We start from the raw sequence: 112,791 nt of genomic DNA, 5'->3' as shown, positions 1-112,791 counted from the left end.
CCGAGCGTCTTGTCGAAGCTCTCATAGCCGTACGCAATGTTCTCCGCCGCGCGACCGGCGTTGGACGGCGCCACGCGGCGCGTGAACGGCCCGAGCACCTCGTGGCTCAGATCGTCCTTCGCAGCCATCGCCCGCGCCTGCTCGGCAGCGATCCGGTCGAGCGTTGCATCTCTGCTGACACGGACCTCACCATGCTTGAGGCGGAACTCGGAGATCTGCTCGGCCGGTGAACCCTCGGCCGCAATCGCGGTGTGGACCGAGACGGCCAGGACCAGCCCGGCCACCATCGCGCGCCATGATCGGAACATCATCGATTGAATGCCCCATTTGGACGATAAAGCACGGCCGTATCGATATCGGCCCGCGCTTCTCTCAAGTAGGGCTATCGCTATAAAGAGCTTTTCGACGATCGGAAAGTCCGAGCCTGACCGCCGTCTCAGCGTCCGCCGGCGGCACGCAGGCCCCAGATCACGCTCAGCACCGCCGGAATGGACAACACCGCCCACGATATGGCGTCCCAGACGCCGTCACCGAACAATGCGAAGGTCAGGCCGGCAGCGGCGGCAAGGCCGACGGCGAGCGGTGCCCGGAACACCTGCCAGGTGCTGCGGGGCCTGAAGTGCGGCGAGGCCGTTCGGCCGGGTGCGATCCGCATCATGACGTTACGGCCTCGCGCGCGGCAACTGCAGCCGCGAGCGACGGATTTCGCCGCGCGACGCGCTTGCGGGCCGCCCATAGATAGACCCCGCTGCCGAGCACGATGATCGTAATCAGGTCGAACAGTGCCCAGATGATCTTCAGCGGCCAACCGCCATAGTCGCCGAAATGCAGCGGACGCGACACCTGCAGGCCCTGCAAATACCACGGCACCTCGGGCGAGACGATGCGCTCGGCATTTTCCGCCTCGACCAGCACCGGCCGGAACATCCGGGCCGAGAACGGCGTCCGGCCCTTGGTCCAGACGATCAGATGCTGCGGGCTGCCAAACCGCGCGGCGGTCGGCAGGGTCACCGAACTGATCAGCCGGTCCGGAAACCGGGTGCGCACTGCGGCCACCGCGGCTTCGACCGAAGCCGCCTTCGCAACCGGCCTGCCCTGATAAGGGGCGAGCAGGCTCGGAAGCAACTGCGCGCGCCAGAGATCGAACAGCGGCGTGGCCAGCGTGTTGATGGTACCGGTCAGCCCGACCGCCAGCATCCAGGTGACGGTGAGGATGCCGAGCAGATTGTGGGTGTCGAGCCATCTCAGCCGCGGCGAGGCGTGGCCGCGAACGGTGCCGAAGGCGAGCTTGCGCATGAACGGACCATACAGCACGACACCGGAGATCAGCGACAGCACGAAGACGAGCCCCATCACGCCCAGGAACAGCTCGCCGGGAAGCCCTGCGAACATCTCCTTGTGGATACGCAGCACCACGTCCATCAGGTCCGGATGCAGCGCCACCTCACCGAGCACCGCAGCGGTGCGCGCGTCGAGGGTGACGCGATGAAACGCGCCCGGCGCCGGGACCGGCGTCGGCGATAGCGCAACCGTCACCAGTGGCTCGCTCTGCTGCAGATTTGCAAACAGCACGTGTTGTCCGGGAAAGCGCGCCTGCGCGGCTGCAATCACCCGGTCGAGCGAGACGCGCGGCGTATCGGCCGGCATGTCCGGCGCAGCGATCTGCGGCTCGAGCCAATCGTCGATCTCGTCATGGAAGATCAGCGGCAGTCCGCTGATGCACAGCATCAGCAGGAACAGCATGCTTGCCAGCGACGTCCAGGTATGGACCGACGACCACAGCCGGATGGTGCGCGCGCGTGCCATGCTCTGTCCGACCTCCCCTACCAGCGATAGCTGATCGTGCCGGTAATGGTGCGCGGGCTGGTGTATTGGCAGCCGCCACTGGTCGTGCAGGCCGTGGTCACGCGGTCGGCGATGTTCTTCACGTTCAGCGCCAGATTGATGCCTTTGGGCTGGCGATAATGGATCCCGGCGTCGAACACGACATAGCCGTCGTTGACGATGGTGTTGATGTTGTTGGCAAAGGTCTCGCCCGTGTAGCGGATGCCTCCGCCCAATCCCCAATTGGCGAGGATGCCGGTCTGGAGCGTGTAGTCCAGATAGGCGGACGCCATGTTGGCCGGCACCAGTGTCGGCACCTTGCCGATCTCGGCCGCGGTGGAGCTCTGCGTTACCTTGACGTCCTGGCTGGTGAAGGTCGCGACCGCGTTGAGGCCGGGCACCAACTCGGCGAGCGCCTCGAACTCGAAGCCGCGCGAATTGACCTCGCCGAGCTGCACCGAAAAGGCGATATGGTTGGGATCCGTGGTCAGGGAATTCTGCCGGGTCAGGTCAAAGGCGGCCGCCGTGACCAGGAGCCTGCGCGAGGGCTGGAATTTGACGCCGACCTCGTGCTGCTGCGCGGTCGTGGGCTTGAACGGCGAGCCGCTGAAATCCGTGCCGGGCGTCGGCAGGAACGATTCCGAATAGCTGTAATAGGGCACGAGCCCGCCGTCGAACTCGTAGGCGATGGCGCCGCGCTTGGTGAAGGCGGTGTTCTCCGTCTTTGTCCGCGTCGCTGTCGCCACGCCGTTGGTCACCAGGCTGAGCGTGTCCTGCTCCGCGACATCGAAGCGACCGCCTAGCGTCAGGATCCAGTTCTGGACCTTGATCTGGTCCTGCAGATAGACGCCGACCTGGTCGATCTTCTGGTCCGCCGATCCGGTGTAGAGCGTGGTCGGAAACGGAATGGCCTGACCGTAGACCGGATTGAGGCTGTTGAGCGCCGGCACGCCGGCGGTCGCCGTAGTGGTCCGATCCTGCAGGTTCAGCATCTGGTAATCGACCCCGGACACGACCGTGTGCTGGAATGGCCCGGTGCCGAGCTTGGCAACGACATGGTTGTCGGTCGCAAAGGAATCGCTGGTCACGTCGACGCGATTGGCCCGCCGCGTGAACGACGTCAGCGTATCGAGCGGATTGGCCAGATAGGTCAGATAGCGGTAGTCGAGCTCGGAGTGCCCATAACGTGATTTCGATTCGAAGATCAGATTGTTGCTGAATCTGTGCTCGAACTGATAGCCGACCCGCGCCTGCTCCTGTTCGAATGTGTTGTAGCTGGGATCGCCGAGAAAGATCGGCAGCGCCTTCACGCCGGTGATCCCGGCCGAGGTGACATGCAGCACCGACAGCGGAAAGGCGTTGCCGGTGACATCCTTGGTGTAGTCGGCGAGGATCGTCAGCGTGGTGTCATTGGTCGGCTTCCAGGTCACCGCCGGCGCGATATAGGTCCGGTTGTCCTTCACGTCATTGGAGAAATGCGCGATCGGGGCGTCGGCGTCCCGGAACACGCCGGTGACGCGATAGAGCAGCGCGCCATCCTTGGTAACGGGGCCGCCGACGTCGAAGGCGCCCTGGTAGCGGTTGTAGTTGCCGAACAGGCCGACCACCTCGCCGAAGGCCTTGTCGGGCGGACGCTTGCTGATGCTGTCGACGAGCCCGCCCGGCGCGCCCTGCCCGTACATGACCGAGCTCGGACCCTTGATCACGTCGATCCGTTCCAGGCCATACGGCTCGGTGCGAAACAGCGAGAAATAATTGGGATCGCCGACCTCGCGCAGGCCGTCGCGATAGTTGCCGTAGCCGTTGATGTCGAAGCCGCGGATCTGGACGTTCTCGAAGCGCGGATCGGTGCCACCGGTCTGCACGGCCAGCCCGGCGACATATTGCAGGCCTTCCACCAGGGTCGTGGCCCCGCTAGCATCGAGCTGGTCACGGCTGACGACGGACACCGACTGCGGCGTCTCCAGGATCGGCGTGTCGGATTTCATCGCCGCTGAGCTCACATTGGGCACAAAGCCGCGGACCGGATCAGTGCCGCGTTCGAATGCGGCTGACGACGGCGACCGGGCGCCCTGCGTCGCGGCCTGCGCGGATCCTCGCCCGCGCTCGCGCGCCGCACTGGCCGCCGGACCTGCCCTGCGCTGGGGGCGCGCCTGACGCGGACGAGCCGTCGGCTGCTCGACCGTCACCGGCGGAAGAGTGCGCGCCTCACCCGCCGCCTGCGCATGAGCGGCGCGGGACTCGAGCATGAAGAGTGGAAGAAAACAGACACTCGCAAGCAAACAACCATACGCTCGCGCACTGCTGCACGCGGGCGCGTTGACAACAACGCCTGACATGACGTCCCCCGAAATTTCTTAGGAGTACGTTGCCGCTGCGTTGACGACGCATCAACGGATTTTCGGAACCCGCGCGCTGGAATTGATACAGAATAGAACGGTTAAAAATCGCCAGCTCATTGCTGCCGCCGCACATCGACAACCTCTACACCAGGAGACGATTATTAGTTCTGCTGCGATCGAATCGCTTGGCGCGCGATCAGCGGAGCCGCCTCCCCGCGCGAGGACGGTGCGCACGCGGGCTTACCGTATCTGCTCTGCCACATCCGATCCGGGATGCCGACCTGGTCGTTGTGGCAACACGATAATCAATACCACCATGGCGACGAGGATCACAGCCGAGGCCAATGGTCGGCTTAGAGCAAGGCCACCATGGTTCATCGGCTTGTCCAGGAAATCTCCGACCGTCGCTCCCAGCGGCCGCGTGAGAATGAAGGCAGCCCAAAACAGGAAGACGCGCGAGATTTCGGTCCAGTAATAGAGGGCTGCCAGCACCGCGAGGCCCAGGCAAAAGACGAGCGCGCCGCCCTGATATCCCAAGCCGGTATCGTCCGCCGTCCAATCGCCGAGTGCCGTGCCCAGGGTTTGCGAAAAGGTGATCGTCACCCAGTAGAAGATCTCCACCTTTGGTGTCGTTACCGTTTGCACGGCGATCGAGCCGAGACTGAAATACCAGATGGCGAGCGAGCCGATCACGCATCCCAACAAGATGGATGAGCCGCCCGCGTATCCGATGCCCAATGAGCGATCGAACAGATCAGCCATCGCGGTACCGACTGTCGTCGAGGCCACGATCGCCAACCAATAGACCCAGGCATTGAACCGCGGGACCGAGATTTGTGCGATGACGGCTGCGACGAACACGGCAAGAAAGATGCCGGTGCCGATCAAGTAGCCTCCACCTTGAGGGTTCGTGTCGGCGTGCAACCAGCTCATCGTCACCGCGTCGCCGCCGGTTTCACCAAGCGTGGTCGCCAGAATCTTAATGATCCAGAATCCTAGCGTGACGGCAGGGACTTTACTGACGCCATTTTCTAAAGTGCTACTCAACGGCTTCAACATTTGCTCTTTCCGTGGACGTGAGCGGCCAGCATTTTTTTGTGGATGAAGGGCATCAGCCCTTCATCTGATCTATGACCGACAACAGATCGGCGAGGGCCTTCATTTGTCGGCGTCTGGCGGGCCTTCGCGCACGGCGTCGAGTGCACGGTCGATGGCCTTGTCGACCTTGTGCCAATCGGAAGCCGCTCGCGGCTTCAAGCCTGGTTCCGCCTCATCCCATTTGGTCTCGAGATCCTTGATGCGCGTCTTGGCGCCTGGAAAGTCGCCCTTATCGACGAGAGCTGCGACATCGGCGGCAATGCTGCGGAATGGCGTCAGATCGCCGAGCTTCGACTGGGCAGCCTCGGCGCGAGATACGAGTGAAGCGCCTCGCTGAGCATAAGGCACAACTTGGGTGATGGTCACAGCAGCGACCGCCACCAGGAATTTGGTGAATCTCATGTTGCACTCCTTTGGTGATGATTTCGCGGGGATCGAGGATCAAGGCAGGCGGGGCGCACCTTCAGTCGCTCGTAAGGGCTTCAGCTTTGCGGCTCCGGTCCCCCTCGAAAGTCAGCCAGGCGACCAGCGCGACAATGACGGTGAGAAAGGCGAGGCTGGTGTAGATCGTTCCAAGGCCAAGCCCGCCATAGTCACGCGCCTGAGACAGCAGATCGCCCAGCGAAGCGCCGAGCGGGCGCGTCAGGATGTAGGCCAGCCAGAAAGTCAGCACGGCGTTGCCGTTGAGCGCATAGGCGGCTCCGATCACTGCGATCAGCGAACCAAAGGCAATGACGCCGACATCAAAGCCGAGACCAAGGGCTTCCGTGGCAAGGTCGCCGGCGGCTGTGCCGAGTGCGAAGGTGAAGAGGATCGCCGCCCAGTAGAACAGCTCACGCCGCTTCGTGATGATCGTATGGATCGAGAGGGTCCGCTCCGCCGCGTACCAGGCGACGAAAATGGCGGCCAGCACGACCGCGAATGCCGACGTGCTGACGTAAAGACTGATTTCCAACTTATCGGTCAGGAAGTCCGTGATCTCTGTACCAACGATGCTGACCAGCACCACCGTGACCCAATAGATCCAGGGCATGTAGCGCCGCGCCCTCAATTGCAAGCTCAGCGCCAGAAAGAACAGCGTGGCCATCACGAGATGGGTTGCCGCGACGCCCAGCCCCACATGAACAGCGAGATAGTCCGCGCCCGTTTCGCCGACCGTCGTCGACATGATTTTGATCACCCAGAAGATGAAAGTTACTTCCGGGACCTTGTTCAGCATCTCATACGTGAGGCGCAGCTGCTGTGGCACGTCGCGAAACTCCTTTTCGGGGCGGATCGAGGAACCCGCCGAAATCCGGAGTCAACCTGCGCGCATGGACTTAGCCCCGGCTTAGCGGCCGGTTCTGGCGACGTCAGGCATCCTAATTCGTTCCTAAGTTGGATCAGTCATACTGCCCTTGGCCTCCCTCTCGGACTTGGCTTCGGACTTGGCTTCGGACTTGGCTCTTGGCTGACGATGCCGTACGAGGTCGGGTGGTATCATCGCCGTGTGGATTTCGAAAATCGCCGCCATGCGAGTTCTGTTAGCCGAAGACGATAAGATGATTGGCGCCGCCGTGGTCGAGGCGCTCAAGGATGCTGCCTATGCGGTCGATTGGGTCCGCGACGGCGGCCTTGCCATCGAGGCGACCCGCAGTGAAAGCTATCACCTCGTACTGCTCGATCTTGGCCTGCCGGCTGTCGACGGCCTCGATGTGCTCAAGACTATTCGCGTCGCCAACATCAAGCTACCCGTCATCATCCTGACGGCGCGTGACGCGCTTGATGATCGCGTCCGTGGTCTCGATCTTGGCGCCGATGACTACCTGATCAAGCCGTTCGAAATCCAAGAGCTGCTCGCCCGCATGCGGGCGGTCATCCGCCGGGAAGGAAGCGGCGCGTCGCCAATCCTGGGCAATGGAAGGCTTCAGCTCGATCCCGCCACCCGTGAAGCCAGCTTTGTCGGCGAGAGAGCCATTCTCAGCGCGCGAGAATTTGCCCTACTTCAGGCCCTGCTGCTGCGGCCTGGCGCCATCCTCTCGCGCGCCGATCTTGAAGGGCACATCTATGGTTGGAACGAGGAGGTCGAGAGCAATGCCGTAGAGTTTCTGATCCACACCATTCGCAAAAAACTCGGTGCGCTTGCGATCAGGAATGTCCGTGGCGTCGGCTGGATGGTGGACCGCGCATGACCCGGTCGCTGCGCGCCCACCTTTTTATCGGATTGACGTCGATCGTCATTTTGACGGGCGCTATCGGTGCGACCTTCGCTTATCTGTGGGCCTACGACGAGGCTATCGAGATCCAGGACTCCGTCCTGATCCAGGTCGGTGCATTTGCGCTCGGTGCTCCTTTCAAGGAAAATCAGGCCGTCAACGGCGTCGACGTCGATTCAGAAATTGCGGTCGTCGAGCTCGGCAACGTGCCGCGCGGTCCCTCGGACATGCGCCGGCTTTGGGCTTTGCAAGATGGGTTGCACAACGATCGCTATCAGGGCCAGGCGGTCCGCGTTCTGCTGCGTACCCGGCCGGACGGAAGCCGCCTCGCAGTCACTCAGAGCGGCGAAATCCGTACCGAGCTCGCGGGCAATATGGCGCTCCGCACCTTGTTGCCGATTGCAGCGCTCGTGCCATGTCTGATGCTGGTGATAGCGATTGTGATTGCACGCTCGCTCGGTCCTATGGTGCGCCTGGCCGACGAGCTTGATGGGCGCAGAGCCGACGATATGAGGCTGCTCGCGACCGAGGGCGCGCCGAGCGAGCTACAACCGTTTCTGGCCTCGATCAACGGATTGCTGGCGAGGGTCTACGCGATGGTGGATCAACAACGGCACTTCATCGCCGATGCCGCTCATGAGTTGCGGACCCCAATTACAGCGTTGAGCCTGCAAGCCGAAAATCTCGATTCCGTCGACATGTCTGCCGCCGCGCGCGAACGAGTCAATGCTTTGAAACGCGGTATGCGGCGGACCAGGCAGCTGCTTGAGCAACTCCTCGTACTTGCACGTCAGCAGTCAGGCCTGTCTGACAAGACTGAACGCGTGTTTCTTGACAGAGTTGCGAAAGGCGTCGTCGCCGATCTGTGGGAAGATGCTGCCGCCAAGGATGTCGAGCTTGGTTTCGCGGTCGCTGACGAAGTCGAGGTAGACGGCAACAGTTTTGCTCTGACCTCGGCGATCCGGAACGTTGTTGAAAATGCGATCAAGTTTTCGCCCGATGGTGGCACGGTTGATCTTGGCGTCACCCGAGAGGGTGCCATGGCGGTCGTACAGATTGAGGACAGCGGGCCTGGCATCCCGCCGGCCGACATCGACCGCATATTTGAGCCCTTCTTCCGCGGCAGCCAGCCGAGCGGCGAGGGCTCCGGGCTCGGTCTTTCGATCGCCAGGCGCGCCATTGATCAGGCAGGAGGTGTGATCGAAATCGAGAATATCGTCGGCCGGGATCGGTCGGGGCTGAGGGTCACGATCAAATTGCAAGCGGCACGGGTCGAGGCCTCTCAAGCAAGAGCAGCCTGCAACGAAAGCCTGCCGTGATGATGCGCGCCTGAGCATCTCGAGAGTCCAGGTTCGGCCCTGACGGGCTGCCCCGGAATGACGGTGGCCATGACGCAGTCAAACTAATCGATCACTTCGATCGGGTAGACGTCGATCGCAGGCTCCTCGTAAGGATGCGCGGCCCGGATCGCCTGCAAGGCATCGCGCAGGCGATCCTCGGCGCAGACGGTCTCGATGCGCTCTTCCTCGACCGCTTCCAGGCGTCCCACAGCTCCGATCGTCGGGTTGGCTCCGGCAAGCGGCCGGAACCGGCCGGTGCCCTTCACGGTAAACGAACAGTAATCGTAATTGCCGATCCGCCCCGCCCCGGCCGCGCCCATCGCCGCGCGGACCGCGTCGCCTTGCGCCTCCGGGACATAGACGACAATCTTGTAAATCTTCATCCCTGCAACCCGAGCCTCGATCACGCGGGCGGTATCACCGCGGCTGCGGGAACGCAATTTGCTTGCGCAACCCGTCCTGCTCACAATGGCGCCAATGGGTTGATGCCGTTGGGCTGCCATTCCGAAACGTGGGTTGTGCACCGCAACAAAGCCAATCAGAATCGTTCGCATCCTAAGCATCGAATATGGAAGGCTCTCGACTTGGCTGACACCAATGCCGACACCATCGCAATCGTCCGCCACCGGCCGATGGGGTTCGCCGAATTCGTCATCGTGATCGCGACCATCATGTCGCTGAACCCGCTGGCCATGGACATGATGCTGCCGGCGCTGCCGAATATCGGCTCGGCCTTCCATATCGATGTCGCCAACCGGCTGCAGCTGGTGCTCTCGGCCTTCATGATCGGGTTCGGCATCGGTCAGTTCGCCATCGGTCCCTTGTCCGACAGTTTCGGCCGCCGCCCGGTGTTGCTCGGCGGCATGGTGCTGTATTCCTGCGCCAGTGTGCTCGCCATCGCCGCCCCCTCGTTCGAGACGCTGCTGCTCGCGCGCGTCCTGGAGGGTCTCGGCACCGCGGCCACGCGCGTGATCGCGACCTCGATCGTGCGCGACTGCTACGCCGGGCGCCGGATGGCCAGCGTCGTCTCGCTGGCGATGATGGTGTTCATCGCAGTCCCCGTGGTGGCGCCGTCGTTCGGCCAGGCAGTCCTGGTGTTCGCGCAATGGCGCGGCATCTTCGTGGTGCTGACCGTGTACGGCCTGGTGGCGCTGGTCTGGACCATGACGCGGCTGCCGGAAACCCTTCCCGCTTCCGAGCGCAAGCCGTTCGCCGTCGGCGAAATTCTGGACGCCTTCCGCAAGACCCTGACCAACAGGCAGACGCTCGGCTATGCGCTCGCCGCCAGCGGCACCTTCGGCGCGCTGCTCGGCTATGTGTTCTCATCGCAGCAGCTGTTCACCGGCGTCTATCACCTCGGCCGCTATTTTCCGCTCGCCTTCGCCGCCATCGCGGGGTCGATCGCCGTCTCCGCCTTTCTCAATGCCCGGCTGGTCGGTCGGCTCGGCATGCGCATGATCTCGCACAGCGCGCTCATCGGCAGCGTCGGAACCGCCATCGTCACCTTTGCGGCGGCCCGCCTGGACATGCTGCCGCTGTGGCTGTTCATCCTCCTGTCCGCCGGGATGATGTTCGCGTCCGGCCTGATGTTCGCGAACTTCACGGCGCTGGCAATGGAGCCGCAACGGTCCAACGCGGGCACCGCCTCCTCGCTCTACGGCTCGATCACCACCCTGCTCGGCATGGGCGCCGGCGCCGTGGTCGGCCAGGCCTTCGATGGCACGCCGATTCCGTTCGCGACCGGCTTCCTGGTCTGCAGCTCCGCGGCGCTCGCGATCGTGCTGGTCACGGAAAAGGGCCGGCTGTTCCACTCGCACCAGCCGGGCACGGTCTAGCGTCAGCTTAGAGACACGGCCCCTGGCCGCGCTGCGGGCAGAGCTTCACCGCGCTGGAGAGTGACAGCAGGAAGCGGGCGTTGCGGGTGTCGTTGTCGGGGGCGCGATAGGACAGCGGGAAGGCGACGCCGAGATCGGCGCGCCATTCGTTCGGGAACGTGAAGCGGATGCCGGCGCCGACCGAGGTCAGTGCGACGCCATCGGACGGGCGGAAGCCGTCATTCCAGACCAGGCCGGCATCAGCGAAACTGTAGAGCTGATAGCCGAGGAGATAGGCCCAGTTCAGCTTCTGGTCGAAGCGCAGCTCGAAGGTGCCGGCGAGGCCATTGTCGCCGCTGATCTCCGCGCTGCGATAGCCGCGGCCGAAGGCGAAGCCGCCGAGATAGAACTGCTGGGAATTGTAGAGCGGCCCCGAGGCGACCTGTCCGGCGCCGGCGATCTTGATCGACCAGGCCTCCGACAAGGTCTGGTAGCGCGTGAACCAGGCATTGACGATCGAGAAGCTCGGCGAGGCGCCCGCGCGCGACGCCAGCGGATCGTTGAAGGGCGTGGCGTTGAGAATGTCGAGGCCCTGACGGTAGGATACGGTCAGATAGCTGTCGCCGCCGAACCGATCACCCCAGCGATAGTCCGAGGTCAGCGTGAGAAAGCGGATATGATCCTGATAGATCTTCCCGAACACGTCGCGCTCGGACACCTCGCTGAAGGCCATCGCCGCGGTCAGCACCAGCGATGATTGCTGCGACTGGATCGGCGCGACGCTGCCGTGCAGCTCGTAGGTCTCGGTTACGGTATTGTCGTTGAAGAGCCGGCGGATGTCGCCAGGCCGCACTTCGCTGTAGAGCGCGGCGGCGCCGATCCGCGCGCCGTCGGTGCCGACCGGCGCGTCATACGACAGCCGTCCGAAACTGAGCTGGCGCGGATCGCCCGGCGTGGTCGACAGGTTCACGGCCAGCGTATCGCCCGGCAGCAGATAGGAGTTGAACGCGGCCGTCGCATAGCTCTGCCAGGGGCCGACCGTCGACGAGCCGAGATTGTCCAGGCCTGTAAAGCCGTAGACGTGCCAGGTGGTCAGCTCGAGCACCAGGCGAAAGTGCCCGGTGGCGCCGCCGATCTCCTCCAGCGAGGAGTCAGCGATGCGTACGCCGCCGCGGCTGTTGATCAGCAGCAGCTGGCGTTCAAGCGTCGCAAGACGTGACGGCTGCTCGGCCAGCACCGCATCGAGCATCGGCCGCACACCGAACTCCTCGGCGCCCGGACCTTTCAGTGTCACTTCGGTGATGCTGCCTTCGATCACCTGCAGCCGGACCCGGCCGTCGCTGATATCCTGCGGCGGCACGATGGCGCGGCTGAGATGGAAGCCGGCCGCGCGGTACTGCTCGGTGATCCCGGCCGCAATCGCTGCCAGATCGTCCTGCGACACCGGCTTGCCGAGGTAGGGCTGATAGGCCGTCGCCAGTTGGTCCCGTGCAAGCGTGCTCGCGCCGCTCAGAGCAACGCCACGCAGTACGAACAGCGGCCTGCCGTGGCCGCGCAGCTCCGGCTGGGGTGCCTGCGACAGACGAGGTCGAACCGGGGCGGGAGCCGGTCGCGACTGCAGATCGTCGAAGAACTTCTCGGTCTGCCGCGGATCGAACGCCGGCGGGCTGGCCGGGTCTGCCTGCGCAGGCACGGCACTTGCGGCCGCCAGAAGCGCTGCCACGACGGGCGCTGCCACGACGATTGCGCGCGTGCGGTTCCGGCCAAGCCCGATGGTCAGCCAAGCGCCTGCATCGCTTGAGACAGCAAATCTCGTTAATGCCGGGACGCATGAGGACCGCATGATTTTTATTAATTTTTTATGGTCAACGAAGGGTTAAGCCGTCAGGGAAAGATTAGGCTTTGTCCTAAGGGTCTCTTGAAACATTTCCGCTAGTTTGCAGCCTCGGCAACTATCGCGAGAGGCCACCATGCTGGGCACTGGCAGTCTGAAACGAGTCCTGACCGCCGCATTCATTGTCGCCGCGGCTCAAGCCGCCTGCGCGGCTGATGGCGAGCCCTGGTCGGTGAGCAAATTCTCTGGTGAGGTGTGGGTCATCACGCCAGGCGCGGCCCAGGTCTCGCTCGGCAGCGACAACGTGCTGAACCCCGGCGACACCATTCGCACCGGCAGCAGCGGCCGCGCCCTGCTGACGCGCGGCGCCGAAACCATCCTGATCGCGCCGAACTCGGTCGTTGGCCTACCCACCGAAGCCAAGGACGGCATGGCGACGACCATCCTGCAGCGCGCCGGCTCGATCCTGCTCGATGTCGAGAAGCGCAATGTCCAACATTTCGAGGTCGAGACGCCCTATCTCGCTGCGGTCGTGAAGGGCACCCAGTTCAGCGTCACCATCGAGGCTAGCAGCACCAAGGTCGAGGTCAGCCGCGGCCAGGTCGAAGTCGCAGATTTCAAGTCGGGCCAGATCGCGCAAGTGATGGCCGGCCAGGCTGCAACCGCGTTCGCCCATGGCAAGGCAGGACTGAGTCTCAGCGGCTCCGGAAGCTTCAGCCCGATCGAGCAGGGCCGCCCACGCGCCTCCTCTATCGATCGCGTTCCGGTCCCCAAGGGAGGCCTGCAGGCGCCGCGCGGCACCAACAGCAGCGTGATCCACGCGCTCCAGTCGGTCGGCGGGTCGATGAAATCCGCCGCGGTGTCCTCGGGCACCCAGCCCGGCACCGCCGCCAACCTTGCCAGGCCGAATGTGGTGCGGATCTCGGCGCCACTCGGCGAAGTGAAGCTCAATGTGCATCAGGCGACCCATGGGCTTGCACATGGCGGAGCCACGCCGGGCATCCGCAGCGGATCGCACAGTCATACGGTCTGGAGCGATACCAACGCAGGCGTAAGCAGCGCGAACAACAGCAGCAGCACCAACGCCAGCAGCAACACCAGCAATGCGACCGGAGACGCTTCGGTTGCGGCAGCCGTGACGGCGGCAGTCGGCTCGTCCAGCGGATCGGCCGGCAGCAACGGCAACAGCTCGAACGGCAATGCGCTCGCCAACAACGGCAACGGCAACGGCAACGGCAATTCCGGCGGCAATGGCAATAACGGAAACGGCAATGCCGGCGGCAACGGCAATAGCGAAAACAGCAATGCCGGTGGCAACGGCAACGGCCATGCGTATGGGCACACCAAGAACTAGCTGAGGCCGGCGAGAGGCTGAGACACGGTGCGCGCGCAAGGTGCACGCACGAATGGGGACTTAAGGGGGATGCTGAAGCATTTGCGGCCGCACGTTCTGGTGCTGATTGCGCTTCTGACAGTCGGCGTCTCCGGCTGGCATGAGGTGCTGCGCAATGGGCTCAGCGACCTCAGGCTCACATGGGACAAGCGGCAGGCCAGCGGCGAAATCGCCATCGTTGCCATCGACGCGCACTCGATCGAGCAGATCGGCGTCTGGCCGTGGCCGCGGGGCCTGCATGCCGAATTGCTGCAGCAACTGACGCGCGCGGGCGCCGAGCAGGTCGCGTTCGATGTCGATTTCAGCGCGCCGTCCGACCCGCCGTCCGACCAGGCTTTCGGCGAAGCACTGCAGCAGGCCGGCGGATCGGTGCTGTTGCCGGCGTTCAGGCAACCGGCCGCGGCCGGCGCCCCAGGTGCCGTCCATGTCAACCGCCCCTTGCCGCAATTCGAAGCCAATGCCTGGCCGGTGCTGGTCAACGTCACCGTCTGTCCCGACGGCAGGGTCAGGCAGTATGCGTTCGGCGAACAGCTTGCGGGCGGCCTGGTGCCGTCGATGGCCGCGGCCCTGACCGGTCGAAGCTTCGCCAGCGACGCGTCGTTCCTGATTGATTTCGGCATCGATCCCGCATCGGTGCCGACGATCTCCTATGTCGATGTCATGAACGGCGACCCGGCAAAGCTGGCGCAGCTCAAGGGCAAGAAGGTGATCGTCGGCGGCACCGCGCTGGAGCTCGGCGACCGCTTCAGCGTGCCGAACGGAAAGATCGTCTCCGGACCTTTACTACAGGCGCTCGCCGCGGAATCGATGCTGCAGGGACGCACCCTGCAGATGACCTCGAACGCCGTGACGCTCGCGGGCGTCGTCATCATCCTCATGATGATGATCATGTCCTGGCGCCGGCTCGGCGCCTTCTGGCGCGTGCTGTTGCTGGTGGCGACGAGTGCCCTGGTCGAGGCTGCGGCGCTATGGCTGCATGCACGCTATGCCGTGGTCCTCGACAGCTCGCTGCTGCAGCTCGCCATCCTTGCCTATCTGGCAACGATCGCGCTCGACGAAATCGATTTCCGTGGCCTGCTCCGCCGCGTCGCTGAGAACCGTTTCCAGCGCATCGCGATGTCGCTCAGCGACGGGCTGGTCTGCACCGATGCAAACGGACTGATCACGTTGTGGAATCCGGGTGCCGCGGCGATCTTCGGCTACCAGGCGGACCAGATCATCGGCCAACCGTTCCGGACGCTCTGCGTCGACCCTGATGATGCTGAGGCGCTGTTCGCGATTCGAGACGCCGCATGGGTGGCGAAGCTCGCGCCAGGCGGATCGGTGATCGAATTCGATGGTCGCCGCAACGACGGCGAGGTGTTTCGGGTCGAAGCGAGCGTCTCTGCCTGGCAGGGCGCCGACGGATTGCAATATGGCGCGATCCTACGCGACGTTTCGCTCCGCAATCGGGAGGCCGAGCGCATCCGCTATCTCGCCGAGCACGACGCGCTCACCGGGCTGTTCAACCGCAACACGCTTCAGGCGCGGCTCACCGCGCTGCTGAGCGCCGAGGACGCGCTGTCTCGCGACATGGCGCTGCTGGTGATCGGCCTCGACGGCTTCCAGCAGATCAACGACATGCTCGGACAGAGCTATGGCGACCTCGTGCTCAAGGCGGTGGCCGATCGGCTGACCGCGGAGTTCGGCTGCCAGGGATTGGTCGCTCGCTTGAGCGGCGATGAGTTCGCCGTCGCGGTGCCCTACGTTGCCGTCGGAGACACCGTCACGGAGCTCGCCGAGCACGTCGCTCGGCTGTTCGACGTTCCCCTGCAGGCGGGCCCGCGCCAGCATCATGTCAAAGTGAGCATCGGCGTCGCGGTCCACCCGGAGGGCGGACGGACCGCAGACGAGCTCCTGAGCAACGGTCATCTGGCGTTCTGCCGGGCCAAGGCGATCCGCCGCGGCCGCCATGTGATCTTCGAGGAGACAATCCGCAGCGAGCTCGAGGCGCGCCTGACCCTGGAGGCGGAGCTTGCACTTGCGATCGAACGCAACGAGTTCGAGCTGTTCTATCAGCCGCAGGTCAACCTGCTCGACGGCCGCGCGATCGGCGCGGAAGCATTGATCCGCTGGCGCCATCCGGTGCGTGGCCTGGTTCCGCCCGCCGCCTTCATTCCCGTGGTCAACACATCGGCCCTGTCCGAGACCGTCGCAAGCTGGGTGCTGCAGTCGGCCTGCCGCCAGGCCCGAACATGGGAGCTCGCCGGCACTCCGGTCCGAATCGGCGTCAACCTGTCGCCATCGCAATTGCATTCCGGCGATCTTGCCGCCCAGGTCGGCAGCCTGCTCCAGGACACCGGACTCTCGCCGGCGCTGCTCGAACTCGAGGTGACGGAGGACATCCTGCTGCACGACGAGGCCCGGGCGCTCGACATTTTCAAGCGCATCGAGGCGCTCGGCGTCAGCATCGTGTTCGACGATTTCGGCACCGGCTACGCCAGCCTCAGCTATTTGAAGAAGTTCCGCCTCGACGGTCTGAAGATCGATCGCTCCTTCGTGTTCGATCTCCTGACCGATGCCGACGATGCGGCGATCGTCGGCTCGACCGTGAGCCTCAGCCGTCAATTGGGGCTCATGGTGATCGCCGAAGGCATCGAGAACCAGGCAACCGCCGACCTGCTGCTGCGGCTTGGCTGCGAGCACGGACAGGGCTACTTCTTCGGCAAACCGATGCCGGCCGCCGATTTCGAGCGCCAGTTCCTGATGGCGAAAGTTGCTGGCGGCGAGGAGCAGCGCGGCGCCGCGTAAGCTTGCGATGTCGTAGCCTTCCTTTAGAAGTCTTGCCGCGGCGCTTGAATATCGGAAGATGAGGCGCGGCGCACATGAATGCGCCCTCTCCCTTTGTGGGAGAGGGCATATAGGAAATCGCGGCAAGCTCGGTGGGGTGAGGGGTATACCTCAAGGAGCGTAGTTCGCGGAGAGAAACCCCTCACCCGATCGAGTGCGTGGATGGTCCGGAGATGCCCTCTCCCGCAAGGGGAGAGGGCGCTGTATCGGACGGCGCAGCGCTGACCGACCTCACTCAGTCAATGGTGGGCAAACGCGGCGTAGCCACCGATTCACGGTCAGAGGTCCGGTGGGCACGGCGCCAACGCCTTTTGCCCATCCTACGCTCCTCTCGCAATAACGAACCCAAAGATCGGATTATCGCTACTTCTTCCGCCCCTTGCCCTCGGCTTCCAGCGCCTTGCGCACCGCCTTGAATTCCTTGAGCGAGGCCGGATCGGTGCGCGGAAAATGCAGATCGAGGCTCTCCAGCGTCGCCACGATGGCCGAGCCGATGACGACGCGCGCAAACCATTTGTGGTCCGCCGGGACCACATACCAGGGCGCAAAGGGCGTCGACGTGTGCCGCAATATTTCCTGGTAGACGGCCTGGTAGCGTTGCCAGCGCGCCCGCTCGGTGACGTCGTTCATCGAGAACTTCCAGTTCTTCGCCGGCTCCTCCAGCCGGTCGAGGAAACGCTGGCGCTGTTCCTCCTTCGAAATATTCAGGAAGAATTTGAGAATGATCGTGCCGTTGCGGGTCAGGTAGCGCTCGAAGGCGGAAATGTCCTCGAAACGCTCACGCCAGATGTTCTTGGTGATCAGCTTCGGCGGCAGCTTCTCCGCCTTGAGCAATTCGGGATGCACCCGCGTCACCAGGCACTCCTCGTAATAGGAGCGGTTGAAGATGCCGATGCGACCGCGCTCGGGCAGCGCGAGGAAGCTGCGCCACATGAAGTCGTGATCCAGCTCCTTGGACGTCGGCTGCTTGAACGACGTCACCTCGCAGCCCTGCGGGTTGACGCCTTCGAAGATGCTCTTGATCGCGCTGTCCTTGCCGGAGGCATCCATGCCCTGAAAGATCACCAGCAGCGACCAGCGGTCCTGTGCGTAGAGCTTCTCCTGGAAATCGGCGAGCCGCTTGCGGTTTTGCTCGATGATCGCCTCGCCTTGCTCCTTGTCGAGGCCGCCCTTGGCCTTGGTCTTGTGCGACTTCAGGTGAAACCGCTCGGCGCCGTCGACACGGAACGGCGAAACGAACGGGTCGAGCTCAGCGGCCAGCAAGCGCGGCTTGTTCATGGGGATAAGGCTTCGCTGTCTTCGAATTGCGCTTCGAGAAAGGCGGTGACGAAGCGCGGCATCGTCGCCGTCAGATCGTCCCTCGAGCGAACCAGCAGGATCGCGGAAAGTTCCGGCTCGACCTGCGTGGCGAGATTGGCCTCGATGCGGCGTTGCAGCGCCTCCCCCTCGCTTCCGACGTCGAGCAGGCGCATCATCGCGATCGAGGCGCCGGTGACCACACAATCCCAATGCGCGCCGGCCTGGTAGTCCGACGGCGACAGCCCCGTCTCCTCTTCGACCTCGCGCGCAACATTCGCTGCGATGTCGAGGCTGCCGTCGTTGACATCCTCCGGATCGGGCGTGCCGGCCGGGAAATAGATCCTGCCGGCATTGGCGGTCTGCCCGCCCATCACGCCGAGCACGAAGGCGCCGTCGGCCGTGCGCAGCGCACCCATGCCGAAGCCGTTGAAGACGGAGCGATCCGGAAAACCCCAATCGCGCCAGGCGAGCAGATTGGCGAAGTCGGTTTCGAAATAGCTCGCGCGCAACTGCCCGGCGGCGAACACGGGATCACGTCCGAGCAGCACGCGACCATTGAATAGCGCCGGTATCGCGCGCTGCCTTTCCTTGAAATGCGCCGCGATGTCGGCATGCCGTTCACGTGCAAACGGCCAGTCCCAGGGCTCGACCTTGAAGTCGAGCCCGGTCACGCGATGAATGACGACATCGGTCATGCACACCCATGCTTTCTATTTGGAGCTTGCGCCCGTGGTGCCCTTCGCCCTGTCGACGAATGTGTTGGTGTAGGTCTTGCTAACATCGACATTGGCCTTGGCGACATCAGGCGAGCCCGTGCTGAACACGGCGAGCACGGCCTCGGCCCCCTTCGGGTCCATCTTGCCGGTCTCCGAATACATCGGAATCGTATTCTTCAGCGCGGCAAGATAGAGCGCCTTGTCCTTACCGACCATCTCGTCGGGCATCTTCGCCATGATCTCTTCCGGCGTGTGCGCATGAATCCAGACGAGCGTGGAGAGGATTGCATTGGTCAGCGCCTGGGTCTCGCTCGGATGCCCGGCGACCCAGGCTGCGGTCGAATACAGCGCGCCACCCGGATACTCACCGCCGAACACCTCCAGCGTATCATGCTGGGTGCGGGTGTCGCTCAGGATCTTCAGGTCCGGATGGCTGCCCTGCAGCACCGTGACCGAGGGATCGAGCATCACGGCGGCATCGATCTGACCCTGCTCCATCGCCGCCACTGCAGTCGCGCCGAGACCAACGCCGATCACCGCGGTGCCGGAGGGATCGAGTCCGTTCTTCTTCAACAAATATTTCAGGAAGAAATCGGTCGAGGAGCCCGGCGCGCTGACGCCGACCTTCTTGCCGGCGAGATCCTTGATCGAGCTGATCTCCTTGTTATGTGACGGCGCGACCACCAGCACCAGGCCGGGATAGCGGTCATAGACCACGAAGGATTGCAGCTCCTGCTTCTTGGCGGCGAGATTGACGCAATGATCGAAATAGCCGGAGACGACGTCGGCGCTGCCGCCGAGCACCGCTTTGAGCGCATCCGAGCCGCCCTTGAGATCGACGAGATCGACGTCGAGCCCCGCTTTCTCATATTCGCCGAGCTGCTTGGCCAGCACGGTCGGCAGATAGCACAGGCAGGCCCCGCCGCCGACCGCGACCGTCACCTTGCTCGCGGCCGACGCGAGGCTTGTGGTCAGGGTCAGAGCGAGCAGCGTTCCCGCGAGCTTAGCGAAAATCGTTTTCATTGTTTCCTCCGTTCAGATTGTCTTTAGCCTAAAGCGGCGAGCCTGGATTGAGAAGACCGCCACGACAAACACAGCTGTCGTCCCCGCGAACGCGGGGACCCATAACCACCGGCCAGCGTGGCTCGCACGTGATCGTCGACCAGCATCGTCCCACGATAGGTTCCGCGGTATGGGTCCCGGCGTGCGCCGGGACGACACCGGTTCTTGTCGCTCACATCTCACGTCGATCATCGTGCATCCACGGCATCCGGCCGCCACACCAGAAGCCGCCGCTCGACCAGCGTGACGCCGATATCGATCAGCACCACGAAGATCGACAGCACGAACATGCCGGCGAACACGCCGGCGACGTCGAACACGCCTTCGGCCTGCTGGATCAGATAACCCAGGCCCGCGGCTGAACCGAGATATTCGCCGACCACCGCCCCGACCACGGCAAACCCCACGGACGTATGCAGCGAGGAGAACATCCAGGACAGCGCCGAAGGCCAGTAGACGTGGCGCATCAACTGCCGCTCGCCCATGCCAAGCATGCGGGCGTTGTCGCGCACCACGATCGAGACTTCCTTGACGCCCTGATAGACGTTAAAGAACACGATGAAGAAGACGAGCGTGACGCCGAGCGCGACCTTGGACCAGATGCCGAGCCCCAGCCACAGCGTGAAGATCGGCGCCAGCACCACGCGCGGCAGTGCATTGGCCATCTTCACGTAGGGGTCGAACACGGCCGCGACCAGCGGTTTGCGCGCGAACCAGAAACCGACCAGCACGCCGCCGAGCGAGCCGATCACGAAGGCCAGGATCGACTCCCACAGCGTGATCGCAAGATGCTTCCAGATCACGCCGGTCGCAAACCAGTTGATGACCTGGGAGAACACATCCACCGGATTGGAGAAGAAGAACGGCGGCAGCAGAATGCGGCCGAACACCGGCACCGTGGCGAACACCTGCCACAGCGCGATGATGGCGACGGCGACCAGCATTTGCAGCGCGAACAGTCCGACGCGGGACATCAACGAACTCCGCGTTGGGTGCTGAGCGCGGCGCTGCCACCGCTCGGGCGCTGCACTTCCCCTCCCCCTTGCGGGGGCGAGACGAGCAAAGCTCGTTCTGAGGGGTTGGGGGTGGGGGTAGCACAGCCAACAGTCCTTGCGTGGTACCCCCCTCCCCGACCCTCCCCCGCAAGGGGTGAGGGAGCAGACCGCACTTGTGGTGAGAGTTTGCGCAAAGGCAATAAGGCTCTCGTTGGCATGAGTCCGATCATCGTCATGCTGCCCCCGCCTGCGCGTAGCCCTTAGCCACCTCGGCCTTCAGCATGTGCCAGATCTCACGATGCAGCTCGTGGAACTCGTGACGCAGCCGGACCTCGAAAATATCGCGCGGCCGCGGCAATTCGACCCGCCAATCGCCGATGATGCGCGCGGCCGGTCCAGCCGACATGATGACGACACGGTCGGCGAGCGCGATCGCCTCCTCGAGATCATGGGTAACGAACAGCACGGCCTTGCGATCGTCGCTCCAGAGATCGAGCAGCAGATTGCCCATGATCTGCCGGGTCTGCGCATCGAGCGGGCCGAACGGTTCGTCCATCAGGATGATCTTGGGATTGCGGATCAGGACCTGGGCAAGGCCGACGCGCTTGCGCTGGCCGCCGGAGAGCATATGCGGATAGCGGTTGCCGAAGCTGGCGAGGCCGACCGAGGCCAGCCAGGCTTGCGCGCGCTCACGCGCCTCGGATCGCGGCGTGCCCGCAATGTCGAGCCCGATCGCGACGTTCTCCAGTGCCGTCTTCCAGGGAAACAGCGCGTCGGCCTGGAACAGATAGCCGGCCTCGCGATTGAGGCCGGCGAGCGGCCGGTCGAAGATCCGCACCGTACCACCCGCGGGTTTCAACAGCCCGGCAGCGAGGTTGAGCAGCGTGGATTTGCCGCAGCCGGTGGGCCCGACGATGGCCACGAACTCGCCATCTGCCACGCTGAGCCGGGCCTTCTCCACCGCGGTATAGACCCGTCCGCCGGCGAGACGGAACGCCACGGTCGCCTCCTCCAGCGCGACGGCCGCGGACCTTGCCTGCGTCACTTCATGGTCCTCCAATTGCGGACGATGGCTTAGCGTCTTGAGCGGCGAAGTTCAACGCGGCCCCGCGACGTGCTACGTGAGAGGGAGCGGCGACGTCTTACCCTCCCCTGGAGGGGGAGGATCGGCTCACATTGAGCGAAGCGAAATGTGAGACGGGGTGGGGTGATCTATCGAAAGGAGCCCCTACCCCGACGCTCATTCCATTCGCGTCACAACCTTCCCCTCCAGGGGAGGGTGGGAAAACCAGTCGAACCGTCGATGCCAGGCACGCCGCTGATCACCTACGCTCATGTCTGCAAGAGCTTCGCCAACAACGGCGCGCGCGTACGCGCGGTCGACGACGTGTCGCTTGCGGTTGCGGAGGGCGAATTTCTTGCCATCGTCGGCACCTCCGGCTCCGGCAAGACCACCCTGCTCCGGCTGACGAACCGGCTGACCGAGGCCGACTCCGGCGCGATCACGATCGCAGGCGAGGATGTGAGCAAAGTTGATCCGGTGACCCTGCGCCGCCGCATCGGCATCGTGTTCCAGAGCGGCGGCCTGTTTCCACATCTGAGCGTGGCCGCCAATATCGGCATCACGCCCGCTTTGCTCGGCACGCCGGCCGATGAGATCACAACCCGTGTCGATGAGCTGCTCGACCTGGTTCGCCTGGATCGTTCCGCCTATCGCGACCGTCTGCCGCATGAGCTCTCCGGCGGTCAGCGCCAGCGCGTCAGTGTTGCGCGCGCCCTCGCCGCGAGCCCGCGCATGGTCCTGATGGACGAGCCGTTCGGCGCGCTCGATCCGCTGACGCGCGATGCGCTCGGCGATGATTTCCGCGCCCTGCACGACCGGCTCAAGCTGACAACGATCATGATCACCCATGACATGACGGAAGCCATTCTCCTGGCCGACCGCATCGCGGTGATGCGCGCCGGCCGGCTGCTCGCGACCGGCACACCGGCCGAACTCGCGGCCAGCCAGGAGCCCTACGTGACCGAGCTGCTGCAGACGCCGCGGCGACAGGCCGAGCGGCTGAGGGCGCAGCTTGCGGAGCGCGGCACCGCATGAGCCTGCTTTCCGATCCGCGCTTCATCGAGGCGTCGTCGCATCTTGCCGATTATCTCGGCAGCCATTTGCGGGTCAGCATCGCGGCGCTGGCACTGGGGCTCGTCGTCAGCTTTCCGCTGGCGCTGATCGCGCGCAACCGGCCGGTGCTGCGCGGCGTCCTGCTCGGCGCGGCCAGCATCGTGCAGACCGTGCCGGGGCTGGCGCTGCTCGCGCTGTTCTACCCGCTGCTGCTTGCGCTCGGCGCGCTGGCGATGCGCTGGCTCGGCGTCGGCTTCTCGGCCTTCGGCTTCCTGCCGGCGGTGCTGGCGCTTGCGCTGTATTCGATGCTGCCGGTGCTGCGCAACACCATCACCGGCCTCAACGGCATCGAGCCGGAGCTGATCGAAGCGGCGAAAGGCGTCGGCATGACCGCGCGGCAGTCGCTCACGACGGTCGAGCTGCCGCTGGCGCTGCCGGTGATCATGGCTGGAATCCGCACCGCCGCCGTCTGGGTGATCGGGACGGCGACGCTGTCGACGCCGATCGGGCAGACGAGTCTCGGCAACTACATCTTCGCCGGGCTGCAGACGCAGAACTGGGTGCTGGTCGTGTTCGGCTGTGTCGCAGCCGCCGTGCTGGCGCTCGCGGTCGACCAGCTGCTGGCGTTGATCGAGACCGGCCTGCGGAATGGCCATCGCCTCCGCGCCGGTCTCGGCGCGGCCGGCATTGCGGCGATGGTTGCCGCCAGCCTCGTGCCGGCGCTCGCCGGATCGGGCGCGCGCTACGTCGTCGGCGCCAAGACCTTCACGGAGCAATATGTGCTGGCGGCGCTGCTCAGCGAGCGCCTGCAGGCAGCCGGGCTGCCGGCGACGACGCGCGCCGGGCTCGGCTCCAGCGTGATCTATCAAGCCTTGCGAAATGGCGATGTCGATGTCTATGTCGATTATTCCGGCACGCTGTGGGCCAATCAGTTTCATCGCAGCGAACAGCTGCCACGCGACGCACTGCTGGATGCGTTGAAGACGCAGCTTGCGCAGGAGCACGTCACCCTGCTCGGCGAGCTCGGCTTCGAGAATGCCTATGCGCTGGTGATGCCGCGGACCCGCGCCGAGGCGCTTCATATCCACACGATCGCCGATCTCGCCAGCCATGCCGGCGCCATGACCATCGCCGGCGACTATGAGTTCTTCTCGCGGCCGGAATGGGCGGCGTTGCGCGAGGCCTATGGCCTGTCGTTTCGGGCGCAGCGCCAGATGCAGCCGGACTTCATGTATGCGGCGGTCGCCTCCGGCGAGGTCGACGTGATCGCGGGCTACACCAGCGACGGGCTGATCAAGAAATACGATCTCATCGTGCTCGACGACACCAAGCACGCGATCCCGCCCTATGACGCGATCCTGCTGCTGTCGCCCAAGCGCGCGGGCGATCAGGCGCTGCAGAAGGCGCTGACACCCCTGCTCGGCAAGATCGATATCACAGCGATGCGCGAAGCTAACCTGCGTGCCTCCGGCAGCGATGCGGATGCGTCGCCGGAAGCCGTGGCGCGCTGGCTGTGGGAGACGGTGACCGCGAAGAAATAGCGCGCAGTCATCTTGTCTCGTCACCACCGAGCAGCCGCTCACTCACCAGACGTGCCGCACCGCGCCCCCAGGAGTAGTTGGCGCCCATGCGAAGCCCGCTGTCGCCGGCGGCAATGACGGCCCCACTTCTGGTATCGCGGAGCTGGAATCTGATCGTGTATTCCGTGCGGCTGACCCGCCCAACCACGCCGGTCAGCGCCTGATCCGCGCCAAACTCGCGGGCGAGCCGCAGGTCGCAATCATCACAGCCGGTCTGCGGCTTTGCCGCTGCCGCCGCATCCACCTCGACGAGACGATAACGGCCGGACTGATCGAGGAGCTGACGCACCGCTTCGGTCGCATCAGCCAGTCCCTTGATATCGGTCTCCGTCGCGCCGACCGCCCCGGCTCCGGCGCTGCTGTCGTCCAGCGTGAACGGGAGCAGCGCAATCCGGACCGGCGCCGACGGAGCCGCCATGGCATCGCGAATCTGGCGCGATATGAAGATCTCGGCCCGCTGCCAGGCCTCGTCATCATCACCGCGGAACGTGAACAGCTTCTCGGATATCACGCGGTTGGATGCGACTTCGACGACGTCGGTCCGCGCCCACTGCACCAGCGTGCTCATCTTCTGAACTGCACCGACCACGAGAAACCGCGCCCCGGCCTCGGTTGCGATATGGCGGAGTCCATCCATGGCTGTCGCATCTGCGAGACAGGACGGCGCACAGGAGGGATCGACCAGGCGGAGACGCTGGTCTGTCGCCAGCTCGCGACGGAGCGCGGCCATGAAGGCCTGGAGCCGCCGCTGATGAGCGGCGCTCTGGTCGGCCGGCTCGCCGGAGGTATCGACATAGCTGAAATCCGCGACCACCACGGCCGGGGCCGGGCCGGACGGCTGGGCCGGCCACGCGCGGCCGAAACCCACGGCAAACATCAGGCTCGCAATCGCGAAACGGCCAAGCAAACGTGAGCTGCGGGTCATGAGAGCTCCTTTTCAGAAAAGGTTGGACCCGAACGCTAGGATCGCGGTTTGCTGGCCGAAACGGCTGATATCCCGGCCGGCTACGGGAAAATTTCACGACGTCACCTCTCGTCCGGTGGCCATCCTTTTCGCCGCGCCGGTTCTGCCGTTAAATGCGCGGGCTGCTTTAACCTGATCCCACGCGTGAGGCCGAGACGATGTGGACCCTCGCCAACAGCGATCTCAAATACCGCCTGACCTTGCGGATATCGGCGGTCTCGGCGATCTGCTTTGCCGCGATTTCCGCGGTTGTCCTGTGGGACATCGACCGGGCGACGCGCGTCGAGCTGAACGACATCGCCGACATTACCGCCAGGACGCTGCAGCTGCAGCTCAACAAGACGCGCTGGGTGAACAATCCGGGGGCGACCTTCCCCGACCTCGACAGCATTGCCTCGCTGGTGATGCGGCCGGGCCTGTGCATCGCCTACCGCGCCGGCAGCGGACAAATGGTGCAACAGTTCTGTGGCGGAGCACAGACGCAAAACGAGCCGCCAACCGCCTTTGCCGTCGTCCATCGCGCCATGTTCGATCACGGGCGCGAGGCGGCGCGGCCGGTGCTGTTTGGCGACAGACCACTGGGCGAAGCCGTGGCCTGGATCGATCCAGCCGTTCTGAGCGCCGATGCATGGCGCGAGCTGAGCCGCCTGCTGCCGGTGCTGGCGGGCGCGCTCGGGCTGCTCTGCGTGCTGAGCTACGCGGCGCTGGCGCGGGCGCTGCGGCCGACGCAACTGATCCGCGCAGGGCTGGAGCGGATCGCCGCCAACGACCTCGCCGCGCGGCTGCCGCCGTTCGATCTCGCCGAGCTGTCGGCAATCCGCGATGCCTTCAACCAATTGGCCGAAAACCTCGCGACCTCCATCGCCGAGCGCAACGAGCTGACGCGGCGGCTGATCGCGCTGCAGGACGATGAGCGTCGCCATCTCGCCCGCGAGCTTCATGACGAGTTCGGCCAGTCGCTTGCCGCCATTCGCGCGCTGGCGTCCGCGGCCGGCCAGAGCGCGGCCCAGACCTCTCCGGAGCTATTGTCCGAATGCGACAGCATCGCGCGCACCGCGAGCGACATGATGAGCACGCTGCGCGGCGCGCTGTTCAGGCTGCGTCCGCCCGACATCGACGAGCTTGGCCTGGGCGCAAGCCTCGAAGGCCTGGTCACGGGATGGAGCAGGCGCCAGTCCGGGCGGACGAGGTTTGAGATCAGGCTTGCAGGCGCTGTCGACAGCCTGCCGGAGACGATCGGCCTGAACCTGTATCGCATTGCGCAGGAGGCGTTGACCAATGCAGCACGGCACGCGGACGCCACGCAGGTGCTGCTTCAGTTGACGGTGCATGACGGAAGGAACGCGCCCGCTGCGATCGAGCTCACCGTCGAGGATGACGGCCGCGCCGGCGATCAGGCGGTGAGGCCGGGAATGGGGCTGCTCGGCATGCGCGAACGCGTGGCCGGGCTGGGCGGACAATTGAACTTCGAGTCGAGACAGGACGGCGGCTCGCGCCTGCATGTCGGCATCCCCTTCGCTACGAGCAGCAACCCGCCACTCTCCGACCAGCGCGTGCTTGAGGAATGCGCGGCGTGACCAGCCCCGGCGGAGCCATCATGCTGGTCGACGATCATGCCGTGGTGCGCGAAGGCTACCGGTCGGTGCTGCAGAAGCAGCCGGGCTTTCGGGTGGTCGCTGAAGCCGCCGATGGCGCCGAAGCCTATCGGCTGTTCAAGGAGGTGAGGCCTGATCTCGTCATCATGGATGTGACCATGCCCGGGGTCGGCGGCATCGAAGCGATCCGCCGCATCCGGCAATGGGATCGCGAGGCCAGGATCCTGGTGTTCACCATGCATGAGAATGCCGGCTTTGCCGTGCAGGCGATCCGTGCCGGCGCCAAGGGCTATGTGACCAAGAGCAGCCCGCCGGAAGCGCTGGTGCAGGCGGCGCGGGACGTTCTCGCCGGACGCATGGCAGTCAGCCCGGACATCGCCCAGGAACTCGCGCTCGGCCGGCTCGCCGGTGAAACCGCGGCCGCCGACGTGCTGACGGCGCGCGAATTCGAGGTGCTGCAGATGCTGCTCGCGGAGCGAACCACCGACGAGATCGCAGACGCGCTCCATCTCAGTCCGAAGACGGTCGCCAACGTCCATTCGATCATCAAGGACAAGCTCGGCGTCGGCTCGGATATCGAGCTCGTCAGGCTCGCGCTGCGGCAGGGCCTGCTGTCGCAGCCCATGCCGCCGGCGTGAGGACAAGCCGCAACCGGCTCACATGCCCGGCTCGATCGGCTTCTCGACCGCGCCGCCGCTCTCGGCCCAATCCTTGAACGCGCCGACATTGTAGACCTTGTCGTAGCCGAGATCCTTCAGCGTCTTGCCCGAGAGCGCCGAGCGGCCGCCGGACGCGCAATACAGGATCACCGTCTTGTCCTTGGCAAAGTTCTTGTCGTGGTAGGGCGAGCCCGGATCGGCGCGGAATTCCAGCATGCCGCGCGACACATGCACCGCGCCGGCGATCTTGCCACTCTTCTCGACCTCCGGCGCATCACGCACGTCCACGATGAGCGTGTTGCCCTTGGCGATCATCGCCTTGGCTTCGCCCGGCGTGATCTTTGGCACTGCGGCGTTCGCCGCTTCCAGCATCTGCTTGACCGTTGTTGACATCTCGGACCTCCGGCAATGGCCGGCATTATGCCTGCGATCGGCGCCATGCGCCCTCACAAACAGCTGACGTCCACATAATGGACTAACTATCGATTTTTGATCAGATATGTAGACAGAAGGGTCGGAATGTCCCATTCATATGGACATGAGCATTCTGAATGATCCACAGCCGGCCGCCATCCGCCCCCTGCCCGTCGAAATCATGCTCGCCGACAGCGCCGGCGACGCTGCCTTCGCCACCACGCTCGCCAAGGGCCTGATGGTGCTCGAGGCGTTCAAGGCGGGATCGCCCGTGCTCGGCAACATGGAGATCGCCGCGCGCACCGGCATTCCGCGCCCCACGGTGGCGCGGCTGACCCACACGCTCGCCGAGCTCGGCTATCTCGACTACGACGCGGAGCGCGCCAGATATCGCGTCGGCATCCGCGCGCTGCGCATCGCCCACCCCCTGCTTGCCGACATGCCCTTCCGGCAAACCGCGCGCCCCCTGATGCAGGAGGTGGCGCAAAGCGTGCGCGGCACGGTGTCGATCGGCCTGCTCGACGGCACCTCCATGATCTATGTCGAGACGGCGCGCTCAGGCGATGTCGGACCGCATGTCCCCGACATCGGCATGCCGATCCCGGTCGTCAGCACCGCGATGGGCCGCGCCGCCGCGTCCTTGCTGCCGACACACGATGCCCTCTCGCTCGAACAGCGGCTGGAAGCATCAGACACGGAGCAATGGTCGGCCTATCGCGAGGCCTATCGCTCCGGCCTCGCGCAATGCGCCGAGCGCGGCTTCTGCACCTGCTTCGGCGAGTACATGGCCGCGATCCATGCGGTGGCCGTGCCGCTGTTTCACAGCGCAACGCGCGCCTTTTCAATCAATTGCGGCATTCCCGCCTTCCGTCTGCAGCCCGGCCAGCTCGAGGCCGAGATCGGTCCGCGCATCCGTGCGCTTGCTGCCAGCATTCGCGCGCTGATCGGCGCAGCCGAGCCGGTGGTCGGCGCGCCCGACACAAGAAACAGAAAATGAGCTGCAGAACATGCGCAGGAGCGAGAGTTGAGCGGGCCGCTTGAAGGATTGAAGGTTCTGGATATCGCGACCATCATCGCCGCACCGCTGGCCGCAACCCTGCTCGCCGACTATGGCGCCGAGGTGCTCAAGATCGAGATGCCGGGCCATGGCGATGGCGTCAGGTCGTTTCCGCCGTTCAAGGACGGCAAGCCGCTGTGGTGGAAGACGGCCAACCGCAACAAGCAATTCGCGACGCTCGATCTGCGCACGCCCGAAGGGCTTGCGCTGTTCAAGCGGCTCTTGCCGCGCTTCGACGTGCTGATCGAGAATTTCCGCCCCGGCACGCTCGATCGCTGGGGCCTGTCGAAAGAGGTGCTGTGGTCGATCCAGCCGCGCCTGGTCATTCTGCGCGCCACCGCCTTCGGCCAGGACGGCCCGTATCGTGGCCGGCCCGGCTTTGCGCGGATCTTCGAGGCGATGGGCGGACTGACCTACATCACCGGCGAGACCGCCGGCGAGCCCACTCATCCCGGCTATCCGATGGGCGACGCCATCGGCGGCCTGTTCGGCGCGCTCGGCGTGCTGGCCGCGCTGTGGAAACGGGCCAAGGACAAGGATGCGCCGGGTGAGGAGATCGATCTCGCGCTAACCGAAGCGGTCTTCCGGCTGCTCGATGTGCTGCCAGTCGAGTTCGACCAGCTCGGCTTCGTCCGCGGCCGCATCGGCAATGCCAACGGCTATTCGGCGCCGGCCGCGGTCTATCGCACCCGAGACGATCATTGGGTGACGCTCGCGGGCTCGACCAACGCGCTCTACGCCGCCAATTGCCGTGCGATCGGCCGGCCCGATCTGATCGAGGACCCGCGCTTTGCCAACAACGCTGAGCGCGTGAAGCACGCCAGCGAGCTCAACGACATCTTCCAGGCCTGGTGCGCGACACACACGCTCGATGAAATCCTTGCGGCCTTCAACGCCGCGCAGGGGACGCTGGCGCCGATCTACGCGATCGACCAGATCGCCGCCGATCCACAGGCGCAGGCGCGCGAGATGATCACGCGCGTGGCCGATCGCGATTTCGGCTCGGTCGCGATGTCCAACGTGGTGCCGCGTTTCATGGTCGATCCGGCGCGGCTGCGCCACGCCGCCGGCGATGTCGGACAGGACAATCGGATGGTCTATCAGGACTGGCTTGGCCTCTCCGAGGCGGAGATCGACGCGCTGAGGCGAAGGGATGTGATCTGACGGCCAGACGCAGCGTCCCGACTGAAAACCAACAATCAGAAAAAAGGGGAGGATGACAATGACAGTGACGAGCGGCCATGCCGCGCCTCAATCCAGGCGGGCCTGGATCATCGTCGGCATGATGGTCCTGTTCATGCTGATCAACTTCGCCGACAAATCCGTCATCGGCCTCGCGGCAGGTCCGATCATCAAGGACCTCCATCTCACCAACGAGCAGTTCGGCCAGATCGGCAGCGCCTTCTTCCTGTTGTTCTCGATCTCGGCGGCCTCGGTCGGCTTTTTGGTCAATCGCGTCTCGACCAGGTCGGTGCTTGCCGGCATGGCTCTTATCTGGGCGATCAGCCAGCTGCCGATCCTGGCTTTCCCATCACTGGCCGTCCTGCTCGGCAGCCGCATTGCGCTCGGCGCCGGCGAAGGCCCAGCCTTTCCGGTCGCGCTTCACGCGATCTACAAATGGTTTCCGGACGACCGGCGCGCCTTCCCGACCAGCTTCGTCTCGATCGGGGGCCCGCTCGGCATTGGCCTCGCCGCGCCGCTGCTGACCTGGATCATCCTCACCTATAGCTGGCACGCCGCATTCGGCTTTCTCGGCGCGATCGGCTTCGTCTGGGTGGCGCTGTGGCTCATGATCGGGAAGGAAGGTCCGCTCGATGCGCGTCATGTCGAAGCCGGCGGCGCCGGCCTCGAACACGTCCCTTATTCGATGCTGCTGACCTCGCGCACCTTCATCGGCGTGACGCTTGCCGGCTTCGCGGCCTATTGGGCGGTGACGCTGGCCGTGGTCTGGCTGCCGTCGTTCCTGGTCAAGGCCGGCGGCTATTCACCGATCGCGACCGGGTGGATCGTCATGCTGCCGCCGATGCTGCAGGCCTGTCTGTCGCCGACCCTCGGCTATCTGTCGCAGCGGCTGCTCGCCCGCGGCGTGTCGAGCCGCATCTCGCGTGGCGTGCTCACCTGCTGCTGCGTGATGCTCGCGGGTGTCGCGATGATGCTGCTGTCGAAATCGACCGGTGAGCTCGTGCAGATTCCGCTGGTCATGGTGGCTTTCGCGGTCGGCAGCGTCACCTATGCGCTCGGACCGCCATTGATCGGCGAGATCAGCCCGGTGCACCAGCGCGGCGCCATGCTCGGCATCTGCAACGGCACGTTCACGCTGGCCGGCCTGATCGCGCCCTGGCTGATGGGTCACATCGTCGATGTCGGCGTCAATCCGGCGCAGGGCTTTCGCGACGGCTTCATGTTCGCAGGGCTCCTGATCGTGGCTGGCGGCGCGCTGGCGATGCTCATCATCAACCCGAAGGACGACCTCAGGCGCTTCGCGCGGCGCGAGGCGGTGGCAGCCGCGGAGGGTGTGCCGGCCGTGCAGACATAGCAGCGACGAGCTGTTTCGCATCATCTCACGCGCGAACGTATCGCCGGCGGCGGCGGCAACTTGACGCACAATGAACAACAAGGGTGAGGAAAGACGGTCATGAGTATCAGCCTCGGAAACATGGTCACGGCGAGCGCGCTTGCATGGGCCATCTTCTGTTCGTCCGCCGCAGCCGAGAAGAAATACGACCCCGGAGCCAGCGACACCGAGATCAAGGTCGGCCAGACTATCCCGGCGAGCGGCCCGGCTTCCGCCTATGCCACCATCGCCAAGGCGCAGGCCGCCTATATGAAGATGATCAACGACCAGGGCGGCGTGAACGGCCGCAAGGTCAATTTGATCCAATATGACGATGCCTACTCGCCGCCGAAGACGGTCGAGCAGGTGCGCAGGCTGGTCGAGAGCGACGAGGTGCTGCTCACATTCCAGATCATCGGCACCGCGCCGAACGTCGCCGTGCAGAAATATCTCAACAGCAAGAAAGTGCCGCAGCTGTTCGCTGCGACCGGCGCCGCCCGCTTCACCGATCCCAAACACTTCCCGTGGACGATGGGCTTCAATCCCTCCTATCTGGTCGAAGGCCGCATCTACGGCCAGTACATTCTGAAGACCTATCCCAATGCCAAGATCGGCGTGCTCTATCAGAACGACGATCTCGGCAAGGACTATCTCGCCGGGCTGAAGGCCGGGCTCGGCGACAAGGCCGCCAAGATGATCGTGGCCGAGAGCTCCTATGAGATCACCGAGCCGACGATCGACTCGCAGATCCTCAAGCTGAAGGACGCCGGGGCGGACCTGTTGTTCAGCGCCTCCACCCCGAAGCAGGCGGCGCAGGCGATCAGGAAGGTCGCCGAGCTCGGCTGGCATCCGGTGCACATCGTCGACATCAACGCCAACTCCTTGACCGCCACGCTGAAGCCGGCGGGTCCGGAGAATGCCAAGGGCCTGATCAGCGTCAACTACGTCAAGGATCCGCTGGAAGAGGCCTATAAGAACGATCCCGGGGTGCAGCGCTATCTCGACTTCATGGCAAAGTATTATCCCGATGGCGACAAGGGTTCGAACTTCAACGTCTATGGCTACATCACCGCGGAGCTTCTGGTTCATGTGCTTAGGCAGTGCGGCGACGATCTCACCCGCGAGAACGTCCTGAAGCAGGCCACGAATCTGAATCACGTCGAGCTCGGCCTGCTGCTGCCGGGCATCACCATCTCGACCTCGCCCACCGACTACCGCGTCAACAAGCAGCTGCAGATGATCCAGTTCGACGGCGAGCGCTGGCAGAATATGGGCGGCATCATCACCGCCGAGGGGACGGAGTAGCCCTGCTTGACTCGCGATATCGGCAGGTGGCTCCTCCGGCGCCACCGCCCGCGCGGGCATCGCCAGGGGCATGATGGCGCGGCGTGGCGGCCCGCTCCGCCAGCCCCGGTATTCGCGCTATGGATGCGGAGCGCATCAAATACACCGCAAGCTACAATTGCCGAATCGAAGTTAATCGGCGTTTAGCAATTTGCTCCCTAGCCTTTTCTTTTATCCTCATTGTCGGGCCCCGTAGCCCACAAGGCGGGGCCCCCGCATTGCCGGAAAGGGTCCACTGATGAATCAGGCGGAAACCAAGTCTCGCATGCAATTTGAGTCAGCGGTCGATCACCCGCCCATCAAGCCGGTGCGGTCCATCGATACCGGCACGGCCAGCCGCGCCGCCATCCAGACCTGGACCGGCAAGGCGATCGCCGAGCAGATTCACGGCAAGCCGTTGGGAGAGGCCTATCGGCACTGGCTCTATCACCGCGCCACCCGCCAGCCGTGTCTGCGCGACATGTACTCGAAATCGTTTTCCGCTTATGGCGACACGCTGCTCAATCTCAAGCTCGGCGACGAGCACGTGGTCATATCCCAGAGCGACAGCTACATCCGGGATGTCGGCCAGGACCTGCGCGGCACCCGGCTGCGAGAGCTGAAATTCGCCACCGCCAACAGCCTGCGCGAGATCTACGATCAGTCCCTTGCGACCCGGCAGCCGATCTATGCCCGCTACATCTCATCGCTCTCCGACCAGAATGTCTATTGGGAGACCGTGGTGCTGCCGCTGGCGATCGACGAGCGCAGCGCACCGATATTCACCTTGAGCTTCGTGGCCATGCTGAGCGAGAAGATCGACGTGCTGCAGATCCTCTACGACCGCTCGCCGATCGGCATCGTGGCTGCCGTTCCGGTCATGAACGGACAGCACGGGCAGCACAAGATCGAGGATGCGCGCATCCTGACCCTGAACACCAAGGCGCGGGGTCTCCTGCGGCTGGAGCCGTCGCGCTTCCAGATCCACACCGTCGGCGAGCTGATCCGGTATCTGGGCGAGCCCTTGGGCTGGACCGCGACCAAGACCTTGCGGGAGGGCCACGCCACACGGATCGACTATCACGATCCGGACGGCAACCTGTTCGCGGTGACAATCGAGCTCGTCAACCAGATCGTCTTGATTTCGCTGGCCGAGCAGAGCCGGTTGGATGAGGAGGCTGAGCAGCCACCCGAGGTCAACATCGCCGGCCGCTTCGCGCGAATGATCGGCCTGCACTGAAGGCACTGCGCCGGTCTCGAAGCTCGCCTCTATCGCGGCCGTCTCGTCGCGACCTTCGGACATTATGATCCGGGTGCGGCCCGAGTTTGAAGCCGATGCCGGACGCGGCATGGCATTCAGACTCGTCGTTTCGGCGCGCGCGCCGCTCTTTCGTACCCCCAGTCGTTGCCGGGTCTCATGAGCGATCGCGGCTCACGTTTATGTTAAGTTAAACTTATAAGTTTATCTTTACAGCTAGACTGAAATCTCATATTCGTCCCGCATGAGCCCTTCCCCCGGCAATCCCGCGCCTGGCCCGCGCGCCTCGGCGCTTGCAGCGGAGCTGCGCGGCTTGATCGGCAAGCTGAAGCGACGGCTGCGCGAGCAGGCCAATGTCGGAGATCTGACGGTCTCGCAGATCGCCGTGCTGTTGCGGCTCGAAAAGGACGGCCCGGCGACAGCGTCGCAGCTGGCGCGCGCGGAGGGCATGCGCGCCCAGTCGATGGGTCCGATCGTCGCCTCGCTCGAGGCCGCGGGCCTGATCAAGGGCGCGCCGGACCCGAACGACGGACGGCAGACGATCATCGCGCTGACGGAGCAGTGCCTGGACTGGATCAGAGAGGGCCGCGCCGCACGACAGGACTGGCTGTCGCGCACGATCGAACAACGTCTGGCCGCCCACGAGCAGGAGCAACTGGCCGCGGCCGTCCTGCTGCTGAAGCGGCTGATCGACTGACAACGCGTGCACGCAGGGCGTATTTATCGAGGAGAGATGATGGCGCTGACGATGCTCGATCCCAATACCGCTCTCATCATCGTCGATCTGCAGAAGGGCCTGCTCGGATATCCGTTCATGCATCCGATCAATGAGGTCGTGGCGCAGGCCTGTGCGCTCGCCGAGGCGTTTCGGGCGCGCGCACTCCCGGTCGTGCTGGTCAATGTCGCCGGAACCGCACCGGGCCGCACCGAGCAGCCGCCCCGCATCGGCGCCGTTCCGGACGGATGGACCGAGCTCCTGCCGGAACTGAACCGCCACGCGGACGATATCGTCGTGACCAAGCGCACATGGGGCGCGTTCGCGAGCACCGATCTCGAGCGCCAGCTGAAGGCACGGAATGTCACGCAGGTCGTCGTGGCCGGCGTCGCCACCGGCACCGGTGTCGAGTCGACTGCGCGGCAAGCCTATGAGCAGGGCTTCAATGTCACGCTCGCGCTCGACGCCATGACCGACGCCCGTCCCGAGGCGCACGAATACAGCACGACGCGGATCTTTCCGCGGCTGGGCCAGACCGGAACGACCCGGGACATCATCGAACTCTTGAATGCGAGGACCGCCTGAGATGACCTTGCCGCATCTTGTCTCCTATTTCATCGGCGGTGCCTTTCTCACCAATGCCATGCCGCATTTCGTCAGGGGCGTGACGGGCCTACCGTTCCAGACCCCCTTCGCGTCGCCGCCGGGCCGGGGCCTCTCCACCTCGACCCTGAACGTGCTGTGGGGTTTTCTCAATCTCATCGTCTTCTATCTGCTGGTCTGCCAAGTCGGCGATTTCGGACTGCGCGATGCAGCCGACGTGGCTGCGCTCGGCCTCGGCATGCTGGCGATGGGCCTGTTCGCAGCCAGGCACTTCGGTCCGCTGCATGGCGGCGACCTGCGGGCGCCACAATGAGACGCGCGGCGACGGAGATGTTCCGTTCGCTGCGCAGCCGCAATTATCGCGTCTGGGCCGCCGGCGCTTTGGTCTCGAATGTCGGGACCTGGATGCAGCGGACGGCCCAGAGCTGGCTGGTGCTGATCCAGCTCACCGACCGCAACGCATCGGCGGTCGGCATCGTGATGGCGCTGCAGTTCGGACCGCAGCTTCTGCTGCTGCCGTGGACGGGCTATGCGGCCGACCACTTCAACCAGCGCAGGCTTCTCGTGGCCACGCAAGCCAGCATGGGCGCATTGGCGCTTGCGCTGGGACTGCTCACCGTCAGCGGCGCGGTCCAGCTGTGGCATGTCTACGGCTTCGCCTTCCTGTTCGGCTGCGCGGCCGCGTTCGATGCGCCGGTGCGCCAGACCTTCGTAGGCGAGCTGGTCGGCGATGCCGACCTGCCGAATGCGGTGGCGCTCAACTCGACGTCGTTCAATGCCGCCCGCATGATCGGGCCTGCGATCGCGGGCGTCGTCATTGCGGGCGCCGGTACCGGCTGGGCCTTCCTGATCAACGGTGCCTCCTTCGTCGCCGTGCTGGCCTCACTGTCCCTGCTGCGCAGCTCCGAGCTGCGCGGCCATGCGCGGGCGCCTCGCGACCAGGGCAGCCTCGGGAGCAGGCTGACCGGCGGCCTGCGCTACGTGTGGTCGCGCGCCGACCTCAAGGCCATCCTGATCATGCTGTTCCTGATCGGCACCTTCGGCCTGAACTTCCAGATCTTCATCTCGACCATGGCGACCCGGGTGTTCCATGCCGACGCCCGCGGCTACGGCCTGCTGTCGTCGGTGATGGCGGTCGGCACCGTCGCGGGAGCGCTGCTCGGCGCTGCGCGGGCGCGGCCGAATTTCGCCGCGCTGCTGGTCGGCGCCTTGCTGTTCGGGCTGGGCTGCAGCTTCGCCGCGCTCGCGCCGACCTACTGGATGTTCGCTGCCGCCCTGGTGCTGATCGGCCTGGCCGCGCTGACGGTCACCAACACCACCAACAGCCTGATGCAGCTGTCGACCGAGCCCGCGATGCGCGGACGGGTGATGGCGCTGCGCGTTGGTGTCGCCCTCGGCGGCACCCCGATCGGTGCGCCGATCGTCGGCTGGGTCGCAGACCAGTTCGGCCCGCGCTGGGCGCTCGGGGTCGGCGCCGCCTCCGGCTTCGCCGCCGCAGCCGTCGCGATCCATGCCATGCTACGACATGACCACCGGCAAGCCCGGGACCAGCTGCCCGTTACGCGCTAAAGCGCGATGAGATTGGGACGAATCGTCATCGCGCTTTAGGTTATTGTTTGAGCATGATCTCCGCGCAAACGCGTCCGCGTTTGTCGCGAGGAAAACCGCTTCGCACTTTTCCGGATCATGCTCTAAGGACGGCACCGAGCTTTGCGGGAGGCGCAAATCTGGTTGCCTGCCGGGCCGACCGGCTACGTAGCGATGCCCATCGCTCGGCGCGCGGCTATTTGGCGATTCCGCTGATGAAAACATCCAAGGCCTGCTCGGCGATGCGCTCGACCTGCTCCGGTTGAACACCCCAGCGCGGGAAGTGGCGGTCGATGTTCATCCGCGCCAGGCCGTAGACCAGCGCCCGGCCCGCGATCTGGGTGGCCTTGAGATCGACAGATCGAAGCTGCCCGCTTGCCGCCGCTTGCGCCAATAGCTGTTCGCTCAACGCGATCGCGTCGGCATTGTCGCGCGACACCGCGACGGCGGCGTCGTGATCGAACCACCGGCCGGTGGAGATGATCTCGAAATGCGCGGGGTTGCGCATCGCCCAGCGCAGATAGGCCATGCCCAGCAGCTTGAGCTGCCGAAGCGGCCCCTCGGCTGCCGTGCCGGCAAGCGCGGCATCGATCTCTGCACGAAAACGCTGCTGTGCCTCTTCGGCGACCGCCGTCATCAAGGCCTCGCGGCTATCGAAATGCCGGAACGGCGCGCCCGGCGAGACGCCGGCCCGGCGTGCCGCCTCGCGCACACTCACTGCAGACGGGCCGCCCTCCGCGGCGAGCGCGAGGGCGGCATCGATCAGCGCGCGCCGGAGATCGCCATGATGGTAGGGAATGACCGCAGCGCGGCTGCGTTTTTTCACGGATTTGGCCATGGCTGTCGGTCTAGCATCACCCGATCGTGAATGTAAGCATCGATTACATGATTGATCCCGACACCCATCCAAATGTAATCGATGCTTACATTTGGATGGAGACATGCATGTCCCGATCTCGACAAGACAGGTTCGAAGACTGGTTCGAAGGCAACCGGCTGCTCGCCCTTCTCACCTTGATGCTGATCGCGCTCAGCCTCTGGCTCGCCTCCATGAGAGGCTTCGAGGCCGAGGGTGTGCGGATCGTGATCCGCTTCACTGCCAAGACATCGCTGGCGCTGTTCTGCCTCGCCTTCTCAGCCGGCGCACTGGCACGCCTGTGGCCGAACGGCTGGACCGGCTGGTTGTTGCGCAACCGCCGCCAGCTCGGATTGACCTTCGCGGCTTCGCACGCAATCCATGCGCTCGCCATCCTCATCTTTGCGCGGATCGACCCGGCGGGCTTTGCCGCCGCAACAAGCCCTGCCTCGTTCATCTTTGGCAGCATCGGCTACGCCGCGATCATCGCGATGACGGCCACGTCGTTCGACCGCACCGCCGCAGCACTTGGCCCTCGCAACTGGCGACGGCTGCATCTGTTCTGTGGCTATTACCTGCTGCTGCAGTTCATGGTCTCGTTTGGCAAGCGCGTGCCTGCCATGCCGCTCTACGCCCTGTTCCTCATCCCTCCGCTCGCCGTGCTGATCGTCCGTCTGGTCGCGCGAGCGTCCGCACGCCGCCCACATCGTGCGACGACAGTGACGACAGCCAATGAGGCAGGGACCTAGGCGGATCCGCCGGTCGGCTCGGATTGGTCCGCGATCAGGTGAAATTCGCGGCCCAACCTGCGTTGCACGCTCATCACCGCGCGGTCGACATCGCTGATCAGGCTGTCGCCGAGCACGACCTCCGGGATCTGCCAATTGCGCCCTTCGCGCACGTGCGGCAACGGCGTCACCGCAAGAACCTGCACCGTTTCGCAGCCCGGTTCGCTCCGGATCGCGTCCTCCACGAGACGGGTCAGCTCGGCCTGCGTCTTGCCGATCGGCGCCATCAGCAGCCGGCTCCAGGACTGAGATGCAGGCGAATACCGCAGATCGTCAGCGGTCTAGGCCGGCCAGCGATGATCGTCGAGGGCATGAGGATCTTTCTGCGAAGCGCCGGCTGCGAGACCAACGCGCCTCGTCGCGAAGCGGCAGCAGAGCCAGTCCCAAGAATTTGCATTAAAGCACAATTCTTCGGAGGCTTTCATCCGAAGTGAGCGGGGCTTCGATCAAGGAAGAGGATGAAGAAACCCGGCTTCGTCCCTGATCTGACAAGCGCTTTGCGCTTGGAGGTTGCTATCGAGCAAGCCGCACGAAGAACGCTGATCAATCCTCAGTTCTTCGCCGTCGCGGCTGTCGGCACGTGTCTCACAACCAAACTCTTCAGTTGCTGACAAACTGTCCGAAGCGCTGCATCCGAAATCACCAGACGAGGCTAGCGCGCCGAGCTTAATTTTTCCTCTCTTTTTTCCGGGTTTCTACGGAGCCGCGATCTAACGCGTTGTTATCTGGATCGCGCAAGACTCCTGCCGCAAGCGATACGGCCATCGCAGCCAGACCGCGGCTCGGACAACGGACATCCAGGCGACCATCATCGTGCAGCAGCCAGAACAGCTCATGCTCTCGGAGCATTCGATCATTGCCGAGCTCGAAACCGCGGTGCGCAGCGGCTCCTCGGAAAAGCGCGTCAACACGCTGCGCCAGGTCACCACGCTGTTCCTGCATGACGGCGAACGCCTGAGCGAGGAGCAGATACAGGTATTCGACAACGTGCTGTGCATGCTGGTCTCGCGGGTGGAGGCGCGAGCGCGTGCGGAACTGTCCAAATGCCTGGCGCTGATCGATTACGCGCCGATCGACGTCATTCAGCGGCTTGCCCGCGACGACGAAATCGCGGTCGCCGAAAGCGTGCTGAAGCATTCCACCCGGCTGACGGAGAACACGCTGGTCGAGGTGGCCTCGACCAAGGGCCAGGCGCATCTGATGGCGATCTCCGGCCGTGCGCATCTGACCGAAGCCGTCACCGACATCATCGTCGACCGCGGCGAACGCAGCGTGCTGCGCAAGCTCGCCACCAACGCCACCGCGCGATTTTCCGAGGACGGTTATTCGGGGATGCTGGCGCGCGCGGAGGACGACGACGAGCTGACCGAGCTCATCGGCCTGCGCGTCGACCTGCCACCGAAACATTTGCGCGATCTGCTGCGCCGCGCCACCGAGACGGTGCGCACCAAGCTGATGGCGCAGGCCAGCCCGGAGCTGCAGCAGGAGATCCAACGGGTCCTGAAGACGTTCACGGACGCGGCGCGTGCCGAAACCGGGCTCTCGGCCCGAGACTTCGCGCTCGCCGAAGAGGCGGTCAAGCGCATGAAGGGCCTCAACGAGCTGAACGACGCCGCGATCGGCTGGTTCGCCGAAGCCCGGCGCTTCAGCGAGATCGCCGCCGCGCTCGGGCTGCTCAACAATGTGCCGACCGAGCTGATGGCGAAGGTGTTGGAAGGTCCGCGTGCCGACCTCGTGCTGATCCCCTGCCGCTCAGCGGGGATCGGCTGGTCCGCGGTCGCAAAGATCCTGCGCTTCCGACCCGTGAAGCACGGCATCGACCCGGAAACCCTGCGGCTCGCCGAGAAGGACTATAGCCGGCTCTCACTCGATACCGCCCAGCGCACGGTGCGGTTCTGGATGGTGCACAACAAGGTCGGCAAATAGCGCACCACCGGACGCTCAGTCCGGAGCCGGATCACTTCGCCTCAACGTCGTCACCCAAAGCACGCGGGCCACCCGCTGGGTCGGGTTGTCGAACATATGCGGCACGATGCTGGGAAAGCGGAAGCTGTCGCCAGCTTCCAGCACATGGGCCTCGTGATCGAGCCAGAGGCGAAGGCTTCCCGACAGGATGTAGCCGGCCTTCTCGCCCGTGTGCTGGACGAAATCGGTCCCGGACGAACCGCCCGGATTGAGGGTCAGCTCGTAGAATTCGAGCTCGCCCTTCCCGGCCGGCGTCAGCGCCTCCTTGACGACGCCGCTGGAGGTGAGCCGAAGCAGCCGCCGGTGGTTCTTGCGCACGATGTAGCGCTGGGGCGCAGGCGCAGCGCTGTCCTCAAAGAAATAGGAGATCGGTACGTCGAGCGCGACGCTGAGGAGACGCAGCGTGCGGATCGAGGGCATCGCACGCGCCCGCTCCAGCTGGCTGATCATGCCGGTCGAGAGCCCAGTGCGGTTGGCGACATCCTGGATTGACAGGCCCGCACGCTGGCGGAGCAGCCGCACCGTCTCGCCGAGGCGCTGGTCGCCCGCCTCCTCTGCCTCCGCCGGCTGACTGTTCCTGGTGAGCTTGGTCGGCCTGTCGCCGCTCATATCCTTCGTCCCTCGTTGCTGCCCAAGCGATCAGCATCCTGCGCGGATTAATATCATTGAAAGCGAGTGCAATGGTCATCAGTGACATTGACTCGCATATTTAGCCATGATGAAATTTCTGTCGAGTGATTTAGGTGTGCTGAAGAAAAGCCTTGTCCTGCGGTGGGGGAGTGCGGCGCTCCCACCGCAGCAGGCATCTGGCATCATAACGGAGGGGAGTCATGGCGGACGCTTCGAATCGACCCGGCATTCCGGCGTTGGATCATTCCCCGTTCGGGCGTCCCAACCGCCGCCGCTTCATGATGTTGAGTGCCAGCACGCTTGCGGGGGCCAGCCTCGGCCTGTCGAACGCATTCGCCCAGTCCGAGGGACCGGGCAAGCCGCCGGAGAAACCGCGCGGGCAGGTCATCGCAGCGCTCTCGCAAGAGCCCACCGTGTTTCACCCGCTGATGCCCGCCATCGAGGTCGATCAGGGCCTCTGGTGGCAGGTGTTCTCGCCGCTCTGGTTCATCGATCCCGACGGCAAGCTCGTGCCCGACCTCGCGCGCGAAATCCCGACCATCGAGAATGGCGGGCTCTCGGCGGACGGACTGACCTGGAAGATCAAGCTGCGCAACGACGTGAAGTGGCACGACGGCACCGCGTTCACCGCTGACGACGTCAAGTTCTCGCTCGATCTGGTCAACAATCCGGATTTCCGCGCGCGCAGCCGGGTCGGCTTCAGCCTCGTCAAGAACATCGAGGTGGTCGCGCCCGATGAGATCCACTGGCGGATGGAATCCGCCTATTCGCCCTTTCTGTCGATCCTGTCCCTGACCTTCATGGTGCCCAAGCACATTCTGGAGAAGGTCTCCGATCCGAACAGCTCCCCATTCCACAACGCCCCGGTCGGGACCGGGCCATTCCGCTGGGGCGAGCGGGTGCCCGGAGACCATATCCTCCTGAACGCCTATACCGGCTACCACGGCAAGGGACCGTATCTCGAGCGCGTAGTCTTCAAATACATCCCGGACCTGACGGTGCTCTACACCCAATTCCGCACCGGTCAGGTCGACTACACCGGCATGCAGGGCATCCTGCCGAACTTCGTGCAGGAGGCGAAATCGCTGCGGGGCCGCAAGGTCTTCGTCTCCTCGACGTCGTCGGTGGAGCATATCGCGCCCAACCTGCAGTTCGGCCCGTTCGCCGACCGCGCGGTGCGCGAGGCGCTCTATCTCGCGATCAACAAGAAGGCGATCATCGACGCGCTCAATTATGGCCTGCCGACGCCGACCGAGAGCTTCGTGCCGCAGCAGGCCTGGTCGTTCCAGCAGGGCCTGCCGCAGCACGCTTACGATCCCGCCAAGGCCAACGCCCTGCTCGATGCGGCCGGCTGGGTGCGCGGCTCCGGTGGCATCCGCGAGAAGGGTGGCGTCAAGCTCGAATTCACCAACTCGACCACGACCGGCAACGCGGTGCGCGAGCAGACCCAGCAGCTCCTGATGCAGGATTGGCGCGCGATCGGCGCGGCGATGCGCGTCAACAACATGCCGGCAGCCGTGATCTGGGGCGACTTCTGGCTGCAGTCGAAGTTCAATTCCGTTCTGGTCGGGGTGAACTTCATGCTGGGAAGCGATCCGGACGTGACGCCGCGCTTCGGCTCCGGCGCGATCCCCGCCAAAGGCGGCCGCGGCTACAACACCTATCAGTATCAGAGCGCGGAGGCTGACCGGCTGCTGGCCGAGGGCGCCAAGGAGTTCGACCTCGGCAAGCGCAAGACCATCTATGGCGACCTGCAGAAGCTCGTCCGCAACGATCTCGCCATCCTGCCGCTGTTCCAGGCCACCATCAGCGAGGGCGTCAAGGAGGGATTGCAGGGCTTCCGTCCCAACATCAACACCTCGTCGAACTGCTGGAACATCCGGGAATGGTATTGGACCTGACGACGGGCGGGTGGGGCAGCGCGTCGCCATGTATCTCGCCAAGTTGATTGCGAGCTCGCGCACCGATGACGGTGCGCCCCCTCTCCCCGTTCTTTACGGGGAGAGGGTTGGGGTGAGGGGCAGACGCCCGAACGGTGTGAGTGTTGGGACCTGTACCCCCTCACCCGGATTGCATCTTTCGATGCAATCCGAGCTCTTAGCGCGAGCGAAGCTCGTCGCGTCCCTGCAAGCGGGGCGAGGTTGGCACCAACCGCATTGCGAGATCGCAACGATGCGTATCGACATTCGAACCGAGGACATCGCCTGAGATGCTCCGCTACGTCGTCAATCGGCTGCTGCAGGCGGTGATGCTGCTGGTGATCGTCTCGGCGATCGGCTTTGCGATCCTGCATCTGGCACCCGGCGGTCCGCTGTCGCAATTCGCGGCGTCCTCGCAGATGACGCAGGAGGATCTCGACCGCGTGACCCGGCAATTGGGCCTCGATCGTCCGCTGCCGATCCAATATCTCGACTGGCTCGGCCGCATGGTCCGCGGCGACTGGGGCCACTCCTATCGCGACGGCGAGGCGGTGCTCTCGGTGATCGGTTCGCATCTCGGCGCCACGCTCGAGCTGATGGTGACGGCGACCATCATCGCGGTCCTGCTCGGCGGCTGGGTCGGAGTGATCGGGGCGGTCAGGCGCTATTCGCTGTTCGACCAGCTCGCGACCGTCGGCGCGATGATCGCGCTGTCGATCCCGACCTTCTGGTTCGGGCTGGTGACGATCTATGTGTTCTCGATCCAGCTCGGCTGGCTGCCCGCCGGCAACCGGGAGACGATCGGCGACGGCTCGATGCTCGACCTTTTGCACCATTTGATCGCGCCGGCGATGGTGCTGGCGCTGGTCGAGACCGCGATGTGGGGGCGCTACATGCGATCCTCGATGTTGGAGGTCATCAACCAGGATTACATCCGCACCGCGCGCGCCAAGGGCCTGCCGGAGCGACGCATCCTGGCGCTGCATGCGCTGCGCAACGCGCTGCTGCCGATGATCACCATCGCAGGCCTGCAATTTCCGACGCTGCTCGGCGGCGCCCTGGTCACCGAGACCGTGTTCACCTGGCCCGGCATGGGCCGCCTGTTTCTCGATTCCATCGGCTATCGCGACTATCCCGTGGTGATGGGCATCCTGATGTTCTCGGCCATGATGGTGCTGGTTGGCTCGCTGCTCGCCGACATTCTCTATGCCGCGGTCGATCCGCGGATCCGGATGGAATAGGCGATGAGCATCGTCATCTCGCAGAGCGCCCACCCCACGCCCGGCCATGCCGCCTGGCGGCGTTTCCGCCGCCATCGGCTCGCGATGGCGGGCGCGCTGATCATCATCCTGCTCGCGCTTGCCTCTGCACTTGGCCCGTATCTGCTGCCGTTCGACGACACCTATATCGACATCATGAAGCGGTTCGCGCCGCCTTTGTCGGGGGCACATCTGCTCGGGACCGATGAGCTCGGACGCGACGTGCTGGCGCGGCTGATGATGGGAGGACGCGTCTCGCTCTCGATCGGCATCATCGCCATGGTGATCGCGATGGCGATCGGCATCCTGGTCGGCGCATTCGCCGGCTTCCATGGCGGCGCACTCGGCGCGGTCCTGATGCGGCTGGTCGATGCCGTGCTGTGCTTTCCGACCATCTTCCTGCTGGTCACGCTGGCCGCACTCACAGAACCCGGCCTGCTCACGACCACGCTCCTGATCGCGGCGACCTCCTGGATGAGCGTCGCCCGCGTGGTCGAGGCGCAGATCCGCGCGCTGCGTGAGCGCGATTTCGCGGTCGCAGCCGTCGCCTTCGGATCATCGAACCTGCGCATCATGTTCCACGAGCTCGTGCCCAACGCCATCGCTCCGATCGTGGTCGCCGCCACGCTGAACGTCGCCACGGCCATCCTGCTCGAATCCTATGTGAGCTATCTCGGCTACGGCATCCAGCCGCCTGCGGCGAGCTGGGGCAACATGCTCAACAACGCCCAGATCTATCTGACCAGCGCGCCCTGGCTCGCCATTGCGCCGGGCGTGGCCATCACGCTCGCCGTGACCAGCTTCAACTTCCTCGGCGACGGACTGCGCGACGCGCTCGATCCGCGCATGAACGTCATGTGATGAACCCCACGTTTCAATTGTCTTTGCTGTCAGGAGAACGCCATGTCCCCGCCGCTCAACCGCATCGCAAGCGATGAACGCTTGCCGGCGCAGGCCGATGTCGTCGTCATCGGCGGCGGCGTCATCGGCGTCTCGGCAGCCTATCATCTGGCAAAGAAGGGACTCTCGGTTGCGCTGATCGAGAAGGGGCATGTCGGCGCCGAGCAGTCCAGCCGGAATTGGGGTTGGTGCCGCCAGCAGGGCCGCGCCCGCGCCGAGATCCCGCTCGCGCGCGAGGCGCTGCGGCTGTGGGAGGACATGCAGAACGAGGCCGGCGTCGATGCCGGCTTCCGCCGCACCGGCGTGCTGTTCCTGACCAAGAACCCGGAAGAGCTGGCCGCCTGGGAAAAATGGGCCGCGATCGCGCGCGAGCAGCAGGTGCACTCGACGGTGCTGTCGCCCGCCGAAGTCGCCGAGCGCATGCCCGGCAACACCGATCACTGGGTCGGCGGCCTGCACACGCCGAGCGATGGCCGCGCCGAGCCGTCAATGGCGGTGCCCGCACTGGCCATCGCCGCACGCAAGCATGGCGTCACCATCCACCAGGACTGCGCGGCGCGCGGGCTCGAAACCGAGGGCGGACGCGTCAGCGCCGTGGTCACCGAGAAAGGCCCCATTCGCACCGGCGCCGTGCTGCTCGCGGGTGGCGCATGGTCCTCGCTGTTCTGTCGGCGCCATGGCATCGAGCTGCCGATCGGGCTCGTCAACGCCACCGCCTGCCGGACCACGCCGGGGCCGGAGATCACCTCCGGCGCGCTCGGCACCGATCTCTATTGCATCCGCCGCCGCCTCGACGGCGGCTTCACGCTGGCGCTGCGTGGCCGCGGCACGGTCGAACTGTCGCCGGACCTGTTCCGCTATGCGCGCGCCTTCCTGCCGACCTACAGAGAGCGCCGGAAGGGGCTGAAGCTGTCGTTCGGCAAATCGTTCTTCGATCAGATCATCCGCGGCACCCAGTGGAGCCTGGACAAGCCGTCGCCGTTCGAGGCCGAGCGCGTGCGCGATCCGGCACCCGACATGTCGCTGGTCAACTCGGCGCTGGCCGAGCTGATCAAGGCGAATCCCGACTTGAAGGAGATCAAGATCGCAGAAGCCTGGGGCGGCACCATCGACACCACGCCCGACACCATTCCGGTGATCTCCAAGGTCGATCCCCTGCCCGGCTTCTATCTCGCGACCGGCTTCAGCGGTCACGGCTTCGGCATCGGTCCTGCCGCCGGCAAGCTCGCCGCCGATGTCGTCACCGGCGACACGCCGCTGGTCGATCCGGCCGCTTACAGTTATGCGCGCCTCGTCGACGGCCGGCCGCTCGCGCCGGTTGGCCTGTTCTAGCGAGGCGACCCATGACCTTCCTGTACAAGGCCAATACGGAGCGCGGCGCGGAGTGGGCGCGCTTCTTTGCGGCGCGCGCGCCCGAACTGCCGTTCCGCCTCTGGCCTGACGTCGGCGAACCTAAGGACGTGCGCTATCTCGCGGCATGGATGCCGCCTGAGGATGTAGGCACAGCCTTCCCGAATCTCGAGCTGATCTTTTCCGTCGGAGCGGGCGCAGATCAGTTCGATCTCTCCAAACTTCCCCCGCACATTCCGCTGATCCGCATGATGGAGCCCGGCATCGCCGAGAGCATGGTGGAATATGTCACCATGGCCGTGCTCGCCCTGCACCGCAATCTCGTCAACTACATCGCGCAGCAACGCGAGCAGAGCTGGCACGAGATCCGGATCACACCGGCGGCCAAGCGCCGCGTCGGCGTGATGGGGCTCGGCATGCTCGGCCAGGCCGTGCTCGACCGGCTTACATCGTTCGGCTTCCCGCTGGCAGGCTGGAGCCGATCGCCACGAACCATCGACGGCGTCGACTGCTATGCAGGCGCGGATGCCTTGCCGGACTTCCTGGCGCACACCGATATCCTGATTTGTCTGCTGCCATTGACCGAGGAAACGCGCGGCATCCTGAACCAAGCGCTGTTCGCGCGGCTGCCGCGCGGTGCCAGCCTGGTCAATGTCGGACGCGGCGGACATCTGGTCGAGGCCGATCTGCTGGCGGCGCTGTCGCAAGGGATGCTGTCGGCGGCCGTGCTCGACGTCGCCGAGCGTGAGCCGCTGCCTGCGGACCATCCGTTCTGGAACCACCCGCGCATCCTGCTGACCCCGCACATCGCCAGCATGACCTCGCCGGCGGCGGCGGTGGACTACGTGCTCGATACCATCGCACGCCACCACCGCGGCGAGGCCCTGCCCGGACGCGTCGATCGTGACCGCGGCTACTGACGATCCGGACTGATGATGACGAGCCCTGTCCCGCCAGCCTGCTCCGACGCCGTCGCAACACCGGTCCTGTCGGTCACGGGACTGACCACGTCGTTCAGCCGCGACAGGCAATGGCTTCCCGTGGTGCGCAACATCTCCTTCGATGTCGCCGCGCGAGAGACCGTGGCGATCGTCGGCGAGTCCGGCTCGGGCAAGAGCGTGACGGCGCTGTCGATCATGCGGCTGATCCCGCAACAGAGTGGCCGCATCGAGGGCAGTGTCCGGCTTGCGGGGCGCGAGCTGCTGACCTTGCCTGAGCAGGCCATGCGCGAGGTCCGCGGCAACGAGATCGCGATGATCTTCCAGGAGCCGATGACGAGCCTTAATCCGGTGCTGACCATCGGAACGCAGATCTCAGAGGCACTGGTCTATCACCGTGGCCTGTCACGCGCCGCGGCGGAGGCCGAGAGCATCCGCCTGCTCGATCATGTCCGCATCCCCGCCGCCATTTCGCGGTTCGCCGACTATCCGCATCACTTCTCCGGCGGGATGCGCCAGCGCGTCATGATCGCGATGGCGCTGGCCTGCAAGCCCAAACTGTTGATCGCCGACGAGCCGACCACGGCGCTCGACGTCACGATCCAGGCGCAGATCGTCGAACTCTTGAAGGAGCTGCAGCAGGACGAGGGCATGTCGATCCTGTTCATCACCCATGACATGGGCGTGGTCGCGGAGGTCGCTGACCGGACCGTGGTGATGTATCACGGAGAGGCCGTCGAGACCGACCGGACTACACGGATCTTCACCGCACCCTCACATGCCTATACGCGCGCGCTGCTCTCGGCGGTGCCGCGCCTCGGCTCCATGGCGGGGCGCACGCAGCCCATGCGGTTTCCGATCGTCGATAAGGTCACCGGCGGGTCTGACACGCCGGTGGAGATGCCGGACACGGTGGCGCGCACCGAACGGCCGGTGCTCGAGGTCAAGCACCTGACCACGCGCTTTCCGATCCGCTCCGGCCTGTTCGGCAGGATCGCGGGCCGCGTGCACGCCGTCGAGAACGTCTCATTCAGTCTTCACGCCGGAGAGACGCTGGCGCTGGTCGGCGAGTCCGGCTGCGGCAAGTCGACGACCGGCCGCTCGATCCTCAAGCTGATCACCCCGGACAGCGGTTCGGTCGTGGTCGACGGCGAGGATGTGCTCGGCATGGGCGCGCGCGAGCTGCGCGCCTTGCGCCGGCGCATGCAGATCGTGTTCCAGGACCCGTTCGCGAGCCTCAATCCGCGCATGTCGGTCGGAGCGGCAATCGCCGCGCCGCTCCACGCCAACGGGCTTGCCGCGGCGTCGGAGGCCCGCGACAAAGTCGCCGATCTCCTGGTCCGCGTCGGACTGAGCGCGGACATGGCACGGCGCTATCCGCACGAATTCTCCGGCGGCCAGCGGCAGCGCATCTGCATTGCCCGCGCGCTCGCGCTTCAGCCCAAGCTGATCATTGCGGACGAGGCGGTGTCAGCCCTCGACGTCTCGGTCAAGGCGCAGGTGGTCAATCTGATGCTGGAGCTGCAGGACAGCATGAAGCTGTCCTACCTCTTCATCTCGCACGATATGGCGGTGGTCGAGCGGATGAGCCACCGCGTGGCGGTGATGTATCTCGGCGAGATCGTCGAGATCGGTCCGCGCGCGGCGGTATTCGGCGAGCCGCAGCATCCCTACACCAAGAAGTTGATGGCTGCGGTGCCGATCCCCGATCCGGCACGCCGCACCACCAGGCGCGGCATATCGAACGATGAGATCAGGAGTCCGGTCCGCGCGCCCGACTATCAGCCGCCGGCGCGGCAGTATCGCGAGGTCTCGCCGGGGCATATCGTCCAGCTCTGGGACGCGTAGAAACGGCAACGGGACCACGGCCTGCCGCAGTTCGGGGACGTCCTGCCGGCATCGCATCTGTCCGCGGACGGTCCTCGAGTACGAGGGCAAGGCAAAGGGTCGCGATCCCGAGCGGATCCATTACTTGGATTGGGTCGGCGCCGGTTGCCCATTTGCGGACTGCTGCAAGCCGTTGTGCACATTGGCCGGCAGGACATCCATCACAAAGACCGATACTTTTTCGTCGGGACCGAACGGGCCGGGGACATCATGCCTCACCGGCGGCAGACTTTGCAGATATGCCGCGATGGACAGTGCGTCCGTCTTCGTCAACTGTGCGTAGGCTCTCCAGGGCATGGCAGGGGCGAGCACGCGACCGTCCGGCCGCTTGCCTGTCGTGATGGCGGTGGCGATCTGCTCTCGCGTCCAGGAACCGAGGCCGGTCGCCTTGTCCGATGTCAAATTGCGGCCCACAAAGACTCCCATGCCCGGAATCGCAAAGCCTACATCCGAACCAGCCAGGAATCTGGTCATGTCCGGCTTTCCAAGCAGATGGCCGGGCGTATGACAATCGGTGCAGCCGCCGACGGTCACGAGATATTTGCCACGGACCAGTTCGGTATCCTCAGCCCGCGCAGGAGCGATAGCGAGACTCAAGTTCATCAGTGATCCAATCATAAGAAACGAAACTTTTTGGACCGCGCCGCGCCTTCCGTTGTTCGGCCTCATTTCAATCCTCTCCAGCTGCTTGTTAGGTTGTCCGACTAACAGGCAGCTTGGTAGCCGGGCCGACCCGCGTCTGTATTGTAAGAAGCCGACGTGCGTGGCCCGCGCTGATTGTTTGATCGCGAGGTCTCTCAGGCGATGATGCAGCTCATCAGTTCCTTCCGATCGAGAAGGCGCGCGGCGCCGGCGGCGCTGGATGCCAACAACCCGATGCATCTATCCCCACCGCTTTCGCGCGGCATCAGCTCAGTCGGCATCGGCCGGGGTTCCGTCAAACGAGCGAACGCTCGATATCATCAGCGGATTATTTCAGTTGTAACACGCGATAGCACCGGCGGTTGGGAGGGGATCGACAGCATCCTCGCAGCTCTGACGGCCGCCGCCCTGGCATGTGATGCGTCCCTCAAATGTCTGCTTTATACAATACGGACCGCTCATAAGTTGCTATGTTGAGTGGTCGTCGACGCGTCACAGAACGCTCAACGATGAGGCGGCTTCATACCCCAGGCCAATCGAACCATATCACTTGTCGAGGCTCCCTTGTCCGGGTTCAAATTCTTTGCTCCGCACCCGAAGATTGCCGACGTGGTCGATGTGATTTGGGACGTTGACCTTGCCCATCCGGAGCTGGCACGCGGCGTTTCGTTCAAAGTGCTGCCGTCCGCTGCACCGACATTGTGTGTCCACTATCGGGCTCCGACAGAATCGGACCAGCGCATCAATCCCGGAAATTCCCGGCAAAGAATGACAGGGGTCCAAACCGGAACGATTACGATACGCCCCACCGGACCGGTCGGTGCTCTCATCATTCACCTGAAGCCGGAGGCAGCTTCGGCGCTGACGGGTTACGGCCTCAACGAGTTCACAGACGCCAATATCGGGCTCCGCGATCTTTTTGGCCCCATCGCGGTATCTCGGCTCGAGGATATGCTGGGAGAAGCGAGAGATGGATCCGAGCGAGCGCGATTGATCCAACGTTTTCTGTTGAGTCGTATCCGTCGAGACACGACAGATCTCATGGTACGACGCGCCGTGCAGACATTGCTGCATCATCCCAATTGCTCGGTGCGAGACTTGGCCTCAGGCCTCGACATCGGCGAACGGCAACTGTCCCGCCGATTTCACACCCTGATAGGAACGAGCATCAAGCGCTTTGCCCGGATCGTCCGCCTCGGAAAGGCCGTCACCGCACGTCGCCGCGGCGCGAATTGGGCCGAGATAACCTACGCCTGCGGCTATTCCGACCAGGCTCATCTGATTCACGATTTCAAGCTCATGACGGGCCACCCGCCCGATGCGCTGTTGAGGTCCACGTCGGCGGCAAAATACGGCAGTCTGAATGCCGCGCTCGCCATGTCCGGCTTTTCCAATACATTCATCGTCTAGCGCCGCTACTCTGCGAAACAAGCCGGTCGTGCGCAGCTTCGCGCCGCCGGCAGCACGCGAGTGTGAGGTGAAAGCAATGATGACGATTCCGGGCGGCCCGTCCTCGGATGGCGACTTGATAGTCGAGAAAGACGTACCCATTCCAATGAGCGACGGGCACGTTCTCTGCTGTAATATCTTTCGTCCACGCCATGTCAGCGGCAAGGTTCCGCCGATACTTGCGTTTACGCCCTATGGGAAAGACTCCGATGTCGCGGTCGACTTCAAGAGGTATTGGGACATTGTCCTGCGCGACCATCCCGAAATCGTGCGCGGCGACTCTGACGGCAGATATCTGACCTGGGAAATACCCGACCCACAGCGCTGGATTCCGGACGGCTATGCGATCGTGGTTATCGACGCACGCGGCACCGGAAAGTCCCCGGGCTTCTACGAGATGATGTCGCCGCTCCAGACGCGCGATTTCTATGACGCGATCGAATGGGCTGGCGTTCAACCCTGGTCCAACGGCAAAGTGGGTCTGCTCGGGGTGTCCTACTTGGCCGTCAAGCAGTGGCAGGTCGCCGCTCTCCAACCGCCGCACCTTGCGGCAATGATCCCGTGGGAAGGCCTGTTCGATCACTATCGGGACTTCTATCGCCATGGCGGGATCTTTTCGTCGGCTTTCCTCAAGCTGTTGTGGGACACGCAGATCGCGGTGAACCAGAACGGCAATGGCACAAGCCCCTATCGCGATCGCTTCACCGGGGAGCGGTCGACAGGCCCCGAGATCAATCCGAAGCTGCTTCCGGGCAATCTGTCGAATGTCTATTCCGCCGGCCAGCAACATCCATTCGATGATGCGTATTTCAAGCTGCGCACGCCCGTTGCAGCTCGCATCAAGACACCGTTTCTGTCCGCCGGCAATTGGGGCGGACTCGGTCTTCACCTACGCGGTAACATCACGGGCTTCACCGAGGCCGCCTCGCCCGAAAAGTGGCTCGAATTGCATACGGATACGCATTTTGCCTCGATGTATCTGCCGCAGGCCGTCGCGCTGCAGAAACGATTCTTCGATTACTTCCTGAAAGGAAAAAATAACGGATTTCACAATGAGCCGCCGGTTCAGCTGACGATACGCGACCCGCGTGGTCATTACCGACGCAAGGCAGATACGTGGCCGCTGCCACGAACAAGGTGGGACAATTTTTATCTCGACGCCACAACGATGACGATGTCGACGGACCGGCCTGCGTCGCCATCGTCAACGGCATATCGCGCGCTCGAGGACGAAATCATCTTCCTCACCGCGCCGTTCGCGGCAGATTCGGAGTTCACCGGTCCTGGTGCTGCAAAACTATTCGTGTCATCCTCGACGACGGACATGGATATCTTCGTCACGCTTCGCGCCTTTGATCCCGACGGGACAGAGGTCGTCTTTACGGGTGCCAACGATCCAAAGGCCCCCGTATCGCAAGGCTGGCTTCGCGCCTCGCAGCGCAAGATCGATCCCGCTCGATCGACGCCCTATCGTCCCTACCATCCCCATGATGACAGCGCGAAGTTGCGCCCCGAGGAGGTATATGAGGTCGATGTTGAGATATGGCCCACCAGCATCGTCTGTCCGGCCGGCTATCGACTCGGGTTGACGATCGGTGGCAAAGACTTCGAGCGGCCCGGAACGAAGGGCCTGATGAAGGGATCGGGTCTGTTCCTGCACAATGACTCAGCCGATCGGCCCGCGGCCGAGTTCGGAGGCGTCAACCGCATTCATACCGGCGCAGATCGACAGAGCCGGGTTGTTCTGCCGTATATCGCCTGACCGCCGGGTGCGATGCGCTTCACCACAAGGAGCCGCTCGCGGGAGCGCGAGCGACGCTCGTCGCAGCCCAGAAAGAACGGAGAAAGGGAGTGCAACGAGTTTCTGCAAGATAGCTCGGAACTATCATCCCGTTGAGGACGGACAAACGACAACGGGATCGCAGGCGAACCCACGATCCCGCACCTAGCAGAGATAACCGACTTAGTACTTGCTCTTGTCGACCAAAGCGCCCTTCTTGATCATCGAGATCGCGCCTGCGCGATCTCGTGACCAAGAACGGGGATCAAGCCTCAGTTCTTCGATTTGTCGACCAGCGCGCCCTTCTTGATCCAGGGCATCATGTCGCGGAGCCGAGCGCCGACTTCCTCGATCGGGTGCTGGGCGAGCTTAGCGCGGGTGGCCTTGAACGAGGTCTGGTTGACCTTGTTTTCCAGCATCCAGTCGCGCGCGAAGCGGCCGGACTGGATGTCGTCGAGCACCCGCTTCATCTCCTTCTTGGTCTCGGCGGTGACGATGCGCGGCCCGGTGACATACTCGCCGTATTCCGCGGTATTGGAGATCGAGTAGTTCATATTGGCGATGCCGCCTTCGTAGATCAGGTCGACGATCAGCTTCACCTCGTGCAGGCACTCGAAATAGGCCATCTCCGGCGCGTAGCCGGCCTCGGTGAGCGTCTCGTAGCCGGCCTTGATCAGCTCGACCAGGCCACCGCAGAGCACCGCCTGCTCGCCGAACAGGTCGGTCTCGCACTCTTCCTTGAAGGTGGTCTCGATGATGCCGGCGCGGCCGCCGCCGATCGCCGAGGCGTAGGACAGGCCGAGGTCATGGGCGTTGCCGGAGGAATCCTTGGCGATCGCGATCAGGCAGGGCACGCCGCCGCCGCGCTGATATTCCGAGCGCACGGTGTGGCCGGGGCCCTTGGGCGCGATCATCAGCACGTCGAGGTCTGCCCGTGGATCAAGAAGATTGAAATGCACGTTGAGGCCGTGGGCGAACACCAGCGCCGCGCCCTTTTTCATGTTGTCGTGCAAATGCTCGCGGTAGATGTCGCCCTGCAGTTCGTCGGGCGTGAGCATCATCACGAGATCGGCCCACTTCGCGGCCTCAGCGACTTCCATCACCTTGAAACCGGCGGCTTCCGCCTTCTTGGCCGACGCGGAGCCCTTGCGCAGCGCGATCGCGACCTCCTTGACGCCGGAATCCTTCAGGTTCAGCGCATGGGCGTGGCCCTGGCTGCCATAGCCGACGATGACGACCTTCTTGCCCTTGATCAGGTTCAGGTCGGCGTCGCGATCGTAGTAAACACGCATGGTCGTTCCTCTTCAGTGGCCGGAATTGGCTGATAGTCCGTTACAGTTGAAACTCAGGCGACGGCCGCCCGATAGAAATTCGGCCGTTGTCTAGAGCATTTTGGCGCGCATGGGAAACCCTCAATCCGCATGGCGAGAACCTCCCTCATGCGTCCATGAAGACGGGATAGAGCGAGGCGAGTAGTAAAATCGCCATCACGATGTTGAAGGCGCGCACTGCGCGTTCGGAGTTGAGCAGCGGCCGCAGCGCGGTCCCGAACAGCGTCCAGGTAATGGTCGAGCCGACCGCCATCGCAAAGCTGATCGCGCTCTGCAGCACGATATTGACGGGAAAGCGTGCGATCGCGGCATAGGCGGTGATGGTGCCGATCACCATCACCCAGCCCTTGGCATTGACCCATTGGAAGATCGCCGCGCCCCAGAAGGTCATGGGGCGGCGGCTCCTGCTCTCCTCCGGCTTGGTCGAGCCGGACATCGCGATCACGGCTGCGAGATAGATCAGATAGGCCGCACCGAGATATTTCAGGACAGTCTGCAGCACCGGATAGGCGATGAAGATCGCGCCCAGGCCGAAGCCGACCGCGCCGACCATGAAGGCGAAGCCGAAGCTGACGCCGAGCATGTGCGGCACGGTGCGGCGGAAGCCGTAGGAGACGCCCGACGACAGCAGCATGATGTTGTTCGGCCCCGGCGTGAACGCCATCACCAGCGCGAAGATCACGAAGGCCCAGAGCAGTTGCTGCGACATGGCGCTCAGCCCTGCTCCGCCGGCTTCTGCAGCAGATAGGTGCCGTGCAACGGCGCATGATAGTCCGCCGAGATCAGGGTGAAGCCGGCCTCGGTCAGCAGCCGCTCCATCACCCAGGCGAAGGTCGAGTTTTCGTCACGCATATGGGTGATGACGCTGTCGCGCGAAAAATCATGGTTCTTGATCGCGAAGTCGGCCCATTGCTCGATCGAGCGCTCGGTTCCGTCGGGCATGCCGACATAGACGATGTCACGCAGGAAGAAGTTCGCGCCGGGCTTCAGCGCCGCGAAGATCCGCGCCAGCGCCACTGCCTTCCAGAAGTCCGGCAGATGATGCAGCGTGAACTCGCTGACGATCAGGTCGTAGGAATTGGGCTCATAGGCGAACGACAGCAGGCCCGCGGACTGGGTGCGGACGGCGGCGCGGCGATCGCGGGTATAGAGTTCGGCAAGCGCGAGCATCGCCGGCGAAATGTCGATGGCGTCGACCTCGGCCCCGATCAGCGCGGCTTCGCAGGCGAGCACGCCATTGCCGCAGCCGATATCGGCGACGCGCCAGCCCGGCTTCACCCCGAGCATCTTCAGCGCCGCGCGGGCGCGCAGATCGGCGTCGTCGGCCGCGCCGCAGATCGAGGCGACCGCATTGTCGAGGCCGATCCTACTCCGCTCGTTATAGTACCAGTCGCGCGCCAGCATGACTCACATCCCCTCGGGTCCCCGTCCGATCGCAGCCACGCCCGTTCGCGACACTTCGACCAGACCGAGCGGACGCATCAGGTCGATGAACTGGTTGATCTTGCCGCTATTGCCGGTGATCTCGAACACGAAGCTCTCGGTAGTGGCATCGATCACCCGGGCGCGGAACGCATCCGCCAGCCGCAGCGCCTCGACGCGGGGCTCACCGGTGCCGCGCACCTTGACCATGGCAAGCTCGCGCTCGATCGCGCGCCCCGACAGCGTCATGTCGACGACGCGATAGACCGGAATCATGCGGTCGAGCTGATGCTTGATCTGCTCGATCACCATCGGCGTACCCGTGGTGACGATGGTGATCCGCGACAGATGCTTCTGGCTCTCGGTCTCGGAGACCGTGAGACTCTCGATGTTGTAGCCGCGGCCCGAGAACAGGCCGATCACGCGCGCCAGCACGCCGGGCTCGTTCTGCACCAGCACCGCAAGCGTGTGCGTCTCGTTCGGATCGTGACGGTCTTCGATGAAATAGGCCGATGCAGGCTGGTTCATGTGTTTCCCCTTATTCTTCCGTCATGCCCGCGAAAGCGGGCATCCAGTAATCACCAGCAGTCGTGGGACTCACGACCGTCGCGGCGTACTGGATCGCCCGATCAAGTCGGGCGATGACAGTTGTGTTTGTGGCGCGCTGAGTGCCCGTCATGCGGCACCCGCCTTCTCTGCAGTGACGGCAGCCGGCATCACCCAGCTCCTGAACAGGTCGAGATCGATGTTGCCGCCGGACAGCACCAGGCCGACGCGTTTACCGGCGAGCCTGCCCTTCTCCTGCAGCGCGGCCGCGAGCGGCGCCGCGCCGGCGCCTTCCGCGAGATTATGCGTATCGGTCCATAGAATCCGGATCGCATCCGCGATCTCCGCGTCCGTGACCTGCACGATGCGCGAAGCCCCCTTCAGGATGATCGCGAGCGCATCGGCATCAGGGCTGCGGGTGGCGAGGCCGTCGGCGTGCGTATTTGCGCTGTTGGTTGCAACCACGGTGCGCGCGGCAAACGACAGCGCGTAGGACGGCGCTTCGGTCGACTGCACGCCGACGATCTCGGTTTTCAGCCCGAGCAGGTCGCGCGCCAGGATGCAGCCGCAGGTGCCCGAGCCCTGCCCGACCGGCACATACAGCAGGTCCAGGTCGGGAGCCGCGCGAAACAGCTCCAGCGCGTAGGTGGCCACGCCGAGCACGATATCCGGATGGAACGACGGCACCATCTGCAGGCCGTCACGGGCGGCGTGCCGGATGGCCTCCTCGCGCGCCTCCTGGAAATCATGGCCATGCTCGATGAGCTCGGCGCCGAACGCCGCCATCGCACGATTCTTCTCGACCGAATTTCCTTTCGGCACATAGATCGTCACCGGCAGACCATGACGGCGTCCGGCGAAGGCGACGCTCTGGCCGTGATTGCCGCGCGTGGCCGTGATCAGCCCGCGCGTGTCGGGATGCGCACGCTTGAGACGATCGACGTATGTAAGCCCGCCGCGCACCTTGAAGGCGCCGGCCGGCGTGTGGTTCTCGTGCTTGACCACGACGTGAGTGCCGAGCCGCTGTGCGAGCAGCGGCCAGGCATGCGCCGGCGTCGGCGGCACCGCGGCGGAGACGATGGCGTGGGCGCCTTCCAGCTCAGCGAGGGTGAACATGCCGCCTCCCCCCGACGTCATGCCCGCGAAGGCGGGCATCCAGTAAACACCAGCAGCGCGCAAGGCAACGCTGGCTCGGCGTACTGGATCGCCCGGTCCCGTCTCCGCCGAGGCTCCGACGCGGCCACGAGCGCGAGGCGCGCCGAAGCTTTAGCGAAGGCGGCAAGCCGGGCGATGGCAGCGTTCTGCGTGATGTGCTTTGTGCTTTCATGACACTGCCGCTCCACTCTCAAACCAGCGCCTTGCCGCTGGCAAAAAAGGCGGCCGGGTCCGCGGCCTCCGTCGGCAGGATCATCTCGTTATGCGCCTTGCCGGAGGGGATCATCGGGAAGCAGTTCTCCAGCGCCGCGACGCGGCAGTCGAACAGCACCGGCTTCTTCACCGAGATCATCTCCAGAATCGCGCCGTCGAGATCGGCAGGCTTGGAGACCTGCAGGCCGACGCCGCCATAGGCCTCCGCCAGCTTGACGAAATCCGGCAGCGCTTCGGAGTAGGAATGCGACAAGCGGTTGCCGTGTAGCAGCTGCTGCCACTGCCGCACCATGCCCATGTAGCTGTTGTTGAGGATGAAGATCTTGACCGGCAGATCGAACTGCACGGCGGTCGACATCTCCTGCATCGTCATCTGCACCGAGGCATCGCCGCCGATGTCGATGACGAGGCTGTCGGGATGGGCGACCTGCACGCCGATCGCGGCCGGCAGGCCATAGCCCATGGTGCCGAGACCGCCCGAGGTCATCCAGCGGTGCGGCTCCTCGAAGCCGTAGAACTGCGCCGCCCACATCTGGTGCTGTCCGACCTCGGTCGTGATGTAGGTGTCGCGCCCGCGCGTCAGCTCAAACAGGCGCTGGATCGCGTATTGCGGCATGATCACGTCACGGTTCGGCTTGTAGGCCAGCGACTTGCGCGCCCGCCAGGTGGCGATCTCGCCCCACCAGCCCTTGACATCAGGCTTCTTCGCCTCGGCCTTGAACACCTGGAGGATGTCGCCGAGCACGTCGCCGCAATCGCCGATGATCGGGATGTCGACGCGGATGTTCTTGTTGATCGAGGACGGATCGATATCGATGTGGATCTTCTTCGAGCCCGGCGAGAACGCGTCGGTGCGGCCGGTGATGCGGTCGTCGAAGCGCGCGCCGACGCACAGCATGACGTCGCAATCATGCATCGCCATGTTAGCTTCGTAGGTGCCGTGCATGCCGAGCATGCCGAGCCAGTTCTTGCCCGAGGCGGGATAGGCGCCCAGGCCCATCAAGGTCGAGGTGATCGGAAAGCCGGTGATCTCGACCAGCTCGCGCAACAGTTTCGAGGCTTCTGGCCCCGAATTGATCACGCCACCGCCGGAATAGATGATCGGGCGCTTGGCGGAGGCGAGCAGCGCCACCGCCTTGCGGATCTGCATCGCGTCGCCCTTGACGCGCGGCGCGTAGGAGACGTGAACGTCCGACTTGCGCGGCGGATGATAGGTGCCGGTCGCAAACTGCACGTCCTTGGGCACGTCAACGACGACGGGACCCGGACGCCCTGAGGTGGCGACATAGAAGGCCTCGTGCAGGACCTTGGCGAGATCGTTGACGTTGCGGACCAGCCAGTTGTGCTTGGTACAGGGGCGCGTGATGCCGACCGTGTCGCATTCCTGGAAGGCGTCGTTGCCGATCAGATGCGTTGGCACCTGGCCGGTGATGCAGACCAAGGGAATCGAATCCATCAGCGCATCCGCCAAGGGCGTCACCATGTTGGTGGCGCCCGGGCCCGAGGTCACCAGCACGACGCCGGGCTTGCCGGTGGAGCGCGCATAGCCCTCCGCCGCATGGCCGGCACCCTGCTCGTGGCGGACCAGGATGTGCTGCATCTCGGTCTGCTGGAAAATCTCGTCATAGATCGGAAGCACCGCACCGCCGGGATAGCCGAAAATGTGCTGCACGCCGTGGTCGATGAGCGCGCGCACAATCATTGCGGCGCCGGTCATCTGGTTCGGATCGTGGCTCTTGTCGCTCATGGCTGGCTCCGGATCGCTGCTGTCAGCGGCTTTCGATGGTATCAGGGTGGTCTGTCGGCTTCGTGGTGGTTTGGGCAATAAAAAAGGGCCCCAAGAGGCCCTGCGCACCGCTCGGATTTCAGATGGCCGCTAGCCATCCCCGGCGGTGCGCCTGGGTACGACGGCGATAAGGAGAATGGCAATAAAGTTGCGCATGATGCCGAGCGGACTTCCCAAAGGTTGCGCGAACATAGCCCGAGATGCCTCAATGTCAAGGCACAGCGGCGCCATCAGCGCGATTTTGTCAGGTTAACGCGGATTTCGGCATTCGGCGAGAGGGAATTTGGCCGATGCCGTCATTCCGGGGCGGCGCGCCAGCGTCGAACCCGGAATCCCGAGATGACCGCGCGCGATGGTGAACCAGACCGGCAGCCTGCCCCAAACTTCTAGGTTCCGGGTTCGCGCTTCCGCGCGCCCCGGAACGACGGAGAATGGGGGGCAGGTAGAATCGCTGAAACTTTACGAATGGCCTGCCACCCACCCTCGGGCCGCCTCCGGCGGCATCCATTGGAACTCCGGTAGCTGGTGCCGGAACCAGGTGAACTGGCGCTTCGCATAGTGGCGGGTATCGGCCTTGCCGATCGCGGCGGCTTCCTCCAGCGTCAGCTCGCCCTTGAGATAGCGGATCAGCGCCGGCACGCCATGCGCCTTCATGGCGGGCAGCAGCGGATCGAGCCCGCGTGCGGCAAGCCGCTCCACCTCCTCGATTGCACCCGCTTTCAGCATCGCGTCGAACCGGGCGTCGATCCGCGCGTAGAGCGTCTCGCGACCCGGTGCCAGGAACAGTGCCTGGTATGCACCTTCGTGCAGCAGCGGAGGCTGCCCCTCGCAGTGCCAGTCGGCGAGCGGCCGCCCCGTCGCTTCGATCACCTCGAGCGCCCGTGCAATTCGGGTGCGGTCGCGCGGCTTCAGCCGTGCGGCGGCCTCGGGATCACGCTGCGCAAGTTCCGCATGCAGCGCCTCGACGCCCGCGCGCTCGAGCCTGTTCCGCACCGCCTCTCGAATCTCCTCCGGCACCGGCGGGACCGCGGACAAGCCACGTGTCAGCGCCTTGAAATACAGCCCGGTGCCGCCGATGAAGATCAGTCGCCGTCCCGCGCTCACCTCCTCTTCCAGCACCTTGGCGGCATCGGTAACGTAAAGCCCGGCTGAATAGTTCACGGCAGCATCGACATGGCCGTAGAGGCGGTGCGGCAGCTGGGCCTCTTCCTCGGGTGCCGGCCGGGCCGTCAGCACGCGCAAATCGCGGTAGACCTGCATGGAATCGGCGTTGACGACCACACCGCCAATTTTTTCTGCAAGCTCGAACGCCAACGCCGACTTGCCGCTGGCGGTCGGCCCTGCGATAAGCACGGCTTTACTGTCGGTCTCCGAAGTCACCTGATGTCTCTCGTCGCCACCTTCATCTGCAATCCCGCCGATCCCGCGCTCGACACCACGATCGTCGAGGCATTCCTCGCCGTGCTGCCATCGCCCGGCACACCCCAATGGCTGTTCGACGAGGTCGCGATCGACATCCCCTTCGAAGGCGAGGGTGAGGTGCATGCGATCGAGGCCCGCCTGCGCGATCTGCGCGGTGACATGCCGATCGACATTGTCGTGCAGCCTGCCGCGGCCCGGCGCAAGAAACTTTTTCTCGCCGACATGGATTCCACCATGATCGGCCAGGAGTGCATCGACGAGCTCGCCGACTTCGCCGGGCTGAAGCAGCATGTCTCCGCCATCACCGAACGCGCGATGCGCGGCGAGATCGCGTTCGAGCCGGCGCTACGCGAACGCGTCGCATTGCTGAAGGACCTGCCGGTCAGCGTGGTCGACGAGGTGCTGCGGAAGCGGATCGTGACCACCCCGGGCGGGCGCGAGCTGGTGATGACGATGCGCGCCCATGGCGCCTATACCTGCCTGATCTCCGGCGGCTTCACCCTGTTCACCAATGCGATCGCGGCCAAACTCGGCTTCCAGGAGAACCGGGCCAACGAGCTCGTGATCGACGCCGGCAGATTGACCGGCGAGGTGCGCGAGCCGATCATCGGCCGCGCCGCCAAGCTTGCGACCCTGCTCGAATTGCGTGAATCCTTCGACCTCGACGAGATCGATACGCTCGCGGTCGGCGACGGCGCCAACGATCTCGGCATGATCGAGGCCGCCGGCCTCGGCGTCGCCTATCATGCCAAGCCTGCGGTCTCGGCCGCCGCGAGCGCGCGCATCGATCATGGCGATCTCACCGCCCTGCTCTACGCTCAGGGCTACAAGCGCGACGAATTCGTAAGCTGATCAGTCGCCGTCCGCTGGGCAAAGCGGTGCGCAAGCACCCATGTCAGTAGTTATCCGGATCACCACATGAGCATTTTTAATGATGCTCGCCACACTATTGCCTAGCGGCGGCCTTACAGCGATCGCGAAATTTGCCAACAGGCGCAAATTGGCGCCCGGCGCAGTTCCGGCCGGCCCTTAAATATCGGGCCACCAAAGCGGGGAACTAATGCGATCGGGAGGGCCCTATGCCCACGACAACTCGCAGAGATTTCATCGTGTCAGCCGCCGTGGCCTCGGCTGCGTTCGGGCTTGATGGCTGGCTGAGCTTACCGACTGCTGCTGCCGCGCGACACCGGCACCACGCGCGACACAAGCATCAAGCGCAACACGCGCAACAGGTGCGCGCGAAGACACCGGACCCGCCCCGCGGTCATTTCCGATATACGGTCGGCGAGGCAGAGATCATCGCGCTCTATGATGGCATCTGGGAAAAGGTCCATGACCCAGCCTATTTCAGCAATGCCAGCATCGATGAGACAAAGCAGGCCCTGGCAGCCGGTGGATTTACAACCGACTTCGTCACAATTCCGATCACCGTTTTCGTCGTCAAGTTGAAGGGCAAGATCATTCTGTGCGACGCTGGCGGCGGTGATCAGGTGCAGGCGTTCAACCCTCAATCGGTGTTCGTCTCCGGCAAGATGGTCCGGCACCTGAAGGAAGCGGGGATCGATCCCAAGCAGATCGAAACGGTCCTCGTCTCGCATTACCATCCCGATCACATATTTGGGCTGCTCGGAAAGAACACTGATGCGCCGGTATTTCCTTCGGCCGAGATCATCGTTCCGGCGGCCGAGCACAAGTTCTGGACCGATCCGGCGGTGATCGATCGACTGCCGGAGGCGCGCCGACCGCTCGCGCGGCGCATTCAGGCCGTCGTGGCCATGTGGAAGAACGTGCTTCCGGTCGATGGTGAAGACGAGGTCGTGCCAGGAATCCGCTTTGTGAGCGCGCCAGGCCACACACCGGGGCATACGGCGTTCCACCTTAGCTCCGGGAACGAACAGCTGATGTTTTCCAACGACACCGTCTATGTGCCGGCTTTGTGCGCGGCACACCCGGGCTGGCACGGCGTTTTCGACCAGGATGCGGTGCTTGCCGAGACCAGCCGCCGCAAGCTGATGGATCGGGTCGTTGCAGACAGGATGCTGATCTGCGGCACGCATTTCCCATGGCCCGGACTTGGCACGATCGCCAAGGATGGCGCCGGTTACTCAGTCGTCCTGCGAACGGCGTGACGGCGGTCAAGACTTCGGTCAGAGCACCTTAAGTGCCTTCAGGTCTTCGTCGCCGAGGATCGTGTCTAGGCGCGAATGGCGTTCGTCCTCGTCGACCCGAACGCACCGCCGTCCGGATCACATCTGCATGAACTGCGCGGTAGGAGATCACCATGCTGTTCCATAGTCCGCTTCGCATTGATCGAAACGATACTGTCAGCTGGAAATACCTCAGCGGCGCCATTGCTGTGGTGATATTCGGCGTCGCCATGGTTGCACAGCTCGTCTGGATTCCGGTAACCAGCATCGTCGAAGGTGAACATGCGACGAGCATCGGGACGAGCAGAGCTGATGAAGATACCGGACAAGCACGGATCGAGGTCGCTGCTGTCCCACCCGCGCCAATAACGGCCAGCGAGCCACACGACCAGCAGGAGACGGACGCAAACGCGCTTCAAGGCGAGATCGAGCAAGCGATAGCTGCGTTCGATCGGGCGATTGAACGCAACCCGCGTGATGCGACCGCTTTCAGGAAACGCGCCAAGGCCTGGGAATCCAAGGGTGATACCGATCGCGCGCTCGCGGACTATGATGCGGCGATTCGTGTCGCTCCAGACGACCCCACCGCGTTTCGTGATCGAGGCGAGCTATGGCGACGGCTCGGCGCACTCGATCGTGCCCTCGCCGACTTTGATCGAGCGATCCGATTCACCTTCGCGGACGCCGGGATCTATTGTGATCGCGGTCTGGTCTGGAACAAGAAGGGCGAGCACGACCGAGCGATTGCCGACTTCAGCCATGCTCTCAAACTCGATCCGCGCCGCGCCTGCGCCTATATGGGCCGCGGGCTGGCTTTGCTGGGCAAGGGCGAACTGGCTGATGCCCGCGCCAACATCAATGAAGCGATCCTGATCGATCCGAGCTTGCGCTCCATCGTGGGACGCTCGCTGTTGGAATTGAAGTTATCGCTGGAGGAGGATTTGAACGGGAAACAGTGAGCGCGGGCGGCACCCTCAGAGGCAGGGGTTCATCACAGGCGGTCGCTTGACGGACAAGAGCCTATTCAGATTTAAAACCCGCGCGTCGTGAGACATCGACCTCAATGCGAGACTGATCGGACGAACAGCGTCCGCTTCGCATTGCTTGGTGCGATCGCCGTTGGACCGCCCGCGCACAGCCTCTCCAACCTGCCGCTTGCGTTGCCCGACAGCATCCTGAAGCTGCGACTTGGTCACCGGGACGAGGCTGTTCTCGACAATAAAGTCATTCATGCGCTTGATCGCATCATCCAGATCAACTTCAAAGGTCCGATCTTCACCCGGGACGCATGCTTCGACGTAGGATCGGACCGCGACATAGATCTCCCAACTGCATTGGACCGCTCCAAGGCCGGTATGGTCGCTCCCCATGCTGGTGATTTGATCTGCATGCCGCTCTAAATCGAACGACACCCCCGATGAGAGCTCGATCCGCCGCGTCGGCTCGCCCTTGTCGCTGACACCATCAATGACCTTTGCATCGGATCGTGCCGCCAATTCATCCCAAAATGGAGACCAATGCGCGTCTTGGGCAGGGGCAGCCGCTGCCGAGACCAGGATCACGACGGCGGAGCGGATCACAGTTCGGACGGCGGGCCATCCGCGATGAACGACCATATCCGATCCTTCTGATCGCAATTTCACCATGAACGCAGATCTGCGGGGACGAGAGGTCAGCGGGTCCCCGGCAAGATTAGCGGGCCGTGTGCGATTCGCGATCCCAATTAACTGATGGATTCCGATTCGCTTTCGCGCGCGTGCCGTTGTGACTCCGGGCGACGATCATCACAGATCGCAATCATGTCATTCGTAATCCGAATTGAGACAGGTATCTCACTGCCTTTTTTGTTGCATCGCAAAACAATGAATTGTCAAACGGGGCCCGCGTAACTTACAAGCAAACCAGGTTTAGGGAGCGGTCAAGGAAGGCGGAATGCGATTGCGGATCACGCGATCGAACACTTCGTCAACCAAAGGGCTTCCCATGACCTTCGCGAAATATCTGATTCCGGGCACTCTGCTCGCTTTCGCCACGCTGCAGGCGGCCGCCGCCGGCGAGCTTCCGACCTACGAAGTCTCGTCCTTCCCGGCGACCCAGCATCAGCTCACGGTTATCGGCGCTTCCGCCGCCGACCAGCAGGCGCCTGTGGCAACGCTGACCCGCGCGGACATGCCCGCCACCCCGGTCCAGCTTTCGGTGCTCTCGCCGCACCACCGCAGCGCCTCCGCCGAGGCCGTCACCACGGTCGGCGCTGTCCGGAACTGATAGCGCCCCCCGCTCATCCTGCTGACACCATCGATGTGCGGCGACGCGCTCGCCGCTTCGTCTCCCCTCCCCCTTGCGGGGAGGGGTCGCGGGTAGCGGCCAATCAAACATCTCGCAGCGGAGCGACGTTTCAATCCGCATCTGCGATCCGACGGGCAAATCGGAGCGACGTGGTGACGGAATCACGGAATGCCGACGCCGGCGAGCCCGCTGGATGCCCGCGCGTAACAGCCAATTTCAGCTGCACCTTCAGGCTGATTTGCCCTGTCCAGCCCCTCGGCGGAAAATAAACTTCTTTCGCTTTTTCAGAAAACCGGGATTACTGTCCCCATCCCGCCTCGACGAGAGGGGCGTTGCGCGCGATCGTCACGACACGTGAGGCGGGGATGCGATGGACGTGAGAGCTCGCAGCGCATTCTTGATGCGCGGACGAACGATGCTGTTGCGGACGTGAAGTCGTAGGGTCCTGGCATCCCGGTGCTGATGCCTGCGCAATGTGCCTTGGCGCGTTGTCGCTACGGGGGCAAGAAAGCCGGTCCCCGAGGAGACTGCGTATAAGCGTTAAAACCGTCGCGCAGGGAATGCCGGTTGATCGGCTGCACCTGTGGTACCTGCCGCCTGCATTTTTTCCGCAGGCGGGCCATGGGTGGGGCCTTCACCCGGCATTCCCTGCGCCCTCTCGATGTTCGAAAGGGCACATCGATCGCAGAGCTCGGGCGCATCGCCGCCGCGAGAATGCGCTTTTATGTGCTCATTGCTGTTTGAGACGTGAATCTGGTGAGAGATGGTGGGTGCGGTGCTCGCCCGAGCCACCGTCGTCTCCGCGAACGATGCTGGGCTGCTTGTCGCAGCAAAAGCTGTCGTCCCGGCGAACGCCGGGACCCATACCGCGTGATGTTGGTTGGCGAAAACAGGCCTGGGGCCATCGTCCTTCGTCAGCACGAGCGCCGATGGTTATGGGTCCCGGCGTTCGCCGGGACGACACCTTCTCCTAGAGCCGGCAGCAGCGCAGCAAGCTCGACCAGTGATTACTGCAAGCTCAGTGCGACGAAACGCAGCTCGCCGTCGGCATTGGAGACGAGCAGCAGCACCGACTTCTTGCCGTCCTTCTTCAGCTGGTCGACGCGCTTCTTGATGTCGGCGCCTGATGTCACCGCCTCCTGCGCCACCTCGACGATGACGTCGCCGGCGGAGAGCCGCTTGTCGGCGGCATCCGAGCTCGCGTCGACCCCGGTGATGATGACGCCCTTGACGCTGTCCTTGATCTTGTAGCGCGTGCGCAGATCCTTCGAGAGCGCGGCGAGATCGAGCCCGAGCGCCTTCTGCGTCACCGGCTTGTCGGCGGGCTCGTCCTTCTTGATCGCAGCCGGCTGCGCCTTGTCGGGATCCTCGAGCCGACCGAGCGTGACCTTGCGGGTCTCCTCCTGGCCCTTGCGGATGATGACGACATCAACCTCCTTGCCGACCGCGGTGTCGGCGACGATGCGCGACAGGTCTTTCGGCTCCTTGATGTCGTGACCGTCGAACTTGACCACGACGTCGCCGGGCTCGATGCCGGCGGGCTTGGCCGGGCCCTTGTCGTCGACGCCCGCAACCAGCGCGCCACGCGCAGGCTTGATGTTGAGGCTCTCGGCGATCTCGTCGGTCACGCCCTGGATGCGCACGCCGAGCCAGCCGCGGCGAAGCTCGCCGAACTGGCGAAGCTGATCGACCACACCGGCCACGGTCTTCGACGGGACAGCAAAGCCGATGCCGATCGAGCCGCCGGAGGGCGAGATGATCAAGGTGTTGACGCCGATCACCTCGCCATCGAGGTTGAACAGCGGGCCACCGGAATTGCCGCGGTTGATGGCCGCGTCGGTCTGGATGTAGCTGTCATAGGGGCCGGAGGAGATGTCGCGGTTCTTGGCCGAGACGATGCCCGCCGTGACCGTGCCGCCGAGACTGAAGGGGTTGCCGATCGCGACCACCCAGTCGCCGAGCCGGAGCTTGTCGGAATCGCCGAACTTGACCGCGGTGAGCGGCCGCGGCGGCTTGAACTTCAGCACGGCAAGGTCGGTCTTCTTGTCGATGCCGACGATGTCCGCCTTGATCTTGGTGCCGTCGTTCATGATCACGTTGATTTCGTCGGCGTCGGCGATGACGTGATTGTTGGTCACCACGATGCCGGACTCGTCGATGATGAAGCCGGAGCCGAGCGAATTGGTCCGGCGCGGCGTCAAGTCGCCGCCACCCTTGCCACCGGGCCCGCGGCGGTTCTTGAAGAAATCGTCGAAGAACTCCTCGAACGGCGATCCGGGCGGCAATTGCGGTGCCGCGCCCCGGCCCTCGCCGCCTTTGGCCTCGACGGTCTGGGAGGTCGAAATGTTGACGACGGCGTCGATCACCTTTTCAGCAACATCGGCGATGCCCTCGGGCCCCCGCGCCGACGCCGGCGCCGACACCAGCGCGCCGGCCACAGCGAAACAGGCCGCGGTCAGGATCGGGCGCAAGCGCTGGCTGAAAGCAAGGGTGGGTGTCATCGGGGCGGATCTCCAAAAAGGGGCGAAATACGGCAACCAGACTGCGCCCGAACCGGGCAGCTACGCAAGCGCCTCCGGCAGGCGCAGCGGATTTGTCATTGAAGACAACCTAATACGGCAAAACCGCGCCGCCAGCGCCTCACAATGGCGTGGATGCACCGACCGTTCCTAAGTCCGAGGCATCAGCCTATCAGATCGGCCGGCGAGCCACCCAGATCAGGATCAGGCCGGCCACGGCCGAACCGATCCCGACGACGCGCAGCACATTGTCCGGCGTGGTCAATGCACTCTTCATTGCTTTGCGCATCCACTCCGGACTGGCCGCAAACATCAGCCCTTCCAGCACGAACAGGATTCCCAGGCCGATGAGGAAATCGGTAAACGCAAATGACCTCATCGTACCGCGACCTCCCGTTAACCTTTGTTAGCTGTTGGGGGCGAAGCAACGGCGTCGCCTCGCCCCTGTCAACTGTGTTGTGCCCAAGTTCGTGATCACGCCCGTGATCAAGGCTTGGCGGGCTGTGCGGCGGCGGTATTCGCTGGCGCGGCAGCCTCGCCGCCGGCAGGCTTGCCGGAGGGGTTTGCGAAGTAGCGCAGGAAGTCCGAATCCGGTCGCAGCAGGAAGCGGGTCTCGCCGGGCTTGAGGCCGGTCTCATAGGCCGTCATCGAGCGGTAGAAGGCAAAGAAATCCGGGTCCTTGCCGTAGGCCTCGGCAAACAGCCGGTTGCGCTCGGCGTCACCCGTACCGCGGATCTGCTCGGCCTGGGAATTGGCCTCGGCCACGATCACGGTCGCCTCGCGATCCGCCTTCGACTTGATCTCCTGCGCCTTCTGGCCGCCGAGCGCACGGAACTCCGCCGCCTCGCGCTGCCGCTCGCTGTTCATGCGGTCATAGACCGCCTGGCTGTTGGCGTCAGGCAGGTCGGCGCGGCGGATACGGACGTCGACCACCTCGATACCATAGGCATCGGCCTCGTGGTCGAGTTGATCGCGGATCTTGCGCATCAAGGCTTCGCGCTCATCGCGCACCACCTGGATGAAGGTCACTTCGCCGAGCACACGGCGGAGTGCCGCGTTCAATAGCGTTCCGAGCTGCAGATTGCCGGTCTGGATCGAGCCGACCGTCTGGTAGAACTGCAGCGGGTTCTTGATGCGGTAACGTGCGAAGGCGTCGACCACCAGCCGCTTCTGATCCGAAGCGATCACCTCCTGCGAGGGATTCTCCAGGTCGAGGATGCGCTTGTCGATCGAGATCACGGTATCGATGAACGGCGCCTTGAAGTGCAGGCCGGGCTCGGTTGCGACATCGACCGGCTTGCCGAACCGCACCACCAGCACCTGCTCGGTCTGCTGCACGGTGAAGACGGAGCTGTAGCCGACGATCACAGCTACGAGCACCAGGACCAGTGCGACGATTCCTGCGACGGGAGACCTCATCGGACGCCTCCGCTCTGGGACGCACTCGATCCGGTGGTCGCGCCGAGCGTGCCGGTCACGCCTTGCCGGCGCGGCGCGAGATCGCCGAGCGGCAGCAGCGGCACCGGACCACCGGACTGGCCGCTGTCGAGCACGAGCTTGTCGGAGCCGCCGAGCACGCGCTCCATGGTTTCGAGATAGATGCGTTCGCGCGTCACGTCGGGCGCCTTCTTGTATTCGTCATAGACCTTCAGGAAGCGCGCGCTCTGGCCCTTGGCTTCGGCGACGGCCTGCTCCTTGTAGCCTTCGGAGGTCTGCACGATCTTGGCGGCCTGGCCGCGCGCATCGGGGACCACCTTGTTGGCATAGGTCTGCGCGTCGTTCTGCGCCTTTTCGAGATCGGCGCGCGCCGCCTGGACGTCGCGGAACGCCGCGATCACCTGCGCCGGCGGGTCGACCTTCTGCATCTGCACCTGCGTCACCTGGATGCCGGAGCCGTAATTGTCGAGCGTCTTCTGCATCAGCTCTTGCACGCTCTGCTCGATCTGGGTGCGGGCGCCGGTCAGGATCGGCTGGATGTTGGAGCGCCCGATGACCTCGCGCATTGCGCTCTCGGCGACCGCCTTCACGGTGCCTTCCGGATTCTGGATGTTGAACAGGAAGTCGGCGGCGCCCATCGGCTTGATCCGCCACAGCACGGTGAAATCGACATCGACGATGTTCTCGTCGCCGGTCAGCATCAGGCTTTCTTCCGGCACGTCGCGCCCGCCCCGGCTGCGCCGCGACGGGTCGTCGCCGAGCGTCACGCCGATCGCGATCGTGTTCACGCGCAGTGCCTTCGGCAGATACACGGTTTCGATCGGATACGGCAGGTGATAGCGCAACCCGGGCTGCTCATCGCGCACATATTTGCCGAAGCGCAGCACCACGCCGAGTTCCTCCGACTGCACCCGATAGAAGCCGGACAAGAGCCAGATCGCGATCGCACCGAATACGATCAGCGCCACGCCGACGCTGCCGAAATGACCGCCCGGCAGGATCTGCTGCAGCCGGTCCTGGCCGCGCCGCAAAAGATCTTCGAGATCGGGCGGCCTCGGACCGGCTGGTTGCGGTCCTGAGCCCCAGGGACCCTTCGGACCTGGCCCCCAAGGGCCCCCGCCCTGATTCTTCCACGGCATCGATGATCTCCTTCGAGAGGCGGATGCGCCTGAGGCAACCAGCCTCGCAACGTCGGCGGGCTTTATAAGGGACGGTCAAGCCCCTTACAATGTAGCGCTCCAGCTAAGCCCGAACCGGGTTTTGTCAATGTAAACAGGGCCACGGCGCTGGTTTGCCGCGGCCTAACACTGGCGTCGCACCAGTCAATAACGCAAGTTCATCCTTAACGGATTGCCTTTTGGGGGGTGCTCGCAATGCGGTACGCGGCGCGCTCAGCTCACCGCTTGCGGCGGTAGGTCACATAGGAAAAGGCGGCGTGATCGTCGGGCCCGGAGGAATGGGTTTCGCGCGCCGTCTCCTCCCATTGGGAACGATCGATTGGGGGAAAGACGGTATCGCCGGGCGGGCTCATATGCACTTCGGTGATCTCAAGCCGGTCGGCCAGCGGCATCGTCTCGGTGTAGATCTCGGCGCCTCCAACCACCGCGATCTCCGCGACCGAACGCCGCAGCGCGTCGCCTCGGGCCGTCGTGAGCGCCTCGGCGACCGAGTGGGTGACGATGGCGCCGGGCGTGCGAAAATCATGGTCGCGGGTGACGACGATGTTGGTGCGCCCCGGCAGCGGCCGGCGCGGAAACGACGTAAAGGTCTTGCGGCCCATCAGGATCGGCCGCCCCATCGTCATCGCCTTGAAGCGCTGCATGTCGCTCTTCTGCCGCCACGGGATCGCGCCCTGCGCGCCGATCACGCCATTTTCCGCGATGGCGACGATGAGCACGATCTCGATCATGGCGCTTGCTCGGCCAGCTTGCTCAGTGCGGGTCCAGTGACCTTGCACAGCGTCCACTCGTCCATCAGCACCGCGCCGAACGATTTGTAGAACGCGATCGAGGGCGCATTCCAGTCGAGCACCGACCATTGCAGGCGCGCCCAGCCGCGCGCGATGCATTGCTGTGCGAGATAACCCAGCAGCGCCTGCCCGATGCCATTGCGGCGGAATGCCGGCCGTACGTAGAGATCTTCGAGATAGATGCCGTGCCGGCCGGCGAAGGTCGAGAAATTCACGAACCACGCTGCAAAACCCGCGACTTCGCCGTTCCATTCCGCCAGATCGCAGAACAGACGCGGGTTCTCCCCGAACAGCGCCGCAGCGATCTCGGCCTCGGTGGCTTCGACCTCGTGCGACAGCTTCTCGTAGTCGGCCAGCTCCTTGATCAGTGAGAACACGACTTCGGCATCATCCGGGCCGGCGCGGCGGATCACAAGCGGCATGCGCTACACCGCGACTTCGGCCTTGATGTGCGGATGCGGGTCATAGCCCTGCAACGAAAAATCTTCGTAGCGGAAACCGAAAATGTCCTTCACCTCGGGATTGAGCTTCATCACCGGCAGCGGCCGCGGCGCCCGTGTGAGCTGCAGACGCGCCTGCTCGACATGGTTCGAATAGAGATGCACATCGCCGAACGAGTGCACGAACTGACCCGGCTTCAATCCGGTGACCTGAGCCACCATCATCGTCAGCAGCGCGTAGGACGCAATGTTGAAGGGCACGCCGAGGAAGACGTCGGCCGAGCGCTGGTAGAGCTGGCACGACAATTTGCCGTTCACGACGTAGAACTGAAACAGGCAATGGCAGGGCGGCAGCGCCATCTTCTCGACATCGGCCGGATTCCAGGCGGTCACGATCAGGCGGCGCGAATCCGGATTGCGCTTGATCATGTCGATGACGTTGGCGATCTGGTCGATGTGACCGCCGTCAGGCGTCGGCCATGACCGCCATTGATAGCCGTAGACCGGGCCGAGATCGCCATTGGCGTCGGCCCACTCGTCCCAGATGGTGACGCCGTGGTCGTGCAGATATTTGATGTTGGTGTCGCCTTTGAGGAACCACAACAGCTCGTGCACGATCACCTTCAGCGGCAGCCGCTTGGTGGTCAGAAGCGGAAAGCCGGCCGCCAGATTGAAGCGCATCTGATGGCCGAACACCGAGAGTGTCCCGGTGCCGGTGCGGTCGTGCTTTTCCGCGCCGTCGGCGAGGATGCGTTCGAGCAGGTCGTGATACTGGTTCATGGCCGGATATGCCGTTTTCAAAGGCGCAGGTTTAGCGGAGCCACGGCCGCACCGACAGCTGCGACTCGCGCCTCTCCCCAACAAATATACCCGGAAAATGCGGGGACCAGCCCGCAAATCGCGTCGCGGAACCCGACGGGCGGCCGGCCGGCGTCTCGTCAGGATTCCACGAACACCTCGTCGCGCTTGCGGCGCAAGGTGGGCAGCACCGCCAGCACGAGGAGCACCGCGGCCACGGCCAGGAGCGAGGCCGACAGCGGCCGGGTGAGAAACACCGACCAGTCGCCGCGCGAGATCAGCAGCGCCCGACGCAGATTCTCCTCCATCAGCGGCCCGAGCACCATGCCCAGCAACAGCGGCGCGGGCTCGAAATCGTGCTTGATCAGCCAGTAGCCGAACAGGCCGAAGGCCCCTGCCAGGATGACGTCCACCGGTGCATTGTTGATGGAGTAGATGCCGATCGCGCAGAACACCACGATCGAAGGGAACATCAGCCGGTAGGGCACGCGCAGCAGCCGCACCCAGATCCCGACCAGCGGCAGGTTGATGATGATCAGCATCAGGTTGCCGATCCACATCGAGGCGATCATGCCCCAGACCAGGTCCGGCTGCTTTTGCATCACCTGCGGCCCCGGCACGATGCCGTGGATGGTCATCGCGCCGACCATCAGCGCCATGACCGCATTCGGGGGAATGCCGAGCGTGAGCAGCGGAATGAAGGAGGTCTGTGCCGCGGCGTTGTTGGCGCTCTCTGGCGCCGCGACACCCGCAATGGCGCCGCGGCCGAACCGCGACGGGTCGCGCGCGATCTTCTTCTCGAACGTGTAGGCGGCAAAGGACGCGATCACGGCACCTCCGCCCGGCAGGATGCCAAGAATCGAGCCGAGCACCGTGCCGCGAAAGATCGCAGGCGCGGATTCGATCAGATCCTTCCGCGTCGGCATCAGGCCGGTGATCTTCTGCTGCACCAGTTCGCGATCGCCCTCCGCGCCGGCATCGAGGTTACGGATGATCTCGGCAAAGCCGAACACGCCCATGGCGACGGTCGCGAAGCCGAGCCCGTCGGCGAGTTCGGGAATGTTGAACGCCATGCGGGAGGCGCCGGTCTCGATGTCGGAGCCGACCATCGAGAGCAGCAGCCCGAGCGCGATCATCGCGATCGCCTTGAGGACGCTGCCTTTGGCGAGCACCACGGCAAAGATCAGGCCGAGCACCATCAGCGAGAAATATTCGGCGGGACCGAACGCCAGCGCGATCGAGGTGAGCGGTGCTCCCAGCACCGCGATCAGCACGGTCGCGGCGCAGCCGGCGACGAACGAGCCGATCGCGGCGATCGACAGCGCCGGTCCCGCGCGTCCCTGCTTCGCCATCTGAAAGCCGTCGAGCGTGGTGACCACCGAGGTGGCCTCGCCCGGGATGTTCACCAGGATCGAGGTCGTTGAACCGCCGTACTGCGCCCCGTAATAGATGCCGGCGAGCATGATCAACGCGCCGACCGGAGGAAGCCCGAAGGTGATCGGCAGCAGCATCGCCACGGTCGCGATGGTGCCGATGCCGGGCAGCACGCCGACAAGCGTGCCGACCAGCGCGCCGATCAGGCAGAGCATCAGGTTGATCGGGCTGATGGCGACGGCAAAGCCGTGCGCGAGGTTGGCGAATAATTCCAACATTCAAGCCCTCACGGCACCAGGAAACGCGGGAACAGCGGCATCGGCAGCCCGAGGACATAGGGAAACAGCAGCGCACAGCCGATCGTGAGCGCGATGCCGACCACCAGCGTTTCGCCCCAGCGCGTCTCCGAGGTGCCGAGTGCCGAGATCAGGAAGCTGGCAAGGCCTGCCACCACCAGGCCCAACGGACGGATGGCGACCGCAAACGTCAGAATGGCCAGGGTGACGAACAAAGGGCCACGCCAATGATAGGGCGCGATGTCCGCCCCGTCGGCGATCACACCGGTCGCGGCAACCACAGCGCCCAGCCCTAACAACAACACGCCCAGCATACGCGGCGCCGTACCGGGGCCGAATGAAAAGCCGCGCATGCCCTGCAGATCGCTCGAGGCCCACAGCGCGAACAGGGCAATGGCCATCAGCGCGATGCCGCCATAGTAATCCTGCGGCGCACGGATGCGGACCAGCCACGTGAACAGCGCAACGGCGAGCAGCGGATAGGTGTAGATCACCGCCAGCAGCACATCAGAGGACAGCGCTGTCCTGCCCTCCCCTGCCGCTTGGCGCGCCAACGTCGGAATCGCCTGAACCAGCGCGGCCGCATGGGCGGACAGGACTTGCGAGGGGGTCCTGCCGGATGTCTGAACGATCAATCCGGCGAGGGCGATCAGGAGTTCGACCAGCTGTGGTGCAAGAGCGAGCAGCAGGATGATCCATGCGCCGGTCAGATTGCGCGCGGACGGCGCCGCAGCCGCTCCCCCCGGCAGATGGCCCGTCGTGTCGGCCATGTCCGATGTTCCTCCCCCGATCGACCGTTGCAGCCGATGTCCAGCATCTTCGTTTGCTGGCCGCCCTGGACTGGATGAGCAACCATTGCATTCTGCGTAGCGGCTTTCCCTAGAGAAGGCCAGCGAAACCCAAACAGCCGCCGGCCAGAAGCAGCCAGAGCGGGTTGAATCGTGTCAGCGATGCGACGAGCGCAGCAGCAAGCGTGATCAACACGGCCACCCAGGTCCGGTCGGAGGTTTGCGCCAGAACCAGCGCGCTCGCGGCCATCAGCCCGATCGAGAGCGGGACCAACGCCGCCTGCAGGATCGCAGGCCAGCGCGCCTGACGCACATTGGCGAGCCATCGGCTGACAAAATAGGCGAGCGCCGCGGTGGGCCCGCACATCGCGATCGTTGCGACCACCGCACCCGTCACACCCGCCACCGCGTAGCCGATCAAGGTGACGATCAGAACGTTAGGGCCCGGCGACATCTGCGAGATCGCAAAGGCATCGGCGAACTGCTTGTCCGTCATCCAGTGCCGCACATCGACCGCGATGCGGTGCATCTCCGGGATCGCCGCATTCGCCCCGCCGACGGCGAACAGCGAGAGCAGGGCAAAGGTCCAGAACAACTGGAACAGCGGATTGCCGTCCTCGCTCATTTCGCCCACCGCAGCTTGGCATAGGTCGCCGCAAGACTGACGGGGACGGCAATCAGCAGCACGGCCGGCAGTGGCAGGCGTAACAGCCCGATCGCGACGAACACCGTCAGCATCACGAGCAGACCCAGCACGTCACGCTTTTTGAGCAATGGCCACATCATTCGGAACACGGCCGAGACCAACAAGCCGACGGCTGCACAGGACACCCCGGCCAGCACCCGCCTCAGCGCTTCGACCTGGCCGAAATGGCTGTAGATCGCGGCCAAGGCCGTGACCAGCAGCATCGGTGGGCCGACCAGGCCAGCAAAGGCGGCCAATCCTCCGGCGATGCCGCGAAACCGGGAGCCGAACACGAGCGAAAGATTGACGATGTTCGGCCCGGGCAGGAAATGGCAGAGCGCGAAGGTCTCGTTGAATTCGTCCGCCATCATCCAGCGATGCTCCTCGACGATGGCGCGGCGGGCGAACACGAGGACCCCGCCGAAGCCGGAGAGCGACATCTTCGCGAATGCGACAAAGAGCGCGGCCAGACTGGGCGGAGGGTTATGGAGATCCGGCGCATCAGCAGCCGCCGGCGCGGCTTCGGAGGACATTCGGCCAATCTAGGGCGGCCCATTCTCGCCGGCCAACCCAATTCGGCGTGTTCCCGCACTCACCCACATTTTTGTCGGCCAATGCGGCGCCGCGGGCACTGTCATTCTCGGCGCTCGCCGCCTATATTGGGGGTGCCGGCTTGCCGGCTATGGAAATAAATCGCCGTCGAAATAAACCATTCGGACCCGGGGGCGGTACCCGGCGCCTCCACCCAAGCCCGCGGCTCGTCGCGGGTTTCGGCGGGGGCGAAATAGGATCGACGAGGGCGTAAAGGGCGAGCTTTTTCCCGGTATTGTTCCGCCGTTATCGGGCTATTGCAATAGTTGCCAACGACAACTTTGCTCCGGTTGCTCAGGCTGCGTAACGCAGTTTGAAAGACCACTCTAAAGTCCTAGCGGGTTAAGCTCCGTTAGGCGGGGTTCGGAGGCACCTGGCAACAGAAGCCTCCACTTTCTTCCTGCGAGTGCCGGTTTTGGCTGTCGCTTCCCGCTAGTGTCCGGTTTTGGCAGTCGGGACCCGCGCTCCCATATCTCGGTGATCATCCGACAAGCGGGCGTTCGATGGATACTGACCTCGGCGCCCCGCCGGGTTACGATAGTGAAAAGCGCGAGTCGGGCCCCCTTTAGGCGCGAGCCGGCTTCCGGCATCATCTGAGTACAGGACCGATCATGGCGACGGATCATATTCGTTACGACGTGTTGGCACGCGAGGCGTTGCGCGGCGTGCTGCGCCGGGTGTTGAGCGACGCTGCCGCCCACGGCCTTCCCGGTGAACACCATTTCTTCATCACCTTCGTTTCGAAGGCCGAAGGGGTGAAGCTTTCGCCCCGGCTGCTCGCCCAGTACCCGGACGAGATGACGATCATCCTGCAGCACCAGTTCTGGGATCTGGAGGTCACCGAGGACCGCTTTGAGGTCGGCTTGTCGTTCGGCGGCATTCCGGAGCGGCTGGTGGTGCCTTTCCATGCGATCAAGAGCTTTTTTGATCCGTCCGTGCAGTTTGGCCTGCAATTCGACGCCTCGGAGGCAGTCGGCGAGGCGCCGCCTGCCCCGAATTTACCGGCCGCTCCTGCTCCCTCCGCGGTTGCCGCTCCGGCCGCGGCTCCAGTGGCCGCATCCGCGCCGGAGAAGTCCGAGCAACCGGCGCAGCCGAGCGAGGGCGCTGAAGTGGTTCGACTGGATCGTTTTCGTAAAAAATAGGCCGCGGAACGGCCGCTTCTTCAGTTAATTGAAGCATGCTTGAACCGGCCATCGCCGGTTCGTGACCAATTATGGGCATGTTTCATGGCGCAGTCAGCTCAACCAACGCAACGTCCGGCCACCCGCACGGAGACGGACAGCTTCGGCCCGATCGAGGTGCCGGCTGACCGCTATTGGGGAGCACAGACCGAGCGCTCCCGACAAAACTTCCGTATCGGCCAGGACCGGATGCCGCCGCAGATTGTGCGTGCGCTCGCCATCGTCAAGCTCGCCGCGGCCCAAACCAATCTCGAACTCGGGCTCCTCGATCAGACGCTGGCGGACGCGATTGCGCGCGCCGCCCAGGAGATTATCGACGGCAAGCTCGACGATCATTTTCCGCTGGTCGTCTGGCAGACCGGCTCCGGCACACAGACCAACATGAACCTGAACGAGGTGATCGCCAATCGCGCCAACGAGCTTCTCGGCGGCGAGCGCGGTGCGAAGCAGCCCGTTCACCCCAACGACCACGTCAATATGAGCCAGTCGTCGAACGACTCGTTTCCGACGGCGATGCACATCGCAGCCGCCCGCGCGATCGCCGACCACCTGACCCCGGCCCTGACCGAGCTTCTTGCGGCGCTGCGCGCCAAGGAGGAAGCCTTCGCCGATATCGTCAAGATCGGCCGGACTCACACCCAGGATGCAACGCCTTTGACGCTGGGGCAGGAGTTTTCCGGCTACGCGGCGCAGGTGGAGAGCGCGATTGCGCGGATCGGCGCGGCCGCGAACGACCTCTTCCCGCTGGCGCAGGGCGGCACCGCGGTCGGCACCGGGCTCAATGCTGCACCGCAATTTGCACAATTGTTCGCTAAGCATGTTGCCAAAATCACCGGGCTTCCTTTCACCAGCGCGGCGAACAAATTCGAGGCGCTGGCATCGAACGACTCCTACGTTTTCGTGCACGGCGCGCTCAACTCTGCAGCCACCGGGCTGTTCAAGATCGCAAACGACATTCGCCTGTTGGGATCCGGACCACGCTCCGGACTTGGCGAACTAATCCTGCCCGAAAACGAGCCGGGCTCCTCAATCATGCCGGGCAAAGTCAACCCGACACAATGCGAGGCGATGACGATGGTGTGCTGCCAGGTGTTCGGCAACCACACGGCGATCACGGTGGCCGGCAGCCAGGGTCATTTCGAATTGAACGTCTACAAGCCGGTCATGGCTCATTGCATGATGCATTCAATTCAACTGTTGGGTGACGCGGCACGTTCGTTCACCGAACATTGCGTGACCGGCATTCGCGCCGACGAAAAGCGGATTCGCGAGCTGATGGAGCGCTCGCTGATGCTCGTCACCGCACTCGCGCCAAAGATCGGCTACGACAATGCCGCAAAGGTGGCAAAGGCGGCGCATCAGCGCGGCACGACGTTGAAGGAGGAGGCAACACGATTAGGTTTCGTATCAGAAGATGAGTTCGACCGCCTCGTACAACCTGAGAAGATGACCAGGCCTGGCCGATCATGATGGTAGTCCCGTAGTACTACGGGGGCTGATGCAATTGTAGCCGTTAACTCGTAAAGGATAGTGTCAAATAGATAGTTCTGCTGTGTGCGCGAATAAAACTATGTTCGTCTTTCGCAAAGCGGGATCGGAAGTTCGGTGTATCAGGAGCGATGACATGATGGTCTACATCCCGACTGAGTGTGCGTGCTCGGCTCGTGCTCTCGGATTCATTGTCGGGATGTGATTGTCGCGCTCTGCGATCTCTTTGATGATGGGAGTGAGCATGGGGGATGTAATCAACTTGAAGCGTTTTAAGAAGCGCATGGAGCGCGATGAGGCTGCGAAGACAGCCGATGCAAATCGCGCACGCTTTGGCAGGACCAAGGCCGAACGCGCGACCGACGCACAGCGGAAAATGCGTGCCGAGGAATTACTGGATCAACATCTCATCAAGGGCGAGGACGCGTGATGAAGTCGCCGGTCGTTAAACGTTCAATCGTCGTCGCAGGTCACAAGACCAGTGTCAGCCTCGAGGAGGCGTTCTGGAACGGCATGAAGGAGATCTCCGGTCTCCGGAACATGACGCTCTCTGAACTGGTGGGAGAGATCGACAACAACCGCCAGCAGGGCAACCTGTCCTCCGCAATCCGGCTCTTCGTGCTCGATTACTTCAAGAACCGGGCGACCGGTGCATCCGGCGAAACAAAGCCTGCGGACGGGCGCCATCCCGCCACAGCTGTGGCTCCTTGAGCCAGATCAGACGGTCCTCCGCCGGACCTGTTTAAAATCGCTCTAAGGTGCGGCTGCATCACGCATGCCGCGCTTGACCTTCTGCCGAGCGATTGAAAATACAGGTCATGAGCGAAATCTGCGATAATCGGCCGCATCTGCCGCTGGGCCTGGCCCGGCGTGGCTATACCGGGACGATCCAACACCTGGCGGCGAGCGGGACCAGCTCGTCCCTGCCGGAAGTCGAGCTCGAAAGCCGGCTGATCGAGCTCGGCTTCGTCGAAGGCGCGCGGGTCGAAATCTTGCACGAGGGCATCGTCGGACGCGATCCGATCGCAGTTCGGGTCGACAACACGACCGTTGCCGTCCGCCGACGCGAAGCGATGGCCGTCATCGTGGCGTAAGCGCCGGGGCGCAGTGAATGGAAAGTGCGTTGATGCATGTCGCCCTGGTGGGCACGCCCAACAGCGGTAAGACCTCGCTGTTCAATGCGCTGACCGGCAGCCGGCAGAAAGTCGCCAATTACCCGGGTGTCACGGTCGAGCGCAAGGAGGGGGCCTTTGTCACCCCGCAGGGACGCCAGGTCTCGGTCGTCGACCTTCCCGGAACCTACTCGCTGCGCGGCCGCAGCCCGGACGAAGAAATCACCCGCGATTTCGTGCTTGGACGCGCCACCGGCGAAGTGTTGCCCGACTTGGTGTTGTGCGTGGCCGACTCCACCAATCTGCGGTTGACCATACGGCTTCTGCTCGAGCTGAAGAACACCGGCCGGCCGCTGGCGCTGGTGCTGAACATGTTCGACATCGCCAAGCGTCGCGGCGTCGCCGTTGACGTGCCGCGCCTGTCCGAGGCCCTCGGGGTGCCCGTCGTCACCTCGATTGCCGTGCGCAAGGGCGGCACCACCGACCTGCTCAGGCTCACCGACGAGTTGCTGGCGCCAAGCCCCGCCCCGGATCGGCAGAACACCTGGCGGCCGCTGACCGTATCGGAACTGCGCGCCACCCAGCGTGAAGCCGATCGCATCATCGCCTCTGCCGTGACCCTGCCGGAGCGCCCGGACACCTGGACCGCGCGGATCGACGCCGTCGTGCTGCACCCCGTCGGGGGCCTCCTCATCCTGCTGCTGATCCTGTTCGTGATGTTCCAGGCCGTGTTTGCTTGGGCGCAGCCGTTGATGGAGCTGTTGTCCTCGGGCTTCGATACGGCCGGTCAGTTCGTCCATGACAAGCTACCGGCGGGCCTGCTGCAGAGCTTCCTGCAGAACGGGGTGATTTCAGGCGTCGGCAGCGTCATCGTCTTCCTGCCGCAGATCATCATCATCTTCCTGTTCATCCTGCTCTTGGAAGATTTCGGCTATATGGCGCGCGCCGCGTTCCTGATGGACCGCATCATGGGCGGCGCGGGGTTGCACGGCCGCGCCTTCATTCCGCTGCTGTCGAGCTTTGCCTGCGCCATTCCCGGCATCATGGCGACGCGCGTGATCGACAACCGTCGCGATCGGCTGACCACCATCCTGATCGCGCCCCTGATGACCTGCTCGGCGCGCATTCCGGTCTATACCCTGATCATTTCCGCCTTCATCCCGCCGACGCAGGTCTGGGGCTTCGTCAACCTGCAGGGGCTCGTGATGTTCGGGCTCTACGCGGCCGGGATCATCAGCGCGCTTCTGATGTCCTTCCTGATCAAGTTCTTCATGATGCGCGACTACCAGCCTGCGCCCTTCATGCTGGAGTTGCCCGACTACAAGATGCCGCGGCTGCGCAGCATCGCGATCGGCATCTACACCCGCGCCAAGATGTTCCTGCAGCGTGCCGGCACCACGATCTTCGCGATGATGGTGCTGATCTGGTTTCTGGCCTCGTTCCCGCAGCCGCCGGAGGGCGCCACCGAGCCTGCGATCAATTACAGTCTCGCCGCGATGATCGGACAGGCGATCGCGCCGCTGCTCAAGCCGATCGGCTTCAACTGGCAGATCGCCGTCGCCCTGGTCCCGGGCATGGCGGCACGCGAGGTCGCGGTCGCAGCTCTCGGCACTGTCTATGCCATCGAAGGCGGCAAGGAGGCCGCCGAGCAGATCGGCCAGGTGCTGGCGAGCAAATGGAGCCTGGCCACCGCGCTGGCGCTGCTCGCCTGGTACATCTTCGCCCCCCAATGCGCCTCGACGCTCGCCGTGATCCGCCGCGAGACCGGCAGTTGGCGCTGGATGGGCGTGACCTTCGCCTACATGCTGGCGCTTGCTTACGCCGCGAGCTTCGCCACCTATCACATCGCCGTCGCGCTCGGCGCGGGTTAGCGTCCCGCGCCTCGCGCAGCCGTCAGCCCGCGGCATCGTCCATATGCAGCGCGAAGCCGCGCGCATCGGGATCGCCGAGCTCGGCTCGGAGCTGCATCGCGGGGATCAGATAGTCGCCATGGTTCTGCCGTCGATACGGAATCGGTTTCGCGGTGAACAGCGTGCGCATCCGTTCACGAAGCTGGTCCGCAATCACCGTGAAGCCCGCGTCATCGAAACGATTGACCCGATGCGCCACGAACGCCGGCAAGACATCGAAGCCGGGATAGAACAGGACGCCGTGATTGATCGGAAACAGCAGATCCTCGATCGGGCCATTGATGCCGCGTGCTGAATAATGCTCCTCCCATCCGCCGGTGGTCACGATGAGCATCGCGCGCTTGCCTGCGAACACGCCCTCGCCGTAGCGGTCGCCCCAACGCTTGTCGCTGTGCTCGCCGACACCGTAGGTGAAGCCGTACGAATAGACACGGTCGACCCAGCCCTTCAGGATCGCGGGCATCGTGAACCACCACAACGGAAATTGCAGGATCACGGCATCGGCCCACAGCAGCTTTTCCTGCTCGGCCCTGACATCGTCGGTCAGCCTGTGCGCCTTGAAAGCCTCGCCGGACGCCGTCGCCACATTCAACCGGGCATCGGGCGCGAGCTGCGGAAAGTCGGCGCGATCGACGGCCGCCTTCCAGCCCATGGCGTAGAGGTCTGAGATCCTGACCTCATGGCCCTGGTCCTTGAGTTCGGCGACGGCGACATCGCGCAAGGCGCCGTTGAGCGAGCGCGGTTCGGGATGGGCGAAAACAAGCAGAACATTCATGGTATCGATCCTTCGGTGGAACCGGGCCATGACATAGACGCGTACCGATATATTCACTATATGTCGGTTATCGATAATATTATGCCGATTTATGGATAAATCAGACGTCAGCTTCGCGCATATGCGCAGCTTCGTCCGGGTCGCCGAACGCGGCAGCCTGTCGGCCGTGGCGCGCGAGCTTGGGGTCGGGCAGTCCACGATCACGCGTCACCTGCACGAGTTGGAGGATGCCGTCGGGGTGCCGCTGCTCAGCCGCACCACCCGTCGGGTGACGCTCACCGACGAGGGCAGCCGCTACTACGCGAACTGCATTCAGATCCTGCGGCTGATCGAGCAGGCCGGCGATGAGGCACGCGGCACGCAAGGTGCTGCGGCAGGCACCATCCGACTGTCCTGCACCGCGGCTTTCGGCGTCCTGCACGTGACCGGGCTGATCTTCGGCTTCCAGGACCGCTATCCCGACATCGCCATCGACCTGAGCCTCACCGACGAGCGTATCGATCTGGTGCGCGAGGGCGTCGACATCGCCCTGCGTCTGGCGCCGCTCACCGACAGCTCGATGAGGCTGCGCACCCTTGGTCATTCGCACCGCCTGCTGGTCGCCGCCCCCGACTATCTGGATCGGCACGGCGAGCCGCTGGTGCCGCAGGACCTGATCGGTCATGAGGGCATCCGCATGTCGAATGTCGCCGGCAGCGACGTCCTCACCCTGCAATCGCCGGACGACCACCGCGAGACGGTGCCGTTTCTCGGCCGTTTCCGCGTCAACCACGGACTTGCCGTCCGCGAGTGCCTGCTTGCGGGCCGCGGCATCGCCGCCGCGCATCGCTGGCTGGTCGACGATCTGCTCGCCGACGGCCGGCTCACGCCGATCCTGCCGGACTACATCCTGCCCTCCGTGCCGCTCAGCATGCTGATCCTGCCCGAGCGCGCCGGCATCGCGCGCGTCAGGCTCCTGATCGACTATCTCGCCCGCGAGATCGCGCGCCTGCCTGGCATCACTCCCGTCGCCGTGGCTTAAGGATTCGAAAGCTGCGGCGTCAGCACCAGCGGCGGCCGCGGTCGCGGCCTCGCCGGCGCCGCGCCAGGCGCGGGCTTGATCTCGACCGGTGGCGGCAAGGGAGCAATCTGCTGGCTGGCTGCAACCGGCGGCACCGTCGCGGGCGCCGGCGGTCCGGACAGCGGCGTCTGCGCCGGCACCGTTTGTTGGCGCGGCCCACCGAGCTTGGCACGCGGATCAACCCGCCGCGGATCGCGCCCGGGTGCCGGCACATCGGTCAGGCTCGGCGGCGCAGGGCCGGCATCGGAGGGGCCCGGCAGGGACGCAGTGGACGGTGGATAGGGCGGCGGCATCTCGCCGCGCGCAATGGCATCGAGCCGGCGCGTCTCGCGATCGATCGCGCGCACCGCAAGCCACGACGACAGCGAGGTGACATCGACACTGCGACTGAGGCCGTCGGGTGTGCCTGCCGCAAACAACCCGATCTCAGGGCGGCTGTTGGCGTTGCCGATCACCGTCGTGATCAGGCTCGCGCGGATATCGGCCTGATCGGCCGGGATGTCATAGCCTCCGGAGACGATGGCGCGCGCATCCTTGGCTTCCAACGTCGTCGCACTGACGCGCATACGCCCGTCGCGGATGACGAACGGAATCTGCGCCGAGGCCACCGCCAGCGATCCGGCAGTCAACGGCGGCTCGATAATCTGCCGCAGCTTGACATCGTCGGTGATCTGGCCGGCATCGAAGGCGCGCAGTGCCACGTCGAAGGCACGGGGATCGAGACCGGGAATCGACGCGCCGTCCAGCGTGACCGTGCCGTTGCCAGACAGCGCGCTGGTCAGCGCCTGCAGGCTGCGTCCCTCGCTCGCGAGCGCCATCTGCGCAGAGACGCGGCCGGCTGGCATCTTCAGGCTGCGGTAGTGCAGCGCATTGCCATCGACGTTTGCCAGCTCGATACGGCCGCTCATCGCTAGCCCGTTGGCGTTCGGCCGCGCATCGAGGGTTGCCGTGACGTCGCCGCCGCCGAGCCGGCCCTTGAGATTCTCGACCGTCAGCGTCTGCCCGTCGCTCTTGATCGTGCCGCCGATCGGGCGCAGCTCGCCACCGCCGGGCATCGCACCGCTGAGCGCCTGGAATGACAGCCGGCCACGCCATCCCTTCAAGAGCCCCGGACCGAGCGGCTCCGCGGCGTCGCGGCCGCTCGCGCCGATCGCGAGCGCAAGCACTTGGGGCACGTTGAGCGCGTCGAGCCCGAGTTCGCCATCGAGTTGCTTATCGTCCTCGAGCGTCAGCGCGAGGCGGCCACGGAGCCGCGCGCCACCAGCAAGACCATCGATGTCGTCGAACGTCATCCGGCCCGCCGACAAGCCGACACGCGCGGATAGCCGGACGTTCTGCGCGGCCGCAACCTGCGGATTCAAGCCGACCATCGGCGCCAGATTCACGTTGCGGAGGCGCAGATTGAGATTGGCCTTGAGCAGATCGGCTGCGGCCAAGCTCAGGGCATTGGTCCAGGAGCCCGACGTGGATTCGACCGTGCCTTGCACCTCGCCGTCGAGACCGACGCCTGAGATCTTTGCTGTGACACGCAGCGGCGCATGCCAATTTCCGCTGATATTGGTTTCGAGCAGGCCGGGCCCGTTGCCGGTCGCGGCGAGCCGATCAAGACCGAGCAAGGTGAGCAGCAGGCTGCCCTGCTCGGCTGAAATCTTGGTGTCGAGACCGACATCAGTCCGGCTGACCGCGTCGAGGTCGAGATTGCGCAGCGCCGCCGCAAGCGGCTTTGCGGTCAGCGCGGCCGTGCTTTTGAGCTGCGGAGCGTCGAGATCGAGCACGGCTTTGGCCTGCGCGCGGTCGGAGCTTGCCGGATCCTTGGCCAGATCGAGCGCGAGCTTGAGCCGCGCCGGCCCAGGGAGAGTTGCGGCCTTCTCCAGGCGCGCGGCAACGTTCGGCGCCAGCGGTTGGAGCAGCGCGGTGATGTCGCGCAGCGACGCAGCGCTCGAGGTCAGGGCCAAGCGGCCGGTGGTCTCCGCGCGGTCGAAACGGCCGGATCCCTCGGTGGAAACGCCACCTTGGCCGAACTTCACCTGATCGAGCACGATGCTCTTCGGCCCGTAGGACAGCTTGGCGGTCAGCGGCCGCAAATCCTGGCCACTCCAGGTGGCGCGCGCAATATCGAGCGAAATGTCGGCATCCGCCGGCCACGCACCGTCAGGACCAGCCAGCGAACGTGCCAGCGCCATGGCGGCGTCGATATCGAGCCGCTCGCCCTTCAATGCCGCCTCGAAGCGCGATGGTGCGCCGGACGGCGTCACCAGCGCGACCCTGCCCTCGACCGCCCCGCTCTCCATCTCGGCCTTCAGACCTTCGAGCGCGAACCGGTCGGGCCCGACGCTGACATTGCCACGCAGGCGCAGCGGTCGCTGGCTGCGATAGGTGGTCTCGGTGCGGCCCTGCAGCCAGGCCACCAGCGCATCGGGATCAGACGAATCGAGATCGAGCGCGCCGGAGAAACCCGATGTGGCTGAAGTAGCCGCAATGGCTGTCTTGAACGTCAGATGCGTCGCGCCCGGCGCGCGCAGATCGACCTGCTGCAGGCTCCACGCCGTGGGCTCGCTGTGCAGCTTTGCAGTCACGTCCTGCACCGGACGTCCCGCCAGCGTGATCTGCTCGGTCGAGAGCTGGACCTCGGCAGGCAGCGGCAAGGTGGGAAGTCGCGCCAGCCACTCGCGCAATTCGGGCAGCGCGCGCACCGGCACGGTCGCCTTGCGGTCGGCATTGTCGTCGACCCCGAGCAGCCGGTCGGCGTCGAGCCGCCGCGCCGACAGCGTGGCCCGCAACAGAGGCGCTGCGCCGAAGCGCACCTCGCCGGTGCCGGCAAATTTCAGCGCCCGCTCCTCCTGGCCGAAGCTCACCTCGACCTGATCCAGCTTGGCGGCGGCGGGATCAGCCGCGACCTTGGCCGTCATGCGCCAGGGGGCATCGGTGATAGCTTGCTTGCCGGCTCGCGCGCTCGCCTGATCCTTCGCCTCAGCCGGCTTGATCTTGCCCTGCTCCTTCGACTGTTCCTTGTTCGACTGTTCCTTGGGGGGCGGTGAGGACAAGGTCAGCGCCCCGGTAAACTGCGGCGCGCGGTTGGCAAAGCTGATCAGGCCCTCGACGTCGGCAACCACAGGCCGCTCGCCGGGATCGATATTGAGGTGCACGCGCAGGCCGCTGGAATCCCGGTCCTGGCTGGAGGAGACCCGAAACGGATAGCGGGACCCCAGAATAGAAACGGCGCCGTCGCCGCGGAGCGAGCCGGCCAGCGAGCGGACGTCGCCCGAAAATACGATGTCGTTGAGCTCGAGGGTGGAGTGGCTGGTCGCATCATGCAGCGCGACGCGGCCGGTCAGATTGAGGCGATCGATCGACAGCGCCGCCAGATTGAACCTGCCGCCCCCGCCGGCCAGATCGACGCGGCCCTTCGGGTCGAGCCCGAGATCGGCGGACATGCCGCTGACGGTGAGCTCGTTAGCCCGCCACTCGCCCCGCATCAGATCGCCGAGGCTGAACTCGACGTCGAGCTTGTCGGCGCGCAGCTTGCCGAGGTCGTTGGCGCCACCGAAGGTGACTTGGCGCAGCCGCAAGGTCGGCGTCGGCAGCAGCCGCGCGTCGAGCGCGCCCGCGACCCGCACCGGCACGCCGATCACCTGGCTGGCCTCGGCCTCGAACTGGGGCCGGAACTGGTTCCAATCGACGAAATATGGCCCAATCAGCGCGGCAAGAAGCGCAAGGATGAAGGCAATCGCCAATCCGAGCAGGGTCGTCTGCACGGGGTCTCCCTCAAAGCACAACGCTCCGGCGCCCTGGCCATCAATTCGCAGGCGGCCGCCTCCCCGCCACATCGCAATGCCGGAGCGCCAGATCATATAGGACGAAGTGCGGCGAAGTCACAGCATCATGCGATATTTAGCGGGCGCTGCACAACACCGTTCGCGGAATGGTTACCAGCGGGCCGGCAGCCGCTTCAGGCCGCGCAGCACGAAAGTCGGCCGCCATTCCGGATTGTCGGGATCGTCCAGCTTCAGATCGGGCAGCCGCCGCAGCAGGGTGCCGATCGCAACCTCCGCCTCGATCCGGGCGAGCTGGGCGCCCAGGCAATGATGGATGCCGCCGCCAAACGACAACGGCTTCACATTGGGCCGGGTGATATCTAGCTGTTCCGGCCGATCGGGATAAACAGCGGGATCGCGATTGGCCGAGCCGAGCAGGCAGAGCACGCCCTCGCCCTTGGGGATCCGCCTGCCGCCGAGATCCTCGATATCCTCCAGCGCGACGCGGCCGGTGAGCTGCACCGAGGAATCGTAGCGCAGGAACTCCTCGACCGCATTGGTGATGAGGTCGGGGCGCGCCTTCAACAATGCCAGCTGGTCCGGATTGCGATGCAGGGCCAACAGCCCGTTGCCGATCAGGTTGACCGTGGTCTCATGGCCGGCACCGAACAGGAGGATGATATTGGCGGTCAACTCCTCATGGCTGAGCTTGGCGCCGTCCTCTTCGGCCTGCAAAAGTTGCGTGGTCAGGTCATCGCCAGGCTCGCGCCGGCGCAGCTCGAACAGATGCTGGAAATAGGCCGTCGACACCGCGTTGCCGGCATTGCCCTCGGCGATTTCCGCAGGCGACAGCGGCACCGGCTCGAGCAGGCGGCCGCCTTCGCGCGAGCTCTTGTAGAAGCTTTCGCGATGCTCCTCCGGGATTCCCAGCATGTCGCAGATCACCGTCACGGGAAGGCGGAAGGCGAAATCCTCGATCAGATCCATCTGGCCACGCGGGATCACCTGATCGAGCGTCTGGTCGACGATCTCCTGGATGCGCGGGCGCATGTCCTCGACCCGGCGCGCCGTGAAGGCTTTCACCACGAGGCCGCGCAGGCGCGTGTGGTCAGGCGGATCCTGCTGCAGCATCCAATGCCCCATGCTGCTGAAGATCGGCTCCTCCATGATCTTTGGCCCATAGCGGCGCATGCTGCGGGCGACGAAATCCTTGCCGAAACGCTTGTCGCGTAGCACCAGGCTCGCTTCCGCATGGCGGCTGGCGAGGAAGGCGCCGAACGGTGTCACATGCATCGGATCGGTTTCGCGCAACTGCTGATAGAACGGGTAGGGATCGCGGATGAATTCCGGCGACAACGGATTGAACACCGGCGCGGCCGGTTTCGCCTGGACATGCTCGTTCATGGACGTTCCTTTCCCGTTTTGAGCCGATTAGCCCATTCTGACATGGCCGAGGCAAGACAAAATCCGATCGCGACCGAACAACCCGATCATACCACCTCCACAGCCGGCCGCAGCCGGTGCAATTGGCCGGCGACCGCGCGCACCTTGCGTGGCGCCGCACACCAGACGGCGATCGCCGAAAGCAGGCTTGCGGCCATCGCGATCGCGAATCCGGGCGTGTAGCTGCCGGTGAGATCGTAAAGCACGCCGGTGACCCAGGGGCCGGCCGCGCCGCCGCACAGAGCGATCAGCATGATGGTGCCGAAGATGGCTCCGAAATGCGGTCCCTGAAAGATCTCCAGCACCACCGCCCCCATCACCGAGGTGAGGCCGTAGCCGAGCACGCCCTGGCTCGCGACCATGACATAGACAAGCAGCAGGGTCGGCGAGGCCTTGAGCGCAATCAGCGCCACGAAGCAGATCGTGAAGCCTAAGCAGCTGAAAACCCACACCGCCTCGCGGCCGATGCGGTCGGAGAGATGGCCGAGCGCGATCTGGCCGGGAATGCCGAGCAGGCTGACCGCGCCGAGCGCCCACACCGCGACATTCGGGCTGAAGCCGATCTCGAGCAGATATTTGGTCTGGTGAACCTGCACGGCGTACCAGATGTACAGGCCGAAGAAGTAGCCGATCGCAAGCCACCAGAACTTCATCGTGCGCAGCGCCAGCGGCAAGGTCCAGTCGATGGCGGCCCAGGCGGGATCGACGATGTTGGAGACGGGCTTCGCGGCTGAGGAGGCCGGCGCGGCATCGCCATCCGGCCGCAGCCCGAGATCCTCCGGTCGCTTCCGCAACAGAAGATTGATCGGCGCGAGCGCGATCAGCACGAGGAGACCCATTGCCGTGCACGCAGCGCGCCACCCTTGTTGCGCGATCATATGCTGGACCCAGGGCAAGAGCGTCACCGAGCCGATGCCGACGCCGGCGAAGGCGATCCCGATCGCAAGCCCGCGGCGGCGGATGAACCAGTTCGGCAGGAACAGCGACTGGCCGGAATAACCGAGACAGACGCTGCCGGCCCCGACCATCACGCCGATCGTCACGTAAAGGTGCCAGGGCTGTGACGTCAGCGGCGCCAGCAGCAGGCCGCCGGCCATCAGCGCCACGCCAAGCTCCATGACCGCGCGCGGACCGGTGCGGTCCATCAGCCGCCCGATCAACGGGCTCACTATGCCCGACACCACGAAGCCGAAGGAGAACGCGCCGGCCGTGATGCCGCGTTCCCAGCCGAACTCGGACAGAATGGGCGGAAAGAACAGTGAGAAGGCGGTCCGCGCGTTGACGCCGATTGCCATCGTGGCGAAGGTCACGGCGACGACGACCCAGCCATAGAAGAAGGGCAGTCGCATTGTTTGGTTTCTCTCCCTGATGACCGTTAGCATCATGTGCCTACGAACGGGTCAAGGATTTTGTGCGCGACGCCGTGCATTGTCACTTACGTCGGAGGTCAAGGGAAAGTTTGCGCAAAAATCGTTGCGGCGCACGCTCTTTGTTCCGTTTCCCACGCACCTGCCACAAACGAGACGTCATCGCCCGGCTTGACCGGGCGATCCAGTATTCGGGGACAGCGATGATTTATCGAGAAGCCGCGGCGTACTGGATCGCCCGCTTTCGCGGGCGATGACGTCGGAAGGCTGATCGACTGCTCGCTTATTTCAAATAGACGTAGCATCACCTTCTCGCGGCGCGCTTGGCGTCCGAGCTTTGCTTGTTCGCTCCCTCTTCGGGAAAGAGGGCACAGGGAAGGCCGGACCTCGACTGAGGCCCGTGGCCCGCCTGCGGAAAAAAATGCAGGCGGCAGGTACCACAGGTCAGCCGGACGATCCGGCCTTCCCTGCACGATGGTTTTAACGGCTGCTTCGCGTTCTCCCCGGTGCGCCGGGCTTGTTGGCCACCGTGCTGCGACAACGCGCTAGACGCGTTGCGCAGGTGATACCAGCGTCGGGGTATCAGGACCGCGCGACTTGACCGTCCGCAAGCACATCGTTCGTCCGCGAAAATCCGCTGCGATACGCTCACGTCCACCGCATCCCGCGCTCAACGTTCGTGACGATCGCGAAGCGCCCCTCTTGGCGAGCACAGGACCCGCGAATGATCGTTGTGATTTGCCCGACACGGCAAGCGAAATCGGCTGCGACACGTTGGCACGACGGGCAAAACGCGTCACAGCCGGCTCGCTGGCCAGCACCAAGCCATGAAACCATCAGGCCGTGGCCGCGCCTCCGATCGAGCTCACGCGCTGCCGATCATAATCCGGCTTGGCCATCGGCACCGCGGCGGGATCACCGAGATCGCGCACCGGGAGCCGATAGGTTTCGCGCGCGGATGCCGCAGCGACCGCCGCGACGATCGTGATCGCAAAGGTGATCGCGCCGATCGTGAACGGGATATGCGCAGCGCCGGGCGGCGCGACGGCAGCGAACAAAGCCGGCAGCAGCGCGGTGATCGTCGTGCCCGTGTTCTGCGAGATCGCCATCGCCGAGACCCGCGAGCGGGTCGGGAACAGCTCGGGATAGAAGCTCGGGAAGACCGCGTTGTACCCCTGATAGACGAGGCCCCACATCAGGATCGAGAGCAGAATCGCGAGCGGCACGTCCTTGATGCTGATGGCGTAGAGATAGCCGAAGGCGAGCAGGCCGGAGCCGAGCGCGCCGACGATGATCGGCGGCCGGCGGCCGATCCGATCGGAGAGGCTGCCGACAAAGGGGATCACCAGCACGGCGGCGATATTTCCGAGCACGGGGATCCAGAGATAGACGTTCTTTTCGAAGCCGATGCCATAGGCCGGCTGGACCGCATAGGCCGCGCCGAAGATGGTTGCCACGACGGGAATGACGTTCATCAGCGCCATGCAGACCACGCGCAGCATGTCGCGCCAGCCGGTCTGGAAGGCCTGCACGATCGGGGCCTTGGGCACCCTGCCCTGCTCCTCCTCCGCACTGAAGGCCGGCGTCTCCTCGACCTCGCGGCGAATGACATAGCCGGCGATGACGACGAAGAAGCTGAGCAGGAAGGGCACGCGCCAGCCCCAGCTCATGAAGGCATCCTGTGACATGTAGGCCGCGATCGGCAGGAACACGGCGGCGGCAAGAATCTGCCCGGCCTGCACGCCCTGTAGCGCGAAGCTTGCATAGAAGCCGCGGCGCCCGAACGGCGCATGTTCGAGCACCATGGAGCTCGCGCCGGAAATTTCGCCCGCCACGGCGAAGCCCTGAATCAGCCTGAGCACAACCAGCAGGATCGGCGCCGCGACGCCGATCTGCTGATAGGTCGGCAACAGGCCGACCGCCATGGTCGAGATACCCATTAGGAACAGGCAGACCAGAAGCACGGTCTTGCGACCGTGGGTGTCGCCCCAATGTCCCAGCACGAACGCGCCGATCGGACGCGCCACATAGCCGACGCCGTAGGTCGCGAGCGACGCCACGATCGCGGCGGTCGGATTGGTGGAAGGAAAGAAGATCTGCGGAAAGACCAGCGAGGCCGCGGTGGCGTAGATGAAGAAGTCATAATATTCGAGCGCCGATCCGATCCAGCCGCTTGCCGCCGCCTTTCTCGACTGGCTCTTGCCGTGCGCAGTCGCAGCTGCTGCGATACCCATGCGATGTCCCTCCCCTTCGACGCCAGCCCCCTCGCGCGCACCCGGCTCCGTCGCTGCACTGCCCTCGAGCGGAACAGGTCAGACGTCGTCGAGCGGGCGGCGCGCGATGCGACTGGCCAACACATCTGTTCGTGAGAATCATTTAGGAGGCATGCGGTGCCTTGCCCGCTGCGCTCCGGCCGATTCCCTCCCGCCCCGGCGATGCTCATTGCACGGCGCCGCTCGAAGCATGGGCGAGATTAACAGACAAAGCTGCGGCAGCAAGGCGCTTTCGCCGCGTGCGCTGCGTCATCGGAATTCTGCACGTTCGCTTCGCGCAGCATCATACCAACGCGTCGTCATCTGCGTCGCGCGAAACACGGCTTGCTTCACGTCATCGGGGCGATGCGGCAGTTCGTAGGATGGGTTGAGCGCGAGCGAAACCCATCGCCTCATTCACCTCGCTCGCCAAACTCCCCGCTGTCATTCAAGCTATCGCCAGCCCAATCCTCCGGATAGGCACCTGACTTGACCATCCGATGGAACGAAGAAGGCATCCAATCGCGGACACGTGTCACCAGGCCGTGTTTGACTGGATTGATGTGGATATAATCGACATGCCGCGCGAAATCGGTCTCGTTGCGAATCGTATGCTCCCAATAACGTCGCTGCCAGATGCCCCGCTCGCCTTTGGCTACCCGGCTGGCTGATAGCCGTTCGCCACCGGCAATGTTGCGTGAGAAGCTGGACTTGATCAGGCGCCAACGGGTCGCATGGGCGGCGTCACCCTCCGGAAGAGTCCAGAGCGTATGGAGATGATCGGGCAAGATCACGATTGCATCGATCGTGAAAGGATGACGCTCGCGCGTTTCTCGGAACGCGGTCCGCAATATTTCAAGATGGGTCGTTAAGAGTGCAAGTTTGCGATCCGCCAGATTGACGGTGAAGAAGAAGCTCCCTCCGGGGATAAAGTTGCGGCGATAGTGGGTCATGCGAGCACCATAGCATTTGGCCGGCATGATGGGTTTCGCTTCGCTCAACCCATCCTACACATCGTCACGCCATCACGGCCGCCTGGTCCAATGCTCTGCATTGACGGCGCCGACTGGCGCTTCGCTTTTGATGATGGACGCGACCTGCCGCACCGTCTCGGCGGCCTGATGCTCGATCGCCTGCGGCGTCAACCCGCCGATATGGGGCGTGGCGATGACGTTGGGCAGGCGCGCCAGCTCCGGCGTGGGCATCTGGTCCGGGGCGCGGCCGACATCGATCGCGGCGCCCGCGATCCGCTGCTCGCGCAGCGCGGCAGCCAGTGCGGCCTCGTCGACGAGATTGCCGCGCGAGAGATTGATGAACACCGCATGCGGCTGCATCCGCGCCAAAGCCGCCTGACCGATCAGATTCTCGGTCTCTTCATTGGCGATGGCGAGACAGATGACGTAGTCGGCACGGGCCAGCAGATCGTCGAGCGCAACATGCTGGATGCCGGCCTCATCGATGGTGACGTAGGGATCGGCGACGAGCACCTCCATGCCGAGCGCCTGCGTGAGGGGTGCGAGATAGCGGCCGATGCTGCCATAGCCGATGATGCCGATGCGGCTGCCGGCGAGCTGCCGGCCCATCACGATCTCGGGCTTGCGCCCGGCATGATAGTCCGCGGTCGCACGCGAGACGCCGCGGGACAGATCGACCATGAAACCGATCGCAAGTTCAGCCACTGCCGGCACGAAGCCCGGCGAGGCCCGCGTGACCAGTACGCCGGTGCTCGACGCTGCTGCGACGTCGACGTTGCGGATGTCGACCGCGCAGCGCACGAACGCGCGCAAGCTCGGCAGCCGCGGGAAGATCTCGCCCCGGCCCTCGGTCACACGGTCGGCGACGATGATGTCCACGCCCTCGGCGGCGCGAACCAGAGCCGCGGCGTCCAGCGGCACATCGGAATCATGCAGGCGCACCTCGGCCAGAGCCTGCAGACCCTGCAGGCTGCGCTCTCCGTAATATTGCCGGCGGAATTCCGGCGTGTGGGTCAGCAGCACCTTCATGAGCTGTTTCCTTCAAACCCGATGAGCTTTCATCCAACGATGCGGCATTGCGTTCCCTCCCACCCTCCCCCTCAAGGGGAGCGTCGGACCTCCTATGATGCACCTGTATTGAGCTCAACTCAGGCCCTCCAATTCCTCAATACCCGAGCGCGCGCGGCAGCGCGGTGCTGATCGACGGCACGAACGCGACGACCAGGAGGCACAGGAACAACAGGCCGAGGTAGCCCGCGATCGGCTTGATCGTCTGCTCGATCGGCACCTTGCCGATCAGGCAGGCGCCGTAGAGCCCAAGGCCCAATGGCGGTGCAAAGAGCCCGATCCCCATCGCAATCACCAGCACCACGCCGAAATGCAAGGGATCGATACCGAGCCTGACCGCGACCGGCAACAGCAGCGGGCCGAAGATGATCAGCGCCGCGGCGCCCTCCAGCACCGAGCCCATCACGATCAGCACCGCGATCGACAGCAGCATGAACAGCCACACGCCGTTGGTCTTCGACAGCGATAGCATGAGCTCGCCGACCGCATGCGGCACCTGCTGCAGCGTGAGGATGAAAGCCAGCGACTGCGCCGCGGCGACGATGAACAGCACCAGGCCCGAGCGCGTCGCAGCATGGATGAAGCTCGCGGTCGCCGCCTTGAGGCTCAGCTCGCGAAACATCGCAGCGCCAACCACGATCGCATAGAGGGCGGCGAAAGCGGAGATCTCGGTCGCGGTGGCGAAGCCGGTCTTGAAGCCGGCGAAGATCAACACGATCAGCCCGAGCGAGGCGATGGCGCCGCTCCACAGGCCTGAGACCGCCGGCCCTTGCGGCCGATCGACAGGCTCCGGCCGACGGCCGAACAGGATGGAGACCGTGATCAGAGCCAGCGCCATCAGTCCGGCCGGCAACAGGCCTGCGACGAACAGGCCGCCGATCGAGAGATTGGCGACGAAACCCAAGATGATCAGGTTGATGCAGGGTGGAATGGTCTCGGCCATGACCGCGGAAGCCGCCAGCAGCGCGACCGCGCCGCCCGGATTCTGCTTGGCGCGGCGCGCGGCCGGAATCAGCACCGAGCCGACCGCGGCGACGTCGGCCATCTTGGAGCCGGAGATGCCGGAGAACAGCACCATCGACGTCACCATCACGACGTTGAGGCCGCCGCGCATGTGCCCGACGCCGCGCTGCAACAGCTCGATCAGCCGCACCGACATGCCGTTGGCTTCCATCAAATAGCCGACCAGGATGAAGAACGGGATCGCCAGCAGCACGAAATTGTCGATGCCGCGCGCCATCTGCTGCGCGAAGATGACGCCGGGCAGCGTGCCCTCGACCCAGATGAAGATCAGCGCGGCCAGCGCCAGCGCAAAGCCGATCGGCAGGCCGCCGAACAACGTGACGAAGAAGCCGATCAGCATCAGCACGCCTGATGACGGCACGCTGTCGGGTGCCATGGTGTCCCAGGCGAGATAGAGCCCAGCCATGATCGCCGTCGCAACGACGCCTGCGACCATGGCGCGGACTGGACGTGCGCGAAAAATGTCGAGCGCGAAGACGGTCATCAACAGCGCGCCGACGCCCATCGGATAGAAGGTCAGCTCCAGCGGCAGCCCGGAGCCGGTGGTCTGGCCGGCGGTGAGCGAGCCGAGCTTCAGCGCATTGAAGGCGACGGTGGCGGATACGAGCACGACCAGCACCGCGCCGATCGCATCGATCACAGGCCGGATCTTCGAGGGCAGCAGGTCGGCAAAGAAGGCGACCCCGAGATTCTCGGAGCGGGCGAGCGCGCTCGCGGCACCGAAGAAGCTCGAGCCGACCATCAACCCGCGCGCGACGTCGTCGGACCATTCGACCGGCGCATTGAACAGGAAGCGCGCGAGCACCGAGCCGCAGACCACCAGAAGGTCGGCGGCCAGCAGCACCGCCGCGATCGCATCGCTGAGGATGAGGAGCGACGCCACCAACCAATGACGCCGTGTCGGGGCGGCGGCAACCGTGGTCATGAGGGACTATCAGGGTTGGAGTCAGAGCTGTCACACCACACGCGCTCGTCATGCCCCGCGCAGGCGGGGCATCCAGTACGCCGCAGCCTATCGATCAGTGCGAACGTCTGTGCAATACTGGATCGCCCGCCTTCGCGGGCGATGACGGTTGCGGGCGAGGAAACCATCTGAGTCAGATTCACAGCAGCTTCACGCCTGCGTCGATCGGATCAAATCGATCACGGGCTTCGCCTCGGGACGCGCCTTGATGAAGTTGTCGGTCTGCGGCGCCACCCGCTTGCGGAATGCCTCCCGGTCGCATTTCACCACGCTCACGCCCTTCTCGGCCAAGGCCGTGAGCGCCTCCTTCTCCACTGCAAGCCCGTGGGCGCGGGTATCGACCGCGGCCTTGTTGGCGGCATCGAGGAAGCCCTCGCGCAGTTTCGGATCCATGCGGTTGAAGGTCATCTCGCTGAAATAGATCGCCAGCGGTGAGAAGATGTGCTGGGTGAGCGCGTAGTTCTTCGCGGTCTCGTAGAATTTGCTGGCGAGAATGGTCGGCGGATCGTGCTCGAGCCCGTCAAGCACGCCGGCCTGCAGCGCGGTGTAGATCTCGCCGAAGGCGAGCGGCGTCGCCGCCGCGCCCATCAGCCGCAGGCATTCGGTGATGATCGGATTGGGCAGCGTCCTGATCTTGAGCCCGGCGAGATCGTCCGGGGTCTCGACCTTCTTCTTCGCCAGCACGCTGCGCGAACCGAAATTATAGGCCCAGGCGATGATGCGGATGTTCCCGCCCTTGAGCAGCGCCGCCTCGATCGGCTTGGCCGCGCCGGCATCGAAGGCCTTGGTCTGCTGCGGAAAGCTGGTGAAGAGATAGCCGAGGTCAAAGGTGCCGACCAGCGGCACGAGATTGGCCGAGATCGACGACCCCGACACCATGAGGTCGATGACGCCGAGCTTGACCGAATTGATGACGTCGATCTCCTGGCCGAGCTGATTGTCGGGAAAGAAGGCGACATCGACCTGATCACCGAGACCGTTCGCCTTCAGGCTCTTCACCAGATTGTCGTAATAGACCCGGCCGTTGGCGAATTTCGGATCGTTGGGCAGCGACGACGAGCATTTCAGTTTCAAGGTCGCGGCCTCGGCACGACCGATGATCGCAGGGCTGGCCGCGAGCCAGGATGCGGCGGCCGCCGACGATTGGATGAACCTGCGGCGGCTGACTGACGCTGATGCCATGACGCTTCCCCGGACTTGTTCTTGTGCGCTGCGCTTCAGGGACGCAGCCGCTTATGTCTGGACTGTATGATCAAAGCGCAGCCGCAGGCAAGGCCGGCCCTCGTCACCGCGCCGATGCAACGAAGGCTGCTGACACTCACACCATGGTGCAAGTGCGGTGGTTCCTCACACCGCGGCCATCTCGCGAATTTGCCGCGTGGCGGCCTGCGCGATCAGCTTGCCGAGCGCGGCGAAGTCGTCCTTGCGCGGCGAGGTCCTGCGGAAGGCGAGCCCCACCACGCGCTTCGGCTCGGGATCGGAGAAGCGCATCAGCTTGATGTCGCCGCGGCGGCATTCGAGATCGACCGAAAGTTCGGGCAACAAGGTCATGCCGAGCCCGTTCGACACCATCTGCACGATGGTCGAGAGGTTCGACGCACCAAACGTGTCGATATTGTCGACCCGGCGCAGGTTGCAGAACGACAGCGCCTGGTCGCGCAGGCAATGCCCTTCCTCCAGCAGCAGCAGCCGATCCTGCTGCAGGAGTTCCGGCGTCGCACGCACGCGGCTGGTCGAGATCTCGCGCGATTTCGGCAGCGCCAGCAGGAAGCGGTCGCTGAACAGGCGGATGGTCTCGATATCGGGGTGATCGACCGGCAGCGCCAGCAGCAACAGATCGAGCCCGCCCTCGAGCAGCCGCTCGACCAGCGCCTGGGTCTGGGTCTCGCGCAAATGCAGGTCGAGATCTGGAAAGCGGCCACGGATCAACGGCAGTGCCGATGGCAGCACGTAAGGCGCGAGCGTCGGGATCACGCCGAGATGCAGCGCACCCGCGAGCGTGCCGCGCTGGCGATGCGCCGTATCGATGATGTCGCGGACATTGGCCAGCACGCGCTCGGCGCGCGCTGCAATCTCGCGGCCGGCCTCGGTCAGGATCACGCCCTTGCGGCTGCGCTCCAGAAGCTGCACGCCGAGCGTCTGCTCCAGATCCTGGATCTGCATCGAGAGCGCCGGCTGCGTCACCGCGCATTGCTCGGCCGCCTTGCCGAAATGCGACAGCCGCGCCACCGCATCGAAATAACGCAGCTGCTTGAGCGAGATATTCATGATCAGAATTCCTTATTATGACTTAAAAATACTACGATTGGAGCTGATCAGCAATGATCGATACGCTCCAAATCGCCTCGGGAGACATCACTCATGCGCAAACGGTCGATCAGTTCTCGCGTCCTCGCAGCCGCCGCCGTGGCGAGCATCGCCGCGGCAGCTTATCTCGGGACCGCGCTGGAGCTGCGGGCCGGCGCACCGGCCGAGCCTGCATCCTACCTTCCGAGCATCAGCGATCTCATGATCTCGACCATCCAGCCGCGCCACATCAGGCTCTGGATCGCCGCTCATGAAGGAAATTGGGATTTCGGCGCCTACGAACTCGGCAACCTGAAAGGGGCCTTCAATCGTCTCGGCCACGCCCATCCGACCGTCGAGGCCAATTCGCTTCCCGACATGGTGAGCGCCGTCACGGGACAGCCGTTTGCGGATCTCACCGCAGCGGTCAAGGCGAAAGACCTGGCCGCATTCGACAAGTCCTATGCGGATCTGACGTCGGCCTGCAATTCCTGCCACCAGGCACTCAATCACGGCGCTGTCGTCATCAAGGTCCCGCAACAGGCCGCGGTCAGCGACCAGGATTTCAGTCCGAGATCACCGTGACGCCGGCAGCATCGTCAGCGGCTGACCGGCAAGAGCCATAGAGAAACGCTGGTCACGCCGCGACCGCGGTCTCGCTCGCGGCGTGGAAGGCGTAGACGTCCATCCGCAGCACGCCGTAATTGGCGCTGTTGTGCAGCCGTTCCACGCGCGCGCCCTCGCCGGCGGCGCCGAGCGCGGCAAACAGCGGCAGGAAGTGCTCGTCGGTCGGATGGTTCTTGACCGCAAACGGCGCGCGACTGCGATAGTCGAGCAGGTCATCGACGCGGCCCGCGATCGCCGCCTCGTGCACCCACTCGGCAAACGCATCGACCCAGGGCAACGCCGGCGCGTTCAACTCGGGCCGCCGCACCCGGAACTCGGCGAGATTGTGGGTGAAGCTGCCGCTGCCGATGATCAGCACGCCCTGATCGCGCAACGGTGCCAGCGCGCGGCCGAGCGCGAGATGATGCTTGGGCCCGCGCTCGGTCTGGATCGAGAGCTGCAGCACTGGAATGTCGGCGTCCGGATACATCAGGAGCAGCGGGATCCAGGCCCCATGATCGAGCCCGCGGGCCCGATCGATCGTCGTCGGCATGCCCGCAGCCCCCATCCGATGCGCAATCTCTTGCGCAAGCGCGGGCGCGCCGGGCGCGGGATAGCGCAGCTCATAGAGCGGGCGCGGAAAGCCGTAAAAATCGTAGATGGTGTCGTTGACGGCGACGGCGTTGACCTCGGGCTCGGCCGTCTCCCAGTGCGCCGAGATCACCAGGATGGCCTTGGGCCGCGGCAGGCCGCGGCCGAGATCGATCAGGAACTGCCGCGCCGGCGTATCCGTCAGCGGCAGCATCGGCGATCCGTGCGATACGAACAGGCTCGGCAGTGTCATGCTCAATCCTCCGCTCAAGAGGTCAATGTGCGCTACGCAGCGCGCCATCGGCCACGTTCGCACGCGGCGCGCGCAGCGCAAAGGCCCCGTCGCCGAGCAGCGCCTGCACGATCAAGGCAACGGCCCAGAACGCCGGATATTCCCAGCCGCCATGCGGGTTGTTGAAGAAGAAGCCGGCCGCGCCATGCACGGTGAAGATGGCGCCGAGCAGGATCGGCACTGCGGCGAGTGCCGCCCAGCGGGTGTAGAGGCCGAGGATGAGCGCGACGCCGGCCAGGATCTCGGCGGTAATCACGATATAAGCGAGCTCCTCCGGCAGACCGATGCTGCCAAAGAATTTGGCCGTGCCGGCCGGCGTGAAGACGAACAGCTTCAGGCTGGCATGAGCCAGGAACAGGCCGCCCAGGGTCAGGCGAAGCAGAAGCGCGGCATAAGGCGCGGTGCGGGAATCGATCATTTCAGCCTCCGTTTGGGGTTACCGCTTCATATGGATCATTTCCCAAAGGACGATAATCTGGTACGCAGGAAAGATACTTCACACTCTCAGAGTGAGATGAGCGATGCTCGACCGCCTGACTGGTCTCGAGGTGATGTCCAAGATCGCCGGCACCGGCAGCCTTTCGGCGGCCGCGCGGACGCTCGGGATGTCACAGACCATGGTGACCAAGCATCTGGCCGCGCTGGAGAGCCGGCTCGGCACCAAACTCTTCCACCGCACCACGCGGCGTCTCGCCATCACCGAGGACGGCCGGCGGTATCTGGAGCTCGCCGAGCGGGTGCTCGGCGATTTCGAGGCGGCCGAGGCTGCGGTCGCGGCCGACCGCGTCGAGCCGCACGGGCTGTTGCGGCTCAACGTGCCGCTCGTGTTCGGCGTCCGCCAGATCGCGCCGCGGCTGGCCGAATTCGCCCGCCTCCATCCGGGCGTCACCGTCGATCTCGGCCTCAACGACCGTCTGGTCGACCTCGCCGAGGAAGGTTGGGATCTCGCGATCCGCATCGGGACGTTGCGCGATTCCAGCCTGATCGCGCGCCGGCTTGCGCCGTGCCGCATGGTGATCTGTGCCGCTCCTGCCTATCTCGCCGCGCATGGCACGCCACGCAGTTCGGCCGAGCTCGCAGAGCACAACTGTCTCGGCTACACGCTGGCGCAGGCGGGCGCCGGACGCTGGCGCATGGGCAGCGGCAACGAGAGCATCGAGGTGACCGTCGGCGGCAATCTGCGCGCCAATAATGGCGACGCGCTGCTGGCGGCAGCCATTGCCGGCCAGGGCATCATCTATCAGCCGACCTTCATCGTCGCTGACGCGCTCCGGAGCGGAGAATTGGTGCCGATCAGGCTGGAGCTGCCGACCTCCGATGTCCTGGCGGTGCATGCCGTGTATCTGCCGGATCGCTCGCCTTCGGCGAAGGTCCGCGCCTTCATCGATTTCCTCGCCGGCGCCTTCGCGCCGGAGCCGCCATGGGATCGCGGCCTGGGATCGCGGGCTTGCCTGATCGGATAAATCGTCTTTCTCTGGCGCGACAGGAGATGCCGCGATGATCCGACCCGCATCAGACGCCAACATCAGACACTGGCCGCTGCTGCGCTCGCTGCAGGGCTGGCGTTTGAGCGCCCTGCCCGCCGACCTCGTGGCCGGCCTCACCCTGACGGCGATCGCGATCCCCGAGCAGATGGCGACGGCCAAGCTCGGCGGCTTCGCGCCCGAAATCGGCTTCTTCGCCTTCATCGCGGGATCGCTTGGCTTCGCGCTGTTCGGCGCCAACCGCTTCCTGTCGTGCGGCGCGGATTCCACCATCACGCCGATCTTCGCCGGCGGGCTGGCCCTGCTCGCAGCCAGCGGCACGCCGGACTATTCGACGCTGGCGGCGGCGCTCGCTTTGCTGGTCGGCGTGATGCTGGCCTGCGCCGGCACCTTCAAGCTCGGCGGCATCGCCAATCTGTTGTCGGTGCCGGTGACGATCGGGTTTCTCGCCGGCATCGCGATCCACATCATCGTGTCGCAATTGCCGGGTGTGCTCGGCGTCGCCTCGCCTGGCGGACCGACGGTGGCGCGCATTGCCACGCTGGCACGGCACGTCACGGAGGCCAATCCGTATACGCTCATGATCGGCTTCGGCGTGCTCGCGATCGTCGCGCTATCCGAGACCATCAGCGCGCGGATTCCCGGCGCGCTGATCGCGCTTGTCGCAGCCACACTGCTAGGGATCTCGGCCGGGCTGGAGACCAAGGGCGTCCCCGTGGTCGGCGCGCTGTCCGGCACGCTGCCGACGCCGCAGCTTCCCGACATCGCACCCGAGCGCTGGGTGAAGCTGGTGCCGTTGGCCTTTCTGATCGCCATCATCGTGATGATGCAGTCGGCCGCGACCTCGCGCGGCTTTCCGTCCAATCCCGACCAGCCCGCCGACATCGATCGCGATTTCGTCGGCGCCGGTGCCGGCAGCCTGCTCGCCGGCATCATCGGCGCGTTCCCGGTCAATGCCAGTCCGCCGCGCACCGGCATCGTCGCCGAGACCGGCGGACAATCGCAACTGTCGAGCCTCGTCGCGGCGGGTCTGGTGCTCGCCCTGATCTCCTTCGGCGCAGGCCTGCTCAAGCACGTGCCGGAGGCGGCGCTGGCCGGCGTGCTCCTGTTCGTGGCGTTGCGCATCATCCGCCTTGCGCAGATCGTGCGCATCTACCGTCAGTCCAAGGGCGAGTTCCTGCTGATCATCGCCACTGCGGCCGCGATCATCCTGCTGCCGATCGAACAGGGCGTCGCGCTCGGCATCGCATTGTCGCTGCTGCACGGCATCTGGAGCACGACGCGCGCGCATCTGGTTCCTTTCGAGCGCGTGCCCGACACGACGATCTGGTGGCCGGCACATCCCAGCATCAAGGGCGAAAGCTCGGCTGACGTCGCCGTCGTCGGCTTCCAGGCGCCGCTCAGTTTCCTGAATGCGACGACGTTTCGCGCCGATATCCAGGAGGTGCTGCAAGACAGCCGCCTGCGGCTGTTGGTGCTGGAAGCAAACAGCATTCCCGAGATCGACTTCACCGCGGCACAGGCGCTGCTCGATATCATCAAGATTTGCAGGGAGCGCGGCATCAGCTTCGCGGTGGCACGGCTGGAATCCTTGCGTGCGCAGGAGGCGTTCGAACGTTTCGGCCTCTATGAGGTGCTGCCGCGCGAGCATGTCTTCCACAGCGTCCATGAAGCGGTGCGCAAGCTTGCGCCAGCTGCGGGCTGATACAAAACGTTGCAAACGCCGGCTGCCGGCGACACATCGCGGCAAAATTCGCAGGCGACCTTTCGCCATCTCGCGTCCGCGCGCTGCGACGGACGTTTCAACCGAAAGGATCGCTCAAGATGCGAAAGCTGCTTCTCTCGATTGCGCTTGCCGCAACCGCCGCCTTGGCGGGATCGGCGGCGCAAGCCTTCACGCTGCCCGCACAGCCGACCGCGACCGCGGACAATATCGTGCGCGTCGCCGGCGGCTGCGGCCTCGGCTGGCATCGTGGACCCTGGGGCGGCTGCCGGCCGAATTACTATTATGGGGCCGGCTATGCCTATGTCGGGCCGGGCTACTACCACCCCGCCGGCGCCTGCTTCTGGCGCGTCACGCCCTATGGGCGGCGCTGGGTCTGCGCCCGGTGAGCACGATGCAACTGACACACATGCACATGAGGTTTCCGATGCTCCGGTCTATCTTCGTCATCGCCGCGCTCGCCGCCGGCATGGCGGCCTCTACCGCGAACGCCCAGGACGCGACGTTGCGGCAGGCCTGCGGCGCCGACGTCCGCACGCTGTGCGCCGGCATCATGCCCGGCGGCGGCCGCATCAAGCAGTGCATGGTCGAGAAGTTCGATCAGCTCTCGGACGGCTGCAAGGCCGCGCTGAAGGACAAGCAGGCGCTGCAGGGGAGCAAGTGATTTCCGTTGTCATGGTCAAGCGGCATTGGAGGCGCCCTCTCCCCTTAAGGGGAGAGGGCGCACTGAGTTCGTTCGTGGCGCTTGTTCCGCCCGATCAGCTGGAGGCAAATACAAGCGATGCAGCGCGCATCACGCCGCCGGAATGATCTTCCCTGGGTTGAAGATGTTCTGCGGATCGAGCGCCATCTTCAGCGCGCGCATGGCGTCGAGCGCCTCAGGTCCTAGCTCGGCTTCGAGATATTTCTGCTTGCCCTGGCCGATGCCATGCTCGCCGGTGCAGGTGCCGCCCATGGCTTGGGCGCGCTCCACCAGCCGGTGCATGAACTCCTCGCCGCGCGCCATCTCCTTGGCATCGTCGAGATCGCACATCAAGGAGCAGTGGAAATTGCCGTCGCCGACATGGCCGACGATCGGCGAGGTCAGGTTGAGCCGCTTCAGATCCTCTTCGGTCTCGGTCACGCAGTCGGCCAGCCGCGAGATCGGCACGCAGACATCGGTCGCGACCACGCCGGCGCCCGGACGGATTGCCTTCACCGACCAATAGGCGTCGTGCCGCGCCTGCCACAGCTTGGTGCGATCCTCAGGCTTGGTGGTCCAGGTGAATTCGCCGCCACCGCACTCCGCTGCGATCTCGGCGAAATTCCTGGATTGCTCGGCGACCTCGGCCTCGCTGCCGTGGAATTCGAGCAGAAGCAGAGGCGTTTCCGGCAGGCTCAGCTTCGAATAGGCGTTGCAGGCCTTCACCTGCGCGGCATTCAGCAGCTCGATGCGCGCCACCGGAATGCCGGTCTGGATTGCGAGGATGGTGGCTTGGCAGGCGCCGCGCACGGTCTCGAACGAGCACGCCGCTGCGGCGATGGTCTCGGGGATGCCGCGCAGCCGGATCGTCAGCTCAGCGATAATGCCGAGCGTGCCCTCGGCGCCGATGAAGAGGTGGGTGAGATCGTAGCCGGCGGCGGACTTCTTGGCGCGGGTGCCGGTCTTGATGATCTCGCCGTCGCTGCGGACGACCTTCAGCGCCAGCACGTTCTCGCGGATGGTGCCGTAGCGCACCGCATTGGTGCCGGACGCACGGGTCGAGGCCATGCCGCCGAGCGAAGCGTCGGCACCGGGGTCAATCGGGAAGAACAGGCCCTGGTCGCGTAAGTATTCGTTCAGCGCCTTGCGGGTGACGCCGGGCTGGATCACGCAGTCGAGGTCCTCGGCATGCACCTCCAGCACCTTGTTCATGTCGCGCAGATCGATACAGATGCCGCCGGCCGGCGCGTTGACCTGCCCCTCCAGCGAGGTGCCGGTTCCGAACGGAATGATCGGCACGCCATGTTTGGCGCAGATCCGCACCACGTCCTGAATGTCGGCGGTCTCCTGCGCCAGCACCACCCCATCCGGCGGCTGCGTCGGCAGCCAGGTCGTGGTATGGCCGTGCTGCTCGCGCACGGCCTGCGAGGTGATGAGCCGGTTGCCGAAGCGCGCCGCAAGCTGCTCCAGCGTGCTCTTGAGCGCCTGCGGCTCCGGCCGCTTCAGGTCGTGATGGGGTATCGTGGTCGCCACTTTAATCCTCCCAATTCGCGGCGGACGGTGGCAAAGGATCACCAGAGGGTCAAGGGAGCAAACGGAAGAGCGAATGAGCGATCTTGGAATGCCTACCAACGCCGAAGCTGGTCCACGCCCGTTCCTGTCCTCGGTGATGCAGATCGAGCCGCAATGGATCGACTATAACGGCCATCTCAACATGGCCTATTACAACGTGATGTTCGATCGCGCCATCGATCAGCTCTGGGCCGCGCTCGGCATCGGCCCTGCCTACATGAAGGAGCGGCAGGGCTCGACCTTCACCGCGGAATGCCATGTGCGCTATTTGCGGGAAATCCATTTGGGCGATCCGGTGCAGATCTCGGTCTGGCTGATCGCTGCCGACGAGAAGCGGCTGCATACCTTCGAAGAACTGCGCCACGCCACCGACGGCTGGCTGTCGGCGACCTCGGAGAACATGTCCGTCCATATCGACATGACCAAGCGCAAGGTCGCGCCGTTTCCCGACGACATCCAGGCGCACATCCAACAGATGGTGTGCGAACACGCGCAATTGCAGCACCCCTACGGGCTCGGCCGAAGCATCAGCATGCCGGTGAAATAACATCGGTCTCACGCCGGCAGGCCGGCCTCCGACAACGCCTCCACCACCAGGCTGCGGTAGGAATGCGGGAGCGGCGGCATGCCGCCCTCGACCTCTGAGATCGTCAGATCCGGATAATGGGCGCGCAGCGCCTGCATGCTGTGTCCGGCCTCGGTGCGCTGGCCTGCAAGCATATAGGCCGGACACATGGTTCGATGCACCCACAGTGCCGAGGGATGTTCCAGCAACCCGCGCCGGTGCCAACGCGCCGCTTCGTCATAATTCCCTGCCGCGAAATGCGCGCAGCCGATCCCGACCATGCTGTTGAAGGCCAGCTGGTCCTGCGGCGCAAGGTCGAGCGCGATCAGAAACCGTTCGATCGCGGATGCCGAATCGCCCCGATACACGTCGAGCCAGCCGCTGCGGCTCCAGGCCCATGCCGAGCCGCCATCGACCGCCAGCGCCCTGCGGATCACCTGATCGGCGTCGGCGAGTTCGTTCAACAAGGTCAGCGCGCTGCCAAGCACGCACAGCACGGTCGGGTCTGCCCATTGCGCGCCCACCTGGCGTGCGAGCGCAAGGCCTTGCGCCCGATCCGCTGACGCATTCGACGAAAAGTGGTAGATGACGCGCTGGGCATGCCCCCAGGCCGCAAGCGCCGTCGCAAGCCCATGCTCGGTCTCCACATCCAGCGCTCTGTGCAACAGGTCGAGCCCGCGCGCATTGCCTTCGGCGTCCAGCGACAGCACGCCGGGAAGCGCGCGCAAGGCGAGATCATGCGCGGTCAGCTCGGCCTCGGGCTTGCGCGCCGCGCGCTCGATCTCAGCGAGCCGCAGTTGCGGCTGCAGGGCGGCCGCGACACGCGTCGCCATTCGCTCGTAACCTTCGGCATCGTGCTGCAGCACGCCTTCGATCCGCTGCGCCCATAGCACGCGACCCGTGGTCTGATCGATGAGCTGAAGCACGAGACGCATATCGGCTGCGTCCTGGCGGAGCACGGCATGCATGCGGTAGCGGGCGGCACCGGCGCGCGAGACGACCGCAAGCCCGGATCGCGTCAGGGCGGCCGTGAGATCCTCCGAAATACTTGTCGCGAGATCGTCGTGCTCGGCCCCTGCTTCGATGGGGGTGAAGGCCAGAGTGGGCCGATCCTGCGCCGGCATGACAACGGCCGGCTTGGCAGCGAGCTGCGCGGCAAGCACGGCTTGCCGCTTCAACGTCTCCGACGGCGTTTCACCATAGCGGCGGCGATACGCGACGGCAAAGCGACCGTAATGTGCGAACCCACAGCGCAAAGCGACATCCATCACCTTGAGGTCGGGATCGCCGTGTAGCAGCTCGCCACGGGCGCGTTCGAACCCGAGCTCGCGCAAGACAGCCTGCGGCGGCTTGCCCAAACAGGCGATGAACTGCCGCTGCAGCGTCCGCGGTGAGACCCCGGCGACATCAGCGAGATCCGCAAGACGCCATCGACGGCCGAGATCGGCGCCCATGGCCTGCAATGCGCGGCGCACGCCGCGCGGCAGCGGCCTGGTCGAAAGCGGCTCGTCGCCTCGTAATGGAACCATGCAGCGATCTCCGAAGCGCTCTCAATACGTCGCCGGCTGCATCGAAAAAGTTCGCGATCCGGATAGTCGTGTCGCGATCTGGATAGCGCTCTTGTTCTTTTGTCGCTTAGCTCCCGCCCATGTTCAACGGACGAGGGCCCATTATGGCTGTTCTGACAACAATGTTACACGGACTCGGCGCGCATTGGCGCAATGCTCAGGACCGAATTGTGGATCTGCTCGGCGAACGAATCCAGAGGAAAAGCCTGCAGATCGAAGCCGCGTACAAGGACAAAGCGCGAGCCAGGAACATTTCGACAGGAGCGTCATCATGAATATTTCAGCTGTAACACCAGCCAGCACGGATCAGCTCGACCTCGGCGCATTGAAGCTGCGCCAGCACAGCGCCTGGTCCTCCGGCGATTACGCGATCGTCGGCACGACCTTGCAGATCGTGGGCGAAAACCTCTGTGAGGCGCTCGATCTCCGCGCGGGACAGAAGGTGCTCGACGTCGCGGCGGGTAACGGCAATGCCACCCTGGCCGCAGCCCGGCGCTGGTGCAGCGTAGTCTCCACCGACTATGTGCCGGCGCTGCTCGAACGCGGCCGGCTGCGGGCCGCCGCTGACGGCCTCCCGGTCGAATTCAAGGAAGCAGATGCCGAAGCGCTGCCGTTCGAGGATCGTGTGTTCGACGTCGTGCTCTCGACCTTCGGCGTGATGTTCACGCCCGACCAGGACCGCGCCGCGGCCGAACTCGCCCGGGTTTGCAAGCGCGGCGGCAAGATCGGTCTGGCCAACTGGACGCCGGACGGCTTCATCGGCCAGGTGTTCAAGACGCTTGGCAGCTATTTGCCGCCACCTGCGGGCACCAAATCGCCGGCGCTGTGGGGCTCGGCGTCGCGCATCGAGGACATGTTCGGAGCTGAGGCAAGCAGCATCCGCTGCGAACCGCTGAATTTCGTGTTCCGCTATCGCTCGCCGGGGCACTTCCTTGATGTCTTCAGGACCTACTACGGTCCGATGCTGAAGGCCTTCGCCGCGCTCGACACGCTCAAGCAGGACGCGCTGCATCGGGATCTGCTGGCGTTGATCGCCAAGCACAATCGCGCCGAGGACGGCACCATGGTGGTCCCGTCAGAATATCTGGAGGTCGTGATCACCAAGCGGTGAGGAAAGCCCGAGCCGCTCCGCTGCGAGAGCGGACGGCCACCGTGGTCTCCGGCGGTGCGAAGCATCGTCCGGAGACAGGCACTAAGGCATGCACTCATTCCCAACCAAGCGTATTGGACGCTGGCGCGGCGGACTCGGTGTGCTCCCTCTCCCCGTTCTTACGGGGAGAGGGTTGGGGTGAGGGGCAGACGCACGATCAGTGCGAGTCGTTAGACCTGTACCCCCTCACCCGGATTGCATCTTACGATGTAATCCGACCTCTCCCCGCAGGCGGGGAGAGGTAAGGTGGATGCGGCTCGAGCGGCGAAGAAATGTGTGCATCCCCTAGGAGACAGGCGAGGTTGTCGCGCCCACATCAGCGGCTCATGCCTGCGTCACCCATGCCGGCAGCTTCTCGAACCAGGGCTGCGCCTGCTCGAGCTGATGGGCAAGCTGCAACAGGCGAGCTTCGTCGCCCAGCCTCGCAATGAATTGAACGCCGAGCGGCAGACCGTCTTGCGTCCAATGCAGCGGCACGCTCATCGCCGGGGTGCCGGTGAGATTGGCCAATTGCGTGAACGGCACATATTGCAGACTGTCACGGGCGATCTTGTCGATGGCGCCGTCGAGCAGGCCGGCGCGGCCAAGCAGTCCGAGCAGCCCGATGCGGTCGAGCATATCGAGCAGCGTCTGCTCCGCCGCGCTCGGATCGCCCTGACCGTGCCGGATCGGCGGATGCGCCAGCGTCGGCGTCAGCAACAGATCATATCGCGCATGAAAGCGCGCCAGCGCCCGCGCGAACGCATTCCACTTCAACAGCTGCGTCGTCAATGCGCCGGCGGAGATCGCGCCGCCGAGTGTGGCCAGCACCCGCGTCAGCAGTTCGAAATCCTCGCGCTTGGCGCCGCGTTCGCGGCCATACGACACGAAGGCGGCGACCTGGCCGAAATAGATGTGCAGAAAGGATTTCGCCAATTCGGCGCCATCGATCTCGGGCGAGGCTTCCTCGACCTCGTGGCCGAGGCTGCCCAGGAGCTTCGCTGCCTGTTCGACCGCCGCCTTGGCCTCGGCATGAACTTCGGTGCCGATCGGTGAGGCTGCAGTGAAGCCGATGCGCAAGCGACCCGGCTCCCGCTCCATCGCCTGCGCGAACACGACACCAGGCTCCGCGGCGAGAAAGGGATCGCCGGGCTCGGCGCCGGCGATGACATCGAGCGCCGCCGCGGTGTCGCGCACGCTGCGCGAGATCACGCCTTCGCTGGAGGCGCCATACCAATATTCGCCAAACGCGGGGCCGGACGAGATCAGTCCGCGCGACGGCTTCAACCCAAACAGGCCGCAGCAGGCAGCGGGAATGCGGATCGAGCCACCGCCGTCATTGCCGGCCGCCATCGGCACCACGCCGGAGGCGACTGCGGCCGCCGCGCCGCCGCTGGAGCCGCCGGGCGTGTGATCGACATTCCAGGGATTGCAGGCGCGGCCGAAGGCCTGCGAATCCGACACCCCCTTCAGCGCGAGCTCGGGCAGATTGGTCTTGCCGAAGATCACGAGCCCGGCCGCGAGATAGCGCCTGACGACATGGGCGTGGTCGGCTGCAACGACGGCCGACAGCGCCTTGCTGCCATAGCTTGTCGGCAGGCCCGCATAGTCCTGCGCGGCGTCCTTGATCAGAAAGGGAACGCCCGTAAACGGCCCCTTGAGCGGCTTTGCGAGCTGCGCGCGCGCTTGGCTCGCCATCATCAGGCAGATTGCGTTGGTCTTTGGCTGCGCCCGCTCGCTCTGGCGCAATGCGATCTGCAGCAGCTCCACCGCCGTCGTCTCGCCGCGGGCCACGCATTCGGCCAGCGCGACGGCATCGCGCTGCAAATAGTCCTTGAAATCCACGCGACCTCCCCACCATCATTTGCTTGGTTGCATCGTACCTTGTCTCGACGACCAACAATGTTGGTGCGCGAGAAAACAGCGGCGACACAGACGCCGATCGACACGAGCGGTGGTTAGCGACGACTGCCTGCGCGCCAGTGGTATCATCTGATCAGTTTGAGTCGCATCTGCAAATCATGCGCGATGATGCGCTGACATCGGTGAACTCATACCGCGACGCGCTTCGCAGGACGATTGTGATTTTCCTGTGATTTGATTCAGATCATTCGGGCCGAGATGAGGTGCACGTTAGGCTGCACATCAGGTCTGTTGCGTTGAGTAGGATGAGAGTGGCGGTGGGACGCATCGCAAGCCTCTTGAAGAGGTCGCAAAGCTCGCATGACGATCCGCTTGTCGGTCGCGTGACGACGGCCGACTATTTCATTCTGCTGTCGCGGGCGATGGAGAGCCTGCCGGACGCAAGTCCCGAACGCCGCGCCGAGTTCTATCAATCGGCGCGCGATGCACTGATCTCCCAACTCAGTTCAATGACGCCTCCGGTCTCGCGGGCGCGCATCAAGGCTGAGCAGCGCGCGCTCGATGATGCGGTCGAGAGCCTCGAGGCGAGCGCCGCCTCGACCGGCAGCGTCGAATCGAACTCCGACGGCGCGCCCACCTCTCCGACCCCGACCACCATAGCCCCAGATCATTCCACACCAGCCATTGAGCACGACGATATGCCCAATCCTATGCCCAGGTCTCAATTTCAATCCATGTTTTCCCCCCGCATCGTCGAGGAGAAGCCGATGTCACGGCTTGATGAAATCAACCGGGTTCTGCGCAAGCTGCAAAGCGACTCCTTCGGGGTCGAAGCTTGCGCGCTGATCTCGGAAGACGGACTGATGATCGCCAGCGTGCTCGCAGCCGACATGGAGGAGACCCGGGTGGCAGGCATGACCGCGACGCTGTTGAGCCTTGGCGGTCGCGCCGCCACCGAGCTCGGCCGCAGCCATCTGCAGGAGGTGATCATCCGCGGCGAGTCCGGCTACGCCATTCTCGTCAGCGCAGGCCGTGGCGCGCTGCTGCTGGCGTTGACCAACGAGAACAGCAAGCTGGGGCTCACCTTCTTCGACATGCGCGAGGCGGTCCGGTCGCTGCAGAAGGTGCTGTAAGCCCGTCCCCATCACAGAGCCGGCGCGCGGCGATCGGCGCCGCGCCGGCGGGAGTGCGTCTTAATGGCCAATACCGTCCTCTACGACGATGGCGTTCACAAGAACATCCTGCTCGAGGACTTCAGTGCGGGCGGTCTCGCCGTTCAGGCCAACCAGCACCTGATCATCCACGACCGGATCGGGATGATCCT

General features: G+C 64.5%; 103 protein-coding genes and 1 other RNA gene (2 of these 104 cut by a window edge). 49 read left to right on the top strand and 55 right to left on the bottom strand.

The window, feature by feature from the left end:
• The 7 genes from ACQR1W_RS23080 to ACQR1W_RS23050 all read right to left on the bottom strand — a co-directional run.
• A protein-coding gene (locus ACQR1W_RS23080) for a CAP domain-containing protein (RefSeq protein WP_434852992.1) crosses the window boundary here: on the bottom strand, positions 1-308 show its 5' end (the start). It extends 325 nt beyond the left edge of the window; only the first 308 of its 633 coding nucleotides appear in the window; the start codon lies at positions 306-308; its stop codon lies off the left edge, out of view.
• Between the two features lie 128 nt (positions 309-436).
• Positions 437-658 (bottom strand): hypothetical protein, encoded by a 222-nt coding sequence (locus ACQR1W_RS23075; protein ID WP_434852930.1) that lies wholly within the window; start codon positions 656-658, stop codon positions 437-439.
• A complete protein-coding gene (locus ACQR1W_RS23070; RefSeq protein WP_434852929.1) occupies positions 655-1,806 on the bottom strand; it encodes a PepSY-associated TM helix domain-containing protein in 1,152 nt (383 codons plus the stop codon). Before ACQR1W_RS23070 ends, ACQR1W_RS23075 begins: the two co-directional genes overlap by 4 nt.
• 17 nt (positions 1,807-1,823) lie before the next feature.
• On the bottom strand, positions 1,824-3,812 hold the full coding sequence (locus tag ACQR1W_RS23065) for a TonB-dependent siderophore receptor (protein WP_434852991.1): 1,989 nt from the start codon (positions 3,810-3,812) through the stop codon (positions 1,824-1,826).
• Between the two features lie 594 nt (positions 3,813-4,406).
• Positions 4,407-5,225, bottom strand: coding sequence for a COG4705 family protein (locus ACQR1W_RS23060; protein ID WP_434852928.1), 819 nt, complete (start codon positions 5,223-5,225; stop codon positions 4,407-4,409).
• 99 nt (positions 5,226-5,324) lie between these two features.
• Positions 5,325-5,666 (bottom strand): hypothetical protein, encoded by a 342-nt coding sequence (locus ACQR1W_RS23055; protein ID WP_434852927.1) that lies wholly within the window; start codon positions 5,664-5,666, stop codon positions 5,325-5,327.
• Between the two features lie 61 nt (positions 5,667-5,727).
• The gene (locus ACQR1W_RS23050) at positions 5,728-6,483 is read right to left on the bottom strand and encodes a COG4705 family protein (protein WP_434852990.1); all 756 of its coding nucleotides are present in this window, start codon (positions 6,481-6,483) and stop codon (positions 5,728-5,730) included.
• A 292-nt stretch (positions 6,484-6,775) separates the two neighbouring features.
• Between ACQR1W_RS23050 and ACQR1W_RS23045 the strand changes: the two genes are divergently transcribed.
• A complete protein-coding gene (locus tag ACQR1W_RS23045) occupies positions 6,776-7,435 on the top strand; it encodes a response regulator (RefSeq protein WP_434852926.1) in 660 nt (219 codons plus the stop codon).
• Positions 7,432-8,778 carry a sensor histidine kinase gene (locus ACQR1W_RS23040; RefSeq protein WP_434852925.1) on the top strand — a complete coding sequence of 449 codons (1,347 nt, stop codon included), beginning with the start codon at positions 7,432-7,434 and terminating at the stop codon, positions 8,776-8,778. The genes ACQR1W_RS23045 and ACQR1W_RS23040 overlap by 4 nt, the downstream gene beginning before the upstream one ends.
• A gap of 83 nt (positions 8,779-8,861) precedes the next feature.
• Here ACQR1W_RS23040 and ACQR1W_RS23035 read toward each other — a convergent pair whose 3' ends face one another.
• Entirely contained in the window at positions 8,862-9,182 is a 321-nt protein-coding gene (locus ACQR1W_RS23035; RefSeq protein ID WP_434852989.1) for a hypothetical protein, read from the bottom strand.
• Between the two features lie 201 nt (positions 9,183-9,383).
• On the opposite strand from ACQR1W_RS23035, the gene ACQR1W_RS23030 reads away from it, so the two are divergent.
• The gene (locus ACQR1W_RS23030; protein ID WP_434852924.1) at positions 9,384-10,634 is read left to right on the top strand and encodes a multidrug effflux MFS transporter; all 1,251 of its coding nucleotides are present in this window, start codon (positions 9,384-9,386) and stop codon (positions 10,632-10,634) included.
• Between the two features lie 7 nt (positions 10,635-10,641).
• Here ACQR1W_RS23030 and ACQR1W_RS23025 read toward each other — a convergent pair whose 3' ends face one another.
• Positions 10,642-12,456: a ShlB/FhaC/HecB family hemolysin secretion/activation protein gene (locus tag ACQR1W_RS23025; RefSeq protein ID WP_434852923.1), complete on the bottom strand. Its 1,815-nt coding sequence runs from the start codon at positions 12,454-12,456 to the stop codon at positions 10,642-10,644.
• A gap of 127 nt (positions 12,457-12,583) precedes the next feature.
• Here ACQR1W_RS23025 and ACQR1W_RS23020 point away from each other — a divergent pair, with 127 nt between their 5' ends.
• The gene (locus ACQR1W_RS23020) at positions 12,584-13,801 is read left to right on the top strand and encodes a FecR domain-containing protein (RefSeq protein ID WP_434852922.1); all 1,218 of its coding nucleotides are present in this window, start codon (positions 12,584-12,586) and stop codon (positions 13,799-13,801) included.
• Between the two features lie 69 nt (positions 13,802-13,870).
• Positions 13,871-16,630: an EAL domain-containing protein gene (locus ACQR1W_RS23015; RefSeq protein ID WP_434852921.1), complete on the top strand. Its 2,760-nt coding sequence runs from the start codon at positions 13,871-13,873 to the stop codon at positions 16,628-16,630.
• A 402-nt stretch (positions 16,631-17,032) separates the two neighbouring features.
• On the opposite strand, the gene ACQR1W_RS23010 is transcribed toward ACQR1W_RS23015, so the two are convergent.
• The 5 genes from ACQR1W_RS23010 to ACQR1W_RS22990 form a co-directional block, all read right to left on the bottom strand.
• On the bottom strand, positions 17,033-17,947 hold the full coding sequence (locus ACQR1W_RS23010) for a polyphosphate kinase 2 family protein (RefSeq protein WP_434852920.1): 915 nt from the start codon (positions 17,945-17,947) through the stop codon (positions 17,033-17,035).
• Positions 17,944-18,663 (bottom strand): NUDIX hydrolase, encoded by a 720-nt coding sequence (locus ACQR1W_RS23005; protein ID WP_434852919.1) that lies wholly within the window; start codon positions 18,661-18,663, stop codon positions 17,944-17,946. Before ACQR1W_RS23005 ends, ACQR1W_RS23010 begins: the two co-directional genes overlap by 4 nt.
• 15 nt (positions 18,664-18,678) lie before the next feature.
• The gene (locus tag ACQR1W_RS23000; RefSeq protein WP_434852918.1) at positions 18,679-19,707 is read right to left on the bottom strand and encodes an ABC transporter substrate-binding protein; all 1,029 of its coding nucleotides are present in this window, start codon (positions 19,705-19,707) and stop codon (positions 18,679-18,681) included.
• Positions 19,708-19,934: 227 nt separating this feature from the next.
• Entirely contained in the window at positions 19,935-20,720 is a 786-nt protein-coding gene (locus ACQR1W_RS22995) for an ABC transporter permease (RefSeq protein ID WP_434852917.1), read from the bottom strand.
• 253 nt (positions 20,721-20,973) lie between these two features.
• Entirely contained in the window at positions 20,974-21,786 is an 813-nt protein-coding gene (locus tag ACQR1W_RS22990; protein ID WP_434852916.1) for an ABC transporter ATP-binding protein, read from the bottom strand.
• 258 nt (positions 21,787-22,044) lie between these two features.
• On the opposite strand from ACQR1W_RS22990, the gene ACQR1W_RS22985 reads away from it, so the two are divergent.
• Together ACQR1W_RS22985 and ACQR1W_RS22980 are read left to right on the top strand one after the other, a co-directional pair.
• Positions 22,045-22,839: an ATP-binding cassette domain-containing protein gene (locus tag ACQR1W_RS22985; protein WP_434852915.1), complete on the top strand. Its 795-nt coding sequence runs from the start codon at positions 22,045-22,047 to the stop codon at positions 22,837-22,839.
• Complete coding sequence (locus tag ACQR1W_RS22980) at positions 22,836-24,398, top strand: ABC transporter permease/substrate-binding protein (RefSeq protein ID WP_434852914.1); 1,563 nt, start codon at positions 22,836-22,838, stop codon at positions 24,396-24,398. The genes ACQR1W_RS22985 and ACQR1W_RS22980 overlap by 4 nt, the downstream gene beginning before the upstream one ends.
• Positions 24,399-24,405: 7 nt before the next feature.
• On the opposite strand, the gene ACQR1W_RS22975 is transcribed toward ACQR1W_RS22980, so the two are convergent.
• Positions 24,406-25,362: a DUF2380 domain-containing protein gene (locus tag ACQR1W_RS22975; protein ID WP_434852913.1), complete on the bottom strand. Its 957-nt coding sequence runs from the start codon at positions 25,360-25,362 to the stop codon at positions 24,406-24,408.
• Positions 25,363-25,559: 197 nt separating this feature from the next.
• Here ACQR1W_RS22975 and ACQR1W_RS22970 point away from each other — a divergent pair, with 197 nt between their 5' ends.
• Positions 25,560-26,978, top strand: a complete 1,419-nt coding sequence (locus ACQR1W_RS22970; protein WP_434852912.1) for a histidine kinase — start codon at positions 25,560-25,562, stop codon at positions 26,976-26,978.
• A 20-nt stretch (positions 26,979-26,998) separates the two neighbouring features.
• Complete coding sequence (locus tag ACQR1W_RS22965; RefSeq protein ID WP_085966978.1) at positions 26,999-27,634, top strand: response regulator; 636 nt, start codon at positions 26,999-27,001, stop codon at positions 27,632-27,634.
• Positions 27,635-27,652: 18 nt separating this feature from the next.
• Here ACQR1W_RS22965 and ACQR1W_RS22960 read toward each other — a convergent pair whose 3' ends face one another.
• Positions 27,653-28,048 (bottom strand): rhodanese-like domain-containing protein, encoded by a 396-nt coding sequence (locus tag ACQR1W_RS22960; protein ID WP_008970615.1) that lies wholly within the window; start codon positions 28,046-28,048, stop codon positions 27,653-27,655.
• Between the two features lie 145 nt (positions 28,049-28,193).
• On the opposite strand from ACQR1W_RS22960, the gene ACQR1W_RS22955 reads away from it, so the two are divergent.
• The 9 genes from ACQR1W_RS22955 to ACQR1W_RS22915 all read left to right on the top strand — a co-directional run bounded on the left by ACQR1W_RS22955 (position 28,194) and on the right by ACQR1W_RS22915 (position 37,148).
• Positions 28,194-29,066: an IclR family transcriptional regulator gene (locus tag ACQR1W_RS22955; RefSeq protein WP_434852911.1), complete on the top strand. Its 873-nt coding sequence runs from the start codon at positions 28,194-28,196 to the stop codon at positions 29,064-29,066.
• Between the two features lie 27 nt (positions 29,067-29,093).
• Positions 29,094-30,290, top strand: a complete 1,197-nt coding sequence (locus ACQR1W_RS22950) for a CaiB/BaiF CoA transferase family protein (RefSeq protein WP_434852910.1) — start codon at positions 29,094-29,096, stop codon at positions 30,288-30,290.
• A 58-nt stretch (positions 30,291-30,348) separates the two neighbouring features.
• Positions 30,349-31,662, top strand: a complete 1,314-nt coding sequence (locus ACQR1W_RS22945; protein WP_434852909.1) for an MFS transporter — start codon at positions 30,349-30,351, stop codon at positions 31,660-31,662.
• Positions 31,663-31,761: 99 nt separating this feature from the next.
• Entirely contained in the window at positions 31,762-32,985 is a 1,224-nt protein-coding gene (locus ACQR1W_RS22940) for an ABC transporter substrate-binding protein (RefSeq protein WP_434852908.1), read from the top strand.
• A gap of 304 nt (positions 32,986-33,289) precedes the next feature.
• Positions 33,290-34,243 (top strand): hypothetical protein, encoded by a 954-nt coding sequence (locus tag ACQR1W_RS22935; protein WP_434852907.1) that lies wholly within the window; start codon positions 33,290-33,292, stop codon positions 34,241-34,243.
• 262 nt (positions 34,244-34,505) lie between these two features.
• Entirely contained in the window at positions 34,506-34,958 is a 453-nt protein-coding gene (locus tag ACQR1W_RS22930; RefSeq protein WP_434852906.1) for a MarR family winged helix-turn-helix transcriptional regulator, read from the top strand.
• A gap of 39 nt (positions 34,959-34,997) precedes the next feature.
• Complete coding sequence (locus ACQR1W_RS22925; protein WP_434852905.1) at positions 34,998-35,561, top strand: isochorismatase family protein; 564 nt, start codon at positions 34,998-35,000, stop codon at positions 35,559-35,561.
• 1 nt (position 35,562) lies between these two features.
• A complete protein-coding gene (locus ACQR1W_RS22920) occupies positions 35,563-35,892 on the top strand; it encodes a hypothetical protein (protein ID WP_434852904.1) in 330 nt (109 codons plus the stop codon).
• A 17-nt stretch (positions 35,893-35,909) separates the two neighbouring features.
• Positions 35,910-37,148, top strand: coding sequence for an MFS transporter (locus tag ACQR1W_RS22915; RefSeq protein ID WP_434852903.1), 1,239 nt, complete (start codon positions 35,910-35,912; stop codon positions 37,146-37,148).
• A gap of 214 nt (positions 37,149-37,362) precedes the next feature.
• On the opposite strand, the gene ACQR1W_RS22910 is transcribed toward ACQR1W_RS22915, so the two are convergent.
• A complete protein-coding gene (locus ACQR1W_RS22910) occupies positions 37,363-37,878 on the bottom strand; it encodes a TetR/AcrR family transcriptional regulator (RefSeq protein WP_434852988.1) in 516 nt (171 codons plus the stop codon).
• Positions 37,879-38,111: 233 nt separating this feature from the next.
• Here ACQR1W_RS22910 and ACQR1W_RS22905 point away from each other — a divergent pair, with 233 nt between their 5' ends.
• Complete coding sequence (locus ACQR1W_RS22905) at positions 38,112-38,771, top strand: hypothetical protein (protein WP_434852902.1); 660 nt, start codon at positions 38,112-38,114, stop codon at positions 38,769-38,771.
• On the opposite strand, the gene ACQR1W_RS22900 is transcribed toward ACQR1W_RS22905, so the two are convergent.
• The gene (locus ACQR1W_RS22900) at positions 38,768-39,037 is read right to left on the bottom strand and encodes a hypothetical protein (protein ID WP_434852901.1); all 270 of its coding nucleotides are present in this window, start codon (positions 39,035-39,037) and stop codon (positions 38,768-38,770) included. The genes ACQR1W_RS22905 and ACQR1W_RS22900 overlap by 4 nt on opposite strands.
• A 586-nt stretch (positions 39,038-39,623) precedes the next feature.
• On the opposite strand from ACQR1W_RS22900, the gene ACQR1W_RS22895 reads away from it, so the two are divergent.
• On the top strand, positions 39,624-40,736 hold the full coding sequence (locus ACQR1W_RS22895) for a DUF2336 domain-containing protein (protein ID WP_434852900.1): 1,113 nt from the start codon (positions 39,624-39,626) through the stop codon (positions 40,734-40,736).
• 15 nt (positions 40,737-40,751) lie between these two features.
• Here ACQR1W_RS22895 and ACQR1W_RS22890 read toward each other — a convergent pair whose 3' ends face one another.
• Positions 40,752-41,384 carry a helix-turn-helix domain-containing protein gene (locus tag ACQR1W_RS22890; RefSeq protein ID WP_434852899.1) on the bottom strand — a complete coding sequence of 211 codons (633 nt, stop codon included), beginning with the start codon at positions 41,382-41,384 and terminating at the stop codon, positions 40,752-40,754.
• Between the two features lie 221 nt (positions 41,385-41,605).
• Between ACQR1W_RS22890 and ACQR1W_RS22885 the strand changes: the two genes are divergently transcribed.
• The 6 genes from ACQR1W_RS22885 to ACQR1W_RS22860 all read left to right on the top strand — a co-directional run bounded on the left by ACQR1W_RS22885 (position 41,606) and on the right by ACQR1W_RS22860 (position 49,619).
• A complete protein-coding gene (locus tag ACQR1W_RS22885; RefSeq protein ID WP_434852898.1) occupies positions 41,606-43,306 on the top strand; it encodes a peptide ABC transporter substrate-binding protein in 1,701 nt (566 codons plus the stop codon).
• Between the two features lie 308 nt (positions 43,307-43,614).
• Positions 43,615-44,565, top strand: coding sequence for an ABC transporter permease (locus tag ACQR1W_RS22880; protein WP_434852897.1), 951 nt, complete (start codon positions 43,615-43,617; stop codon positions 44,563-44,565).
• Positions 44,566-44,568: 3 nt separating this feature from the next.
• Positions 44,569-45,444 carry an ABC transporter permease gene (locus ACQR1W_RS22875; protein ID WP_434852896.1) on the top strand — a complete coding sequence of 292 codons (876 nt, stop codon included), beginning with the start codon at positions 44,569-44,571 and terminating at the stop codon, positions 45,442-45,444.
• A gap of 42 nt (positions 45,445-45,486) precedes the next feature.
• A complete protein-coding gene (locus ACQR1W_RS22870; RefSeq protein ID WP_434852895.1) occupies positions 45,487-46,815 on the top strand; it encodes an NAD(P)/FAD-dependent oxidoreductase in 1,329 nt (442 codons plus the stop codon).
• Between the two features lie 11 nt (positions 46,816-46,826).
• The gene (locus ACQR1W_RS22865) at positions 46,827-47,753 is read left to right on the top strand and encodes a 2-hydroxyacid dehydrogenase (RefSeq protein ID WP_434852894.1); all 927 of its coding nucleotides are present in this window, start codon (positions 46,827-46,829) and stop codon (positions 47,751-47,753) included.
• A 12-nt stretch (positions 47,754-47,765) separates the two neighbouring features.
• Positions 47,766-49,619 (top strand): ABC transporter ATP-binding protein, encoded by a 1,854-nt coding sequence (locus ACQR1W_RS22860; protein WP_434852893.1) that lies wholly within the window; start codon positions 47,766-47,768, stop codon positions 49,617-49,619.
• Between the two features lie 120 nt (positions 49,620-49,739).
• Here ACQR1W_RS22860 and ACQR1W_RS22855 read toward each other — a convergent pair whose 3' ends face one another.
• Positions 49,740-50,261: a cytochrome c gene (locus ACQR1W_RS22855; protein WP_434852987.1), complete on the bottom strand. Its 522-nt coding sequence runs from the start codon at positions 50,259-50,261 to the stop codon at positions 49,740-49,742.
• Positions 50,262-50,455: 194 nt separating this feature from the next.
• The gene (locus ACQR1W_RS22850) at positions 50,456-50,581 is read right to left on the bottom strand and encodes a hypothetical protein (protein WP_434852892.1); all 126 of its coding nucleotides are present in this window, start codon (positions 50,579-50,581) and stop codon (positions 50,456-50,458) included.
• Positions 50,582-50,864: 283 nt separating this feature from the next.
• On the opposite strand from ACQR1W_RS22850, the gene ACQR1W_RS22845 reads away from it, so the two are divergent.
• Both ACQR1W_RS22845 and ACQR1W_RS22840 read left to right on the top strand, forming a co-directional pair.
• A complete protein-coding gene (locus tag ACQR1W_RS22845) occupies positions 50,865-51,710 on the top strand; it encodes a helix-turn-helix domain-containing protein (RefSeq protein ID WP_434852891.1) in 846 nt (281 codons plus the stop codon).
• 28 nt (positions 51,711-51,738) lie between these two features.
• A complete protein-coding gene (locus ACQR1W_RS22840) occupies positions 51,739-53,511 on the top strand; it encodes a CocE/NonD family hydrolase (RefSeq protein WP_434852890.1) in 1,773 nt (590 codons plus the stop codon).
• A gap of 290 nt (positions 53,512-53,801) precedes the next feature.
• On the opposite strand, the gene ilvC is transcribed toward ACQR1W_RS22840, so the two are convergent.
• The 7 genes from ilvC to miaA form a co-directional block, all read right to left on the bottom strand.
• Complete coding sequence (gene ilvC, locus ACQR1W_RS22835; protein ID WP_008972129.1) at positions 53,802-54,821, bottom strand: ketol-acid reductoisomerase; 1,020 nt, start codon at positions 54,819-54,821, stop codon at positions 53,802-53,804.
• A 145-nt stretch (positions 54,822-54,966) separates the two neighbouring features.
• Positions 54,967-55,569, bottom strand: a complete 603-nt coding sequence (locus ACQR1W_RS22830; protein ID WP_434852889.1) for a LysE family translocator — start codon at positions 55,567-55,569, stop codon at positions 54,967-54,969.
• Positions 55,570-55,574: 5 nt separating this feature from the next.
• Positions 55,575-56,264, bottom strand: coding sequence for a class I SAM-dependent methyltransferase (locus ACQR1W_RS22825; RefSeq protein ID WP_434852888.1), 690 nt, complete (start codon positions 56,262-56,264; stop codon positions 55,575-55,577).
• Between the two features lie 3 nt (positions 56,265-56,267).
• Positions 56,268-56,810, bottom strand: a complete 543-nt coding sequence (ilvN, locus tag ACQR1W_RS22820) for an acetolactate synthase small subunit (RefSeq protein ID WP_008972126.1) — start codon at positions 56,808-56,810, stop codon at positions 56,268-56,270.
• 147 nt (positions 56,811-56,957) lie between these two features.
• Positions 56,958-57,944: a threonine dehydratase gene (locus ACQR1W_RS22815; RefSeq protein WP_434852887.1), complete on the bottom strand. Its 987-nt coding sequence runs from the start codon at positions 57,942-57,944 to the stop codon at positions 56,958-56,960.
• Between the two features lie 229 nt (positions 57,945-58,173).
• The gene (locus ACQR1W_RS22810) at positions 58,174-59,943 is read right to left on the bottom strand and encodes an acetolactate synthase 3 large subunit (RefSeq protein WP_434852886.1); all 1,770 of its coding nucleotides are present in this window, start codon (positions 59,941-59,943) and stop codon (positions 58,174-58,176) included.
• A 498-nt stretch (positions 59,944-60,441) separates the two neighbouring features.
• Positions 60,442-61,362, bottom strand: coding sequence for a tRNA (adenosine(37)-N6)-dimethylallyltransferase MiaA (miaA, locus tag ACQR1W_RS22805; RefSeq protein ID WP_434852885.1), 921 nt, complete (start codon positions 61,360-61,362; stop codon positions 60,442-60,444).
• 3 nt (positions 61,363-61,365) lie between these two features.
• On the opposite strand from miaA, the gene serB reads away from it, so the two are divergent.
• The 3 genes from serB (at position 61,366) to ACQR1W_RS22790 (ending at position 64,510) form a co-directional block, all read left to right on the top strand.
• Positions 61,366-62,256: a phosphoserine phosphatase SerB gene (serB, locus tag ACQR1W_RS22800; protein ID WP_434852884.1), complete on the top strand. Its 891-nt coding sequence runs from the start codon at positions 61,366-61,368 to the stop codon at positions 62,254-62,256.
• 227 nt (positions 62,257-62,483) lie between these two features.
• Positions 62,484-63,533 (top strand): MBL fold metallo-hydrolase, encoded by a 1,050-nt coding sequence (locus tag ACQR1W_RS22795; RefSeq protein WP_434852883.1) that lies wholly within the window; start codon positions 62,484-62,486, stop codon positions 63,531-63,533.
• Positions 63,534-63,685: 152 nt separating this feature from the next.
• Positions 63,686-64,510: a tetratricopeptide repeat protein gene (locus tag ACQR1W_RS22790; RefSeq protein WP_434852882.1), complete on the top strand. Its 825-nt coding sequence runs from the start codon at positions 63,686-63,688 to the stop codon at positions 64,508-64,510.
• Between the two features lie 15 nt (positions 64,511-64,525).
• Here ACQR1W_RS22790 and ACQR1W_RS22785 read toward each other — a convergent pair whose 3' ends face one another.
• Positions 64,526-65,167 carry a hypothetical protein gene (locus ACQR1W_RS22785; protein ID WP_434852881.1) on the bottom strand — a complete coding sequence of 214 codons (642 nt, stop codon included), beginning with the start codon at positions 65,165-65,167 and terminating at the stop codon, positions 64,526-64,528.
• A 367-nt stretch (positions 65,168-65,534) separates the two neighbouring features.
• Between ACQR1W_RS22785 and ACQR1W_RS22780 the strand changes: the two genes are divergently transcribed.
• On the top strand, positions 65,535-65,816 hold the full coding sequence (locus ACQR1W_RS22780; RefSeq protein WP_008972116.1) for a hypothetical protein: 282 nt from the start codon (positions 65,535-65,537) through the stop codon (positions 65,814-65,816).
• Between the two features lie 1,028 nt (positions 65,817-66,844).
• Here the strand turns inward: ACQR1W_RS22780 and ACQR1W_RS22775 are convergent.
• The 11 genes from ACQR1W_RS22775 to ACQR1W_RS22725 all read right to left on the bottom strand — a co-directional run bounded on the left by ACQR1W_RS22775 (position 66,845) and on the right by ACQR1W_RS22725 (position 76,676).
• Complete coding sequence (locus ACQR1W_RS22775) at positions 66,845-68,338, bottom strand: Do family serine endopeptidase (protein WP_434852880.1); 1,494 nt, start codon at positions 68,336-68,338, stop codon at positions 66,845-66,847.
• Between the two features lie 190 nt (positions 68,339-68,528).
• Positions 68,529-68,735: a DUF2065 domain-containing protein gene (locus tag ACQR1W_RS22770; RefSeq protein ID WP_008974518.1), complete on the bottom strand. Its 207-nt coding sequence runs from the start codon at positions 68,733-68,735 to the stop codon at positions 68,529-68,531.
• Positions 68,736-68,842: 107 nt separating this feature from the next.
• Complete coding sequence (gene hflC / locus ACQR1W_RS22765) at positions 68,843-69,775, bottom strand: protease modulator HflC (RefSeq protein WP_008974516.1); 933 nt, start codon at positions 69,773-69,775, stop codon at positions 68,843-68,845.
• Positions 69,772-70,932: an FtsH protease activity modulator HflK gene (gene hflK / locus ACQR1W_RS22760; protein WP_434852879.1), complete on the bottom strand. Its 1,161-nt coding sequence runs from the start codon at positions 70,930-70,932 to the stop codon at positions 69,772-69,774. Before hflK ends, hflC begins: the two co-directional genes overlap by 4 nt.
• A gap of 257 nt (positions 70,933-71,189) precedes the next feature.
• A complete protein-coding gene (locus ACQR1W_RS22755; RefSeq protein WP_434852878.1) occupies positions 71,190-71,702 on the bottom strand; it encodes a dihydrofolate reductase in 513 nt (170 codons plus the stop codon).
• A complete protein-coding gene (locus ACQR1W_RS22750) occupies positions 71,699-72,184 on the bottom strand; it encodes a GNAT family N-acetyltransferase (RefSeq protein WP_434852877.1) in 486 nt (161 codons plus the stop codon). Before ACQR1W_RS22750 ends, ACQR1W_RS22755 begins: the two co-directional genes overlap by 4 nt.
• Before the next feature lie 3 nt (positions 72,185-72,187).
• Positions 72,188-72,982, bottom strand: a complete 795-nt coding sequence (locus ACQR1W_RS22745; protein ID WP_434852876.1) for a thymidylate synthase — start codon at positions 72,980-72,982, stop codon at positions 72,188-72,190.
• A gap of 158 nt (positions 72,983-73,140) precedes the next feature.
• Positions 73,141-74,652, bottom strand: a complete 1,512-nt coding sequence (locus ACQR1W_RS22740) for a tripartite tricarboxylate transporter permease (protein ID WP_008974511.1) — start codon at positions 74,650-74,652, stop codon at positions 73,141-73,143.
• 8 nt (positions 74,653-74,660) lie between these two features.
• Positions 74,661-75,440: a tripartite tricarboxylate transporter TctB family protein gene (locus ACQR1W_RS22735; RefSeq protein ID WP_434852875.1), complete on the bottom strand. Its 780-nt coding sequence runs from the start codon at positions 75,438-75,440 to the stop codon at positions 74,661-74,663.
• A 109-nt stretch (positions 75,441-75,549) separates the two neighbouring features.
• Positions 75,550-76,083, bottom strand: a complete 534-nt coding sequence (locus ACQR1W_RS22730) for a chromate transporter (RefSeq protein ID WP_434852874.1) — start codon at positions 76,081-76,083, stop codon at positions 75,550-75,552.
• A complete protein-coding gene (locus ACQR1W_RS22725) occupies positions 76,080-76,676 on the bottom strand; it encodes a chromate transporter (protein ID WP_434852873.1) in 597 nt (198 codons plus the stop codon). The genes ACQR1W_RS22730 and ACQR1W_RS22725 overlap by 4 nt, the downstream gene beginning before the upstream one ends.
• A gap of 95 nt (positions 76,677-76,771) precedes the next feature.
• On the opposite strand from ACQR1W_RS22725, the gene ssrA reads away from it, so the two are divergent.
• The 7 genes from ssrA (at position 76,772) to feoB (ending at position 82,386) form a co-directional block, all read left to right on the top strand.
• Positions 76,772-77,128, top strand: a transfer-messenger RNA (tmRNA) gene (gene ssrA / locus ACQR1W_RS22720).
• Between the two features lie 217 nt (positions 77,129-77,345).
• Complete coding sequence (locus tag ACQR1W_RS22715; protein WP_008974507.1) at positions 77,346-77,876, top strand: SspB family protein; 531 nt, start codon at positions 77,346-77,348, stop codon at positions 77,874-77,876.
• An 84-nt stretch (positions 77,877-77,960) separates the two neighbouring features.
• On the top strand, positions 77,961-79,385 hold the full coding sequence (gene fumC, locus ACQR1W_RS22710) for a class II fumarate hydratase (protein WP_434852872.1): 1,425 nt from the start codon (positions 77,961-77,963) through the stop codon (positions 79,383-79,385).
• A gap of 262 nt (positions 79,386-79,647) precedes the next feature.
• On the top strand, positions 79,648-79,833 hold the full coding sequence (locus tag ACQR1W_RS22705; protein ID WP_008974505.1) for a DUF4169 family protein: 186 nt from the start codon (positions 79,648-79,650) through the stop codon (positions 79,831-79,833).
• Positions 79,833-80,114, top strand: a complete 282-nt coding sequence (locus ACQR1W_RS22700; RefSeq protein ID WP_008974504.1) for a ribbon-helix-helix domain-containing protein — start codon at positions 79,833-79,835, stop codon at positions 80,112-80,114. The genes ACQR1W_RS22705 and ACQR1W_RS22700 overlap by 1 nt, the downstream gene beginning before the upstream one ends.
• A gap of 107 nt (positions 80,115-80,221) precedes the next feature.
• Entirely contained in the window at positions 80,222-80,497 is a 276-nt protein-coding gene (locus ACQR1W_RS22695) for a FeoA family protein (RefSeq protein ID WP_008974503.1), read from the top strand.
• A 17-nt stretch (positions 80,498-80,514) separates the two neighbouring features.
• The gene (gene feoB, locus ACQR1W_RS22690) at positions 80,515-82,386 is read left to right on the top strand and encodes a ferrous iron transport protein B (RefSeq protein ID WP_434852871.1); all 1,872 of its coding nucleotides are present in this window, start codon (positions 80,515-80,517) and stop codon (positions 82,384-82,386) included.
• A 22-nt stretch (positions 82,387-82,408) separates the two neighbouring features.
• Here feoB and ACQR1W_RS22685 read toward each other — a convergent pair whose 3' ends face one another.
• On the bottom strand, positions 82,409-83,200 hold the full coding sequence (locus tag ACQR1W_RS22685; protein ID WP_434852870.1) for an NAD(P)H-dependent oxidoreductase: 792 nt from the start codon (positions 83,198-83,200) through the stop codon (positions 82,409-82,411).
• 91 nt (positions 83,201-83,291) lie between these two features.
• Here ACQR1W_RS22685 and ACQR1W_RS22680 point away from each other — a divergent pair, with 91 nt between their 5' ends.
• On the top strand, positions 83,292-84,221 hold the full coding sequence (locus ACQR1W_RS22680; RefSeq protein WP_434852869.1) for a LysR family transcriptional regulator: 930 nt from the start codon (positions 83,292-83,294) through the stop codon (positions 84,219-84,221).
• Here ACQR1W_RS22680 and ACQR1W_RS22675 read toward each other — a convergent pair.
• From ACQR1W_RS22675 to ACQR1W_RS22635, 9 genes are all read right to left on the bottom strand, one after another.
• Positions 84,218-88,015, bottom strand: coding sequence for an AsmA family protein (locus ACQR1W_RS22675; RefSeq protein ID WP_434852868.1), 3,798 nt, complete (start codon positions 88,013-88,015; stop codon positions 84,218-84,220). The genes ACQR1W_RS22680 and ACQR1W_RS22675 overlap by 4 nt on opposite strands.
• 171 nt (positions 88,016-88,186) lie before the next feature.
• Positions 88,187-89,419 carry a cytochrome P450 gene (locus ACQR1W_RS22670; RefSeq protein WP_434852867.1) on the bottom strand — a complete coding sequence of 411 codons (1,233 nt, stop codon included), beginning with the start codon at positions 89,417-89,419 and terminating at the stop codon, positions 88,187-88,189.
• Between the two features lie 86 nt (positions 89,420-89,505).
• Positions 89,506-90,807 carry an MFS transporter gene (locus ACQR1W_RS22665; protein ID WP_434852866.1) on the bottom strand — a complete coding sequence of 434 codons (1,302 nt, stop codon included), beginning with the start codon at positions 90,805-90,807 and terminating at the stop codon, positions 89,506-89,508.
• A gap of 854 nt (positions 90,808-91,661) precedes the next feature.
• Positions 91,662-93,059, bottom strand: coding sequence for an MFS transporter (locus ACQR1W_RS22660; RefSeq protein WP_434852865.1), 1,398 nt, complete (start codon positions 93,057-93,059; stop codon positions 91,662-91,664).
• 431 nt (positions 93,060-93,490) lie between these two features.
• Positions 93,491-94,030 carry an REP-associated tyrosine transposase gene (locus ACQR1W_RS22655; protein ID WP_434852864.1) on the bottom strand — a complete coding sequence of 180 codons (540 nt, stop codon included), beginning with the start codon at positions 94,028-94,030 and terminating at the stop codon, positions 93,491-93,493.
• 72 nt (positions 94,031-94,102) lie between these two features.
• The gene (locus ACQR1W_RS22650; protein ID WP_434852863.1) at positions 94,103-95,080 is read right to left on the bottom strand and encodes an NAD(P)-dependent oxidoreductase; all 978 of its coding nucleotides are present in this window, start codon (positions 95,078-95,080) and stop codon (positions 94,103-94,105) included.
• 136 nt (positions 95,081-95,216) lie between these two features.
• On the bottom strand, positions 95,217-97,067 hold the full coding sequence (locus ACQR1W_RS22645; protein ID WP_434852862.1) for a TRAP transporter large permease: 1,851 nt from the start codon (positions 97,065-97,067) through the stop codon (positions 95,217-95,219).
• A 189-nt stretch (positions 97,068-97,256) separates the two neighbouring features.
• A complete protein-coding gene (locus tag ACQR1W_RS22640; RefSeq protein ID WP_434852861.1) occupies positions 97,257-98,288 on the bottom strand; it encodes a TRAP transporter substrate-binding protein in 1,032 nt (343 codons plus the stop codon).
• A 165-nt stretch (positions 98,289-98,453) separates the two neighbouring features.
• Complete coding sequence (locus ACQR1W_RS22635) at positions 98,454-99,374, bottom strand: LysR substrate-binding domain-containing protein (protein WP_434852860.1); 921 nt, start codon at positions 99,372-99,374, stop codon at positions 98,454-98,456.
• A gap of 93 nt (positions 99,375-99,467) precedes the next feature.
• On the opposite strand from ACQR1W_RS22635, the gene ACQR1W_RS22630 reads away from it, so the two are divergent.
• Positions 99,468-99,977, top strand: a complete 510-nt coding sequence (locus ACQR1W_RS22630) for a cytochrome family protein (protein ID WP_434852859.1) — start codon at positions 99,468-99,470, stop codon at positions 99,975-99,977.
• 52 nt (positions 99,978-100,029) lie between these two features.
• Here ACQR1W_RS22630 and ACQR1W_RS22625 read toward each other — a convergent pair whose 3' ends face one another.
• Positions 100,030-100,842 carry a DODA-type extradiol aromatic ring-opening family dioxygenase gene (locus ACQR1W_RS22625; RefSeq protein ID WP_434852858.1) on the bottom strand — a complete coding sequence of 271 codons (813 nt, stop codon included), beginning with the start codon at positions 100,840-100,842 and terminating at the stop codon, positions 100,030-100,032.
• A gap of 22 nt (positions 100,843-100,864) precedes the next feature.
• The gene (locus ACQR1W_RS22620; protein WP_434852857.1) at positions 100,865-101,299 is read right to left on the bottom strand and encodes a DoxX family protein; all 435 of its coding nucleotides are present in this window, start codon (positions 101,297-101,299) and stop codon (positions 100,865-100,867) included.
• Positions 101,300-101,402: 103 nt separating this feature from the next.
• On the opposite strand from ACQR1W_RS22620, the gene ACQR1W_RS22615 reads away from it, so the two are divergent.
• The 4 genes from ACQR1W_RS22615 to ACQR1W_RS22600 all read left to right on the top strand — a co-directional run bounded on the left by ACQR1W_RS22615 (position 101,403) and on the right by ACQR1W_RS22600 (position 104,752).
• The gene (locus tag ACQR1W_RS22615; protein WP_434852856.1) at positions 101,403-102,344 is read left to right on the top strand and encodes a LysR family transcriptional regulator; all 942 of its coding nucleotides are present in this window, start codon (positions 101,403-101,405) and stop codon (positions 102,342-102,344) included.
• 34 nt (positions 102,345-102,378) lie between these two features.
• Positions 102,379-104,070 carry a SulP family inorganic anion transporter gene (locus ACQR1W_RS22610; protein WP_434852855.1) on the top strand — a complete coding sequence of 564 codons (1,692 nt, stop codon included), beginning with the start codon at positions 102,379-102,381 and terminating at the stop codon, positions 104,068-104,070.
• 119 nt (positions 104,071-104,189) lie between these two features.
• Positions 104,190-104,477, top strand: coding sequence for a GCG_CRPN prefix-to-repeats domain-containing protein (locus ACQR1W_RS22605; protein ID WP_434852854.1), 288 nt, complete (start codon positions 104,190-104,192; stop codon positions 104,475-104,477).
• Between the two features lie 38 nt (positions 104,478-104,515).
• Positions 104,516-104,752 carry a hypothetical protein gene (locus ACQR1W_RS22600; protein WP_434852853.1) on the top strand — a complete coding sequence of 79 codons (237 nt, stop codon included), beginning with the start codon at positions 104,516-104,518 and terminating at the stop codon, positions 104,750-104,752.
• A 129-nt stretch (positions 104,753-104,881) separates the two neighbouring features.
• Here ACQR1W_RS22600 and ACQR1W_RS22595 read toward each other — a convergent pair whose 3' ends face one another.
• Positions 104,882-106,303 carry an FAD-binding oxidoreductase gene (locus ACQR1W_RS22595; RefSeq protein WP_434852852.1) on the bottom strand — a complete coding sequence of 474 codons (1,422 nt, stop codon included), beginning with the start codon at positions 106,301-106,303 and terminating at the stop codon, positions 104,882-104,884.
• Positions 106,304-106,376: 73 nt separating this feature from the next.
• On the opposite strand from ACQR1W_RS22595, the gene ACQR1W_RS22590 reads away from it, so the two are divergent.
• Positions 106,377-106,889, top strand: a complete 513-nt coding sequence (locus tag ACQR1W_RS22590; RefSeq protein ID WP_434852851.1) for a thioesterase family protein — start codon at positions 106,377-106,379, stop codon at positions 106,887-106,889.
• 8 nt (positions 106,890-106,897) lie between these two features.
• On the opposite strand, the gene ACQR1W_RS22585 is transcribed toward ACQR1W_RS22590, so the two are convergent.
• The gene (locus ACQR1W_RS22585) at positions 106,898-108,436 is read right to left on the bottom strand and encodes a helix-turn-helix domain-containing protein (RefSeq protein ID WP_434852850.1); all 1,539 of its coding nucleotides are present in this window, start codon (positions 108,434-108,436) and stop codon (positions 106,898-106,900) included.
• 310 nt (positions 108,437-108,746) lie between these two features.
• Here ACQR1W_RS22585 and ACQR1W_RS22580 point away from each other — a divergent pair, with 310 nt between their 5' ends.
• Complete coding sequence (locus tag ACQR1W_RS22580) at positions 108,747-109,586, top strand: class I SAM-dependent methyltransferase (RefSeq protein ID WP_434852849.1); 840 nt, start codon at positions 108,747-108,749, stop codon at positions 109,584-109,586.
• 363 nt (positions 109,587-109,949) lie between these two features.
• Here ACQR1W_RS22580 and ACQR1W_RS22575 read toward each other — a convergent pair whose 3' ends face one another.
• The gene (locus ACQR1W_RS22575; protein WP_434852848.1) at positions 109,950-111,449 is read right to left on the bottom strand and encodes an amidase; all 1,500 of its coding nucleotides are present in this window, start codon (positions 111,447-111,449) and stop codon (positions 109,950-109,952) included.
• 335 nt (positions 111,450-111,784) lie between these two features.
• Between ACQR1W_RS22575 and ACQR1W_RS22570 the strand changes: the two genes are divergently transcribed.
• Both ACQR1W_RS22570 and ACQR1W_RS22565 read left to right on the top strand, forming a co-directional pair.
• Positions 111,785-112,600 (top strand): roadblock/LC7 domain-containing protein, encoded by an 816-nt coding sequence (locus tag ACQR1W_RS22570; RefSeq protein ID WP_434852847.1) that lies wholly within the window; start codon positions 111,785-111,787, stop codon positions 112,598-112,600.
• 63 nt (positions 112,601-112,663) lie between these two features.
• A protein-coding gene (locus tag ACQR1W_RS22565) for an MBL fold metallo-hydrolase (RefSeq protein WP_434852846.1) crosses the window boundary here: on the top strand, positions 112,664-112,791 show its 5' end (the start). The gene runs 634 nt beyond the window's last position; 128 of the gene's 762 nt are visible here — the first part of the coding sequence; it begins with the start codon at positions 112,664-112,666; its stop codon lies off the right edge, out of view.

Source organism: Bradyrhizobium sp. HKCCYLS1011, assembly GCF_051167795.1.
In the GTDB taxonomy this organism is placed as follows: Bacteria; Pseudomonadota; Alphaproteobacteria; order Rhizobiales; family Xanthobacteraceae; genus Bradyrhizobium.
Note: the sequence above shows the minus strand (reverse complement) of the source record. Positions and strands in the feature narration are given on the sequence as shown.

What these genes read in the sequence shown, in the direction of transcription:
- ACQR1W_RS23075 (WP_434852930.1), bottom strand. Translation starts at nt 658, where the DNA reads ATGATGCGGATCGCACCCGGCCGAACGGCCTCGCCGCACTTCAGGCCC.
- ACQR1W_RS23070 (WP_434852929.1), bottom strand. Translation starts at nt 1,806, where the DNA reads ATGGCACGCGCGCGCACCATCCGGCTGTGGTCGTCGGTCCATACCTGG.
- ACQR1W_RS23065 (WP_434852991.1), bottom strand. Translation starts at nt 3,812, where the DNA reads ATGAAATCCGACACGCCGATCCTGGAGACGCCGCAGTCGGTGTCCGTC.
- ACQR1W_RS23060 (WP_434852928.1), bottom strand. Translation starts at nt 5,225, where the DNA reads ATGTTGAAGCCGTTGAGTAGCACTTTAGAAAATGGCGTCAGTAAAGTC.
- ACQR1W_RS23055 (WP_434852927.1), bottom strand. Translation starts at nt 5,666, where the DNA reads ATGAGATTCACCAAATTCCTGGTGGCGGTCGCTGCTGTGACCATCACC.
- ACQR1W_RS23050 (WP_434852990.1), bottom strand. Translation starts at nt 6,483, where the DNA reads ATGCTGAACAAGGTCCCGGAAGTAACTTTCATCTTCTGGGTGATCAAA.
- ACQR1W_RS23045 (WP_434852926.1), top strand. Translation starts at nt 6,776, where the DNA reads ATGCGAGTTCTGTTAGCCGAAGACGATAAGATGATTGGCGCCGCCGTG.
- ACQR1W_RS23040 (WP_434852925.1), top strand. Translation starts at nt 7,432, where the DNA reads ATGACCCGGTCGCTGCGCGCCCACCTTTTTATCGGATTGACGTCGATC.
- ACQR1W_RS23035 (WP_434852989.1), bottom strand. Translation starts at nt 9,182, where the DNA reads ATGAAGATTTACAAGATTGTCGTCTATGTCCCGGAGGCGCAAGGCGAC.
- ACQR1W_RS23025 (WP_434852923.1), bottom strand. Translation starts at nt 12,456, where the DNA reads ATGCGGTCCTCATGCGTCCCGGCATTAACGAGATTTGCTGTCTCAAGC.
- ACQR1W_RS23020 (WP_434852922.1), top strand. Translation starts at nt 12,584, where the DNA reads ATGCTGGGCACTGGCAGTCTGAAACGAGTCCTGACCGCCGCATTCATT.
- ACQR1W_RS23015 (WP_434852921.1), top strand. Translation starts at nt 13,871, where the DNA reads ATGCTGAAGCATTTGCGGCCGCACGTTCTGGTGCTGATTGCGCTTCTG.
- ACQR1W_RS23010 (WP_434852920.1), bottom strand. Translation starts at nt 17,947, where the DNA reads ATGAACAAGCCGCGCTTGCTGGCCGCTGAGCTCGACCCGTTCGTTTCG.
- ACQR1W_RS23005 (WP_434852919.1), bottom strand. Translation starts at nt 18,663, where the DNA reads ATGACCGATGTCGTCATTCATCGCGTGACCGGGCTCGACTTCAAGGTC.
- ACQR1W_RS23000 (WP_434852918.1), bottom strand. Translation starts at nt 19,707, where the DNA reads ATGAAAACGATTTTCGCTAAGCTCGCGGGAACGCTGCTCGCTCTGACC.
- ACQR1W_RS22995 (WP_434852917.1), bottom strand. Translation starts at nt 20,720, where the DNA reads ATGTCCCGCGTCGGACTGTTCGCGCTGCAAATGCTGGTCGCCGTCGCC.
- ACQR1W_RS22985 (WP_434852915.1), top strand. Translation starts at nt 22,045, where the DNA reads ATGCCAGGCACGCCGCTGATCACCTACGCTCATGTCTGCAAGAGCTTC.
- ACQR1W_RS22980 (WP_434852914.1), top strand. Translation starts at nt 22,836, where the DNA reads ATGAGCCTGCTTTCCGATCCGCGCTTCATCGAGGCGTCGTCGCATCTT.
- ACQR1W_RS22975 (WP_434852913.1), bottom strand. Translation starts at nt 25,362, where the DNA reads ATGACCCGCAGCTCACGTTTGCTTGGCCGTTTCGCGATTGCGAGCCTG.
- ACQR1W_RS22970 (WP_434852912.1), top strand. Translation starts at nt 25,560, where the DNA reads ATGTGGACCCTCGCCAACAGCGATCTCAAATACCGCCTGACCTTGCGG.
- ACQR1W_RS22965 (WP_085966978.1), top strand. Translation starts at nt 26,999, where the DNA reads ATGCTGGTCGACGATCATGCCGTGGTGCGCGAAGGCTACCGGTCGGTG.
- ACQR1W_RS22960 (WP_008970615.1), bottom strand. Translation starts at nt 28,048, where the DNA reads ATGTCAACAACGGTCAAGCAGATGCTGGAAGCGGCGAACGCCGCAGTG.
- ACQR1W_RS22955 (WP_434852911.1), top strand. Translation starts at nt 28,194, where the DNA reads ATGAGCATTCTGAATGATCCACAGCCGGCCGCCATCCGCCCCCTGCCC.
- ACQR1W_RS22945 (WP_434852909.1), top strand. Translation starts at nt 30,349, where the DNA reads ATGACAGTGACGAGCGGCCATGCCGCGCCTCAATCCAGGCGGGCCTGG.
- ACQR1W_RS22940 (WP_434852908.1), top strand. Translation starts at nt 31,762, where the DNA reads ATGAGTATCAGCCTCGGAAACATGGTCACGGCGAGCGCGCTTGCATGG.
- ACQR1W_RS22935 (WP_434852907.1), top strand. Translation starts at nt 33,290, where the DNA reads ATGCAATTTGAGTCAGCGGTCGATCACCCGCCCATCAAGCCGGTGCGG.
- ACQR1W_RS22930 (WP_434852906.1), top strand. Translation starts at nt 34,506, where the DNA reads ATGAGCCCTTCCCCCGGCAATCCCGCGCCTGGCCCGCGCGCCTCGGCG.
- ACQR1W_RS22925 (WP_434852905.1), top strand. Translation starts at nt 34,998, where the DNA reads ATGGCGCTGACGATGCTCGATCCCAATACCGCTCTCATCATCGTCGAT.
- ACQR1W_RS22920 (WP_434852904.1), top strand. Translation starts at nt 35,563, where the DNA reads ATGACCTTGCCGCATCTTGTCTCCTATTTCATCGGCGGTGCCTTTCTC.
- ACQR1W_RS22915 (WP_434852903.1), top strand. Translation starts at nt 35,910, where the DNA reads ATGTTCCGTTCGCTGCGCAGCCGCAATTATCGCGTCTGGGCCGCCGGC.
- ACQR1W_RS22905 (WP_434852902.1), top strand. Translation starts at nt 38,112, where the DNA reads ATGTCCCGATCTCGACAAGACAGGTTCGAAGACTGGTTCGAAGGCAAC.
- ACQR1W_RS22900 (WP_434852901.1), bottom strand. Translation starts at nt 39,037, where the DNA reads ATGGCGCCGATCGGCAAGACGCAGGCCGAGCTGACCCGTCTCGTGGAG.
- ACQR1W_RS22890 (WP_434852899.1), bottom strand. Translation starts at nt 41,384, where the DNA reads ATGAGCGGCGACAGGCCGACCAAGCTCACCAGGAACAGTCAGCCGGCG.
- ACQR1W_RS22885 (WP_434852898.1), top strand. Translation starts at nt 41,606, where the DNA reads ATGGCGGACGCTTCGAATCGACCCGGCATTCCGGCGTTGGATCATTCC.
- ACQR1W_RS22880 (WP_434852897.1), top strand. Translation starts at nt 43,615, where the DNA reads ATGCTCCGCTACGTCGTCAATCGGCTGCTGCAGGCGGTGATGCTGCTG.
- ACQR1W_RS22875 (WP_434852896.1), top strand. Translation starts at nt 44,569, where the DNA reads ATGAGCATCGTCATCTCGCAGAGCGCCCACCCCACGCCCGGCCATGCC.
- ACQR1W_RS22870 (WP_434852895.1), top strand. Translation starts at nt 45,487, where the DNA reads ATGTCCCCGCCGCTCAACCGCATCGCAAGCGATGAACGCTTGCCGGCG.
- ACQR1W_RS22865 (WP_434852894.1), top strand. Translation starts at nt 46,827, where the DNA reads ATGACCTTCCTGTACAAGGCCAATACGGAGCGCGGCGCGGAGTGGGCG.
- ACQR1W_RS22860 (WP_434852893.1), top strand. Translation starts at nt 47,766, where the DNA reads ATGATGACGAGCCCTGTCCCGCCAGCCTGCTCCGACGCCGTCGCAACA.
- ACQR1W_RS22855 (WP_434852987.1), bottom strand. Translation starts at nt 50,261, where the DNA reads ATGAACTTGAGTCTCGCTATCGCTCCTGCGCGGGCTGAGGATACCGAA.
- ACQR1W_RS22850 (WP_434852892.1), bottom strand. Translation starts at nt 50,581, where the DNA reads ATGCCGACTGAGCTGATGCCGCGCGAAAGCGGTGGGGATAGATGCATC.
- ilvC (WP_008972129.1), bottom strand. Translation starts at nt 54,821, where the DNA reads ATGCGTGTTTACTACGATCGCGACGCCGACCTGAACCTGATCAAGGGC.
- ACQR1W_RS22830 (WP_434852889.1), bottom strand. Translation starts at nt 55,569, where the DNA reads ATGTCGCAGCAACTGCTCTGGGCCTTCGTGATCTTCGCGCTGGTGATG.
- ACQR1W_RS22825 (WP_434852888.1), bottom strand. Translation starts at nt 56,264, where the DNA reads ATGCTGGCGCGCGACTGGTACTATAACGAGCGGAGTAGGATCGGCCTC.
- ilvN (WP_008972126.1), bottom strand. Translation starts at nt 56,810, where the DNA reads ATGAACCAGCCTGCATCGGCCTATTTCATCGAAGACCGTCACGATCCG.
- ACQR1W_RS22815 (WP_434852887.1), bottom strand. Translation starts at nt 57,944, where the DNA reads ATGTTCACCCTCGCTGAGCTGGAAGGCGCCCACGCCATCGTCTCCGCC.
- ACQR1W_RS22810 (WP_434852886.1), bottom strand. Translation starts at nt 59,943, where the DNA reads ATGAGCGACAAGAGCCACGATCCGAACCAGATGACCGGCGCCGCAATG.
- serB (WP_434852884.1), top strand. Translation starts at nt 61,366, where the DNA reads ATGTCTCTCGTCGCCACCTTCATCTGCAATCCCGCCGATCCCGCGCTC.
- ACQR1W_RS22795 (WP_434852883.1), top strand. Translation starts at nt 62,484, where the DNA reads ATGCCCACGACAACTCGCAGAGATTTCATCGTGTCAGCCGCCGTGGCC.
- ACQR1W_RS22790 (WP_434852882.1), top strand. Translation starts at nt 63,686, where the DNA reads ATGCTGTTCCATAGTCCGCTTCGCATTGATCGAAACGATACTGTCAGC.
- ACQR1W_RS22785 (WP_434852881.1), bottom strand. Translation starts at nt 65,167, where the DNA reads ATGGTCGTTCATCGCGGATGGCCCGCCGTCCGAACTGTGATCCGCTCC.
- ACQR1W_RS22780 (WP_008972116.1), top strand. Translation starts at nt 65,535, where the DNA reads ATGACCTTCGCGAAATATCTGATTCCGGGCACTCTGCTCGCTTTCGCC.
- ACQR1W_RS22775 (WP_434852880.1), bottom strand. Translation starts at nt 68,338, where the DNA reads ATGACACCCACCCTTGCTTTCAGCCAGCGCTTGCGCCCGATCCTGACC.
- ACQR1W_RS22770 (WP_008974518.1), bottom strand. Translation starts at nt 68,735, where the DNA reads ATGAGGTCATTTGCGTTTACCGATTTCCTCATCGGCCTGGGAATCCTG.
- hflC (WP_008974516.1), bottom strand. Translation starts at nt 69,775, where the DNA reads ATGAGGTCTCCCGTCGCAGGAATCGTCGCACTGGTCCTGGTGCTCGTA.
- hflK (WP_434852879.1), bottom strand. Translation starts at nt 70,932, where the DNA reads ATGCCGTGGAAGAATCAGGGCGGGGGCCCTTGGGGGCCAGGTCCGAAG.
- ACQR1W_RS22755 (WP_434852878.1), bottom strand. Translation starts at nt 71,702, where the DNA reads ATGATCGAGATCGTGCTCATCGTCGCCATCGCGGAAAATGGCGTGATC.
- ACQR1W_RS22750 (WP_434852877.1), bottom strand. Translation starts at nt 72,184, where the DNA reads ATGCCGCTTGTGATCCGCCGCGCCGGCCCGGATGATGCCGAAGTCGTG.
- ACQR1W_RS22745 (WP_434852876.1), bottom strand. Translation starts at nt 72,982, where the DNA reads ATGAACCAGTATCACGACCTGCTCGAACGCATCCTCGCCGACGGCGCG.
- ACQR1W_RS22740 (WP_008974511.1), bottom strand. Translation starts at nt 74,652, where the DNA reads ATGTTGGAATTATTCGCCAACCTCGCGCACGGCTTTGCCGTCGCCATC.
- ACQR1W_RS22735 (WP_434852875.1), bottom strand. Translation starts at nt 75,440, where the DNA reads ATGGCCGACACGACGGGCCATCTGCCGGGGGGAGCGGCTGCGGCGCCG.
- ACQR1W_RS22730 (WP_434852874.1), bottom strand. Translation starts at nt 76,083, where the DNA reads ATGAGCGAGGACGGCAATCCGCTGTTCCAGTTGTTCTGGACCTTTGCC.
- ACQR1W_RS22725 (WP_434852873.1), bottom strand. Translation starts at nt 76,676, where the DNA reads ATGTCCTCCGAAGCCGCGCCGGCGGCTGCTGATGCGCCGGATCTCCAT.
- ACQR1W_RS22715 (WP_008974507.1), top strand. Translation starts at nt 77,346, where the DNA reads ATGGCGACGGATCATATTCGTTACGACGTGTTGGCACGCGAGGCGTTG.
- fumC (WP_434852872.1), top strand. Translation starts at nt 77,961, where the DNA reads ATGGCGCAGTCAGCTCAACCAACGCAACGTCCGGCCACCCGCACGGAG.
- ACQR1W_RS22705 (WP_008974505.1), top strand. Translation starts at nt 79,648, where the DNA reads ATGGGGGATGTAATCAACTTGAAGCGTTTTAAGAAGCGCATGGAGCGC.
- ACQR1W_RS22700 (WP_008974504.1), top strand. Translation starts at nt 79,833, where the DNA reads ATGAAGTCGCCGGTCGTTAAACGTTCAATCGTCGTCGCAGGTCACAAG.
- ACQR1W_RS22695 (WP_008974503.1), top strand. Translation starts at nt 80,222, where the DNA reads ATGAGCGAAATCTGCGATAATCGGCCGCATCTGCCGCTGGGCCTGGCC.
- feoB (WP_434852871.1), top strand. Translation starts at nt 80,515, where the DNA reads ATGGAAAGTGCGTTGATGCATGTCGCCCTGGTGGGCACGCCCAACAGC.
- ACQR1W_RS22685 (WP_434852870.1), bottom strand. Translation starts at nt 83,200, where the DNA reads ATGAATGTTCTGCTTGTTTTCGCCCATCCCGAACCGCGCTCGCTCAAC.
- ACQR1W_RS22680 (WP_434852869.1), top strand. Translation starts at nt 83,292, where the DNA reads ATGGATAAATCAGACGTCAGCTTCGCGCATATGCGCAGCTTCGTCCGG.
- ACQR1W_RS22670 (WP_434852867.1), bottom strand. Translation starts at nt 89,419, where the DNA reads ATGAACGAGCATGTCCAGGCGAAACCGGCCGCGCCGGTGTTCAATCCG.
- ACQR1W_RS22665 (WP_434852866.1), bottom strand. Translation starts at nt 90,807, where the DNA reads ATGCGACTGCCCTTCTTCTATGGCTGGGTCGTCGTCGCCGTGACCTTC.
- ACQR1W_RS22660 (WP_434852865.1), bottom strand. Translation starts at nt 93,059, where the DNA reads ATGGGTATCGCAGCAGCTGCGACTGCGCACGGCAAGAGCCAGTCGAGA.
- ACQR1W_RS22655 (WP_434852864.1), bottom strand. Translation starts at nt 94,030, where the DNA reads ATGACCCACTATCGCCGCAACTTTATCCCCGGAGGGAGCTTCTTCTTC.
- ACQR1W_RS22650 (WP_434852863.1), bottom strand. Translation starts at nt 95,080, where the DNA reads ATGAAGGTGCTGCTGACCCACACGCCGGAATTCCGCCGGCAATATTAC.
- ACQR1W_RS22645 (WP_434852862.1), bottom strand. Translation starts at nt 97,067, where the DNA reads ATGACCACGGTTGCCGCCGCCCCGACACGGCGTCATTGGTTGGTGGCG.
- ACQR1W_RS22640 (WP_434852861.1), bottom strand. Translation starts at nt 98,288, where the DNA reads ATGGCATCAGCGTCAGTCAGCCGCCGCAGGTTCATCCAATCGTCGGCG.
- ACQR1W_RS22635 (WP_434852860.1), bottom strand. Translation starts at nt 99,374, where the DNA reads ATGAATATCTCGCTCAAGCAGCTGCGTTATTTCGATGCGGTGGCGCGG.
- ACQR1W_RS22630 (WP_434852859.1), top strand. Translation starts at nt 99,468, where the DNA reads ATGCGCAAACGGTCGATCAGTTCTCGCGTCCTCGCAGCCGCCGCCGTG.
- ACQR1W_RS22625 (WP_434852858.1), bottom strand. Translation starts at nt 100,842, where the DNA reads ATGACACTGCCGAGCCTGTTCGTATCGCACGGATCGCCGATGCTGCCG.
- ACQR1W_RS22620 (WP_434852857.1), bottom strand. Translation starts at nt 101,299, where the DNA reads ATGATCGATTCCCGCACCGCGCCTTATGCCGCGCTTCTGCTTCGCCTG.
- ACQR1W_RS22615 (WP_434852856.1), top strand. Translation starts at nt 101,403, where the DNA reads ATGCTCGACCGCCTGACTGGTCTCGAGGTGATGTCCAAGATCGCCGGC.
- ACQR1W_RS22610 (WP_434852855.1), top strand. Translation starts at nt 102,379, where the DNA reads ATGATCCGACCCGCATCAGACGCCAACATCAGACACTGGCCGCTGCTG.
- ACQR1W_RS22605 (WP_434852854.1), top strand. Translation starts at nt 104,190, where the DNA reads ATGCGAAAGCTGCTTCTCTCGATTGCGCTTGCCGCAACCGCCGCCTTG.
- ACQR1W_RS22600 (WP_434852853.1), top strand. Translation starts at nt 104,516, where the DNA reads ATGCTCCGGTCTATCTTCGTCATCGCCGCGCTCGCCGCCGGCATGGCG.
- ACQR1W_RS22590 (WP_434852851.1), top strand. Translation starts at nt 106,377, where the DNA reads ATGAGCGATCTTGGAATGCCTACCAACGCCGAAGCTGGTCCACGCCCG.
- ACQR1W_RS22585 (WP_434852850.1), bottom strand. Translation starts at nt 108,436, where the DNA reads ATGGTTCCATTACGAGGCGACGAGCCGCTTTCGACCAGGCCGCTGCCG.
- ACQR1W_RS22580 (WP_434852849.1), top strand. Translation starts at nt 108,747, where the DNA reads ATGAATATTTCAGCTGTAACACCAGCCAGCACGGATCAGCTCGACCTC.